The sequence below is a fragment of the Pseudarthrobacter sp. RHLT1-30-1 genome, from assembly GCF_059383415.1.
In genome coordinates this window covers 56040-137284 of the sequence record NZ_JBWZCG010000010.1, presented here as the reverse complement: position 1 = coordinate 137284, position 81245 = coordinate 56040, and the positions used below count along the sequence as shown (strand labels likewise).

At 67.2% G+C, this 81245-nt stretch carries 76 protein-coding genes; 23 read left to right on the top strand and 53 right to left on the bottom strand.

What is annotated here, in order from left to right:
- Positions 1 to 123: 123 nt before the first annotated feature.
- From AC50YM_RS09710 to AC50YM_RS09675, 8 genes are all read right to left on the bottom strand, one after another.
- Complete coding sequence (locus tag AC50YM_RS09710) at positions 124 to 1320, bottom strand: substrate-binding domain-containing protein (protein WP_494956734.1); 1197 nt, start codon at positions 1318 to 1320, stop codon at positions 124 to 126.
- 232 nt (positions 1321 to 1552) lie between these two features.
- Positions 1553 to 2038 carry a DUF1579 domain-containing protein gene (locus AC50YM_RS09705; RefSeq protein WP_494956733.1) on the bottom strand — a complete coding sequence of 162 codons (486 nt, stop codon included), beginning with the start codon at positions 2036 to 2038 and terminating at the stop codon, positions 1553 to 1555.
- Between the two features lie 145 nt (positions 2039 to 2183).
- The gene (locus AC50YM_RS09700) at positions 2184 to 3527 is read right to left on the bottom strand and encodes a M16 family metallopeptidase (RefSeq protein WP_494956732.1); all 1344 of its coding nucleotides are present in this window, start codon (positions 3525 to 3527) and stop codon (positions 2184 to 2186) included.
- A gap of 170 nt (positions 3528 to 3697) precedes the next feature.
- Positions 3698 to 5947: a polyribonucleotide nucleotidyltransferase gene (locus AC50YM_RS09695; protein ID WP_494956731.1), complete on the bottom strand. Its 2250-nt coding sequence runs from the start codon at positions 5945 to 5947 to the stop codon at positions 3698 to 3700.
- A gap of 247 nt (positions 5948 to 6194) precedes the next feature.
- On the bottom strand, positions 6195 to 6464 hold the full coding sequence (rpsO, locus tag AC50YM_RS09690; RefSeq protein WP_069951170.1) for a 30S ribosomal protein S15: 270 nt from the start codon (positions 6462 to 6464) through the stop codon (positions 6195 to 6197).
- A 182-nt stretch (positions 6465 to 6646) separates the two neighbouring features.
- A complete protein-coding gene (gene kynU, locus AC50YM_RS09685) occupies positions 6647 to 7906 on the bottom strand; it encodes a kynureninase (protein ID WP_494956730.1) in 1260 nt (419 codons plus the stop codon).
- Positions 7907 to 7959: 53 nt separating this feature from the next.
- Positions 7960 to 8814: a tryptophan 2,3-dioxygenase gene (gene kynA / locus AC50YM_RS09680; RefSeq protein ID WP_494956729.1), complete on the bottom strand. Its 855-nt coding sequence runs from the start codon at positions 8812 to 8814 to the stop codon at positions 7960 to 7962.
- A gap of 14 nt (positions 8815 to 8828) precedes the next feature.
- A complete protein-coding gene (locus AC50YM_RS09675) occupies positions 8829 to 9902 on the bottom strand; it encodes a bifunctional riboflavin kinase/FAD synthetase (RefSeq protein WP_494956728.1) in 1074 nt (357 codons plus the stop codon).
- A gap of 234 nt (positions 9903 to 10136) precedes the next feature.
- Here AC50YM_RS09675 and AC50YM_RS09670 point away from each other — a divergent pair, with 234 nt between their 5' ends.
- Both AC50YM_RS09670 and AC50YM_RS09665 read left to right on the top strand, forming a co-directional pair.
- Positions 10137 to 10922, top strand: a complete 786-nt coding sequence (locus AC50YM_RS09670; RefSeq protein ID WP_494956727.1) for a DUF937 domain-containing protein — start codon at positions 10137 to 10139, stop codon at positions 10920 to 10922.
- Between the two features lie 155 nt (positions 10923 to 11077).
- A complete protein-coding gene (locus AC50YM_RS09665; protein WP_494956726.1) occupies positions 11078 to 11518 on the top strand; it encodes a hypothetical protein in 441 nt (146 codons plus the stop codon).
- Here the strand turns inward: AC50YM_RS09665 and AC50YM_RS09660 are convergent.
- The gene (locus tag AC50YM_RS09660; protein WP_494956725.1) at positions 11515 to 11949 is read right to left on the bottom strand and encodes a hypothetical protein; all 435 of its coding nucleotides are present in this window, start codon (positions 11947 to 11949) and stop codon (positions 11515 to 11517) included. The two genes, AC50YM_RS09665 and AC50YM_RS09660, sit on opposite strands and share 4 nt — an antisense overlap.
- Before the next feature lie 31 nt (positions 11950 to 11980).
- The gene (locus AC50YM_RS09655; RefSeq protein ID WP_494956724.1) at positions 11981 to 13048 is read right to left on the bottom strand and encodes a GNAT family N-acetyltransferase; all 1068 of its coding nucleotides are present in this window, start codon (positions 13046 to 13048) and stop codon (positions 11981 to 11983) included.
- 179 nt (positions 13049 to 13227) lie between these two features.
- Between AC50YM_RS09655 and AC50YM_RS09650 the strand changes: the two genes are divergently transcribed.
- Positions 13228 to 13701: a hypothetical protein gene (locus tag AC50YM_RS09650; RefSeq protein ID WP_494956723.1), complete on the top strand. Its 474-nt coding sequence runs from the start codon at positions 13228 to 13230 to the stop codon at positions 13699 to 13701.
- A 56-nt stretch (positions 13702 to 13757) separates the two neighbouring features.
- Here the strand turns inward: AC50YM_RS09650 and AC50YM_RS09645 are convergent, their stop codons facing one another.
- Entirely contained in the window at positions 13758 to 15521 is a 1764-nt protein-coding gene (locus AC50YM_RS09645; protein ID WP_494956722.1) for an HNH endonuclease signature motif containing protein, read from the bottom strand.
- A 282-nt stretch (positions 15522 to 15803) separates the two neighbouring features.
- Between AC50YM_RS09645 and AC50YM_RS09640 the strand changes: the two genes are divergently transcribed.
- Positions 15804 to 16325 (top strand): NUDIX domain-containing protein, encoded by a 522-nt coding sequence (locus AC50YM_RS09640; RefSeq protein ID WP_494956739.1) that lies wholly within the window; start codon positions 15804 to 15806, stop codon positions 16323 to 16325.
- A 47-nt stretch (positions 16326 to 16372) separates the two neighbouring features.
- On the top strand, positions 16373 to 16801 hold the full coding sequence (locus AC50YM_RS09635) for a VOC family protein (RefSeq protein WP_494956721.1): 429 nt from the start codon (positions 16373 to 16375) through the stop codon (positions 16799 to 16801).
- Positions 16802 to 16805: 4 nt separating this feature from the next.
- Here AC50YM_RS09635 and AC50YM_RS09630 read toward each other — a convergent pair whose 3' ends face one another.
- The 3 genes from AC50YM_RS09630 to truB are packed head-to-tail and all read right to left on the bottom strand — an operon-like array spanning position 16806 to position 18695.
- Positions 16806 to 17357, bottom strand: a complete 552-nt coding sequence (locus AC50YM_RS09630) for a hypothetical protein (protein ID WP_494956738.1) — start codon at positions 17355 to 17357, stop codon at positions 16806 to 16808.
- A 19-nt stretch (positions 17358 to 17376) separates the two neighbouring features.
- Positions 17377 to 17730, bottom strand: coding sequence for a hypothetical protein (locus tag AC50YM_RS09625; protein ID WP_494956720.1), 354 nt, complete (start codon positions 17728 to 17730; stop codon positions 17377 to 17379).
- Entirely contained in the window at positions 17730 to 18695 is a 966-nt protein-coding gene (truB, locus tag AC50YM_RS09620; RefSeq protein ID WP_494956719.1) for a tRNA pseudouridine(55) synthase TruB, read from the bottom strand. The genes AC50YM_RS09625 and truB overlap by 1 nt, the downstream gene beginning before the upstream one ends.
- A gap of 67 nt (positions 18696 to 18762) precedes the next feature.
- On the opposite strand from truB, the gene AC50YM_RS09615 reads away from it, so the two are divergent.
- Complete coding sequence (locus AC50YM_RS09615; RefSeq protein WP_494956718.1) at positions 18763 to 19920, top strand: pyridoxal phosphate-dependent aminotransferase; 1158 nt, start codon at positions 18763 to 18765, stop codon at positions 19918 to 19920.
- Positions 19921 to 20054: 134 nt separating this feature from the next.
- A complete protein-coding gene (locus AC50YM_RS09610; RefSeq protein WP_494956717.1) occupies positions 20055 to 20255 on the top strand; it encodes a hypothetical protein in 201 nt (66 codons plus the stop codon).
- A 44-nt stretch (positions 20256 to 20299) separates the two neighbouring features.
- Here the strand turns inward: AC50YM_RS09610 and AC50YM_RS09605 are convergent, their stop codons facing one another.
- From AC50YM_RS09605 to AC50YM_RS09595, 3 genes are all read right to left on the bottom strand, one after another.
- Entirely contained in the window at positions 20300 to 20647 is a 348-nt protein-coding gene (locus AC50YM_RS09605; protein WP_494956716.1) for a CU044_2847 family protein, read from the bottom strand.
- Positions 20648 to 20716: 69 nt separating this feature from the next.
- Positions 20717 to 21151: a thioredoxin gene (gene trxA / locus AC50YM_RS09600; protein WP_494956715.1), complete on the bottom strand. Its 435-nt coding sequence runs from the start codon at positions 21149 to 21151 to the stop codon at positions 20717 to 20719.
- Positions 21152 to 21250: 99 nt separating this feature from the next.
- Positions 21251 to 21736, bottom strand: coding sequence for a nucleoside deaminase (locus AC50YM_RS09595; protein ID WP_494956714.1), 486 nt, complete (start codon positions 21734 to 21736; stop codon positions 21251 to 21253).
- A gap of 207 nt (positions 21737 to 21943) precedes the next feature.
- Between AC50YM_RS09595 and AC50YM_RS09590 the strand changes: the two genes are divergently transcribed.
- Complete coding sequence (locus tag AC50YM_RS09590; RefSeq protein ID WP_494956713.1) at positions 21944 to 23095, top strand: ScyD/ScyE family protein; 1152 nt, start codon at positions 21944 to 21946, stop codon at positions 23093 to 23095.
- A gap of 100 nt (positions 23096 to 23195) precedes the next feature.
- Here AC50YM_RS09590 and rbfA read toward each other — a convergent pair whose 3' ends face one another.
- The 5 genes from rbfA to rimP form a co-directional block, all read right to left on the bottom strand.
- On the bottom strand, positions 23196 to 23705 hold the full coding sequence (gene rbfA / locus AC50YM_RS09585; protein ID WP_494890228.1) for a 30S ribosome-binding factor RbfA: 510 nt from the start codon (positions 23703 to 23705) through the stop codon (positions 23196 to 23198).
- A gap of 141 nt (positions 23706 to 23846) precedes the next feature.
- Positions 23847 to 26732 (bottom strand): translation initiation factor IF-2, encoded by a 2886-nt coding sequence (gene infB / locus AC50YM_RS09580; RefSeq protein WP_494956712.1) that lies wholly within the window; start codon positions 26730 to 26732, stop codon positions 23847 to 23849.
- Positions 26733 to 26884: 152 nt separating this feature from the next.
- Positions 26885 to 27217, bottom strand: coding sequence for a YlxR family protein (locus tag AC50YM_RS09575; RefSeq protein ID WP_494956737.1), 333 nt, complete (start codon positions 27215 to 27217; stop codon positions 26885 to 26887).
- A 262-nt stretch (positions 27218 to 27479) separates the two neighbouring features.
- On the bottom strand, positions 27480 to 28460 hold the full coding sequence (gene nusA / locus AC50YM_RS09570) for a transcription termination factor NusA (protein ID WP_494956711.1): 981 nt from the start codon (positions 28458 to 28460) through the stop codon (positions 27480 to 27482).
- The gene (gene rimP, locus AC50YM_RS09565) at positions 28460 to 29077 is read right to left on the bottom strand and encodes a ribosome maturation factor RimP (protein ID WP_494956710.1); all 618 of its coding nucleotides are present in this window, start codon (positions 29075 to 29077) and stop codon (positions 28460 to 28462) included. The genes nusA and rimP overlap by 1 nt, the downstream gene beginning before the upstream one ends.
- An 87-nt stretch (positions 29078 to 29164) precedes the next feature.
- Between rimP and AC50YM_RS09560 the strand changes: the two genes are divergently transcribed.
- The 3 genes from AC50YM_RS09560 (at position 29165) to AC50YM_RS09550 (ending at position 32986) form a co-directional block, all read left to right on the top strand.
- On the top strand, positions 29165 to 30358 hold the full coding sequence (locus AC50YM_RS09560) for a DUF4439 domain-containing protein (RefSeq protein ID WP_494956709.1): 1194 nt from the start codon (positions 29165 to 29167) through the stop codon (positions 30356 to 30358).
- Between the two features lie 590 nt (positions 30359 to 30948).
- On the top strand, positions 30949 to 31680 hold the full coding sequence (locus AC50YM_RS09555; protein ID WP_494956708.1) for a VIT1/CCC1 transporter family protein: 732 nt from the start codon (positions 30949 to 30951) through the stop codon (positions 31678 to 31680).
- 220 nt (positions 31681 to 31900) lie between these two features.
- On the top strand, positions 31901 to 32986 hold the full coding sequence (locus AC50YM_RS09550; protein WP_494956707.1) for an aminoglycoside phosphotransferase family protein: 1086 nt from the start codon (positions 31901 to 31903) through the stop codon (positions 32984 to 32986).
- Between the two features lie 30 nt (positions 32987 to 33016).
- Here the strand turns inward: AC50YM_RS09550 and AC50YM_RS09545 are convergent, their stop codons facing one another.
- The 10 genes from AC50YM_RS09545 to dxr all read right to left on the bottom strand — a co-directional run bounded on the left by AC50YM_RS09545 (position 33017) and on the right by dxr (position 44231).
- Complete coding sequence (locus AC50YM_RS09545) at positions 33017 to 34525, bottom strand: pyridoxal phosphate-dependent decarboxylase family protein (protein WP_494956706.1); 1509 nt, start codon at positions 34523 to 34525, stop codon at positions 33017 to 33019.
- A 50-nt stretch (positions 34526 to 34575) separates the two neighbouring features.
- Positions 34576 to 35367 carry a sulfite exporter TauE/SafE family protein gene (locus tag AC50YM_RS09540; protein ID WP_494956705.1) on the bottom strand — a complete coding sequence of 264 codons (792 nt, stop codon included), beginning with the start codon at positions 35365 to 35367 and terminating at the stop codon, positions 34576 to 34578.
- Between the two features lie 18 nt (positions 35368 to 35385).
- On the bottom strand, positions 35386 to 37197 hold the full coding sequence (locus tag AC50YM_RS09535) for a proline--tRNA ligase (RefSeq protein ID WP_494956704.1): 1812 nt from the start codon (positions 37195 to 37197) through the stop codon (positions 35386 to 35388).
- A 393-nt stretch (positions 37198 to 37590) separates the two neighbouring features.
- Positions 37591 to 38478, bottom strand: a complete 888-nt coding sequence (locus tag AC50YM_RS09530) for a GNAT family N-acetyltransferase (RefSeq protein ID WP_494956736.1) — start codon at positions 38476 to 38478, stop codon at positions 37591 to 37593.
- Complete coding sequence (gene ispG, locus AC50YM_RS09525; RefSeq protein ID WP_069951145.1) at positions 38441 to 39607, bottom strand: flavodoxin-dependent (E)-4-hydroxy-3-methylbut-2-enyl-diphosphate synthase; 1167 nt, start codon at positions 39605 to 39607, stop codon at positions 38441 to 38443. The genes AC50YM_RS09530 and ispG overlap by 38 nt, the downstream gene beginning before the upstream one ends.
- 39 nt (positions 39608 to 39646) lie before the next feature.
- Complete coding sequence (locus AC50YM_RS09520; RefSeq protein WP_494890256.1) at positions 39647 to 39940, bottom strand: YciI family protein; 294 nt, start codon at positions 39938 to 39940, stop codon at positions 39647 to 39649.
- A gap of 102 nt (positions 39941 to 40042) precedes the next feature.
- Positions 40043 to 40615: a hypothetical protein gene (locus AC50YM_RS09515; protein ID WP_494956703.1), complete on the bottom strand. Its 573-nt coding sequence runs from the start codon at positions 40613 to 40615 to the stop codon at positions 40043 to 40045.
- Positions 40612 to 41388, bottom strand: coding sequence for a MarR family transcriptional regulator (locus AC50YM_RS09510; RefSeq protein WP_494956702.1), 777 nt, complete (start codon positions 41386 to 41388; stop codon positions 40612 to 40614). Before AC50YM_RS09510 ends, AC50YM_RS09515 begins: the two co-directional genes overlap by 4 nt.
- 308 nt (positions 41389 to 41696) lie before the next feature.
- The gene (locus AC50YM_RS09505; RefSeq protein WP_494956701.1) at positions 41697 to 43028 is read right to left on the bottom strand and encodes a M50 family metallopeptidase; all 1332 of its coding nucleotides are present in this window, start codon (positions 43026 to 43028) and stop codon (positions 41697 to 41699) included.
- Between the two features lie 18 nt (positions 43029 to 43046).
- Positions 43047 to 44231, bottom strand: a complete 1185-nt coding sequence (gene dxr, locus AC50YM_RS09500; protein ID WP_494956700.1) for a 1-deoxy-D-xylulose-5-phosphate reductoisomerase — start codon at positions 44229 to 44231, stop codon at positions 43047 to 43049.
- A 136-nt stretch (positions 44232 to 44367) separates the two neighbouring features.
- On the opposite strand from dxr, the gene AC50YM_RS09495 reads away from it, so the two are divergent.
- From AC50YM_RS09495 to AC50YM_RS09480, 4 genes are all read left to right on the top strand, one after another.
- Positions 44368 to 45216: a protein NO VEIN domain-containing protein gene (locus AC50YM_RS09495; RefSeq protein WP_494956699.1), complete on the top strand. Its 849-nt coding sequence runs from the start codon at positions 44368 to 44370 to the stop codon at positions 45214 to 45216.
- Positions 45217 to 45291: 75 nt separating this feature from the next.
- Positions 45292 to 46995 carry an SNIPE associated domain-containing protein gene (locus AC50YM_RS09490; protein WP_494956698.1) on the top strand — a complete coding sequence of 568 codons (1704 nt, stop codon included), beginning with the start codon at positions 45292 to 45294 and terminating at the stop codon, positions 46993 to 46995.
- A 338-nt stretch (positions 46996 to 47333) separates the two neighbouring features.
- A complete protein-coding gene (locus tag AC50YM_RS09485; RefSeq protein WP_494956697.1) occupies positions 47334 to 48284 on the top strand; it encodes a DUF2510 domain-containing protein in 951 nt (316 codons plus the stop codon).
- An 82-nt stretch (positions 48285 to 48366) separates the two neighbouring features.
- The gene (locus AC50YM_RS09480) at positions 48367 to 49854 is read left to right on the top strand and encodes a lipase maturation factor family protein (RefSeq protein WP_494956696.1); all 1488 of its coding nucleotides are present in this window, start codon (positions 48367 to 48369) and stop codon (positions 49852 to 49854) included.
- Positions 49855 to 49974: 120 nt separating this feature from the next.
- On the opposite strand, the gene AC50YM_RS09475 is transcribed toward AC50YM_RS09480, so the two are convergent.
- Genes AC50YM_RS09475 through AC50YM_RS09465 form a run of 3 tightly spaced genes read right to left on the bottom strand, consistent with a single transcriptional unit; the run spans position 49975 to position 53055 of the window.
- Positions 49975 to 51507 (bottom strand): tripartite tricarboxylate transporter permease, encoded by a 1533-nt coding sequence (locus AC50YM_RS09475; RefSeq protein ID WP_494956695.1) that lies wholly within the window; start codon positions 51505 to 51507, stop codon positions 49975 to 49977.
- Entirely contained in the window at positions 51500 to 52021 is a 522-nt protein-coding gene (locus tag AC50YM_RS09470; protein ID WP_494956694.1) for a tripartite tricarboxylate transporter TctB family protein, read from the bottom strand. The genes AC50YM_RS09475 and AC50YM_RS09470 overlap by 8 nt, the downstream gene beginning before the upstream one ends.
- 2 nt (positions 52022 to 52023) lie before the next feature.
- Entirely contained in the window at positions 52024 to 53055 is a 1032-nt protein-coding gene (locus AC50YM_RS09465) for a Bug family tripartite tricarboxylate transporter substrate binding protein (RefSeq protein ID WP_494956693.1), read from the bottom strand.
- A gap of 172 nt (positions 53056 to 53227) precedes the next feature.
- On the opposite strand from AC50YM_RS09465, the gene AC50YM_RS09460 reads away from it, so the two are divergent.
- Both AC50YM_RS09460 and AC50YM_RS09455 read left to right on the top strand, forming a co-directional pair.
- Positions 53228 to 54811, top strand: a complete 1584-nt coding sequence (locus AC50YM_RS09460; protein ID WP_494956692.1) for an ATP-binding protein — start codon at positions 53228 to 53230, stop codon at positions 54809 to 54811.
- Entirely contained in the window at positions 54808 to 55542 is a 735-nt protein-coding gene (locus AC50YM_RS09455) for a response regulator (protein ID WP_494956691.1), read from the top strand. Before AC50YM_RS09460 ends, AC50YM_RS09455 begins: the two co-directional genes overlap by 4 nt.
- 226 nt (positions 55543 to 55768) lie before the next feature.
- On the opposite strand, the gene AC50YM_RS09450 is transcribed toward AC50YM_RS09455, so the two are convergent.
- From AC50YM_RS09450 to AC50YM_RS09420, 7 genes are read right to left on the bottom strand one after another with little or no spacing between them, the layout of a single operon-like run.
- Positions 55769 to 56602: an HpcH/HpaI aldolase/citrate lyase family protein gene (locus AC50YM_RS09450; RefSeq protein ID WP_494956690.1), complete on the bottom strand. Its 834-nt coding sequence runs from the start codon at positions 56600 to 56602 to the stop codon at positions 55769 to 55771.
- Positions 56599 to 57177 (bottom strand): MaoC family dehydratase, encoded by a 579-nt coding sequence (locus AC50YM_RS09445; protein ID WP_494956689.1) that lies wholly within the window; start codon positions 57175 to 57177, stop codon positions 56599 to 56601. The genes AC50YM_RS09450 and AC50YM_RS09445 overlap by 4 nt, the downstream gene beginning before the upstream one ends.
- Positions 57174 to 57935 carry a CoA transferase subunit B gene (locus tag AC50YM_RS09440; RefSeq protein ID WP_494956688.1) on the bottom strand — a complete coding sequence of 254 codons (762 nt, stop codon included), beginning with the start codon at positions 57933 to 57935 and terminating at the stop codon, positions 57174 to 57176. The genes AC50YM_RS09445 and AC50YM_RS09440 overlap by 4 nt, the downstream gene beginning before the upstream one ends.
- A 3-nt stretch (positions 57936 to 57938) precedes the next feature.
- Entirely contained in the window at positions 57939 to 58763 is an 825-nt protein-coding gene (locus tag AC50YM_RS09435) for a CoA transferase subunit A (protein WP_494956687.1), read from the bottom strand.
- Positions 58764 to 58801: 38 nt separating this feature from the next.
- Positions 58802 to 59977: an acyl-CoA dehydrogenase family protein gene (locus AC50YM_RS09430; RefSeq protein ID WP_494956686.1), complete on the bottom strand. Its 1176-nt coding sequence runs from the start codon at positions 59975 to 59977 to the stop codon at positions 58802 to 58804.
- A 56-nt stretch (positions 59978 to 60033) separates the two neighbouring features.
- Positions 60034 to 62298 (bottom strand): acetyl/propionyl/methylcrotonyl-CoA carboxylase subunit alpha, encoded by a 2265-nt coding sequence (locus AC50YM_RS09425; protein ID WP_494956685.1) that lies wholly within the window; start codon positions 62296 to 62298, stop codon positions 60034 to 60036.
- A 7-nt stretch (positions 62299 to 62305) separates the two neighbouring features.
- Positions 62306 to 63913: a carboxyl transferase domain-containing protein gene (locus AC50YM_RS09420; RefSeq protein ID WP_494956684.1), complete on the bottom strand. Its 1608-nt coding sequence runs from the start codon at positions 63911 to 63913 to the stop codon at positions 62306 to 62308.
- Positions 63914 to 64066: 153 nt separating this feature from the next.
- Here AC50YM_RS09420 and AC50YM_RS09415 point away from each other — a divergent pair, with 153 nt between their 5' ends.
- Positions 64067 to 64729 carry an SACE_7040 family transcriptional regulator gene (locus AC50YM_RS09415; protein ID WP_494956683.1) on the top strand — a complete coding sequence of 221 codons (663 nt, stop codon included), beginning with the start codon at positions 64067 to 64069 and terminating at the stop codon, positions 64727 to 64729.
- Between the two features lie 891 nt (positions 64730 to 65620).
- Here AC50YM_RS09415 and AC50YM_RS09410 read toward each other — a convergent pair.
- Genes AC50YM_RS09410 through pdhA form a run of 3 tightly spaced genes read right to left on the bottom strand, consistent with a single transcriptional unit; the run spans position 65621 to position 69269 of the window.
- Positions 65621 to 67084: a dihydrolipoamide acetyltransferase family protein gene (locus tag AC50YM_RS09410; protein ID WP_494956682.1), complete on the bottom strand. Its 1464-nt coding sequence runs from the start codon at positions 67082 to 67084 to the stop codon at positions 65621 to 65623.
- On the bottom strand, positions 67081 to 68091 hold the full coding sequence (locus AC50YM_RS09405) for an alpha-ketoacid dehydrogenase subunit beta (protein WP_494956681.1): 1011 nt from the start codon (positions 68089 to 68091) through the stop codon (positions 67081 to 67083). The genes AC50YM_RS09410 and AC50YM_RS09405 overlap by 4 nt, the downstream gene beginning before the upstream one ends.
- Complete coding sequence (pdhA, locus tag AC50YM_RS09400; RefSeq protein ID WP_494956680.1) at positions 68091 to 69269, bottom strand: pyruvate dehydrogenase (acetyl-transferring) E1 component subunit alpha; 1179 nt, start codon at positions 69267 to 69269, stop codon at positions 68091 to 68093. The genes AC50YM_RS09405 and pdhA overlap by 1 nt, the downstream gene beginning before the upstream one ends.
- 195 nt (positions 69270 to 69464) lie before the next feature.
- On the opposite strand from pdhA, the gene AC50YM_RS09395 reads away from it, so the two are divergent.
- A complete protein-coding gene (locus AC50YM_RS09395; RefSeq protein ID WP_494956679.1) occupies positions 69465 to 69938 on the top strand; it encodes an Lrp/AsnC family transcriptional regulator in 474 nt (157 codons plus the stop codon).
- A 142-nt stretch (positions 69939 to 70080) separates the two neighbouring features.
- On the opposite strand, the gene AC50YM_RS09390 is transcribed toward AC50YM_RS09395, so the two are convergent.
- Together AC50YM_RS09390 and AC50YM_RS09385 are read right to left on the bottom strand one after the other, a co-directional pair.
- Positions 70081 to 71700, bottom strand: a complete 1620-nt coding sequence (locus tag AC50YM_RS09390; RefSeq protein ID WP_494956678.1) for a monocarboxylic acid transporter — start codon at positions 71698 to 71700, stop codon at positions 70081 to 70083.
- Positions 71697 to 72077, bottom strand: coding sequence for a DUF485 domain-containing protein (locus AC50YM_RS09385; protein WP_494956677.1), 381 nt, complete (start codon positions 72075 to 72077; stop codon positions 71697 to 71699). The genes AC50YM_RS09390 and AC50YM_RS09385 overlap by 4 nt, the downstream gene beginning before the upstream one ends.
- A gap of 238 nt (positions 72078 to 72315) precedes the next feature.
- Between AC50YM_RS09385 and AC50YM_RS09380 the strand changes: the two genes are divergently transcribed.
- The 4 genes from AC50YM_RS09380 to AC50YM_RS09365 are packed head-to-tail and all read left to right on the top strand — an operon-like array spanning position 72316 to position 76166.
- On the top strand, positions 72316 to 73533 hold the full coding sequence (locus AC50YM_RS09380; RefSeq protein WP_494956676.1) for a sensor histidine kinase: 1218 nt from the start codon (positions 72316 to 72318) through the stop codon (positions 73531 to 73533).
- Between the two features lie 35 nt (positions 73534 to 73568).
- Complete coding sequence (locus AC50YM_RS09375) at positions 73569 to 74288, top strand: LytR/AlgR family response regulator transcription factor (RefSeq protein WP_494890308.1); 720 nt, start codon at positions 73569 to 73571, stop codon at positions 74286 to 74288.
- Complete coding sequence (locus AC50YM_RS09370) at positions 74285 to 74692, top strand: DUF485 domain-containing protein (RefSeq protein ID WP_494956675.1); 408 nt, start codon at positions 74285 to 74287, stop codon at positions 74690 to 74692. The genes AC50YM_RS09375 and AC50YM_RS09370 overlap by 4 nt, the downstream gene beginning before the upstream one ends.
- Before the next feature lie 7 nt (positions 74693 to 74699).
- A complete protein-coding gene (locus AC50YM_RS09365) occupies positions 74700 to 76166 on the top strand; it encodes a sodium/solute symporter (RefSeq protein ID WP_494956674.1) in 1467 nt (488 codons plus the stop codon).
- A gap of 6 nt (positions 76167 to 76172) precedes the next feature.
- Here AC50YM_RS09365 and AC50YM_RS09360 read toward each other — a convergent pair whose 3' ends face one another.
- From AC50YM_RS09360 to rpsB, 6 genes are all read right to left on the bottom strand, one after another.
- Complete coding sequence (locus AC50YM_RS09360; protein ID WP_494956673.1) at positions 76173 to 76751, bottom strand: DivIVA domain-containing protein; 579 nt, start codon at positions 76749 to 76751, stop codon at positions 76173 to 76175.
- A gap of 75 nt (positions 76752 to 76826) precedes the next feature.
- Positions 76827 to 77747: a phosphatidate cytidylyltransferase gene (locus tag AC50YM_RS09355; RefSeq protein WP_494956672.1), complete on the bottom strand. Its 921-nt coding sequence runs from the start codon at positions 77745 to 77747 to the stop codon at positions 76827 to 76829.
- Positions 77747 to 78304 carry a ribosome recycling factor gene (frr, locus tag AC50YM_RS09350; protein ID WP_494956671.1) on the bottom strand — a complete coding sequence of 186 codons (558 nt, stop codon included), beginning with the start codon at positions 78302 to 78304 and terminating at the stop codon, positions 77747 to 77749. Before frr ends, AC50YM_RS09355 begins: the two co-directional genes overlap by 1 nt.
- Before the next feature lie 113 nt (positions 78305 to 78417).
- Entirely contained in the window at positions 78418 to 79155 is a 738-nt protein-coding gene (gene pyrH / locus AC50YM_RS09345) for a UMP kinase (RefSeq protein WP_494956670.1), read from the bottom strand.
- A gap of 181 nt (positions 79156 to 79336) precedes the next feature.
- Positions 79337 to 80173: a translation elongation factor Ts gene (gene tsf, locus AC50YM_RS09340; RefSeq protein ID WP_494956669.1), complete on the bottom strand. Its 837-nt coding sequence runs from the start codon at positions 80171 to 80173 to the stop codon at positions 79337 to 79339.
- Positions 80174 to 80329: 156 nt separating this feature from the next.
- Positions 80330 to 81238 carry a 30S ribosomal protein S2 gene (gene rpsB / locus AC50YM_RS09335; protein ID WP_494890324.1) on the bottom strand — a complete coding sequence of 303 codons (909 nt, stop codon included), beginning with the start codon at positions 81236 to 81238 and terminating at the stop codon, positions 80330 to 80332.
- Positions 81239 to 81245 lie beyond the last annotated feature (7 nt).

Here is an 81245-nt window from a genome sequence, read left to right as displayed (position 1 = left end):
CATGGATGCTCCTGTCGATATGCCGGTGCCGCGGAGGGAGAAAGTGAAGGGGGGGTGGTGCCCCCCCCCCCCCCCCCCTCTCCCCCCCCCCCCCTCTCCCCCCCCCCCCCCCCCCCCGCCGGGCTACTTCTTTTCCGGCGGGGCGACGGTGTCGGCCGCAACCACTTTGATCAGCTCGGGCGCAAAGGTGCTGCCGGTCTGGACCAGCTTGACCTGGTACATGTCCTGGACCAGGGCGTGGTCCGAGGCGCGGACGGTGACTTTGCCCTTGGGTCCGTCGAAGCTGAAGCCCTCGAGCGCCTTGACCATGGCGTCGGCGTCGGAGCCGCCTTCCTTGATGGCCTGGACAATCATCTGGCCGGCGACGAAGCCGTCGGGGGTGAACAGATCGGCTTTCTTGCCGGCTTTCTCGACCGCGGCGATCATCTTCTTTTCCACCTCGGTGCCCGAGGCGCCCGGGAAGTAGTGGTTCAGGAAGCTGATCTTGGAGGTGGCCTCGCCGTAGGCGCCGAAGGTGGCGGCGTCGCCGAGCCCGGTGACGACCGGTGCGGCGTCGAAGGCGCCCTGCTGGCTCAGGGTCTGCCACATGGTGCCGGACGTTGCCCCGGCCCAGGCCACGAAAACCATATCCGGCTTCGCGTCGATGAGCTGGCGGGCGAACGGGGTGAGCTCCTGTCCGTCCGGAACCAGGACGGCCTCCACATTGGCGCCCTTGGCTCCGAGGACGGCCTTGACGGCGGCGACATTGCCCTGGCCGAAGGCGTTGTCCTGCGCGAAGACGACGACCTTCTTGCCGTTGGTGTCGATGAACGAGCCGGCGGTGGCGACGTCCTGCAGGCTCTGGCGGCCCGAGCGGAAGGTGTACTTGTTGATGCCCTGGATCGCGTCGGTCGCGGCGGGACCGGAGATGTAGAGGACCTTGTTCTGGGCGGCCTGTTCGGCCAGCTTGAGTGCGATGCCGGAGACGACGGTGCCGCCGATGATCTTGTAGCCCTTGCCGATCAGGTCCTTCGCGGCCGTGACGGCCTTGTCCGGGTCGCCGCCGTCGTCGGCGTAGGTGAGGTTGATCTTGGCGCCGTTGACTTCGCCGGTCCCGCCGGTGGCGTGCTCGATGCCCGCCTGCAGGCCCTCGTAGTAGGTGGCGCCGTAGGCTGCCAGTGGTCCGGTCTTGGAGTAGATGATGCCGACATTGACAGGCTCGGCGGCCTTGGTGCTGCCCGACGCGGCTGGCGCTGCGCTGCCGGCAGTGGGCGCACAGGCGCTGAGGGCGAGCCCGGTGGCCATCACGGCGGCCATCAGGAACTTCTTTGTATCCTTCACGGGATGCCTTTCGTTGAGAATCCGCGGAATCTGGCGGGAACTGACTGGATCATGCGCTGAACCTGAAAGGTGATTCAGATTACGGCAAACCTATGATGCAGCGCAGATCGTGTCAACGGATTTCAAGGTCGGCTTTGCAACGTTATGGCAACGGTTTGGGAAGCTGGTCGTTGGGGGCCGCTGCAATCGTCCCGAGGGGCGGCGTAAGGATCCTGCGGCTACGGCGGCTGCGTCAGGCGGTGGCGGTGGCATCCTCGGCCGTGGGCCGGCAGACGGAGGTCATAAAGGGCGTGAATTCGCTTGCGGCGCCGAGCCGGAGCCCGGCGCTGTGGGTCAGCACGCCGTCGTCGACCCGGAAGGTGTGCCTGGACGTGCCGCGCTCGCTGCGCCGTTCCATGGTGAGGACGCCGTCCTGCCAGCTGGCACGGGCCGGCGCTTCCGGCGGCAGGCCCATGCTGTTGACGTGGTACCAGAGGGTGTCCGGACGGTCCGGGTCCATCGTGAACACACCGTGGCCCTCGGAACGGCCGCCGTCGGCCTCCGTGTGCCGGTAGCTGTGGGTGACGGCCCGGCCGGCGGCCGCACGGGCGAAGGTCAGTTCAATGGCAGCGGAACGCGCCGGGCCCCAGGGCGTGGCCTCCCACCGCGTGGTGCCGGTCCAGTGCCCCAGGAACACCTCAAGCGCCTCGTGGGCACTGCCTGACAGCGGACGGTCCATGGTTCCTCCCAAGTGGAGTTCCTCCCGCGTGAGCCCGTCCCCATCATCACGCGGTGCCGCCCACCCTGTCTAGGTCCGGACCTGCCTTCTTCGGCCGGTGCAGGCCCAGCTCAGGGGCCCGCCGGGCCGGGGCCAGAGTCCGGACCTAGAGGCCGAAGGTCTCGGTTTCCGCGAAGGGGCCCACCACGGTCACGGTCCGCGGGGCGGCCGCGAGTTCGCGGGCCAGCTCCTGGACTTCGGCGGCCGTGACGGCCTTGATCTGGCGCAGGGTCTCGTCGATGTCCTGGTATTCGCCGGAGACCAGTTCCGCGCGGCCCAGCCGGGACATCCGGGAGCCGGTATCCTCCAGAGCCAGCACGATCCCGCCGCACAGCTGCCCGACGGCCTTGCGGAGTTCCTCGTCGGAGATTCCGCCCCGGGCCAGCTTGTCGAGTTCGGCGCCGAGCAGGTCAACAACCTGCCGGACCTTTGACGGGGTGCACCCGGCGTACATGCCGAAGTAGCCGGCGTCGGCGTAGGAGGAGGCAAAGGAGTAGGTCGAGTAGACCAGTCCGCGCTTTTCGCGGACTTCCTGGAACAGCCGGGAGGACATGCCCCCGCCCAGCACCGCGTTCAGGACGCTCATCACGAAGCGGCGGTCGTCGGTGGCGACAATGGTGGGGCAGCCCATGATGATGTTTGCCTGCTCCACGGGGCGCTTGATCACGTGCAGCCCGGCCGTGCCGGTGATGGCGGCGCGGTCGGTGGAGCGGCGCTGCACCGGTGCGGCGTCGGGCTCCAGGCTCCAGCCGGCGGAGTGCAGGGCGTCCACGACCAGTCCGCAGACGACGTCGTGGTCCAGTCCCCCAGCGGCGGTGATGACGAGCTCGTCCGGGCGGTAGTAGCGGCGGTAGTGGTCCCAGACCGAGTCGCGGGCGACGGCGCGGATGGCGTCCGGGGTTCCGCCGATCGGGCGGCCCAGCGGGTGCGTGCCCAGCACTGCGGCGACGAAGTGTTCGTGGGCGACGTCGGTGGGGTCGTCGCTGTCCATCGCGATTTCCTCGAGGATGACGTCGCGTTCCTGCTCCATCTCCTGCGGGTCCAGCACGGCGCCGGTGATCATGTCCGCGATGACGTCGATCGCCATCGGCAGGTCGGTGTCCAGCACTCGGGCGAAGTAGCAGGTGCTCTCCTTCGCCGTGGCGGCGTTGGATTCCCCGCCCACCTCGTCGAAAGCCGAGGCGATCTCCAGGGCGGTGCGCCGTTTGGTGCCCTTGAACAGCAGGTGCTCCAGGAAGTGGGTGGAGCCGTGCTGGCCGGGGGCCTCATCGCGGGAGCCGACGCCGACCCAGAAGCCGATGGTGGCCGAGCGCTGGCCCGGCATCGCCTCGGTCAGCACACGGACGCCGCCGGGCAGCACCGAACGGCGCACCTCGGAACCGCCGTCGGCGCCGTGGATCAGGGTGTCAGCGTGCTGGTTCTGCTCAAGCGGCAGGGGGACGACAGTCATCAAGGCCTTTCAGTAAACACATGCCAAATCTGCCTGCCATCGTACCAGCGGGACGCTGCCCCGGCAGTCCGGTCGCGGCGGCGGGAACGGGGGCATGAACCTCCGCCGGTTTTGAATGGGGGGGGGACGGGTGGGGGCCCCACCCCCCCCGCCACTTGGTTCAAGAAAGACTACTCTGCGGTCTCCAGGGAAACCTCAGCGTCGTCAGCGTTCTCTGAGCCCGCCTCGTCAGCCACAACGGGTGACAGGGAGAGCTTGCCGCGGTCGTCGATCTTGGTGATTTCCACCTGGATCTTCTGGCCGACGGAGACGACGTCGTCGACGTTGTCCACGCGCTTGCCGCCGGCGATCTTGCGCAGCTCGGAGATGTGCAGCAGACCGTCCTTGCCCGGAGTCAGGGAAACGAAGGCGCCGAAGGTCGTGGTCTTGACGACCGTGCCCAGGTAGCGCTCGCCGATTTCCGGGATCTGCGGGTTGGCGATGGCGTTGATCGCGGACCGTGCTGCGTCGGCAGACGGGCCGTTCGTGGCGCCAATGTAGACAGTTCCGTCGTCCTCGATCGAGATGTCGGCTCCGGTGTCTTCCTGGATCTGGTTGATCATCTTGCCCTTCGGGCCGATGACCTCGCCGATCTTGTCTACCGGGATCTTGACCGCGATGACGCGCGGCGCGAACTCGGAGAGCTCGTCCGGGGTGTCGATCGCGGAGTTCAGCACGTCCAGGATGTGCAGGCGGGCTTCGCGGGCCTGCTTCAGGGCGGCTGCCAGGACGGAGGCCGGGATGCCGTCGAGTTTCGTGTCCAGCTGGATGGCCGTAACGAACTCGGCGGTGCCGGCGACCTTGAAGTCCATGTCTCCGAAGGCATCTTCGGCGCCGAGGATATCGGTCAGGGCGGCGTAGCGGGTCTGGCCGTCAACCTGGTCGGAGACCAGGCCCATGGCGATACCGGCAACAGCGGCCTTCAGCGGCACACCTGCGTTGAGCAGGGACAGCGTGGAGGCGCAGACGGAACCCATCGACGTCGAACCGTTGGAGCTGAGAGCCTCAGACACCTGGCGGATGGCGTAGGGGAATTCCTCGCGGGACGGCAGCACCGGCATGATGGCGCGCTCCGCGAGGGCACCGTGGCCGATTTCGCGGCGCTTCGGGGAACCGACGCGGCCGGTCTCGCCGGTGGAGTACGGCGGGAAGTTGTAGTTGTGCATGTAGCGCTTGCGCGTGACGGGAGACAGCGAGTCGATCTGCTGTTCCATCTTGAGCATGTTCAGCGTGGTGACACCCATGATCTGGGTCTCGCCGCGTTCGAAGATGGCCGAGCCGTGGACGCGGGGCAGAACTTCAACCTCGGCGGTGAGCTGGCGGATGTCCGTCAGGCCACGGCCGTCGATGCGGATCTGGTCCGTGAGGATGCGCTGGCGCACGACGTGCTTGGTGACGGAGCGGAAAGCTGCGGACAGCTCCTTCTCGCGGCCTTCGAACTGGCCAGCCAGGGAAGAGGTGACCTCATCCTTGAGCTCGTCGGAGGCGGTGTCGCGCTCCTGCTTGTCGGCGATCTGGAAGACAGCGGCCAGCTTCTGCGCGGCAGCGGACTCAACTGCGGCGTAGACGTCGTCCTGGTAGTCCAGGAAGACCGGGAACTCGACGGTCGGCTTGGCGGCGCGGGCTGCCAGGTCGGACTGCGCTTCGCAGAGTGCCTTGATGAACGGCTTGGCAGCCTCGAGGCCCTCGGAGACAACCTCTTCGGTCGGGGCGGTGGCGCCCTGTTCCTTGATGAGGTTCCAGGAGTTGTCGGTGGCTTCGGCTTCAACCATCATGATGGCGACGTCGTCGTTCTTGATGCGGCCGGCAACGACCATGTTGAAGACGGCGTTCTCGAGCTGGGAGTGCTTCGGGAACGCGACCCACTGCGAGCCGTGCTCGTCGGCGACGAGGGCAACGCGGACGCCGCCGATCGGGCCGGAGAAGGGCAGGCCGGAAAGCTGGGTGGACATCGAGGACGCGTTGATCGCAACCACGTCGTAGAGCTCGTCCGGGTTGATGGACAGCACGGTGACGACGATCTGGACCTCGTTGCGCAGGCCCTTGACGAAGGCGGGGCGCAGCGGGCGGTCCATCAGGCGGCAGGCCAGGATGGCTTCCGTGGAGGGACGGCCTTCGCGGCGGAAGAACGACCCCGGGATGCGGCCGGCGGCGTACATACGCTCTTCGACGTCGACGGTCAGCGGGAAGAAGTCGAAACCTTCACGCGGGTGCTTGCCGGCGGTGGTGGCGGACAGCAGCGCGGTCTCTTCGTCGATGTAGACCATCGCTGCGCCGGCTGCCTGCTTGGCAAGGCGGCCGGTTTCAAAGCGGATTACACGCTTGCCGAAGCGGCCATTGTCAATGATTGCTTCTGAGAACTGGATTTCGGGACCCTCCATAGAGAGTCACCTCCGTTTCATGGTTCACGGAGTCCAGCCGCATCAACCCAGTCCAGCGTCTGTCTGCTGGCCTGCACTGCACCCGGTCGTCGATCGAGACCCACGGGCTAGGGCTTCACTCGTTGAAGCCGTTCCCGGAAGTCACTACCGAAGACCGCGAATGCGTGATGCGGTTGATCCTCCTGTTGAGTTTTATTTGAAGAAGGCGGCCCTTTCCGGTCCGGAAGGGGCCGCCCCTTAAAGCTGACTAGCGGCGCAGGCCGAGACGCTCGATGAGCGCACGGTAGCGGGTGATGTCAGTGTTCTTGAGGTAGGTCAGCATGCGCTTGCGACGACCAACCATGGCCAGCAGACCGCGCTGGGTGTGGTAATCGTGCTTGTGCACCTTCATGTGCTCAGTGAGATCCTTGATCCGCTGAGTCAGGACTGCAACCTGGACCTCCGGCGAACCGGTGTCGCCCTCGGACGTTGCGAAATCCTGGATGATGGACGTCTTTACAGCGGCTTCAAGTGCCACAATAACTCCTAGAGATGTGCCGTGAGGCCCGAATCAGTAACTCACTGTCGGGGGTGCCGCGCCGGCGTTCCTCCTCCGAAGAGGAAGTTTTCCGTACACAACAAGAGCAAGCCGCCACGGACTGCAGCCAGATCCAACGTTTAGTTTACCGGCACGCCGCTGATCTTGTCGAAACGGTCCGGCTACTGCCCGGAACGGCTCTCCGCGAGCCGGTCGCGGATGGCGGCCATCCCCCGGTACAGCTCGGTGAAGGACGTGCTCAGCGGTGACAGTCCGATCCGGAGGCCCTGCGGCGCGCGGAAATCCGGGATGACGTCCTGGTCCCAGAGTGCCGCCGTCATTTCCCGGAACGCGGGATGGTCCACGGTGATGTGGCTTCCGCGCTGCTCCGGGTCCCGCGGCGTCGAGAGTTCAACACCCGCCGGTGCGAGCCAGGCGTCGTGGAGTTCGACGGCGAACGCGGTCAGCCGGCGGGACTTCTCCCGGACCGCGGCGATGCCCGCCTCCTCGATCAGGTCCAGGGTGCCGCGCATCGCGAGCATCCCGAACACGGCCGGGGTGCCGCTGAGGAACCCGCGGATTCCGGCGGCCGGCTCATAGCCGGGGCCCATTTCAAAGGCGTCCTTGCGGCCCATCCAACCCCAGATCGGCTGCCGCAGACCGGGCAGGTGCCGGGCGTTGACGTAGGCGAACGCGGGCGAGCCCGGTCCCCCGTTGAGGTATTTATACGTGCAGCCGGCGGCGAAGTCGACGTCGGCGGCGTCCAGGGAAATCTCCACCGACCCGGCGGAATGGCACAGGTCCCACACGACCAGCGCACCGGCGTCGTGCACGGCGGCGGTGATCCGCGGCAGGTCTGCCAGGTACCCGGAGCGGTAGGCGATTTGGCTCAGGAGGACGACGGCGGTGGCCGGGCCGGTGGCGGCCCGCACCTGTTCGACAGTCACGCCGGAGGCGGGGTCGGCATCGATCCAGCGCAGTGTGAGCCCCTCTTCGCGGGCGATGCCCTCGACAAGGTAGCGGTCGGTGGGGAAATTCTCCGTGTCCAGCACGATTTCGGTGCGGGCCGGGTCCGTAACGGCGGCCAGCGCGGCCCGGATCAGCTTGTACAGCACCACCGTGGTGGAGTCGGCGATGATGGTCTGCCCGGCAGCGGCGCCCAGGACCGTGCGGCCGAGCTGGTCGCCGATTGCCTGCGGGAGCTCAAGCCATTCCTCGTCCCAGCCGCGGATCAGCCGGCCGCCCCAGCTGTCCTGGATGAAGCCGCTGATGTCCGTGACGGTGCGCTTGAGCGGGCGGCCCAGGGAGTTGCCGTCCAGGTAGGACAGGTCGGTGTCGGTGCCGATGAAGTGGCCCCGGTAAGCGGCCAGCGGGTCCGCGGCGTCCAGTGCCCGGGCGCGCTGCAGCAGGTCGTCGGTGGGCTGGGCTGCGAACTGTGTCAAGGACTGTGCCGTAGGCTCCGCCGCTTGGCCCGCCGTCTCCGGGTCGGGGGCGCTCACTGTCCGATCTCCGTCCGGACGGCAAAGAGTTCCGGGAAGAAGGTCAGTTCCAGCGCCTTCTGCAGGAAGGCAGCGCCGCTGGAGCCGCCGGTGCCGGACTTCATGCCGATGGTCCGCTGCACCGTGCGCAGATGCCGGAAACGCCAGAGCTGGAAATTGTCTTCCAGGTCCACCAGTTCCTCGCAGGCCTCGTAGGCACCCCAGTTGTCTGCGGCATTCTCGTAAATGTGCTTGAACACCGGGACCAGCTCGGGGCAGAATTCGTGCGCTCTGGTGACGTCCCGTTCCAGCAGCGAGGCGGGAACGTCGAAGCCCTGCCGCTTCAGGTACGCGAGGAAGTCATCGTAGATGCTCGGGGATTCGAGGAGTTCCAGCAGCATGGCGTGGGCCTCGGGATCGGATTCGAACACCGGCAGCATCTTGCGGTTCTTGTTGCCCAGCAGGAATTCGACCGCGCGGTACTGGCTGGACTGGAAGCCGGAGGAGTTGCCCAGGAAGCCGCGGAACTGCGAGTACTCCGTGGGGGTGAGGGTGGCCAGGACAGACCACTGCTCGGTGAGGGTCTTCTGGATGTGTTTGACCCTGGCAATCGCTTTCAAGGCCGAGCCCAGATCGTCGGTGCGGAGCCAGGCGGCGGCGCTGCGGAGCTCATGCAGGACCAGCTTGAGCCACAGTTCCGTGGTCTGGTGCTGGATGATGAACAGCATCTCGTCGTGGTGCTCCGGCGTGCTGACCGGCTGCTGGGCGCTCAGCAGCGTCGGGAGCTGCAGGTAGGACGCGTAGCTCATCCGGGAGCTGAAGTCCCGGACAATGTCCTTGTCCAGTTCCCTGGTGTTTTTCTCAATGGTCACGTTTCTTGCCTTCCTTACCCCCGGCGGTTCGGCCCAGGTGGTTCAGCGCGGCGGTTTAGCGCGTCGGTTCCGCGTCCGAACAGGATGTTGTGGGCCTGGACCACGTCCAGGCGCATCTGGTCCACCAACGCCTCAGGGCCACGGTACGCCACCATTCCCCGCAGCCGGGCGACGAATTCCACTACTACTGTCTGGCCGTACAGATTGAAGTCCTCGACAGCCTCGTCCGGCCGGTCGATCACGTGCGCCTCCACCTGGCGGCTGACGCCGTCGAAGGTGGGGTTGGACCCTACGGAGATGGCCGCCGGCCAGCGCGTTCCGGCCTGGTCCACCAGCCAGCCGGCGTAGATGCCGTCCGCCGGGATGTAGCCGCTGGCGTCGGAAGCGAGGTTGGCGGTCGGGAAGCCCAGGTCGCGGCCGCGCGCTGCGCCGTGCACCACTTCGCCGCGCATCCGGTGTGACCGTCCCAGGACAGCAGCCGCGGTGGCGACGTCGCCCTCCCGCAGTGCCTCCCGTACCCAGGTGGAGGAACAGCGGCGGTCCTTGCCGCCGTCGTCGTGCGTTGCACCGTGTCCCTCGTCGTACACGTCGCCGTGCAACGGAAAGCCTTCATAGCCGAACTCGCTGATGACCAGCACCTCGAAGCCGAGCTTCCGGCCGAGTTCCTGCATGGTCTCCAGGTCCCCGGAGTTTCCCCGGCCGAACCGGGCATCATGGCCGATCACCACATGGCTGGCCTTGAGGCTGCCGACCAGGATGTCCGCGACAAATTCTTCAGGGGTGAGGCTGGCCAACTCGAGCGAGTACTTCATCACCAGCACTGCGTCCAGGCCCAGCTCGCCGAGCGCCACGAGTTTGTCCTCCAGGCCCATAATCAGCTCAGGGGCCGATTCCGGGCGATGGACCTGCGCCGGGTGCGGGTCGAAGGTGATGGCGACGGCGCGGGCGTGGTTCAGGCGGGCGGCGCGGATGAGTTGCGACAGCACCTGCTGGTGGCCCCGGTGTACACCGTCGAAGTTGCCGAACGTAACGACGGAAGGACCAAAGTCCGCGGGGACTTCGGACGGATCGTTCCAGATGTGGACCATCAACCTCGCCTTTTGCTTACTGCCCTATGCTCCTCCGGAGAACCTGCCGGCTCCGGAACTCTCCTAGATTACCTGCAAACGCCGCGCGCCTCCGACGGAACTGTCCGGCCCCGGGCAGGGACCTATCGCGTCGAGGGAGCCCGAACTAGGATGCAAGAGCAACAGTCCGACGGCGCCTGCGCGGGTGCCGCTTCCAGCGAGGCCCGCAGTGACATGCGGCTGAAGGAGTACACCATGACAGAGCTCCACGACATCCTGAGGCAAATCCCGGTAGACCAGATTGCCGGCCTCCTCGGCACCGACCAGCAGACCGCGCAGGCCGCAGTGGAGGCCGCAGTGCCCACGCTGCTGGCTGGCATGCACAACAACGCGCAGGCTTCCGGCGGCGCCGCCTCGCTTGAATCGGCGCTCAGCCAGCACCAGGACGCGCTGCTGGAGGGCGGGGTCGATGTCTCGCAGGTGGATACCGCGGACGGTGAAAAGATCGTGAGCCATGTCTTCGGCGGGCAGCAGGACCAGGTGGCCAGCCAGCTGGCCGGGACCTCCCAGCTCGGCGGCGTCGGTGGTGACCTGATCAAGAAGCTGCTGCCGATCCTGGCCCCGATCGTGATGTCGTACCTTGCGAACAAGGTCCTCGGAGGTCGCGGACAATCCGGTGCCGACGCGTCCGGCGGCGCCGGCGGGTCCGGCCAGGCCGGCGGCATTGACCTCGGCGGAATTCTCGGCGGGATGCTTGGCGGCGCCGGTGCGGCTGGCGGCGCCGGCGGGATGGGTGGGCTCGGCGATCTGCTGGGCGGGCTGTTCGGCGGCGGCCAGCAGTCTTCGCCCGCCGCCGTTCCGGACGCCCGGCAGGACTCACCGCTCGAACCGCAGGCCTACCCCCAGGGCCAGAACGCCGGCGGCGCCCCGCGCCCCGGTGAGGTGATCGACGTCGATCTCCCGGAGAGCCAGCCGGAGGAGCAGAAAAAGGACGACGGCAGCCTCGGCGGCATTTTGGGCGGACTGTTCGGCAAAAAGTAGGCGGCGCCCTGCCCTGGGTTCGCCGGGCGGGGCCCGATTTCCCCGCACTTGTCGCGGGCCAGCCGGCTGCTCCACCGACTTTGAACCGGCGCTGGTAGGGTCATCCCATCTGCTCCGGAGACCGCCGGACAGGCACAGTGTTGGGGGACACCATCATGAACATCGCTGCCAGGGCGCCGCTTGCCGCTGTTTGCCTGATCGTCGCCGCGGGAGTGTCGCTCACCGCCTGCGGCGGCGCGGCAGAAGCCGCCGGGAGCGCCGGTACACCGGCGGCGTCCACAGCGGCGGGCGCGGCCGCGCCGTCGGGACCGGCGGTCGGGGGCTACGAGGGCTGGTGGAACGCCACGCCGGCCAACGGCAGCGCGGCGGGGCTCCCCCACGAAACGGTTGCCATCAACACCAGGACGAACAAGGTTGTCGATGCCTTCAACCGGGAGATCAACGACGCCGGGCGGCCCACGCTGATCACGGACGTTCCGTATACCGTGGCTGCCGATCCGTCCTGGCCGGCGGACTCCGTGATCATCATCGACACGGCGACCAACAAGGTCATCGAGCACTTCCGCGTGGATCCTGAAGGCAACCCGCTGCGCTAGCGGTCCCCGGCGGTGGCCGGCAACTTGACGGGACTGAGGCGCGCAGTGGCGCCCGTGGCAGCACGGTGGTTTCGCCAGTGCAGCAACACAGCGGCCAGGATCAGGGGAACATGGATGCCCGGCAGGTTCCTGGCGAACCAATGCGGCAGGTAGATGTCCGTGACAGAGCCCTTCTCGTCGCCCAGGTCTCTGGCCACAGCGGTGAGCGGGCAGTGAAAACAGTTGGCGGCGAAGACCAGCGTCTCGGCGGTCACGACGCCGGCGGCCACGCCTACCCTCCGGTCGGTTCGGCCGCGGAGACCGGCATACAGGACGTAGACCATGCAGGCCTCGATTGTGACCCAGGCAAAGGTGTGGAATGCCTTGACGGCCCTCAGCAGGGAAGTTCGTTCAGCGTTCGGCAGTTCCCATGGGGCCTTGAATCCAGCCATTCCCCCAGCGTAGCCGTGCGTCGATGTCCGCTCAGAGGCTTTCGGCCTGCCCGGATGGGACGGGCAAATCCGCGAGCCAGGTTTCGAGTTCCCGGGGATGGCGGAACAGGATCGTAGTGGGCATCCCGGGGTCTGCCGCAAGGCCCCGCATCACTTGGCGCTTCCGTGTGAACGAACGGAAATGCCACCGAATAATCGAGTCGTTGATGAAGATCCGGGCGATGGTTTCCTGGTTGCCGTTGCATACGGGTTCCCGAGTCAAAGCCCGGCGCAGTGTGCGGCGTATCAGCCGGGCGAGCGAGAGCCTGCGAGGATAGTCAAGGCCCACGATCAGCTCCGCCCGCGGCAGTACAACGTCACGCCAGACCCCATAGGCGCTGTCCAGCACCCAGTGGTCCCTGGCTGCAATGCTTGCTGCGATGTCGCGCTGTTCCTCGACCGAGCGCTGTTGCCACCCGGGCAGCCAGCCGATGTCGTCGTCTGCCGAGAACTCTGGAAGTCCGGTGGCCTGGGCGTAGGCACGGGCGGCGGAGGACTTGCCGCTGCCCGTCACGCCATAAAAGACGACGCGGGAGGGTGCGGGCGGGCTTGGTTCACCACCGGCGGGAGCCTCGACGGCCAGAGCAGGTCCGAGCCGTTTGTGGTAGATCGCGGCAGTTTCCGTGGCAGCTCTCCGGGTGCCGTCAGCGCCGGGAACTTCATAGGAGCATGTTGCCGTGGCACCAGTGGGCCGGTAGCCGAGGCCTGCGTAAAGACTGAGTGCGGCTGCGTTGCCGGGCTCCACCCCAAGCATGATCCCGGAGTGGCCGGCAAGCTTCGCCTGTTCTTCCAGCCAGCGGCAAAGCGCACCTCCGATCCCCGCTCCCCTGCTGCCCGCATACACGAAAAGGTGCTTGAGCTCAGGGACAGAACCGGCCCGAAACTCCAACACCGCCCCGCCGTGCGGGGTGCCCCCGGTCCACGCCGTGGCATAAATCAGGTTCCCGGCTCCCTGCCGTTCCAGGAATCCCTCGGCTATCTTTGAGTTCAGCGGTTCATGCACGAGCAGTGCGGGAAGGTCGTCCGCCGAAGTCCTTCGGATGCACACGGATTCGTTCAAGGTTCGTCCCCCTTGGGGTTTTGGCGTCAAGCCCGGCTTCGCCCGGCTGCGCATCGAGATACGGTAACACCTCCGGCCCGAGCCGCGGGGGACGCGTGGTGACCCAGTGCCAGCGTTCAATAACTGCGCCCTAAAAGTTCGCCGTAGACCAAATGTCCGGCGGCGGATAGGTTCTGAACATGCTCAAGCTAGTACAAGCGGCGCTCGCGGGGGTGCTGTCGTGCGGCTTGGCGAGTGGCTGCTCGTTGCTGCCCACCGGCGGATCCGAAATCTGTGTCGATTGGGTCCATTTCGAGACGCCCCAGGCCCAGTTCGACCACGCCTCCCTTGTCGTCATCGGCAAGCCGGTCGGCGTCGACGGGCAGACCCCGATCTACGGCTATAAGGCAACCGTCCATCTGGTGGAAGTCGAGGCCGTCCTTAAGGGCGACCCGGGTCCTGTGCCACTCCGGATCGCCTCGACGCCGGCCACTTGTTCAGCCGGAGTCACGTACCCGGACGGTGATCCGCTCGAGCGGAGCCAGCGGATGATCATTTTCGCAAACAAGCAAGAGAACGTTTGGTTCACCCAGACTCCCGCGCAGGGTGCGGAACCGTTTGAAGTCGGGGAACCGCTCCCTTTCAGCACCGTTGATCCGATGCCGAACCGGTGAGCCGATGGGCTGTTGATCCCTGCCATCCAACTTTTCGGATGGTGGCGGCTTCGGGTTCATTCGAGCTGGAAGTAGCGGTTGCGGCGTGGCAGTTGGCGTGGGTCCAGGTGTGGTGGCGGGATGAACCAGGGGATGCCGGTGCGGACCTGGATGGTCCATTGTTCCTTGTGGATGACGTGGTGGTGGTGTGTGCAGAGCAGCACGCCTTGCTCTGTGCCGGTCGTTCCGCCGCGGGACCAGTAGTTGATGTGGTGGGCCTCGCACCAGGGCGCGGGCATCGGGCACTGCGGAAACGCGCAGCCGCCGTCCCGGGCGGTGAGGGCTTTGCGGATGTGCGGCGGGAAGACCCGTGAGGCCCGGCCGATGTCCAGGATGCGGCCGTTGCCGCCGAGCACGAGGGGAATGATGTCCGCGTCGCAGGCGATTTTCCGCACCGTCGAGGCCGTGACCGGTCCGGTGAACATCAGGGTCCCCGTGCCGGATCCGGGTGCGCGGGTCTGCGGGCCGGTGCCGCCGAGCTGTTCAAGGAGGTCCCGGTAGTCGATGGTGACCATCACCTGGGGGCGCAGGCCTCCGGCGGCGGGCAGATCTCCGGCCGCGAGGGCCACCTTGCAGGCACCGACCAGGCCATCGAGCAGCCGCTGCGGCCGGGTGCGCTGATCCAGCCGCGCAGCCGCGGCCGACTCCTCCGCAGCAGCATCGTCCTCAACTGCAGCGTCCACAGCCGCTCCGGAGCCGGAGTTCGCGGCGGCGTTGTTGTTGGCGTTGGCGTTGGCGTTGGCGCCAGCTTCAGTTCTGGCCTCAGGACCGGGATTTTCGGCGGTGCCCGCGCCGCGTCCGGCGCCGGTCCGCGGGTTGGTGGCGGTGTTCATGACCGTGAGCAGGTGTTCGAACTGGTCGGGTGTGGCGAAGATTTCCAGATGCTGCAGCCCGCGGTGGACCCGGCGGATGAACGCGCCCTGGCGCTGGCGCAGTTCCTGCTCACTGGGTTCCGCACCGTCCTGGTCCAGGGCGTCGGTCCAGCGCTTCGCGATCCTGGTCAGGAAATCCTGATCGTTCTCCACCGCAGTGCAGGTCAGTGCGTGTTCCATCCGGGCAACGTCCCCGGGCGCGGCCACGTGCCGGACCCGGTCCAGGGACAGACTGATCAGGGTCGCCGCGCGTGAGGCGATGTCCCCGGCGGCGAGGACTGCCCCGAGTTCCTCCCGCACCGCCGGCAGGGTCTGGCCCGACACCCCGGTCCGCGGCAGAACCTCCGAAGCCAGGGCCAGCCGCCGCCGGGCCTCCGCCGCGGTAATCCGCAGCCGCGCCCGCAGGAACTCCGTGCTGTTCCGGAACCCGTCATCGACCCGGCCCTGCGCACAATCCGCGCCACCCGGCACGTTCCAACCGTCCTCCCGCCCGGCAGCCGCCGGCACGGCAGCCGTCGGCGTCGGCGTCGGCGTCGGCTCAGTGTTCCAGCCGGTCAACCAGCCGGCAGGGGCACCGGCACCAGACGCCGCAGCCGCGTTCCTGGCTGAAGCCGCCGCCTGGCTCCGGGTCCGGTCCACCGCCGCCGCGGCCACAAGCTGCAGGAAGTCCACCATCCGGGACAACTCCTCCACGCGGCCCGCAAAGTCCGAGGCTTCGGTCACTCCGAACAGCGCTGCATCAGAAACTGCCGCCCCCTTTGCCGAGCGCAGCAGTACCAGCGCCCCATCCAGGGCACAGTCCACGTCATCCGCCGCGTTTGGAGCGGGCGACAGCCCATTAGATCCAAGGAGCATCTCGGCGCCAGACCGGGCGGCCTGAAACGGGATGAAACCTCCAACTTCGTCCATGGCTAAACACTAGATCTGGGGTGTGACAGTAATGATCAATTGGCGTACCGCACAATGCCCCCTCATCAATCCGCGCGTTGGAATGTCCGTTCTGGGCCAGCCCGGGAAGCTCTCCGAGGTTCCTGCGAGTCCTGCGGGGTCACACTTCGGCCGGGACGGGCAGCGCCCGTGGGAAACTGAGGCATGGACAGCCCTGTTGCCCCGACATCCAGCCCGGCGAACACCCACAATGCTCGGCCCGGCGATTACCGCCCCGTCGGAGCGGACTCACACGAACTTCCGATCGAACTCCGCCGCCCGCTCGGTCCCCGTGATCCAGGGGACGCGTGGGTGGAGGGCGCCCGCGGACGATTCTGGGGGCGCTTCGGCTCGGCCGGCCTGCTGGTCCACGACGCTGCCAAGGGCGTCCTGCTCCAGCACCGCGCGCTTTGGAGCGATCAGGGCGGAACCTGGGGACTGCCGGGCGGAGCCCTGCACCAGGGCGAAGAGGCAGTCCGCGGCGCTCTCCGCGAGGCCGAGGAAGAAGCTGCCGTCCCGCCGGAGAACGTCCGGGTGCTGTTTACTTCAGTGTTCGACGTCGGCTATTGGACGTACACCACCGTCGCGGCCGAGGTTGTGGAGGAGTTCGACCCGGTGATCAGCGACCCGGAAAGCCTGGAGCTCCAGTGGGTGCCGGTCGAGCTGGTCGGGGCCAAGGAACTGCATCCCGGCTTGGGAGCGGCCTGGCCGGGCCTGCGCCGCAGGCTCCTGGGCCTCGACGCCGGGACTGACAGCGCCGCGGACGCCGTCCCGGACGGAGCCTAGGAACGACGGGCATTCCGCGACACGCCCGATGGTCCTAGGGTTCGGGTATGACTACCGAAAACCGAACCCCGCCTCCCGTCCGGCAGCTGCGACTCGTCGTCGAGACGGAAGACTACGAGGCCGCCCTGACGTTTTACCGCGACGTGCTCGGACTCGTGGAGCGCGAGATTGTTCCCAGCGAGGGTGAAGCACGCATCACAATCCTGGAAGCAGGCCGGGCCACACTGGAGCTCTCCAACCCGGCACAGGTCCAGTACATCGATCGCGTGGAGGCCGACGGTCAGCCGAGCGCTAAAATCCGGGTCGCCTTCGAAGTCGATGACGCCGAAGCAGCCACGCGCGACCTTGTGGGCGCGGGAGGCAGTCTCATCGCGGAACCGCGGGAAACGCCGTGGCGCTCCGTGAACTCAAGGCTTACCGGCCCGGCCGGGCTGCAAATCACGCTGTTCCAGGAACTCGATCAAAACCCCGACTAAGTGCTTAGGCCCGCTTTGGCGCGGGACGACGGCGATAGAGCCAAATGAGGCCGAGAATCGGCAGCAGCAACGGGATGAACGCATAACCTCGGCCGAACAGGGACCAGACGGTCTCATGCGGGAAATTCACCGAATCGAACAAGCTGAGCGCCCCCACCACCAGCACACCCACCAGTTCCACCAGCACCGCCACTACGGAGACCCTGAACCAGGTGCGCCCGGCCTTCGCGAGCGACACCGTAGCCACGAGATAAACCACTGCGGCGAATGCCGACAGCAGGTAGGCCAACGGGGCTTCGGAGAACTTGGTGAGAATCTGGAATCCCGCCCGGGCCGTTGCCGAGATGGCGAACACGGCATAAACCGCGATCAGCAGCCGGCCGGGGCCGGTGTTGCGGGTATCCCGCGCCGTTCCGGCCGCCGCCGGGGCGGCCGTTCCCGTGGCCGCCGCCGGGGCGGCCGCTCCCGTGGCCGCCGTTCCCGGGGCCGCAGCCGATGGGGAGGCCGTTGCGTCCGGCGTCGCTCCGGTGTCCTCGTGCGAAGGTTTCGCCGTCACGTTCTTTGCCTCTTTCACGTCAGTACCAAATCTGATTCATTCGAGCCGCCATCACCAGGGCGGTGACGCCGACGGCCGCCAGCACGAAGTTGCTCCACCGGGTGCGCTCCAGGATGGCCCAGTACACCGCGCCGACAGGCAGCAGGAGTGCCGTCAGCAAATAGCCCCAGAACTCCCACGGCTCCCCCGCGATGGGTTCCCCGCCGGCGACCCGGATGATCGAACCGACCAGATACACCAGCAAGGAGAGTTCGACGGCGGCCACCGACAGGATCGTGGTGTCGTTCGGGGCCTTCTTGAGGATGCCGGCGGTCAGGCAGATAACACTGGAGACCAGTCCGACCACGAGGATGATGTAGAAATACGCGTCCACTACTGTCCGGCCTGCTGTTCCGCCGGCGGCTGCGCGAGTGCGCGCTTCTCGTTGTCCGGCGCGAAGACCAGCACCGGTTTGGCGTAGCTTCCCTTGTCAGCGAGCAGGGCCACGAGGGTCCCGTCCGGGGCGAAGCCTGCGGCCGGGTGCTCCGGCGTCGCGGCACCAGGAGTCCCGGCGGCCGCTCCCGCGGCGATCCTGCGGCCGAAGGAAATCTCGGTGGTTTCCTCGTCGCTGAGTTCACGGTTGGGCATCAGTGCCCGCGCGGCCTGCGACATTTCGAGCACGTCCAGTTCTTCGGCGAGCTGTTCGAGGGTGCGCGCCTGGTCCAGCGTATAGGGCCCCACCTGGGTCCGGCGGAGGGCCGTCAGATGGCCGCCGACGCCGAGCGCGTTGCCGAGGTCGCGGGCAAGGGCCCGGATGTAGGTGCCGGAGGAGCATTCCACGGTGACGTCGACGTCGAGCGCCTCGCCGCCTGACTCCCCCACGCTAACGCGACGGAGGCCGTGGACTTCGAAACGGTGGATGGTGACGGGGCGGGCGGCCAGCTTGACCTCTTCACCGGAGCGGACCCGCGCGTAGGCACGCTCCCCGTTGACCTTGATGGCGCTCACGCTGCTGGGAACCTGTTCAATTTCCCCGGTCAGGGCCTCGACGCCGGACCGGACCGCTTCCTCGGTGACCGAAGCGGCGCTGTGCGTGGCCGTGACTTCGCCTTCGGCGTCGTCGGTGACGGTCGACTCGCCGAGCCGGATGGTGGCCGTATACGTCTTTGACGTGCCCACAATGTAGGTCAGCAGCCGGGTGGCCTTGTTGATGCCGACCACCAGCACGCCCGTCGCCATGGGGTCCAGCGTCCCGGCATGGCCGACCTTTCGGGTACCGGCGAGCCGCCGCATCCGTCCAACCACATCGTGGCTGGTCCAGCCTTGCGGCTTGTCCACTATTACCAGTCCAGAAAGCACGCTCCCCAGTATATCTGCGCAGATGCTCCCCCCAGCGCCGCGGGCCGCGCCGGTTAGGATGGCTGACATGCCCGAGCTTGCACCGCACGTCCGCGACGTCCCCATCAACCAGATCCGCGAAATCACCGAAGCCGCCTGGAAGACGCCCGGCGCCATCGTGCTGAGCATCGGCGAACCGGGCTTTGCCGTCCCCCGCCATATCCTCGAAGCCGGGATGGCCTGCCTGGACCGGGACGAAACGAATTACACCCCCAATGCCGGCATCCCTGCCCTGCGCGAGGCGTTCGCGGCCAGATTCCGGGAACACAACGCGACGCCGGTTGCGGCGGACCGCGTTTACGTTGTCGACGGCGCCCAGCAGGGCCTGCACTTCGCGATGAGCCTGCTGCTCTCCCCCGGCGACGAAATCCTGATCCCCAATCCCGGCTACCCGACGTTCGCCATGACCAGCAGCCTGCTGCATGCCGTCCCGGTAAGGTACCCGCTGTATCCCGAGCACGACTTCCAGCCCCGAATCGCGGACATCGAGGAGCTCATCACGCCGCGTACCAAGGTGCTGATCCTTAATTCGCCGTCGAACCCGCTGGGCGCCGTGCTGGGCGAGGAACTCACGCGCAGCCTCGTCGCCCTCGCTGTCCGGCACGACCTGTGGATCATCTCGGACGAATGCTACGAGGCGTTCACGTACGACGTGCCGCATGTGAGCCCCGCCCGCTTCGACAGCGACGTCCCGGGTGAGGCGCGTGTGTTCACCTCGCTCACGCTCTCCAAGACGTACGGTCTGACCGGGCTGCGGATCGGAGCGCTGATCTGCCCGCCCGGACTGGAGCAGAGGATGAACAACGTGATGGAGGCGATTGTCTCCTGTGTCGCCTCACCCTCGCAGTACGCGGCGCTGGCCGCCCTGACCGGCCCGCAGGATTACGTCAGCCACACCCACGCGCACTACCGGGCCAACCGGGACGCTGCCTCGGCGGTGTTGACGTCCCGCGGGATCCCGTTCCTCACGGCGCAAGGAGCCTTCTACCTCTGGGCGGACGTGTCCCACGTCAGCGGCGGCGACGTCCGATCCTGGGTACGGCGCTTCCTGGCCGACTCCGGCGTGTCCTTTGCCCCCGGCACGGCCTTCGGCTCGATCGGCGAGGGCTGGATCCGGATTGCCCTCTGCGGCAGCCAGGCTGATCTCGTGGAAGGCCTCCGCCGACTCCCGGCCAGGGTGGCCTGACGGCTGGCGGTCGGGTCCCAGGCCCCTACCGGCGCGCCACCACAACGCCTAACCTAAGCGCAGCGCGTGCATTTCGCGTGCCGCCCGGGGCGCCGCCCCGGGACTGGGGTTCGGGTTCGGTCGTGGAGGTTCACATGTGGTGGCAGGACTTGTTATGGGGCATCTGGAACGGGATCACGGCGTGGATCGTGCTGATAGTGCATGTCTTTGGGCAGTGGAGCGAGTTCCCTTTTTACAACACGGCCCGCGCCGGGAACTGGTACGACTTCGGCTTCCTGCTGGGGATGGGCTCCCCTGTCCTGGGTGGCCTTCGGGCCCGGCGGAGCCGCCGCTGAAGCACCCACCCATGTGCTTGGGTCCCCGCCGCCGTCCGGCAGCCTCACAACATGATCTCGTCCTCTGGTGACGGTTGGGCCGGGGGCGTGCGGGAGAAGGACAGCTTGACGATGAAGTGGGCCTCGGAGCAGTTCTGCGCAATGATGGCCCCCGCCCCGCCGGCCAGCTTCACACCGAACTGAAGCTCAAGATGCTCCGCCCCGACTTCCTTCAGGACCTCCGCCGCAGCGTTCGCGGCCGGCCTGATGGCTGCCAAGGCATCCTCGAGCCGCCGCCCGGCGTCGGTGATGCCCTGCTCGTTCCGGGAGGGGCGTTCGACGCCGAAGCTGCCATCCGCGACCTCGACCAGCACCGTCCCGGAACCCACTTCGTAGCGCAGTATTTCGGTCATAAATTCCTCCATCTCACCGGTGGGCCGGCCACGGGGGCCGGTCACGCTGGTCCGGGCACGCTGGGCCGGTCACGGTCGGCCAGCCAGCGCCCCGTCAAGCCACTCGCGCAGGGCCGCAGCCGGCGGGGCCCCCGTCTGCCGGGCCACGACTTTGCCATCCCTGATCAGCAGCATCGTCGGAATGGCCTGGATGTCGAAGCGCCGGGAGAGCGCCGGGGACTTGTCGACGTCGACCTTCACCAGTTTGACCCGGCCGGCACGTTCATGGGCCAGCTTGTCCAGCACGGGGCTGACCCTCCGGCACGGACCACACCAGGCCGCCCAGAAATCGATCAGGGCAGGCGTCGAGGACTGCTCGGCGATTTCCGCAAAATCCGCGTCCCCGGCGTCGACAATCCAGGGGAGGTCCTTGCGGCAGCTCCCGCAACGAGGGTGGCCCGCGGCCGCCGCCGGAATGCGGTTGGTCTTCCCGCACTGAGGGCAGGAGATCAGGCCGGAGGCCACGGTCCGCTGCCTTCCCAAGTCACCGGCGTCATGGTTCCATGGGACGCCGCCGGGCGGAGCCGGCCCAGAGGCCAAAGACCCCGGCGTCCGGGAACCGGCTCAGTACTCAACGCGGTCCGGGTTGTCGCGCCAAGCCACAAACGGGGCGTCCGACGCCGGGACGGCCGTATGGCGCACCGGCATCAGATCCGGCCTGGTCCCTTCGAAGTACTCGTAAAAGAGCGCGTCGTCGAAGCCGGCGGCAGCGGCAGCATGACGGTCCGCGGCGAAATAGACCCGGTCCACGCGGGCCCACAGGGCAGCGGCGAGGCACAGCGGGCACGGTTCGCAGCTGGCATAGAGCACGGAGCCGGTGAGATCGAAGTTGGCGGAGGCTGTCGCGGCCGCACGGATGGCCACGACTTCGGCGTGGGCGGTGGGATCGTTGTCCCGGGTGACATGGTTGACGCCTTCATGGACCTGACCGTCGGACGTCACCACGAGCGCACCGAACGGTCCGCCGCCAGCGGCGACATTGGCGGCGGCCAGCCGGATGGCCTGATCGAGGAGGCGGTTGATTTCGGGAGCTGAGGGTGCCGTGGCCATGGTCCGATCATAGCCAGCAACGATGAGCGCCGGGGAAGATTCGGGCTCGCAACGCAGACATCGACTTTGCATGAGCGAGGGCATAATATCCGAATACGGGGGGCCGCCGTGCGTACTCCGGCCGCCACTACATAGGTCTCAGTGGTCTCAACGAGGTGAATATTTCATCACTCGGCACGGGAGCCAACCATGAATAAGAGTTTGTCCATGCTAGCCACGGCAGTAGCCGCGGCCGTGTTTCTCACGGCCGGGACAGCTGCCGGCGCAGCCCCCGGCACCGCCACTGGCGGTTCCGGGGGCACAACCAGCGCCGGCGGCGCTGGCCAAACCGCCGGCGGCGCTGGCGTTACCGAACCGGTGCTGCTCACCGGCAGTCTGGTGGGCCCGCTGCATGTCAGCGCCGGCCGGCACGGCTCAGTCACGGTGAGCGAAACGTTCGCCGGCCGGCTGACCCGGGTCGACTCCGGAGGAAACCAGGCGGTGCTCTACGAAGCCCCGGACTGGAGCGTTGAAGGCAACGCCCAGCGCGACGGTGACACGTACGTCCTGGAGAGCCAGGGGGCCGGGCCTGACCCGGCCGAGCTGGCCGGCCACATCCGGATCATCGGCGACGACGGGCACCAGCGGACTCTTGGCGACTTCGCCGCCCTGGAAACTGAGGACAACGCCGACGGCAATACCCGGTACGGCTACCGGGACCTGCCGGACGGCTGCGAGGCCCAGTTGCCGGCCAATATGCCTGCCAGCTATGAAGGAGAGGTTGATTCTCATCCGTACGGCATCGCTGTCACGGACGAGACGATCTACGTCGCAGATGCCGGGGCCAACAGCGTGGTGTCCGTTGACGCCCGCAGCGGCAAGACCAGGACGGTCGCGGTACTGCCGCCGCGGCCCTACGAGATCACCGCTGACGCTGCGGCCTCGAACGGCCTGCCTGACTGCGTCGTGGGAACGACGTATGACTTCGAGGCTGTTCCCACCGATGTTGTCGTCGGGTCCGACGGCTGGCTGTACGTCACCCTGCTCCCGGGCGGACCGGAAGACCCGGCCCTCGGCCCGCGCGGCGCGGTCTACAAGGTGGACCCGGACGACGGCGACGTGAAGCTCGTGGCCGAGGACATCATGTCGCCCACGGGGCTTGCCCTGGACGACCACGGCAACCTGTATGTTGCCTCCCTGTTCGGCGAGGGTGTCCTCAAAATTGACCCGGACTCGGGCGACCAGACGGTGGTGCTCGCCGCCGGCTTCGCGGCCGACGTGGACCTCCGCGGACACACGCTCTACGCGACGGTCAACGCCCTGCCCGGACCCGAGGGCCCGCCGGACGGCCAGGTCGTGTACGTGAAGCTGGCGGACTAGCCACACGGTCCGCGCCCGGACGGCAAATGGCCGGTCCCCTGCCGGGGCCGGCCATTTCCTCGCAGTCCTGGGCTTTTACCGGACTACTCTTCTTGCTGGACTACTTGTTGCTGTCCTCGTCGACGTCGTCCTCGTCGATGAGGTCCAGGTCCTCTTCGTCGAAATCGTCCTCGTCGAGCTCCACGTCCTGCGGAGTGTCGCTCTTGTACGGGTCGGCGTCGCCGGCATGCTTCGCGCTGGCAGCGAGAGCGGCCACCTCGGCGTCGCGCTTCTTCGCGGCCCGGAGCAGTTCCTCCAGGTTGGAGGCGTTGACCGGGATCTGGTCCGCCACGAATTCGAGGGTCGGGGTCAGCCGGACAGTGACGTTCCGGCCGACTTCCTGGCGCAGCACGCCCTTGGCTTTTTCAAGCCCCTTTGCGGCCTCGGCCTGGACCAGCTCGTCTCCGAACACGGTGTAGTAGATCGTGGCATGCTGAAGATCGTTGGTCACACGCGCATCGGTCACGGTGACGCCCTCGAGCCGGGGATCCTTGACCCTGCGGCCCAGCGCCTCAGCGACAACAACCTTTATCCGCTGCGCCAACTTGGCAGCCCGTGCGGGATCAGCCATTTCCACTCCTAAAAATTTGGATGTACGACGGCGCCGGAACGGCTCCCGCACAATTGTTGGGTTTTGCGAAGGGGCGGGGCCGCCGGAAGAATCCAACGGCCCCGCATTTTTTACTGCTGACTCGCCCGAAGGCGGACCGACTTAGACGCGCGGCTTTTCGCGCATCTCGAAGGTCTCGATGATGTCACCTTCGGTGATGTCATTGAACGAGCCAAGACCGATACCACACTCGAAGTCCGTGCGGACCTCGGTGGCGTCGTCCTTGAAGCGCTTGAGCGTCTCAACGGTGAGGTTGTCACCGATGATCTTGCCTTCGCGGCTGACGCGGGCCTTGACGTTGCGTCGGATAACACCCGAGCGAACGATCGAGCCTGCAATGTTGCCGAACTTGGAGGAACGGAACACTTCGCGGACCTCGGCGGTGCCAAGCTGGACCTCTTCGTACTCCGGCTTGAGCATGCCCTTGAGGGCTGCCTCAATGTCATCAATTGCTGCGTAGATGACGGAGTAGAAGCGCATGTCCACGCCTTCGCGGTCTGCCAGTTCGGCAACACGCTCGGCGGGCTTGACGTTGAAGCCGATGATGACGGCGCTGTCGACCGTCGCCAGGTTGACGTCGTTCTGCGTGATCGCACCGACACCGCGGTGGATAACACGGAGCTGGACACCCTCGCCGACGTCGATCTTGAGCAGCGCGTCTTCGAGGGCTTCCACGGCACCGGACACGTCACCCTTGAGGATGAGGTTGAGGGTGTCGATCTTGCCATCGGCGACGGCCTGGTCGAAGTCTTCCAGGCTGATGCGCTTGCGGCGCTTGGCCAGGGCGGCGTTGCGGTCCGCAGCTTCACGCTTCTCGGCGATCTGGCGGGCGGTGCGCTCGTCAGCGGTCACGAAGAACGTGTCGCCGGCGCGCGGGACGTTGGACAGACCCAGTACCTGCACGGGGCGGGACGGGCCGGCCTCGGTCAGTGCACTGCCGTCGTCGTCGAACATCGCACGGACACGGCCGTGGGCCGTACCTGCCACGATGGTGTCGCCGATGTGCAGGGTGCCGGACTGAACCAGGACGGTAGCGACCGCGCCGCGGCCCTTGTCCAGGTTGGCTTCAATCGCGATACCGCGGGCGTCCTTGTTCGGGTTGGCGCGCATGTCCAGGGCTGCGTCTGCGGTCAGCAGGACAGCCTCGAGCAGTTCGTCGATGTTCAGGTTCTGGCGGGCAGAGACCTCCACGAACATGGTGTCGCCACCGTACTCTTCCGGAACCAGTCCGTATTCGGTCAGCTGGCCGCGGACCTTCTCCGGGTTGGCGCCTTCCTTGTCGATCTTGTTCACGGCCACGACGATCGGCACGTTGGCGGCCTGCGCGTGGTTGAGGGCTTCAATGGTCTGCGGCATAACGCCGTCGTCCGCTGCGACCACGAGGATGGCGATGTCGGTAACCTTCGCACCACGGGCACGCATGGCGGTGAACGCCTCGTGGCCCGGAGTATCGATGAAGGTGATCTTGCGATCGGTACCTTCGTGCTCGTGGGTGACCTGGTAAGCACCGATGTGCTGCGTGATGCCGCCGTGCTCGCCCGCCATAACGTCGGACTTGCGGATGGCATCGAGCAGGCGGGTTTTACCGTGGTCAACGTGACCCATGACGGTGACAACCGGAGGACGCGCCTCAAGTTCCTCGTCGCCTTCGGCTTCCAGCTCGGCATCGAAGTCGATGTCGAAGCCGGAGAGCAGGTCGCGTTCCTCGTCTTCCGGGGACACAACCTGGAGCTTGTAGCCAAGCTCCTCGCCCAGCAGGGCGAAGGTCTCTTCATCCAGCGACTGCGTGGCGGTAGCCATTTCGCCGAGGTGGAAGAGGACGGTCACCAGTGCTGCGGGGTTCGCCTCGATCTTGTCGGCGAAGTCCGTGATGGACGAGCCACGGCGAAGCCGTACGACGGTGTTGCCGTCGCCGCGGGGCACACTGACGCCACCCAGCGACGGAGCACTCATCTGCTCGAGTTCCTGGCGCTTGGCACGCTTCGACTTGCGCTGCTTGCCACGGCCTGCGCCGCCCTTGCCGAAGGCACCCTGGGTGCCACCGCGACCGCGGCCACCCTTGCCGAAGCCTCCACCGGCCGGAGCGCCGCCACCGGCACCGGGAGCACCGGTACCTGGAGCGCCACCCGGACGGCCGGGGCCGCGGGCTCCGCCGCCGGGACGGCCTGCACCAGCGGGTGCGGGACGTTCGGTGCGGTTAGGCATCATGCCGGGAGTCGGACGGTTTCCACCCGCGCCTGCCGGACGGCCAGCGCCTGCTGCACCAGCCGGACGCGGAGCGCCCGGGCGTGCACCCGGAGCGCCGCCGGTGCGGGGAGCACCCGGACGGGGACCACCAGCGCCTGCTGCGGGACGGGGGCCGCCGGGGCGTTCGCCCTCGGTGCGGCTTCCGCCCGGACGCGGCATGCCCTGGGAAGGCGCGAACGGGTTGTTACCCGGACGCGACGGACGATCGTTGTCGCCGCCGCGGCCCCGGGGCATGCCCTGGGACGTTGCGAACGGGTTGTTGCCGGGACGGGGACCGCCCGGACGGGGTGCCGAGCCACCCTGGCGTGCCGGAGCAGCCGGGGTTTCGGCCTTGGGGGCCGGGCGTGCGCCGGGCTTGGCGCCCGTCGAGGGCGCAGCCGGTGCCTGTGCGGCGGGAGCTGCCGGTGCTGCGGGAGCGGCACTGGGTGCCGGTGCAGCTGCGGCCGGAGCCTCGGTCTTGGTTTCGGCAGCCGCCGGCGCTGCGGGGGCAGCCGGAGCCGGCGCGGGCGCCGGACGGGTTGCCGAAGGGCTGGCGGGTGCCTTGGGGGCGGATGCGGGCGCTTCGGACTTCGAAGCGGCTGCTGCGCCGGGGAATGCGTTGCGGAGTTTCCTCACAACGGGGGCCTCAATGGTGGAAGAGGCAGAGCGAACGAATTCGCCCAGTTCCTGCAGTTTGGTTACTGCATCTTTGGAAGTAATACCGAGCTCTTTAGCAAGCTCATGTACGCGGACCTTGGCCACATTTCTCCTGTCTCGGTCCGCACCGAGCCAGGCACGAACCGTCTACTTCTTACTGCGGACCTCCGCCGCGAGTGCAGCTGAAAGGTCCATTGCAGAGCGCAACAAAGATGTCATCGTTGCGCACTCATCGCTGGGAACTCATCGGGTTTCCATCAGTTTTCTGACCCGCTTTCAGGTTGGACGGTTGTTGCTGCGGCCACCGGGGTGTCCACGGCTTGCGTGCCTGCCATGATCCGGCGTTCGACGTCGGCTGTTACGGTAGCGCCGTTAAGGGCACGTCCGAACGCCCGACGTTTGACCGCCAGTGCCAGGCACTTTTCGCTGGGGTGCAGCCATGCACCCCGGCCAGCCATCCGGCGTCGTTCATCCAGGACGACGGCGGAAGAACCGCTGCCGTCGGCGACGAGCCGCAAGAGCTGTGACCGCGGACCCTTTTTCCGGCATCCGATGCAGGTACGCTGCGGTTGATCCTCGAGGTGTTGCACGTGTGCCACTTACGAGTATCTTCCTGCCAGTTCATATCTGCCGGCCCCGGCCGTCCGGAACCAGCCTGGCCAAGGGGTTGTGGACAACACCTTCGCCGGACTTACACCGGACACGTTGGAACACGCGGATACCGGCCGTTAGGCGCGGTCATGTCTATTCTAGCCCCTTCGTCGCCCGGGCCCCGAACTTGCGGGGACACGGACGACGAGGGCCAGGTCTGAACGGCGGCCGCCTGAGGTCCGGGGCCGAGGCGTTGAACGCCTATTTGTCGCGGCTGACCGCGGCATCCGAGACGATGTCGATCCGCCAGCCGGTGAGCTTCGCGGCGAGGCGGGCGTTCTGGCCCTCCTTGCCGATCGCGAGCGAGAGCTGGTAGTCCGGCACGACCACGCGGGCCGAGCGGGTTGCCTCGTCCGTGATGGTGACCGAATTCACCCGGGACGGGGACAGCGCACTGGCGATGAAGGTCGCCGGGTCGTCGCTGTAGTCGACGATGTCGATCTTCTCGTCGTTGAGTTCGTTCATGACCGCACGGACGCGTGATCCCATTTCACCGATGCAGGCACCCTTGGCATTGATGCCGGCGTGGTTGGCCTTGACGGCCATCTTGGTGCGGTGACCGGCTTCGCGGGCCAGGGCGACGATTTCCACGGAGCGGTCCGCGATTTCCGGAACTTCCATTTCGAAGAGTTTCCGCACGAGGCCCGGGTGCGACCGGGACAGCGTGATGGAGGGACCCTTGGTGCCGCGGTGCACGTCGATCACGAAGGCGCGCAGACGGTTGCCGTGGGTGTACTTCTCCCCCGGCACCTGCTCGGGCGGCGGCAGCAGCGCCTCCACCGTGCCCAGGTTGACCTGGATCATGTGCGGGTTGTTGCCCTGCTGGATGGTTCCGGCCACCAGCTCGCCCTCGCGGCCCTTGAACTCGCCGAGGACGTTGTCGTCCTCAACATCGCGCAGGCGCTGCAGGATGATCTGCCGTGCGGTGCTGGCGGCGATCCGGCCAAAACCTGCCGGGGTGTCTTCGAATTCACCGATGGGGGCGCCGTCGTCGTCGATCTCCGTGGCCCAGATGGTCACGTGCCCGCTCTTGCGGTCCAGCTCGGCACGGGCCTTTTCGAAGGCTCCGGGCGTCTTGTGGTAGGCCACCAGGAGGGCCTGTTCGATCGTCGGAATCAGGAGATCCAGGGGGATTTCACGCTCACGCTCCAGGAGTCTCAGTGCGCTCATGTCAATATCCATTAGGCCTCCTCAGAAGGTCCATTGTTTGCGTTCTCCAGGCCTGCCTCTTCGAGGTGGCTGAACTCGATCTCGACTTTTCCGCTGCGGATCCTGTCGAAAGGAAGTTTGATGGGCTCGCCCTGCTTGGGCTTCATGCCCTTCTTGACGGCGATCTCGGGGATCAGGGTGACGCCGCCGTCGTCGACGGACTGGACCCGGCCGGTGACGTTCTCGCCCTGTAGGACATTGACCTTGACCATCCGGCCGCGGGCGCGGTGCCAGTGCCGCTCGTCGGTGAGGGGACGCGCGACGCCGGGCGAGGAAACCTCAAGCTCGTAGGGCCGTGCGTCGGTGCTGGGATCGTTGTCGAGAATGTCGGAGAGGGACTTGGAAATCTCCGCGATGACGTCGAGGCCGACGCCGCCCGTTTCCTCCTGCGGCAGGTCCACCACCACGTGGACCACCCGGTTGGCGCCGGCGACGTGAATGGAGACGTCCTCCAGGAACAGCCGGTTTGCCAGGACTTCGGGCTCCAGGAGGGCATACAGCCGCTCGGCCTCGAAGTTTTGGGCGGGTGCGGCTTCAGCCTTCCCCGTTCCGGTCCGGTCTGTTGAAGTCGTGGCTTCTGCGTTGGTCATGATGCCGGCCGCCTCCCGCTAGATGATGTTGTGTGTACTAGCCTAGCGATTTTCCGGGCACCGTGGTGCACCGAGTTCCCGGCCGGCATGACAACATGGTCTGTTGTGAATGACGACACCAGGGAAAAGCGGCGGCGCGGGCTCGTTCCCCGCATCGCACTGCTGGCCTGCCTCGCCCTCGTGGTCATCAGCCTCGGCGTTGCGCTGGGCCCTGGAAGCCCCCAAGAACCCGCCGAACCGCCCTTTTCCGAACAGGCGAGGACCGCCGCACTGACTGAGACCCTGCGGCTGCGCGCGGCCGGCGAGCAGCTCGGCCAGGTAACCGCCGGCGATAGTCAGGCCGCCGTGGCGCACACTGTGAGTTTGCTGACAAGCCATGCTCGGGCCCTCCTGGTGCCGGGCCAGGACCAAGTGGCGTTGGTTCCTCCGCCGGGTCCGGCCGCACCTTCTGTTGCCTCCTCGCCGGCTGTTTCTTCTGTTGCGCCGGCCACTGCCTCTGCGTCCGCCGCCAGTGCGCCTGCCGCTGCTCCCCTGCCTGCCTCGGCGGCCGCCCTGGCCACCGAGCTGGCGGCCAGCGCCTCGCAGCGGCTGGCCGATGCTGCCGTGGCCGACGGCGGCATGGCACGGCTGCTTGCGGCCGTCGGGACCGCCCAGCTACTTGAGGCGTCCACCCTCGCCGCGGCTGTCGGGGCGCCGGCCCCTGCGGTGCCCGACCCGGTCGCGCCCGAGGTTTTCGACGCCTGCCCGACGCCGTCGGTATCACCGTCCGCCGCCGCTGGGGGTGCCGCGGCGGGCCCTGACACTCCGCCGGGTACCCCGGCCGCATCCGGGCCTGCGTCACTGCCCGGTGCGCTGGCGGCGACCGTGGAGAGTGAACTCGAGACCGTCTACGGCTACCAGGTGGCACTGACCCGGCTCGGCGGCGCGGCAGGTCCGGCGCCGAAACTGCTGGCCCGGCACGAGGCACTCGCCGCCGCGGCCGAAGCGCTGAGCAGGATGCACTGCGCCGAGGTGCCACTGCGGGAAGCCGGGTATACCCTCGACCAGAAGTTCCTCGCCGCACCTGCCGCTGGTCTGGGAGCCCTGGAGGCTTCGGCCCTTCCTGTGTACGGCGACCTGGTGGCCCTGAGCGAAGGCGAGACCCGTCAATGGGCGATCTCAGGTCTCGTTGAAGCCGCGCGCCGGACAGCACTTTGGGGGGCCGACGCCGGCGCCCTTCCCGGGCTGGCGGCTGACCTTGACCAGTTGCCCGAGCTGCCTGGACCCAGCCCGAGTCCGTAGCTTGACTCCTGGTTCCTGGCCTTTGGCTCTGGCTGCCGACTTCCGGGCTGGCTGCCGCCATCTGGCCCCACTTTCGCGCGGCCACTCCCTGCGTTGGTCCTTGCTTCGACAGAGCGGGGCAACTTTGGGAACCGTCCACCCCGAATTCCGCCTGGAACTCCGCGCGCCCCGCGTCAAAGTGCCCCCACCGCGCCGCCCTTCGGTGGTCGGGCACCGGGACCACCCAGTTGACGGAGTCCGGCGGCGGGCCGGCGGCAGGCTGTGCGGCGGCTGGCAGCGGGACGTTGTGGCAGCGCGGCAGGACGGCACCGGACCGGGTCCCCGTCGCGGAGCCGGCACACAGGGGACCGGCCCCTGGAGCGGCCGACCGAACGGGGCAACTTTGGGGACCGTCCACCCCGAATTCCGCCCGGAAGCAGGCGTTACGCGTGTCAAAGTGCCCCCGTTGCGCCGACAAGGGGTCCGCAGCGGCACAAAGGCACCGCCAAAGGAACTTCCGGGCCTGGAAAACCCCGTCGCGGCGGGAAAGCCGCGGCTTACTTAGGCTCGTAATACTGGTGACACGGCGGCGGCGGTGATTTGCTGTAGCAATGGACAGTCAAGCCGCACCCACCCAGCATGATAATGAGCCCCACCACAACGACATTGCGCACCGCCTGAACTGGCTCCGCGCGGGCGTGCTGGGGGCCAATGACGGCATCGTCTCCGTCGCAGCCATTGTGGTCGGCGTCGCGGGTGTCACCACGGACTCCGGCCCCATCCTCATCGCCGGCACCGCCGGTGTCGTGGGTGGCGCAATCTCGATGGCCCTGGGCGAATACGTCTCGGTCAGCAGTCAGAAGGACAGCCAGCAGGCCCTGATCGAGAAGGAACGCCGGGAACTGGAAGAACAGCCCGAGGAAGAACTCGAGGAGCTCGCGGCCATCTACCAGGGCAAGGGCCTCAGCGCCGACACCGCCCGCACGGTGGCCAAGGAACTCACTGCTCACGATGCGCTTGGCGCCCACCTTTCCGCCGAACTGCACATCGACGAGACAGACATTGTCAGCCCCTGGCACGCCGCGTTCGCCTCCGCCGCGGCGTTCCTGGTCGGCGCCATCCTGCCGATGCTTGCCATCCTGCTGCCGCCGGAGAACATCCGGGTTCCATTGACGTTCGTGGCGGTACTGGTGGCGCTCGCCTTGACCGGGGCGATCGGCGCGTGGATCGGCGGCGGCGGGAAAATGAAGGCGGCCATTCGCGTGGTGATCGGCGGCGCTGCGGCCCTCATCGCGACCTTCCTGATCGGCAGCTGGCTCGGCGCCAGCGGCATCACTGCCTGACAGGCCTGGTCCGGCCGAGAGCGGGCCGTCTCCCTCGCCGGACCGGTTGGCGGCGCAGGCTCGGCGCAACTCCTGGGCCAGCATTACGATGATGCCTCGGGTTCCCTGACGTAGCAGAGGCGGTAGGCGTCCTCGTAGCGCACGACGTCCCCCAAGAGCGGATAACGACTCTGAGGTCCTCGACCACTGCCGGGCGCCGGGAGCAACTACGCTGGTTCCGATGAGCCAGTCCACGGATGTCCCGATCCCGCCCGACCTCGGCCGCCGTTACGGCGGCAGCGCGGCCGGCCGCGACTGGCTGGCGTCGCTCCCCCAGCTGATCCGGCACAGCCTGGACCAGTGGCAGCTCGAGGTTGACCTCGCGCCAGGCGCGCTGCCGGCGAACGGCTACGGGGCCATTGTGGTCCCAGTCCGCCGCCGCGCCGGTGGTGACCCGGCTGCGGACACTGCCGCGGCCCCTGCTTCGGCCGCGGCTGCCGTCCTGAAGATCGCCTACCCGCACGACGAAGCCCACCTCGAATCACACGCCCTCTCCCTCTGGAACGGGAACGGAGCGGTCCGACTCCTGGCCCACGACGCCGGGACCGGTGCGCTTTTGCTGGAACGCCTGAACGCCGCCCGCTCGCTGCAGGACACGCCGATGGACGTGGCAATTCCGGTCTGGGGCGGACTGATTCGCCGGCTGAGCCTGGTCCCGGATGAACGGCCGGAATGGCGGGAGTTCAGCCATGTGGCGGCCCGGGCCGAACAGTGGAGCGACGAGTTGCCCGAGAACTGGGAACAGCTGGGACGACCCTTTCCGCGCTGGCTGCTGGAGGCCGCCCTGGAGGTCTGCCAGACCCGTGGGGCCGTCGGCCGCCGCTCCGGACGGGATGTGCTGGTCCACACCGACCTGCACTACCTGAACCTCCTGGCGAGGCCCAACGGGGATGAACCGGAGGGCAGCGGCCGGGAGCGGGCCGAGGGCTGGGCCGCGATTGATCCGCAGCCCATGATCGGCGAGGCGGAGTTCGCCGTGGCGCCCTTGCTGTGGAACCGGATTTCAGAGCTTCCCGGGGCCGATCCGGAACAGGGCCTGCGGGAACGCTGCCGGGACTTTAGCCTGGCCGCCGGGCTCGTCGCCGAAGTGGCCCGCCAGTGGAGCCTCGCCCGCGAGGTCGAGAACGCCCTCTCGTATGCCTCGAAGCCGTGCCACGACGGCGATCTCGCCCGTTCGCTCTGGGTGGCCAGCACCCTCGCCGGCCGGACATTGCCGGGCCTCCCTGCGCCGCACGAGCTGCCGTCGCCGGGGCTCGAACTCAGCTAGCGCCGGCGTGCGCGTCGCCCCGGGCTCCTATCAGACCGGGCGCCCGCGGACCGCGGCCAGGGCGTCCCGCACAGCAGCGACGGCGACTGCCACGTCGGCGTCGTCGGTGCTCCAGTTGCTGACGGAGATCCGCAGGATGTCGCGGTCCTGCCAGCGCGAACCGGACATCCACGCCCGGCCGTCAGCGATAATCCATGCGGTCACCGCGCGGGTGGTGGCGTCGTCGCCAAAAGCCAGCGAGACCTGCGTGTAGTCGACATCGTTGAGCACTTCGACGCCGTCCAGCGCCGACAGCCTCTCCGCCAGCTCCCGGGCGCGCTGCACCAGCCCGCGGACCTGGGCTTCGACCCCGTCCCGGCCGAGGGATTTCAGCGCCGCCCAGACGGGCACCCCGCGGGCCCGGCGGGACAGTTCGGGAACCTTTTCAAAGGGGTCCGCAGCACCGTCGGCGTCGTGGATCAGGTAGCTGGTGTGCAGCCCCATGGCCGAGCGCAGCGCCTGGGCGTCGCGGACCACCGCGAGGCCGCAGTCGTAGGGGACGTTGAGCGTCTTGTGCGCGTCCGTGCCCCAGGAATCAGCTCCCTGGAGACCGGCCGTCAGGCCCGAGAGCTCGGGGACGGCGGCGGCCCAAAGCCCGAACGCACCGTCCACATGGACCCAGGCTCCGTGCGCTTTTGCGACGGCGATGGCCTCCAGGAAGGGATCGAAGGCCCCGGAATGCAGGTTCCCGGCCTGCAGACAGACCAGCAGCGGGGCCCGGCGTGATCCGCTCCCGCCGGCTGGGGAACCGTCCGGCAGATCACCGGGCGCGCTGTCCTGCCCACCGCCCGACGCGCCGCCCGACGACGCACCACCCGCAGCAGCGACCAGGGCGCGGTCCAGGGCGCAGTCCAGCTCCGCCGGGTCGATGCGGCCCTGCCGGTCCGCGGGAACGACTGTGGGCCTGCCGAGCCCCAGATAGCGCAGGCCGAGGTCGATCGTGTCGTGGCGTTCCTGGCCCACGAAGCACTGGATCCGGGGCGCACCGGAGAGGCCGTCGGCGTCGAGGTCCCAGCCGGCGTTGGCCAACAGGCGCCACCGGGCCGCGGCCAGTCCGGTGAAGTTCGCCATCGTTGCGCCGGTGGTAAAGCCGACGTCGGACTCTGCGGGAAGCCCCAGCAGTTCCAGCAGCCACGCGCCGGCTGCTGCTTCGATGGCCGCCGTTGCGGGTGAGGCCATGCGGAGCACGGCGTTCTGGTCCCACGCGCTCACCAGCCAGTCCGCGGCCAGCGCGGCCGGCAGCGTGCCGCCGATGACCCAGCCGAAGAACCTTCCGGAGGGCACGGCCATCAGCCCGGGTTCGGCCTTCGCGGCAAGGTAGTCCACAACTTCGGCCGCCGGCGTGCCGGTCCGGGGCAGCGGGCCGCCGAAGTCGGCTGCGAGGTCCGCGGCGGTCTTGCGGGGGCCGACGTGGCGCGTTTCCTGGCTCTCCAGCCACTGGCGAGCGTGCCGGGCCGCGGCCGCGAGGGCATCGCCGTACTGCTCTTCTGGTGCTGACATAGCTGCATGCTACGCTCGGGGCCGCCGTCCCGGGAGGGCCGGTGAGGACCCTAGAAGGAGTCCTGCCAGATGTCCGCGCCGAGTTTGATGATCAGCGCCCCGACCACGGTGAGGAACACGATCCGGATGAACTTGTTTCCCTGCTTCACGGCCGTCCGGGCGCCGAGGTAGCCGCCGGCCATGTTCGCCATTCCCAGGACAAGCCCCAGTCCCCACAGCACGGCGCCGTGCGGCGCAAAAAACAGCAGGGCGCCGGCGTTGGTGGCCATGTTCACGATCTTGGCCTTGGCGCTCGCTTCGAGGAACGCGTACCCCATCGCCGAAACGAGCGCGATGATCAGGAAGGACCCGGTGCCCGGGCCGATCAGGCCGTCGTAAAAGCCGATCACCCCGCCGATCAGGCAGGCCAGCACGTAGTGCCGGTGGCCGTTATGCCGGAGCTTTGTCAGCTCGCCGACGTTGGGTCGGAAAGCGGTGAACAGCGCGACGACGACGAGCGCGACCACGATGATGGGTTTGAACACACTCGCCGGGAGGTTCGCCGCGAGCACCGCCCCGCCGAAGCTGCCGGCCAGGGCGATCACCGCCATCGGCAGCGCGGTGCGCAGATCCGGCCGCACCCGGCGGTAGTACGTGACAGCACTGGTAGTCGTGCCGAAGATCGACCCCATCTTGTTCGTCGCCAGCGCCTGCACCGGGCTGATGCCCGGCACCAGCAGCATCGCCGGGAGCTGGATCAGTCCCCCGCCCCCGACGACGGCGTCAACCCAGCCCGCGGCGAAGCCGGCGACGACAATCAGGATCAGGGTGCTGAGCTCGATCGACTCGAGTCCGGAAACCACGCCTGAAGGGGCAGCGCGTTAGTTGCTGCGGACGGCGTCGACCACGTAGTCGACAGCCTTCTCAACGGCGATGTTCTCGGCGACGCCGCTGCGGCGGTCCTTGATCTCGACGACCCCGTCGACCAGGCCGCGCCCGACGGCGAGGATGGTCGGCACACCGACGAGTTCGGCGTCGCCGAACTTCACGCCCGGGGACACCTTGGGCCGGTCGTCATAGATGACGTCCAGTCCGGCGGCTTCCAGTTCGAGGGCCAACTTTTCCGCGGCGGCGAAGATCTCCTCGCCGCGGCCAACGGCCACCACGTGGACGTCGGCCGGAGCGACCGCGCGGGGCCAGATGAGGCCCTTGTCGTCGTGGTTGGATTCGGCCAGGGCCGCGACGGCGCGGGTCACACCGACGCCGTAGGAACCCATCGTGACGACGACCTGCTTGCCGTTCTGATCCAGGACCTTGAGTTCCAGGGCCTCGGCGTACTTCCGTCCGAGCTGGAAGATGTGGCCCATCTCAATGCCGCGCGCGGTTTCCAGCGGGCCGGAGCCGTCGGGGGCCTCGTCACCGGCGCGCACCTCGGTGCACTCGATGACGCCGTCCCAGCCGAAGTCGCGGCCGGCGACCAGGCCGAAGACGTGCTTGCCGGCCTCGTTGGCGCCGGTGACCCAGGCGGAGCCGCTGACGACGCGGGGGTCCACGAGGTAGAGCAGCTTGGCGGCGCCCTCGGTGCCCAGCAGCGGCTCGTCCAGGGACAGGCCCGGACCGAGGTAGCCCTTGACGATGAGGGGCTGCTTCTTGAGGTCCTCCTCGTTGGCGGCCTCGAGGGTGATCTCGCCGGCGATCGGCAGGAAGGATCCGATGTTCGCTTCGACGCGCTTGAGATCGACACCGCGGTCGCCCGGAACGCCGATGACGACGAACTGGCGTTCGCCGGTCGGCAGGGTGACGGCGAGGACGACGTTCTTGAGCGTGTCGGCGGCAGTCCAGGCGCCGCCGTCGGCCTCGCTGCGCGGAACGAGCACATTGGCGGCGTCCACGAGGGTGTCGATGGTCGGGGTATCCGGGGTGTCGCGTACCTCGGCAGCCGGGGCGTTGCTGAAGTCGATGTCCGCGGGGGCCACCGTGGTGACTGCCTCGACGTTGGCCGCGTAGCCGCCGGCGGAACGGACGAAGGTGTCCTCACCGATCTCGGTGGGGTGCAGGAATTCCTCGCTCTTGGACCCGCCCATGGCGCCGGCGGTGGCCGCTACCGGAATGACCTCAAGGCCGAGGCGCGCGAAGATCTTCAGGTACGCGCCGCGGTGCGCGGCGTAGCTGGCGTCCAGGCCGGCGTCGTCGACGTCGAAGGAGTAGGAGTCCTTCATGATGAATTCGCGGCCGCGCAGCAGACCGGCCCGGGGGCGTGCCTCGTCGCGGTACTTGTTCTGGATCTGGTAGATGCTCAGCGGCAGGTCCTTGTACGAGGAGTACAGGTCCTTCACCAGGAGGGTGAACATTTCCTCGTGGGTGGGCGCCAGCAAGTAGTCGTTGCCCTTGCGGTCCTTGAGCCGGAAGATGCCGTCGCCGTACTCGGTCCAGCGGTTGGTGACCTCGTAAGGTTCCTTCGGCAGCAGGGCCGGGAAGTGCACTTCCTGGGCGCCGATGGCAGCCATCTCCTCGCGGATGACGGTCTCCACTTTCCGCAGCACGCTGAGCCCCAGCGGGAGCCAGGTGTAGATGCCCGGGGCGGCCCGGCGGATGTATCCGGCGCGGACCAGGAGCCGGTGGCTGGCCACTTCGGCGTCGGCGGGATCTTCACGCAGGGTGCGCAGGAACAGCTTGGAAAGTCGAAGGACCACTGGGTATCTATCCGTTTCTGGGAAGTTGCAGGCAAAACAGTGAAACCGGAGAACCGGCGCACGCGTCTAGGTACTAATCTACCGCCAGCCCGGACGCGGAAGAGCCACGCCATAACTGACGGAAGCCCCTGGCCGTTGCCGGCTGGTCATCCTGTCATGGCGTGGCTCTGCGGCCCCAGCACCACCAATATCTTGGAAGTGAGTTCCGTTTGTTGCCCCCAAGGGCTTCTGCATCCGCGGCTGCTGCTCCCGTGGAAACACGTGCCCATGCGACACGGTTAGTTCGAACCTATGTGACCCATGACACTAAAACAAGAGCGTCCACCCAGATATTTCTCCGTGCAACAGCTGAAACTGCTGGGGCAGAAGATCGCTGGAGTTAAAAAGTGCGAGTTAGAAAAGAACCGTGGCGAACGTGCCGACCTGGCGGAAGCCCACCCGCTCGTAGGTGGCCCGGGCGCGGGTGTTGAAGTTGTTGACGTAAAGGCTGGTGACCGGGGCCAGGGTTTGGGCCAGGCCGACGACGGCGGCCATGTAGCCGGCGCTGCGGCCCTGGCCGCGGTAGTCCGGGTTCATCCAGACACCCTGGACCTGGGTCACTTCCGGGGTGACCGCGCCCAGCTCGGCCTTGAAAACCACTTCGCCTCCGGGGTTCAGGTGGACCATGGAATGCCCCGCGCGGATCAGGCCCCTGACCCGGCGGCTGTAGTACTCCCGGCCGCCGAGGAAGGGTGAATAGCCCACTTCCTCCTCGAACATCGCCGCGCACGCGGGCAGGATCCGCTCGAAATCCGCCAGCTGGCCGAAGCCCAGCTCTTGATTCGCCGGAACGGCGGGCGGCCCGGAAATCGTCAACAGCGGCTGGTCCCCGCGGACCTCATGGGCGGTCTGGCCATACTGCTCCAGCCCGGCGTACAGGGCCAGGACCGTGTCGGAGGGACCGAAAATCGAGGCATACCGGCGGCCCGAGCGGTGCGCGGCCGCGGCGACCGTGCCGGCAAGCTCCGGGTCCAGCTGAACCGGCACCAGGTTGGCGCCGGCCCAACAGGCACCGAGCAGGGTGCCGCCGTCGAACACGCCGAGGATGCTGGCGCCGCCGGTGGTGGGAGCCGCCGAACCGGCGGTTGCCAGGTGCGACAGGATGAAGACATTGGCGACGGCGTCCTGCCGGGCCAGGTCAATCAGCTGTGGGGTGTCCGAGCCCGCCAGGGTCCGGACTACGACGCCGGGAGCGGCGCCGTCCTTACGAGACGCTAACCACGGGGCTACCCTTGACAGCATCTTCGCCATCGGCCTCCCCCATCTCTTCGGCGATACGCATGGCTTCTTCGATCAGTGTCTCAACAATCTGGTCCTCGGGGACAGTCTTGATGACTTCGCCCCGGACAAAGATCTGGCCCTTGCCGTTGCCCGAGGCGACGCCGAGGTCGGCTTCGCGGGCTTCGCCCGGTCCGTTGACGACGCAGCCCATCACGGCCACCCGCAGCGGGATCTCCATGCCTTCCAGCCCGGCCGTGACCTGCTCGGCCAGCGTGTACACGTCCACCTGGGCGCGGCCGCAGGACGGGCAGGAGACGATCTCGAGCTTGCGCGGGCGCAGGTTCAGCGACTGCAGGATCTGGTTGCCGACCTTGATTTCCTCCACCGGCGGGGCGGAGAGCGACACGCGGATGGTGTCACCGATGCCGCGGGACAGCAGGGCGCCGAAGGCCGTGGCCGACTTGATGGTGCCCTGGAAGGCCGGGCCGGCTTCGGTGACGCCGAGGTGCAGCGGCCAGTCGCCCTGTTCGGCGAGCATTTCGTAAGCGGCGACCATGATGACTGGGTCGTTGTGCTTGACCGAAATCTTGAAGTCGTTGAAGCCGTGCTCTTCGAACAGCGAGGCTTCCCAGACGGCGGACTCCACGAGGGCTTCAGGGGTGGCCTTGCCGTACTTCTTCAGGATGCCGGGTTCCAGCGATCCGGCGTTGATGCCGATCCGGATTGAGGTGCCGTGGTCCTTCGCCGCGCGGGCGATTTCCTTGACCTGGTCATCGAACTTGCGGATGTTGCCGGGGTTCACCCGGACCGCGGCGCAGCCGGCCTCGATCGCGGCGAAGACGTACTTCGGCTGGAAGTGGATGTCCGCGATCACCGGGATCTGGGACTTCCGGGCGATGATCGGCAGGGCCTCGGCGTCGTCCGCGGACGGGCAGGCGACGCGCACAATGTCACAGCCCGAGGCGGTGAGCTCGGCGATCTGCTGCAGGGTGGCGTTGATGTCCGTGGTGGGCGTCGTGGTCATCGACTGCACGCTGATCGGTGAATCGGAGCCAACACCGACCGAGCCCACCTTGATCTGGCGGGTCTTGCGGCGCGGAGCGAGGACGGGTGGCGGTGCTGACGGCATTCCCAGGCTGACCGAGGTCACATGGACTCCTTGTTTCGAAGTAGGTCGGGCGGGAAACGGTTAGGCTGCGTGGCCGGCCAGCAGGCCGGTCAGTGGCGCCCAGGCCGTCGTGCGGGTGCCGGAGATGGCACTGGCCGCGGCGAACGGGTCCTGCTTGAGGACCTCGTTCAGGGCCTGCTCGTCGGCGGCCTTGAAGATCAGCAGGGCGCCGGCGCCGTCACCGTAGGGGCCACTGGCGAGCAGCGTTCCCTCCTCGGCAAGTCCTGCCGTCCAGGCGCGGTGCGCGGGGCGTGCGGCGTCGCGGGCTTCAGAGGACTCGGCGTCGTAAACGTACTCAACAGCAAAAACAGTCATACGGATACACTATCGCCCCGCGGGGCCAGGGACCCATCCGGGCGTTGCAGGGTGGTGGGGGCGCGTGGGGCGCCCGCGGCGGTCAGGTGGCGTCGCGGGGTGTCAGCCAAGGACGAGCACCTTGGCCAGAACGGCGACGCCGGCCGCCCACAACAGGGAGGTGAGGGTGCCGATGATGAACCGCTCCGCGGCGACCGGCGTCTCCTTCAGTTCGGCAAAGCGGCCCAGTCCCTTGATTGCGACCACGTACGCGATGGCGACCGGTTCGCCGGCGAGGATGGCAAGGCAGACCGCCAGGCGTTCCAGGACACCGATGATGGCACCGCCGCGCAGGATCCGGACGCTGCTGACCGCGGCGGCAGCGGAGCCCGGTGCGGAGCCTGCCGCCGATCCCGCGGCCGGCGCGGATCCGCCCGCGGCGGGGGCGGATCCGCCGGCGGCAACGCTGGCCCCGGCGGCGCCCGTCGCTCCGGCGGCGGGTGCACCCGGGGTGGTTTCGGTTGGGGCCGAGGGATCAACCGTGGCGTCCGCGGAGGGGTCATTTGCCGGGTCGGCGCCGGCCGTGGCGTCCTGCCGGTCGTCGATGGTCCGGGCGAGCCGGAAGACCAGGGCCGTCACGGGCCAGCCGGCGAAGCCTGCAGTGAGCAGGGCCAGGGTGATCCAGAGGGCGTTCACCGGTCTCCTTCTGTACTGTCCGCGGGCTTACTGTCCGAGGAGCGGGACGGGCGCTGCGTCGGCGCCGGGTTCCCGACCCCGCCTGCGGGCCCGCCGGCGTCGTGGTTGCCCGTGATAATTCCATGGGCGAAGTCCAGCAGCATTTCCGCCGCGGGCCTCGCGGCCCATTCTTCCTGCCAGGCGGAGCGCAGCAGCGCACGGCTCACCGACTGTTCGGTGATTCCCAGTTCTTGCGCAGCGGCTTTCTGCGTGCCGTGGGTGCCGGAGTGCCCGTGCTGCAGCGGGCGCAGCACATCCACGACCTTCCACTGGGCGGCCGTCCGCTCCTGGACCAGCCGTCCGATCAGGCGCAGCACCGCCTCCGCGTTGGCGCAGGCCCGGGCGCCGGCAGAGCCTGCGGGAGAGGGCGCGGCCGCTCCCCGGCGCAGGCCTCCCGAGACGACGGCAACCGGCACGTGGGCGGTCCCGGATTTTGCCCGCTCCACGGCTGCGCGGGCGGCCACGAAGGCCGGGCCGGATCCTTCCCGCGGGCTGGCAGGCAGCGGGAGATCCACCACACCCACTCCGATTCCCACGTACCAGCGGCCGCTGCGTAGGGCGTGGAGTGCGATGTCCACGACCTCGTCCGCGCGCTCGATGACCCCCTGGACTTCATCGCCCACGGAGCGCTCGAAGCGCCCGGCGGTGGACAGCCCAGCCAGTTCCCCCAGGAGGGCCGGGACACGGTCGACGTCGGCGCTGCTGCCGCGCTGGTCGATAGTCATCACGTACATAACCCCCACCCTACAAGGGCTGATCTTCCATAATCAATCACTTTCAACTGATTACTTGAAATAAGCCATATTAGGCTGAGGTTGGACAAACAGCCGTTTCCGGTTGCCACGGCCGGCGGGCCCGGCGCCGAAGCCGGAACTTCGCGCCCCGGGCTTTCCGAGTTCGCCGGAAAGCTGCCAGATCGCGGTTTGCTTCTAGCGACCTCGAAGCTTTCCGGCGATCCCGAGTTTGCCACCCCGCGGCGGCGGGGGCGTCAACACTGCGCTGGACCTGGCGGGACATTTCCGCAGGCCGGGCGGCCGGGGCGTCAGCCGAAGAGGTTGACCGGCTTGACGATGTCCGCGTAGATCAGCAGGGCGCCCATGCCCATCAGCAGCACCGCCACCACATAGGTCACCGGAAGCAGCTTGGCGATGTCGAACGCGCCGGGGTCCGGGCGGCCGAACAGCTTGGCGATCCTGCGCCGGGCCCCTTCGTACAGCGCGCCGGCCACATGGCCGCCGTCGAGCGGCAACAGCGGGATGAGGTTGAAGACGGCGAGCGCGAAGTTGAGTCCGCCCAGCAGCCCCACCAGGGTGGCCACCCGGGACTGCAGCGGCACTTGCTCCATCGCGGCGACCTCGCCGGCCACCCGCCCCACGCCGACCACGCTGATGGGACCATTGGGGTCGCGGGGCTCCTCGCTGAAGGCTGCCTGCGCCACGCCGGCCACGCGGGCCGGCAGGTTGACGACGACGCCGGCGATCTGCTTGATGTTCTCGCCTGCCATCGGCAGGACGGTCGACGCCGGCTGCGGAACCAGCGCGGTCTGCGCACCGATGCCCAGGAAGCCGACGTCCTGGTACTGCAGGGTGCCGTCGGCGCTCTTGGCCTGGCGGCCGTCCTCGCCCACGACGGGACGCGAGGAGAGGACGGGGGTGACGGTGGTGGTGACCGGGACGCCGTCGCGCTCCACCGTGATGCTGACCTGCCGGTCCGCGGAGGCCCGGATCCACCCGGTGAGTTCGTCCCAGTTGGTCACGGCCTTGCCGTCGAAGGAGGTGATGGCGTCATTGGGCAGCAGTCCGGCCGCGGCGGCGGGGGTGAGCTGGCAGTCAGCGGAGTTCGGGTCCACGGTTTCACCGGCCTTGACCTGGCATTTGGAGACGTCGGCGATGGTGGTGGTCTGGGTGGCGATGCCGAAGCCCATCAGCAGCACGGCCGTCAGCGCGAGCCCGATCAGCATGTTCATGGCCGGGCCGCCGAGCATGATGATGATCTTCTTCCAGACCGGAAGCTTGTAGAAGACCCGGTTCGCGTCGGCGGGGCCGACCTCCTCGTGCGCCATGGAGCGGGCGTCCGTGGCCAGCGACTGGAACATGCCGGTGCTGGAAGTCCGGACGGTGCCGTCCTCCTTGTTCGGCGGGTACATGCCGATCATGGAGACGAAGCCGCCCAGCGGGATGGCCTTGAAACCGTATTCGGTCTCGCCCTTTTTGCGGGACCAGACGGTGGGCCCGAAGCCGATCATGTATTTGGTGACGCGGACCTTGAACAGCTTGGCCGGCAGCAGGTGGCCCACCTCGTGGAGGGCAATGGACACGGCGATGCCGATCGCCACAAAGACGACACCGAGGATAAAGAGGAGGACGGGACTCATGCTTTGATCTGCTGCTTCCTAGACGCTTCTGACGGCTAAACGTTCGTGGGTGCGGGCGCGTGCCCATCTTTCAGCATCCAGCACAGACTCCAGCGTCAGCCCGGAGGATCCTGTGTGTTCGCTGAGGACTGCTTCGATGGTATCGACGATGTCGGTGAACCGGATCCGGCCGGCGTGGAACGCGATCACTGCCTCTTCGTTCGCGGCATTGAACACCGCCGGGTAGGTGCTCCCCTGCTTCGCGGAGTCCTTCGCCAGCCCGACGGCGGGGAAGGCTGCGGTGTCGAGCGGTTCGAAGGTCCAGCTGGTGGCTTTGCTCCAGTCGCAGGGTTGGGCTGCCTGCGCCACGCGGTCCGGCCAGCCCATGCCCAGGGCGATGGGCAGGCGCATGTCCGGCGGCGAGGCCTGGGCGATCGTGGACCCGTCGATGAACTGGACCATCGAGTGCACCACGGACTGCGGGTGGACCACGACGTCGATCCTCTCCAGCGGGATGTCGAAGAGCAGGTGGGCCTCGATCACTTCCAGCCCCTTGTTGACCAGGCTGGCGGAGTTGGTGGTGACCATCAGGCCCATGTCCCAGGTGGGGTGGGCCAGGGCGGCCTGCGGGGATACGTCGTGCAGCTGGTCCCGGGTCATCCCGCGGAAGGGTCCGCCCGAAGCCGTGAGGATCAGCCGGTCCACCTCGGCCGCGGTGCCGGAGCGCAGGCACTGGGCGATGGCGGAGTGTTCGGAGTCGACCGGGACAATCTGCCCTTCGCGGGCCGCGGCCTTGACCAGGGCGCCACCCACAATCAGGGACTCCTTGTTGGCCAGGGCCAGGGTGGCGCCGGATTTGAGCGCGGCGAGGGTGGGCGCCAGGCCGATGGAGCCGGTGATGCCGTTGAGGACGACGTCGGCTTCGATCTCCGCGATCCGGGTGGAGGCGTCCGGCCCGGTGAAGATCTCGGGACGGTAGCCCGTGACGCCGGCGGTGCGGGCGGCGTCGCCGATCAATTCTTGGAGGGCCTTAGCGTCGCCGGATGCGGCGCCGATGGCCTGGGCGCGGGTGTGGACCGCCTGCCGGGCCAGGAGCTCGGGGTTGCCTCCGCCGGCGCTGAGCGCCACGACCTCGAAAAGGCGCGGGGCGCCGTCGACGACGTCAATCGCCTGTGTGCCGATGGAACCGGTGGACCCGAGGAGGACGATCTTGCGCGGCTGCATGATTCCAGTATCCCGCACCGGGTTCTGTGCGCCGCGCGCCGGGGCACGGCCGGCAGACGGCGACAGACGGCAGGGCAGCGAGTGCCCGTTGTTGTAGCCTGGGCCGAAAGCGGGAAATCGAAGACTGGGGGCGGCTTTGGCCGAAAAACTGACGGCGTGGTCGAATGCCGAAGTGGCGGCCACGGTGGAGAGCTATCTGGAGATGCTGCGGCGCGAGGTTTCCGGCAAGCCGTATGTGAAGAGCCAATTCAGGCAAGCGCTCCTGCCGCTGCTCTCGAAACGGTCCGAGTCGGCCATTGAATTCAAACACCAGAACATCTCGGCAGTGCTGATGAAACTGGGGCTCCGACCTATCCGGGGCTATCAGCCCGCGCACAACTACCAGCAGTCGCTGGTCCCGGAAGTGCAGCGTCAGTTGTCCTCCAGCCCGTCGCTGGTCGAGCTCATTCTGGCCGAGGCCCTGCGGGCCCCCGATCTGGCCGTTGATGGGGTTCTGGATTTCACCAGCGCCAGCACGCCGTCCATCATTTTCCCCGAGCATTCGACGACCTCCCCGGCCCGGGTGGCACGCCCCGACTACGCCGCGATTGAAGCTCGAAACCGTGCCCTCGGGCTGGCCGGCGAACTCGCTGTGGCGGATCTGGAGTACCGGCGCCTCGTGAAGGCGGGCAAGAGCAAGCTCGCGGCTCGGATTGACCACGTCAGCCTGACCGATGGAGACGGGCACGGCTTCGATATCTTGTCCTTCGAGGAGACCGGCCAGGAGCGGCTGATCGAGGTGAAGACCACGAGGTCGCGGGCCGAAACGCCGTTCTTCGTCAGCCGCAACGAACTGAAAGTGTCCAGGGACCGCGCCGACGTCTACCATCTGGTCCGCGTATTCAACTTTGGCCAGGTGCCGGGGTGGTTCCCGCTGCGCGGAAGCCTGGACACTAGCTGCGTCCTGGAGCCGAACGATTTCATGGCGCTGCCCCGGCCGGCTTAGATCAACGCACCGGCGTGGCATTGCGGCTCGCGACTCCCGCGAGAAGTTGTCAGTGCGTTGTTATATGGTCGGTGAATGCCGCACTCAATCTTGGCCAAGGGTGGAAATTCGACTCTGCCGACACGCAACGGCGAAAGACTGTCGGTCGATCTCCAATGGCAGTCTTCCAGTTCGAATTCTGATGTGGACCTGTTCCTGATCATGGTCGATTCTGACGGAAAAGTTCCTTCTAACGATGCACTCGTTTTCTACAATCAGCCGCAGTATCTCGACGGGGCAGTTGAATACATCGGCAGGAAATCCGCACGAACCGGCATCCAGGAACACTCAGCCACCATTTCGCTGTCCCGAATCCCTGAAATTGTCCAGCGAATCGCGATAGCAGCCAGCCTGGATTCTTCGGATCAGGTCCTTGGCCAACTGGGAGACCTGCGTCTGATAATCAAATCACCGTCAGGAGTGTCCGTCGAAGTCCCCGCCTCAGACCTGTCCCGTGAAAACGTGGCTGTAATGGGCGAGATCTACCGCAGAAACGGTGATTGGAAGGTCCGCAGCGTATCGCAGGGGTGGACTGGTGGTCTCGAATCATTCCTCGGTGAACACGGTGTGTCCCTGGGCGGGGAGGCTCCGCCCGACCCCACGCCGGGACACTTGCCCGCGGCTCCCGACCAGCACCGCATCAAGGAACTTCACGATCTGGAGCACCGGATCCGGGAAAAAGAAGCGGTGCTCAGGGAGCTTGAATCAATGATTGTCGAGACACGGGAGATCAAGCTGTTTCAGGATCTCGGCATCTACGAGTTTGCGCATCCGCTGGACGACGCAATCCAGTACAGGGAGCGCCTCGACCTGTTGCGCACCAAGGTTAAAGAAACGGCGAAGGAGCGTGGCGTGACCGGGGCCGCCAACTGGGCAGTGAACGGCAGCCTGCAGGATGGCGCCCGGATGGTCCGAGAACAATGCCGGCTCATGCTCCGCGCGTACAACGCAGAAGCCGACAATTGCATCCGGACGGTCCGCAGCCACAACCTTGAGCCGACCATCTCAAGGCTGACACGGGCCAAGGACTCGATTCAGAAACTTGGTCGAAGCATGGCCATTCAGATCACGGATGAATTCCACGAACTCCGTCTCGCTGAAATCCGGCTCACCGCGGACCATCACTTGAAGGTCGCTGAAGAGCGGGAGACCCAGAGGGCACTTCGCGAGGATCTCCGTGAGCAGGAAAAAGTTGAACGTGAGCTCCAAAAAGCCCGGGAAAAATTCGAGAAGGAACGCGATCAATACGAAGCGGCTCTGCAGATAGCGATTAACAGCGGGGACGCCTCGGCCATCGCCACAATGCAGGCTCGGCTCGAACAAGCCGAACTCAACCTTCGCGACATCGAAAACCGGGAAGCCAACGCCAGGGCCGGCTACGTCTATGTCATTTCGAATCTCGGGGCATTCGGCGACCAGATCGTGAAAATTGGCATGACGCGGCGCCTTGAACCAACGGAGCGAATCCGTGAACTAAGCGGCGCGGGAGTCCCGTTCCTTTACGACGTTCATGTCCTCTTCTTTAGTGACGACGCCGCCGGTTTGGAGGGGCAATTGCACCGGGAATTCGAAGAACGGCGCGTCAACCGGGTCAACCTACGCAGGGAGTTTTTCTACGCCACCCCTCACGAGGTGCGTGAAGCCGTGCGAAGAATTGTTGGAGCAACAACACTCGAATTCAGGGAAGAAGCCGAAGCGTCCGAGTTCCGGCGCAGTATGTCGATGTCCAAGGGGGAATAGTGGGTTTCAAGAAAAGCACATCGTTCAAGGTGATGCCGGGGGTGCGTGTACGGGTCTCCACCGGCGGAGTAAGCACCTATGTGGGTGGACGCAAGGTTGCAGCGAGAAAGGCCCCGGCCTCGTCCAGGCCTGCGCCGGTCAGGACGCCGGCCCCGGCAATGGCGCCGGCCCGTCCAGGGATGTTTGCGCCGAAGGAGGAAAAGGCCCTTTTCACCTTTGTCTCCCAGCCTGAGGCCCTGAGCCTCGATGAGGCCGTACTGGCACACCCGCAATACGCAAAGCTGGGAAACGTTCTGCTCGGTCTGCGGCACCTCATCCACGGACGGACGGACCGGGCAGTGGACTACCTCCGGGCTGCGCTCTCCCTTGGCGGAGGGTTAGAATCGCACGCGTTCACGCAAAAGTATCTCGCTGGCTACCGGCTGACGCTCGGCATCGCTGGCGGCGTCGCCGTCGAGTTGCCCCTCTCGCACGATGCCACGACCCTGGCGCTTGCCGAAGGCCTGCAGATCCAGGGCCAGACGCAAGCGGCTGTGTACTACGTCGAGGCCTTGGACCCGAGCCATCCTGCATTGTTGAGTCTTGCTGACCTTTACATCGACCTGCAGGACTGGGACGAGGTTCTCCGGCTTACGAACGGCGTTGGCATTGATTCCGAAATCACTGCCATGCTGGCCATCTTCCGGGCCAAGTCACATCTGGCACTCGGTGAACTCGTCGCTGCCAAGGAATGCATCAAGTCGCTGACGACGGGCAAGAAGTATGGGACAGGCGTGCGGTTTCAGGCTTTGGCTCTCCGTTCCGAGATCAGCCTCGCCGAGGGAGCGTTCGCGCGCGCAACGGCAGACCTTGAGAAAATCCTCGCGGAAGACGCCAGCGTCCCCGGTCTCCGGGAGGCCCTGACCCGGATCCTGCACCGGCAACAGGAAGTTGAACAAGAGAAGTCCGACGCGGCCCGGGAGAAAGTACGCGCTGCGGAACTGAAGCGCGAGCAAGCCGAGCGCGCCAAGGAAGAGAAGCGCGCCGAGGCGGAAAGAGTCCGGGCAGAAAAAGCGGCCGAACGGGAGCGGCTGCTGGCCCACCGGACGGCCCCGAAGCCGGCCCTGCAGGCGGCCGTGATCGATCTTTCTTTCGATGAAGACACGCTGCCCTCCGCCAGCGAGCCAGCATCAGCCCAGTCCAGAGCCGGGGCACTTCTGCCCGGTTTTTACCCGGACCCGGAGGAAGTGGCTCCTTTCCGTTACTGGGACGGGTCAGCGTGGACGTCAAGAATCAGAATGAAACCGTAAGCGCACCCCGCCCGTTGGTGGCAGCAACCCAGCCTGTCCGCCGCTTATTGACGCCCCGGCCCGCGGGCGTAACGTGGGGAACGTGGAGTGGACGGCCTGGTTTGACGCGCCGGAGTACGAGTTCGCCCGGCAGGTGCTGCAGCGCGGCATCGCCACGATGTACTTCGTGGCCTTCCTTTCGTCACTAAACCAGTTCCCGGCCCTGCTCGGCGAGCGCGGGTTGTTGCCGGTGCCGGATTTTCTGGCACGCTCCGGCCGGTTCCGCAAGCCCACCCTGTTCAGCTGGCGCTACTCGGACCGGTTGTTCCGGGCCGTCTGTTGGGCCGGGATGGGAATTGCGGCGACCATCGTTGCGGGCCTTCCGCAGCTTGGCCCGCCGTGGGTACCCCTGCTGGCGTTTCTGGCGCTGTGGTTGCTGTACATGTCGATCGTCAATGTGGGGCAAACCTTCTACGGCTTCGGCTGGGAGATGCTGTTGCTCGAGGCCGGGTTCATTGTGGCCTTCCTCGGTTCCGACCAGACTCCCCCGCCGCGGACCATCCTGATCCTGCTGGCCTGGCTGGTGTTCCGCCTGGAGTTTGGCGCCGGCATGATCAAGATCCGCGGCGGCCGGGAGTGGCGTGACCTGACAGCCCTGTACTACCACCACGAGACCCAGCCGATGCCCGGGCCGCTTAGCCGGCAGGCGCACCTGCTGCCGAAGGCGTGGCACCGGATGGAAGTCCTGGGCAACCACTTCGCCCAACTCGTGGTTCCGTTCTTCCTGTTCGCCCCGCAGCCGTTGGCCAGTGCGGCCGCGGGGATCATCATCTTCACGCAGCTCTGGCTGGTAGCGACCGGGAACTTCGCCTGGCTGAACTGGATGGCGATCCTGCTCGCCTTCGCCGCCGTCAGTGACCCGATGGCACACGCCGTCATTCCGGCCATCCCGCTCGACTGGCACCCGGCCCTCGCAGGCACAGGGGCCGGCGCCGCAGGTGCCGCGGCGGGCAGCCAGGCGCCGGTGGCGTGGCTCGTGGTGGTACTGCTCGCCACGGTGCTGCTCATGGTGCTCAGCTACCGGCCGATCGCGAATCTGTTCTCCCACTACCAGCTCATGAACGCCGGCTTCAACCGCTGGCAGCTGGGGAACACCTACGGCGCGTTCGGCACGGTCACCAAGCAGCGGATCGAAATCGCAGTCGAAGGAACCCTCGACTCCGATCCCGATGACTCTGCTGACTGGCGCGAATACGGCTTCCGCGGCAAACCCGGCGACGTCCGCCGGATCCCGCGGCAGTGGGCGCCCTACCACCTGCGCCTGGACTGGCTGATGTGGTTCCTGCCGCTGCGCACCGTGCACGAGCAATGGTTCTACGCCTTCCTGGCCAAGCTGCTGGAGGCCGACCGCCCTACCCTGCGCCTGCTGCGGTATGACCCCTTCGACGGCGCCCGGCCGCACTGGGTGCGGGCCCGCAGCTATTTCTACCGGTTCGCGACCCGGGCGGAGTTCCGTGCCACGGGCCAGCGCTGGACCCGGATCCCGCTGCACGAGTCCATCCCGCCACTGTCCCTGCCGCCCGGCGACTGAGATGCCAGTCCCGGTGTCCGGGGCACTGTCCGGGCAGCCGTATGAACGAAAATGGCCGGAATGGCAAACACCATTCCGGCCATTTATGCCAACGGGCCGTCGAAGCCCAGACTCACAGGCCTACACGGACACCCCGTCCTTCAGCGGCACAGCCTCCAGCGAGGCCTGGCGGCGGCGAAGCCACCAGGAGCCCACAAAGATCAGCGCCATGGAGACGTACACGACCACGGCGAAGGGCGAGGAAAACAGGGCCGTGGGATCGTTCTGGGAGAGCTGCAGCGAGCGCCGCAGCTGCACTTCGAACATCGGTCCGAGGATCATCGCCACCACCATAGGTGCCACGGGATAGCCGTAGCGGCGCATGAAGTAGCCGAGGATGCCCACCACCAGCAGGATTCCGACGTCGGCCGCGGCGAAGTTCACCGAGAAGGCGCCCAGTGCCGCGAAGACCAGGATGCCCGCGTACAGGTAGGGCCGCGGGATCTGCAGGATCTTCACCCACAGGCCGACCAGCGGCAGGTTCAGCACCAGCAGCATCAGGTTGCCGACGTACAGCGAGGCGATCAGGGTCCACACGAGCGCACCCTGGTTTTCGAAGAGCAGCGGTCCGGGCTGGATCTGGTAGCGCTGGAACGCGGTGAGCATCATGGCCGCGGTCGCCGTCGTCGGAATTCCGAGCGTCAGCAGCGGGACCAGGACGCCGGCGGCAGCGGCGTTGTTCGCCGCTTCCGGACCGGCCACGCCCTCGATGGCGCCCTTGCCAAACTGTGCCTTGTTTGGGCCCTTGGCCAGTTTCCGTTCCGCGGCGTAGGACAGGAAGGTGGAAACGTCCGCGCCACCCGCCGGCACGGTGCCGATCGGGAAGCCGATGAAGGTGCCCCGCAGCCACGGCTTCCAGGACCGCTTCCAGTCCTCCTTGGAGAGCCAGGCGTTCTTTCCCTTGCTGACCGGAATGACCTCGACCGGCCCGTGCCGCAGCTTCGAGGCCACGTACAGGGCCTCTCCAAGGGCGAAGAGGCCCACGGCGACAAGGACCATGTCGACGCCGTCGACCAGCGTGGGGTTGTCGAAGGTGAAACGCTGTTGCGCCGTGCTGTCATCGATGCCGATCATCCCAATGAACAGGCCCAGCGCCAAGGACGCGAGGCCGCGCAGCACGGAGGCGCCCAGCAGGGCCCCGACGGTGAGGAACGCCACGATCATCAGGGCCACGTAGTCCACGGGCCCCAGGCCCACGGCCAGTTCGGCGACGACCGGCGCCAGGAAGGTCAGCAGCACCGTCGCGATGGTGCCGGCGACGAACGAGCCGATCGCCGCGGTCGCCAGTGCTGCTGCGCCCCGGCCGGCCTTGGCCATCTTGTTTCCCTCGAGCGCCGTGACGATCGATGATGACTCGCCCGGGGTGTTGAGCAGGATGGAGGTGGTGGAGCCGCCGTACATGCCGCCGTAGTAGATGCCGGCGAACACGATCAGGGCGGCCGCGGGATCCAGCGCGTAGGTGATGGGCATCAGCAGCGCGACGGTCATCGCCGGACCGATCCCGGGCAGCACGCCGACGGCGGTGCCGACGAAGACGCCGCCCAGGGCGTACAGCAGGTAGACCGGCTGGAGCGCCGTCGAGAAGCCATCCATGAGCATCAGAAAGCTATCCATTGAAGAACGGGACCCCCTCAAGCAGCGGGCCCGGCGGCAGGGATACGCCCAGCAGCCCACCGAAGACGTATTGCAGCACGAGCGCCAGCATGACCGAAATGATGACCGCCTTCCACAGCGGCTTGGCCTCCAGGGACCACGCCGCTCCGCTGAACAGCACGGCCGCGGCAACAGGCCAGCCGGCCGGTTCGATCAGGAAGATGTGGAGCACCACGAAGCCCACGAGTTTCGCGAGGGCCACCCAGTCGGTCTTGGCCGTGACGTCGAGGTCTTCGCTGTCCTCCGCCTGGCCCACCTTGCCGCGGAAGACCTGGGCGACGATCCCCGCGCCCACGAGCACCAGCATGGTGCACACGATGTAGGGGAAGGCGCGCGGGCCGATGCCGGTCTCCGAAGGCGGGATCGGAATCGACCCCGCCGCCAGGAGGCCCACGGCGCCCACGCTCACGAACACCAGGGCGAAGAGAATCTCCCCCGTGGGCCGTTTGGCGGGCGTGCTGACGTGAACGGACATTGTTACTTGACCAGGCCAATCTCGGTCAGCGTGGTCTTGACCTTGGCGATGTCCTCCGTGAGGAAGGTCTTGAAACCGTCGCCGGCGAGAAAGGCGTCGTCCCAGTTGTTCTTGGCCAGGGTGGCCTTCCAGGCTTCGGAGGCGTGCAGCTTGGTGACAACCTCGGTCAGCTTCGCCTTCTGCGCGTCGTCGATGGAACCCGGTGCGACAACGCCGCGCCAGTTGGTCAGCACGACGTCGACGCCCTGGTCCTTGAGCGGCTTGACGCCCGGCAGTGCCGGGGCCTCAGACGTGCCGGAGACGGCGAGCGCCCGGACCTTGCCCGCCTTGACCTGCTCGGCGTACTCCCCCACGCCGGAGATGCCGGCCTGGACCTTGTTGCCGAGCAGGGCCGCGATCGATTCGCCGCCGCCGGAGTATCCGATGTAGTTCAGCTTGTCGGACTCGACGCCCTGGGACTTCAGGATCTGGCCGGCCAGGATGTGGTCCGCACCGCCCGCTGAACCGCCGGTGATCGCCACGCCCTTGCCGTTGGCCTTGATGTCATCGACAAGGTCCTTCACGGACTGGTACTTGGATGACGCCGGGACCACCAGGACCAGCGGCTCCTCGGTGAGGCGCGCAATGGGCGTAGTGTCCTCCAGCCGCGTCTTCGCCGCGTTGGTTTCCACCGCGCCCACCATGACGTAGCCCATCACCATCAGTGTGTTGGCGTCCTTTTCGGTGGCGAGCTTGGCCAGGCCGTTCGTGCCGCCACCGCCGCCGATGTTGCTGACCTGGGCGGAGGTGACGATTTTGTTGGACTGCAGGTCCTGCTGCATGGCCCGGCCCGTCTGGTCCCAGCCGCCGCCCGGGTTGGCCGGAACAATGATGCTCAGCTTCTTGATCGGCTCCGCGGCCGAGCTCTGGCCGGCGGCTGCGCCGCTGGTACCGCCGGCACAGGCCGACATGGCGAGCACAACGCCGGCCGCCCCGGCTGCGAGCGCAGCCCGGCGGGTGAAGCTGGACCGGGTGAAATTGGAGGGGGAGGTCATGGTTTCTCCTTGTATGAATGTGACGCACGTCATCGGAATCACTTCCCAGAGACTAGGAGCCGCCCGGGGCGGGGACCAGAATTTGGCCGTAGAGGTAGTAGTGGTCATATTGGTCACGGCCCTGAGCCCCGGATTGGCCGGGGGGCAGCTGGCGGGATGGGAAACTTGTGACATGGTTCACAGGATCCCCCTACGCTTCCAGCTGGTCGCGCTGCAGCTCGGCATCGTGCTGGCTGTCCTGACCGCGGTGGGGGCCGTGACCATCCGGATGCAGGAGCAGCAGCTCCGGGATGCGTACAAGGGGCGGCTGATCGGGGTCGCAGAAAGTGTGGCCCGGTTGCCCTCCGTGGTGAATGCCTTCGGGACACCGCAACCGGCCCTGACCATCCAGCCGATTGCCGAAGTCATCCGGCAGGCCTCGAATGTCACCTACGTAGTGGTGACGGACCGGACCGGTGTCCGTCAGTCCCACCCGAACCCTGCGGAGATCGGCCGGCCCGTGTCCACCGATCCTTCGGTGCCGCTGTCCGGCGAGATCTACGTCGGTACCCAGACGGGAACCCTGGGTGAGTCCTGGCGGGTCAAGGTTCCCATCTTTGACAGCGCCGGCTCCGTGATCGGCTCGGCCTCGGTGGGAGTGCTGGAAAGCACCCTGGCGCAGGATCTCTACGAGGACCTTCCGCAATTGTTCGGGTGGCTCCTCGGCGCCGCCCTGCTGGGATCGCTGGGCGCGATGTACATTTCCAAGCTCGTCTGGCGGCGGATCTACAAGCTGGAACCGGAGGACATCGCGGCCCTGCTGGAGACCCGCGACGCCATGCTCCATGGCCTGGGCGAGGGGCTCGTCGCCGTCGACGCCGAGGGGAAGGTGGCGCTGGTCAACGACGAAGCCCGCCGGCTGCTCGGTGTGGGCGAGGAGATCACCGGACAACCCGCAGCCGAATGCCTGGAACCCGGAATCCTGCGGATGCTTGCCGCCGGCTCGGCCACCGAGGAACTGGTGCTCTCCGGCGAACGGATCCTGCTCGGCAAAGTCAACACCGCGACGGTGGACGGCCGGGAGGTGGGCAAGGTCCTTATTCTTCGCGACCGCACCGAGCTCCACACGATTCTCCGCGACCGCGACGGCGCCCTGGACGTGACCCAGGCGCTGCGGGCCCAGGCCCATGAATTTGCCAACAAACTGCATGTGATTTCGGGTCTCCTGGAGCTCGGTGAGCAGGCCAAGGCCGTGGAGTATCTGGGCCGCAGCCACAGCGACGCCGCCTTCGTCAACCGCCCGCTGGCCGCAGGAATCACCGACCACGACGTCCGCGCGCTGCTGATTGCCAAATCCACGGTCTGCGCCGAGCGCGGCGTCGAGATCCTGGTGAACCCGGATTCCGTGTGCACGCAGGACGGGACCGGCGACGTGATCACGGTCCTGGGAAACCTGATCGACAACGCGGTGGACGCCGCGGGCTTCGACAGCACCATTGCGGTCCGGCTTGATGAAACTCCCGACGGCGAGCGCACGATCACGGTTGAAGACGATGGGCCCGGCGTGCCCGAGCCGGAGCGGGCGGTAGTCTTCGAGGCCGGCGTCACCACCAAACTGGCTGAAGGCATCAATACCCGGGGCTTCGGGCTGGCGTTGGTCCAGCGGGTTGCCCGGCGCCGGGGCGGCGCGGCGTCGGTTTCGTCGTCCTCCGCGCTGGGCGGAGCCAGCTTTACCGTAAACCTGAAGACAAAAGAGGCGGAATTACAGAAGCAATGAGCTCCATACGCACCCTCATCATTGACGATGACGTGGCCGTGGCCGGGATCCACCACGGGTTCCTGCTGGCCCGCGGCGGCTTCGACGTCGTGAGCCTGGCGCACACCGGGCAGCAGGGCCTCGACCTGGCGGCGGAATTGCAGCCCGACCTGGTCCTGCTGGACATCCACCTTCCGGACATGTCCGGCCTCTACGTGCTCCGGCAGCTCCGTGGCCGCCAGCAGGCCCTGGATGTCCTGGTCATCACGGCGTCACGGGAGCTGGAAACCGTTCGCGGCGCCCTGGCCGGCGGGGTGCTGCACTACCTGGTGAAGCCCTTCACGTCCCGGGCCCTGAACGAACGGCTCGACGAGTACCTGCTCTTTCGCCAGGAACTCGCTGCGGGCGGCGCTGCCGGGCCGCTGGACCAGGACAGCATCGACCGTCTCGTGGCCCCCACCCGCCGTGCCGCCGCGGCGGATGCGGCGGCCGTGCCGGCGGCAGGGTCTCTGCCGGGGCCCCCCGCCAGGCTGCCGAAGGGGCTGTCCCGGCCCACCCTGGACGCCGTCATCGAGGCGCTCAAGTCAAGCCAGGAGGACGTCTCGGCGGCCGGGATGGCACTTCAGCTCGGACTCTCGCGGGTCAGCGCCCGGCGCTATCTCGAATATCTGGTCATCCACGGCTTCGCCCGGCTCACGCCCCGCTACGGTGCTGCCGGGCGGCCGGAAAACAGGTACTTGTGGAAGCGCTGAGCATGTCCAGTCTGAGCGGGCAGCCGGAGCATGCCCATTCGTCGCGGAGGAGCCCAGGACCTGGTTGATCGCCATGAGATCTCCATTCGACGCAGATGGCCACTATAGGACCCGCCAAAGCGGCCATTCCTGACGAATCGGCGAACATCAGACCCGCGCAAGCGGCCATTCGTGACGAACGGACGAGGACGATCTCTCCACGGAGCGCTCCGGAAGCCTCCCGGGGCTAGGGCACCGCGCGGCGGAGCGTGGATTCGGCGTGCTTGAGGATGGGACCGTCGATCATCTTGCCCTGGTGCTGGAACACGCCCGAGCCTGCCGCGGCGGCGGCGGCCAGCAGCTGGGTGGCTGCCTCGACCTCGGACTCGGTCGGCGCGTAGGCGGCCCGGACCACGGACACCTGGTTCGGATGGATGCAGGCCTTGGAATTGAAACCCGAGGCGGCGGCGTCACTCGACTCGACGGCGAGACCCGCCAGATCCGGGATGTTGACGTAGACCGCGTCGATGGCTTCCTTGCCCAGGGCACGGGCGGCCAGCAGCACGGTCGAACGGGCGTGCAACGCAACCGCGCGGTAGGCGCCGTCGTCGGTCCTGCTGGAGGTCCCGCCGAGCGAGGCGATCAGGTCCTCGGCGCCCCACATCAGCCCCACCACGTTGGGTTCGGCCGCGATCGCGGCGGCGTTCATGATCCCCAGCGCCGTTTCGCACAGTGCGATCACGCTGTAGCCCTCAAGCTCCTTGAGCTGGGCGGCGCTTTCGGCCTTGGCGAGCATCACGTGGCGGTACGGCGTGTGCTTGAGGCAGTGCAGGTCCTTCTCGAACTCGTCCGTGCCGGCCGGGTTGATCCGGATGATGGTGCGGCTCGGGTCTAGTGCGGGGACGTCCCCGGTGGCGCCGAGCTGGGCGAGGATGGCGCCGCGGGCGCGCTGCTTGTCCGCCGGCGCGACAGCGTCCTCCAGATCCACGATCACGGCGTCGGAGCGCTCGGCCGCTTTCTGGTAGCGCTCGGGGCGGTCGGCGGGGCAAAACAGCAGGGCGGGACCCATCAGGAAGCTCATGTCTCTATTCTGCCTTTTTGTGCGCGTTCTTTCTGGGTCTGGTTTGCCGGCTGCGCGGCTGCGTGCGCATCCCGGGACCACATCAGGCAGCTGCGGGTGGCCAGGGCGACGACGTCGCCGTTTTGGTTCCGGCCGGTGTGCTTCATGGTGACAATCCCCTGGCCGGGGCGGGAGGAGGAAAGCCGCTTCCCGGTCACCACGGTCTCCGTGTAGAGCGTGTCGCCGTGGTACATCGGGTGCGGGAAGGACACATCGGTCAGACCCAGCTGGGCGATGATGGTGCCCTGGGTCAGCTGCGGAACGGACTGCCCCACCACCGTGGCCAGGGTGAACATCGAGTTCACCAGGCGCTGGCCGAACGGCTGTCCGGCGCTCCAGGCAGCGTCCAGGTGCAGTGCCTGGGTGTTCATGGTCATGGTGGTGAAGAGGACGTTGTCCGCCTCGGTGACGGTCCGGCCGGGCCGGTGCGCGTAGACCACGTCCTCCTCGAGCTCATCGAAGTAGAGCCCGCGCTGTTCGATGACACGGGGTTCAATGACACCGGCTTCGGCCATGTGCTGGGGTGTCGACGTCATACGGTCAGTTCCTGGTCTTCCTCGAAAAGTTCGGCGCCGGTGGCTGCGGCCACGTCCTCGACCGTCACGTTGGGGGCGAGTTCGCGCAGCACCAGCCGGGACTGTCCGCCTTCGGACACGACGTCGATGACCGCAAGGTCGGTGATGATCCGGTCCACGCAGGCCTTCCCGGTCAGGGGCAAGGTGCACTGTTCCACGATCTTGGGCCTGCCGTTCCGGTCCACGTGCTCCATCATCACAATCACCTTTTTGGCGCCGAACACCAGGTCCATGGCGCCGCCCATGCCTTTGACCATCTTGCCCGGGATCATCCAGTTGGCCAGGTCACCGTTCCGGGCCACCTCCATCGCGCCGAGCACGGCCACGTCCACGTGCCCGCCGCGGATCATGCCAAAGGACGCGGCGGAGTCGAAGAACGCCGCGCCCTTGTTGACCGTCACGGTTTCCTTCCCGGCGTTGATCAGGTCCGGATCGACCTGGTCCTCCCCCGGGTACGGCCCGACGCCGAGGATGCCGTTCTCCGAATGCAGGACCACCTCGACGCCGGCGGGAATGTAGTTGGGGATCAGGGTGGGCATGCCGATTCCGAGGTTGACGTACTGCCCGTTGCGGAGTTCCTTCGCCACCCGCGCAGCCAGTTCGTTGCGCGTCCAGCCTTTGCTCTCAACACCGGCCGGGTGCTCGACGGCGGCCGGCCGGTATTCATGGCGGACCGCTTCGGGACGCGGCGGCGCACCCTGCAGGCTGTTGGATTCCATGGCCTAGGCTCCTGACTCATTTGTTGCTGTGGCTGGGGCCGATCGGCCGGGAACTTCAGTGCCGGCGTCGGGCGCCGGGGCGAGTGCCACCGTGCGCTTTTCGATCCGCTTCTCGGCGTCCGGGGCTAGCACCACTCGCTGGACGAAGATACCCGGAATGTGGACGTGTTCAGGGTCCAGTTCCCCCGGTTCCACGAGTTCCTCGACCTCGGCGATGGTGATCCTTCCGGCCATGGCGCAGAGCGGGTTGAAGTTCATCGCGGTGGCGTGGAAGACGAGGTTGCCGTGGCGGTCGCCCTTCCAGGCATGGACCAGGCCGAAGTCGGGGGTCAGCGATTCCTCAAGGACGTAGTCCGCGCCGTTGAAGCTGCGCACCTCCTTCGCGGCGGAGGCGATCGCGATGCTGCCGTCGGCGTCGTACTTCTGCGGCAGGCCGCCGTCGGACACCTGGGTGCCGACGCCGGCCGGGGTATAGAACGCCGGGATGCCGGCGCCGCCGGCGCGCAGCTTCTCGGCGAGGGTGCCCTGCGGGGTGAGGACCACTTCGAGCTCCCCGGCGAGGTACTGCCGGGCGAATTCCTTGTTCTCCCCCACGTATGAGCTGACCGTGCGGCGGATCCGTCCGTCCCGGAGCAGAATCCCGAGTCCCCAGTCGTCGACGCCGCAGTTGTTGCTGACGGTCTCCAGGTTCGTGGCGCCGCTCTGGTGCAAGGCATCGATCAGGGCCACCGGAATGCCGCAGAGGCCGAAACCGCCGACGGCGAGCGAGGCGCCGTCGTGGATGTCCGCGACGGCCTCGGCGGCGCTGGCAACAACTTTGTTAATCATCGTTGATCCTTCGTTCGACGGTTGCGGCCAGCGGGCGGTTAGAGCCCCAGTTCGCGGGCGATCAGCATCAGCTGAACCTCCGTGGTGCCCTCGCCGACTTCAAGGATCTTGGAGTCGCGGTAGTGCCGTGCCACGGTGAATTCGTTGATGAAGCCATAGCCGCCGAACACCTGGGTGGCGTCCCGCGCGTTGTCCATGGCTGCCTCGCCTGCGACCATCTTAGCGATGGCCGCCTGCGTCTTGAACGGCTTTCCGGCGAGCATCCGGGCGGCCGCGTCGTAGTAGGCCAGGCGGGCGGTGTGGGCGCGGGCTTCCATCCGGGCGATCTTGAACGCGATGGCCTGGTACTTGCCGATGTTCTGCCCGAACGCGCTGCGCTCCTTGGCGTATTTCACCGACTGGTCCACGCAGCCCTGGGCCGCGCCCACCGCAAGCGCCGCGATCGCGATCCGGCCCTCGTCGAGGATGGAGAGGAAGTTGGCGTAGCCGCGGCCCTGGGCGCCGAGCAGGTTCGCCTCGGGGACGTGGACGTTGTCGAGCGTCAGCGGATGGGTGTCCGAGGCATTCCAGCCGACCTTGTTGTAGGCCTTCTCGGCCGTGAAGCCGGGTGTGTTCGTCGGCACCAGGATGGTGGAGATTTCCTTCTTGATGCTGCCGTCGGGCCGTTCCGTCTGGCCGGTCACCGCGGTGACGGTGACGAGGCGGGTGATGTCGGTGCCGGAGTTGGTGATGAACTCCTTGTTGCCGTTGATGACCCAGTTTTTTGCGTCTCCGTCGCCTTCCAGCTTCGCAGTGGTTTTGGTGCCGCCGGCGTCGGAGCCGGCTTCCGGTTCGGTCAGGCCGAAGCCGGCGAGCGCCTTGCCGGAGGCCAGAAGCGGCAGCCATTGCTCCTTCTGGGCGGCGTTGCCGAAGCGGTGGATCGGCATCGCGCCGAGCGAGACGCCGGCCTCCAGCGTGATGGCGACGGACTGGTCCACCCGGCCGAGCTGTTCCAGGGCGAGGGCCAGGGCGAAGTAGTCGCCGCCCATTCCGCCGAATTCCTCCGGGAACGGCAGGCCGAACAGGCCCATGTCGGCCATCTGGGAGACGACCTCGTAGGGGAAGCTGTGTTCCTCGTCGTGCTTGGCGGAGACCGGGGCCACCACTTCGTCGGCGAATTCGCGGACGGTGTTGCTGAGGTCCTGGTAATCCTCGCTGAGTTCAAAATCCGGCATGATGACTCCTTTGTCTGTGCTGCTGTTCGGTGAAATAGTGCTGGCGCTGCTGGGTGTTACTCGGCCGCACCCATGGCAATGACGGCTTCTTCGATGGTGTCCTCGGCCTTCGACGGCTCGGCCGGGACGGCGGGGTGGACCGTGGCGAGGACCTGGTCCGCCTTCACGAGGTCTCCGGAGCTGATGCTGATGTGCACCGTCCCGTCGAGGGGGGCCACCAACTGGTGCTCCATCTTCATCGCCTCCACGGAGAGCAGCACCTGGCCGGCCTCCACGGTGTCGCCGTTGCTGACGGCGACGGAGACCACGGTGCCGGGCATCGGCGAGCGCACTGCCGGGTCGGCGGCGCCCTCCTCGCGTTCGACGGCGGCCAGCACCCGGGCCAGCCGGGTCTCGCGGGTGAGCACCTCGAGCTTGCAGGACCAGCCCTCGTTGCCGAGGAACAGTTCGGTGGGCACTCCGGGCGTCGGATTGTCCCAGCTCGGGGTGACGGGTCCGGTGTACACGGGCGCAAGCCGGTAGGCCCGGGCCGCACCGTCCAGGGTCAGGACCATGTCGTTGCGCCGACGGATCTGCAGGGACGCCGTACGTTGCGGGCCGTCGCCGACCGCCACGGTCACTTCGGCCGACGTTGCGCTGCCGTGAACGTACACCGAGGCGACGCCGCCGTCGGGTGTTCCCAGGCTGATCCGGCGTGGTGCCTGTGTGCCAAGACGCCAGCCGTCCCGCCGCCGCCAGGGACCGTCGGCGGCGGCGGTGTTTTGCTCCTCCATGGCCAGGGCGTACACAGCGGCGGCCACCAATTCGAAGTCGTCCACACGCCGGAAGCCGAAGTCCGGCATCTTCCGTTCGATCAGGCCGGTGTCCAGCCGGCCGGCCCGGACGTCGGCGTCGTTGATCAGCAGACGGAGGTATTCGACGTTGGTGTCCACGCCCAGGGCGGTGTACCCGGCGAGCGCTCCGTCCAGCGTGTCCAGGGCTGCGGTGCGGTCCTCTCCCCACGCAATGACTTTGGAGATCATCGGGTCATAGCTCGACGAGATCTCAAGGCCCTCCACCAGGGCCGAGTCCACCCGGACGCGGCCCTGGCCGGCCACGGCCTCGGTCCGTTCGGGGGCGCTGGGCCGTGGTGCGGGGCCGGGCAGTTCGTCCAGCAGGAGGACATGTCCGGTGGAGGGCATGAAATTGCGTTCCGGGACCTCGGCGTAGACCCGCGCCTCGACGGAGTGGCCGCGGAGGACGACGTCGTCCTGGCGGACGGTCAGTTCCTCGCCGGCGGCGATCCGTACCTGCCATTCGACCAGGTCGACGCCGGTGACCATCTCGGTGACCGGGTGCTCGACCTGCAGGCGGGTGTTCATCTCCATAAAGAAGAACTCGTCCGGGGCGTTGTCGGAGACGAGGAATTCCACCGTGCCGGCGCCGCTGTAGTTGACGCTGCGGGCGGCGTTGCATGCGGCCTCGCCGATCCGGGCGCGGACGCTGGCGCCGTCGGGCAGGGATTCCAGCAGCGGGGACGGCGCTTCCTCGATGACCTTCTGGTGCCGGCGCTGCAGTGAGCATTCGCGTTCCCCGAGGTGGATGACGTTGCCGTGGTTGTCTGCGAGGACCTGGACCTCGATGTGCCGCGGGGTCAGGACGAGGCGTTCCAGGAACAGGGTGTCGTCGCCGAAGGCGCTGGCCGCGACCCGGCGGGCGGTCGCCAGCGTCGCCTCGAGGTCCTCGGGCCGTTCGACGACGTGCATGCCTTTCCCGCCGCCGCCGGCGGAGGGCTTGATCAGCAGCGGGAACCCGACGCCGGCCGCGGCCTCGATCAGCTGCGCGTCCGTCATCCCGGCTTCGGCGATGCCCGGAACCACGGGCACGCCGTAGCCGATGACGTGGTTCTTGGAGCGGATCTTGTCCCCCATGACATTGAGGGACTCGACGCTGGGGCCGATGAACGTGATGCCGGCCGTTTCCAGCGCGCGGGCGAAGTCGACGTTCTCGCTGAGGAAGCCGTAGCCGGGGTGCACGGCGTCGGCCCCGGTGTCGCGGCAGGCCTGGATGATCGCTTCGATTTTGAGATAGCTCGCGGCCGCGGCTGCCGGGCCGATCCGCACGGCGACGTCGGCCTCGCGCACGTGCCGGGCTCCGGCGTCGGCGTCCGAGTAGACGGCGACCGAGCGGATGCCGAGGGCGCGCAGGGTGCGGATCACGCGGCAGGCGATCTCGCCGCGGTTGGCGACGAGCACGGTTCCGAAGAGCGGTTCGGTGGCCTCGGGTGTGACGGCCTGGGCGGTCGCGTGCGCCGGCTGCTGGGGTATTGAAGAAAGAGTCACTGCTGGCTCACATCCGGAAAAGGCCGAAGGAGGTCTCCGGCAGCGGGGTGCGGGAGACGACGTCGAGCGCCAGTCCCAGGACGGTGCGGGTCTCCGCGGGGTCAATCACGCCGTCGTCCCAGAGGCGGGCGGTGGAGTAGTACGGGCTGCCCTGGTCCTCGTATTGGGCTTTGATCGGGGCCTTGAACGCTTCCTCGTCCGCGGCGGACCATTCCTCGCCGCGGGCCTCGTACTGGTCCCGCTTGACGGTCGCGAGCACGCTGGAGGCCTGGTTGCCGCCCATCACCGAGATGCGGGATGCCGGCCACATCCAGAGGAATCGCGGCGAGTAGGCCCGGCCGCACATGGAGTAGTTGCCCGCGCCGAAGGAACCGCCGATCACGACGGTCAGCTTGGGCACCCGGGCGGTCGCAACGGCGGTGACCATCTTGGCGCCGTTCTTGGCGATACCGCCCTGCTCGTAGTCCTTGCCGACCATAAAGCCGGAGAGGTTCTGCAGGAAGATCAGCGGGATGCCGCGCTGGTCGCAGAGTTCGATGAAGTGCGCGCCCTTGAGTGAGGATTCGCTGAACAGCACACCGTTGTTGGCCACGATGCCGACCGGGTGGCCGTGCAGTTTGGCGAAGCCGGTGACCAGGGTGGTGCCGTAGTTCTTCTTGAACTCGTGGAAGCGGCTGCCGTCCACCAGACGGGCGATGACCTCGCGGACGTCGTACTGGGCGTTCACGTCGGTGGGGACGGCGCCGTAGAGCTCCGCCGGGTCCGCCAGGGGCTCGACGACGGTGTCGATCTCCCAGACGGGGGCGGCCGGGCGGGGCAGCGTGGAGACGATGTCCCGGACGATCTGGAGGGCATGCTCATCGTTTTCGGCCAGGTGGTCGGTGACACCGGAGATCTTGGCGTGCACATCGCCGCCACCGAGTTCCTCGGCCGTGACGATCTCACCGATCGCGGCCTTCACCAGCGGCGGTCCGCCCAGGAAGATGGTGCCCTGGTTGCGGACAATCACGGTTTCGTCGCTCATCGCCGGGACGTAGGCGCCGCCGGCCGTGCAGGAGCCCATCACGGAGGCGATCTGCGGGATCCGTGCCGCGGACATCTTGGCCTGGTTGAAGAAGATCCGGCCGAAGTGCTCCTTGTCCGGGAAGACCTCGTCCTGTTTGGGCAGGAACGCCCCGCCCGAGTCCACCAGGTAGATGCAGGGCAGCTTGTTCTCCAGGGCGATTTCCTGTGCCCGGAGGTGCTTCTTCACCGTCATCGGGTAGTAGGTGCCGCCCTTGACCGTGGCGTCGTTGGAGATGACCAGGACCTGGCGGCCGTGCACCAGGCCGATCCCGGCAATCACGCCGGCGCCGGGCGAGTCGTCGTTGTACATGCCGTCGGCCGCGAGCGGTGCGATTTCCAGGAACGGGCTGCCCTCGTCCAGGAGCTGGTCGATACGCTCGCGGGGCAGGAGCTTGCCGCGGGCGACATGGCGTTCCCGGGACTTTTCCGGACCGCCGAGGGCTGTTGTGGCGAGGCGTTCCTTCAGCTCCCGGGCCAGTCCCAGCTGGGCCTCGCGGTTCGCGGCGAAGGCGGCGCTCGTCGCGTCCACCTGGCTGGCGATTGTCTCCATTGACTGCTTCCGTTCTCGGCCTTCATGCTGGGGACCTGTAGTGCGGCCGTTCCAGCCACTTCGGTTAGTACCGCATAACTGAGTTTTAGGTTAGTCTCTATTAACTGTGATGTCCAACACAGGGGCAGATATTTTGAAACGAGGGATGTGCCGGTGACTGAACCCAGCGAGGCGGCCCAGACCGGCACGCACCCTCCCGCGGCCCCGGTCTTTGCGACCCAGCGCAGCCGGGCCAAGGAGAGCCGCCGCCAGGCGCTGTTGTCCGCGGCGGCCGTGTTGTTCGCCGCCGACGGGTTCAACCGCGTTTCCCTTGAGGACCTTGGCGCTGCCGCCGGAGTCAGCGGCCCGGCGGTCTACCGTCATTTCGTCGGTAAGCAGGCAGTCCTCGGCGCCCTGCTGCTGAGCGTCAGCCAGGACCTGCTCGACGGCGGCCGGCAGGTGATCGCAGCGTCCGACGGCGCCGGCGTCGCCCTGCGCGGGCTGGTCGAGTTCCACGTGGACTTCGCGCTCAGCAACCCCGACGTCATCCGCGTCCAGGACCAGGATTTCAGCAACCTCGCCGACGACGACCAGACCGAGGTCCGCACGCTGCAGAGGAACTACGTGGAGCTCTGGGTTGATGTCCTGGCCGGGCTGCACCCGGACACGGAGGCGGCCGAACTCCGGATGCGCGCTCACGCCACCTTCGGCCTGATCAACTCCACCCCGCACTCGGTGCGCAGCCACGGGCGGCGGATCACGGTGAGGCGGGCCCGGCCGCTGCTGCAGAGCATGGCCCTCGCAGCACTGATGGCCCCCGCCGCCCCACTCAGCTGACCCACCGCCCACGGCAGTTGCTCCCCTGGACTGGCTCATCCCCGGGCAACCGGGGGCCGGCCGGCTGCCATACCGGCCGAACCCGCGGGCCCTTGGGCGCTCAGGGGGCACATCCCAGGCCCAGCGCTCCGGGGGCACATTGACACGGACGGGCCGTCGGGAATGGCGCGAGAGGGAAATTCCGGACCCAAAGCGCCCCCGGACGGAGACAACCCGCCAACAGTTGCCGCCTGTGTTAAGAACTCTGACCCGCGCGAAGAGGGTCCAGAGGCACGCCCCCGGGCACGCAGCCGGCGCCCAAGGCACCCGGCACCCAAGCCCCCTGGCCCGGGCACCCGGCACCCGGCACCCGGCACCCACGGCGCCCCCTGAGGACCGGGCGCCCCGCAATCCCGGCCTGGACCCGCGGGCCCTTGGGCGCTCAGGGGGCACATTGACACGGACACGCCGTCGGGAATGGCGCCAATAGGCAATTCCGGACCCAAAGTGCCCCCGGACGGAGACAACCCGCCAACAGTTGCCGCCCGGGTTAAGAACTCTGGCCCCCGCGAATAGGGTCCACAGCCACGCCCCCGGGCACGCACCCGGCACCCGGCACCCGGCCCGGGTACCCGGCACCCACGGTGCCCCCTGGGACCGGGCGCCCCGCAATCCCGGTCTGGACCCGCGGGCCCGCGGGCCTGAGCGCTCAGGGGGCACATTGACACGGACACGCCGTCGAGAATGGCGCCAATAGGCAATTCCGGACCCAAAGTGCCCCCGGACGGACGCTGCCCGGAGAGACCACGCAACCCCTGCAGGCCCAACAACCGGACAGAACCCCGGGGCACACAAAAACTGCCGGCCGCCCTTTCAGAAAGAGGCAGCCGGCAGCCGTGCGTTCAGGGTCCCTTAGACCATGGCGAGGGCCATGCCCGGATCGGACAGGATGGCGCCGAGGTCCTGCAGGAATCGTGAGCCCTGCTCGCCGTCGACCAGTCGGTGGTCAAAGGACAGGCTGAGCGTCATGACCTGGCGGAGCGCCACCTCGTCCTTGTACTCCCAGGGCATCTTCCGCACCGCACCCAGGGCAAGGATGGCGGCCTCGCCCGGGTTGAGGATGGGCGTCCCCGCGTCGATGCCGAAGACGCCGATGTTGGTGATGGAGATTGTTCCCCCGGAGAGCTCCGCCGGGCTGGTCTTGCCCGCGCGCGCCGTGTCCGTCAGCTCAGTCAGTGCCGTGGAGAGCTCCAGAAGGGACTTCCGGTCGGCGTCCTTGATGTTCGGCACGGTCAGCCCGCGCGGTGTGGCTGCCGCGATGCCCAGGTTCACGTAGTTGTACTGGACGATCTCCTGGTTCGCCTCATCCCACCGTGTGTTCAGCGTGGGGTGGTTCTTCAGCGCGATCAGCACGGCCTTGGAGACGATGGTCAGCGGCGTGAGCTTGTAGCCGGCAAACGCCCGGCTGGCCTTGAGCCGGGCCAGCAGCTCCATGGTCGGGGTGACGTCGATGGTCAGGAACTCCGTGACGTGCGGGGCGGTGAAGGCACTGGAGACCATGGCAGCGGCGGTGAACTTCCGCACACCCTTGATCGGGGCCCGGGTTTCCCGCTCGCCCTGTGCCGGGGCCTGAGTGGAAACTTCCGCGAGGTCGCGGGACGCGACCGGAAGGTCTCCCCCGCCGACGAAGTTGCGGACGTCGTCCCGGGTGATGAGCCCGAACTCCCCGGTGCCGGTGACCAAGGCGAGGTCGACGCCGAGATCCTTGGCCAGCTTGCGCACAGGCGGCGTGGATCGCGGGCGCTCCGCCGACTCGGTAGCGGGCGCGGACGCGGGCATGGTGGTGATGCGCTCGGCTGCCGGAACGGCCGGAGCCACCGCGGTCGGCGGGGCCAGCGGGGTCACCGGGGCCACCGGGGCCACCGGAGCCACCGCAGCCACCGGTGCCGGCGCGGCGGCCGCTGGGGTGGCGAAGTTGCGGGTGCGGCGGGCCGGCCGGCCGGAGCTTTCCAGGACAGCGCCGTAGCCGACGAGGTTCGGTTCGCGTTTGGCGGCAGCCCCGTCCGCGGCAGCCCCGCCTGTGCCGGGGCCGGACCCCGCAGCCGAGCCGGGACCGCCGTCGTCGCCCTCCACCTCGAAGGAAACGATCGGCTTTCCGACCTCCACTACGGAGCCGGGCTGTTCGTGCAGGGCCGCGACGACACCGGCGAACGGCGAGGGAAGCTCGACGACGGCCTTGGCCGTTTCCACCTCTGCGATGATCTGGTTGAGGGCGACGGTGTCACCCACCGCGACCTTCCACGCGACGATTTCCGATTCCGTGAGACCCTCACCGAGGTCCGGCAGCCTGAATTCCTTGATCATGGTGGCGCTCATCCTTCCAGCCCGCTCAGGGAGTTGGGGCGTCCCAGGGCACGGTCGACGCCGTCCAGGATCCGGTCCAGGCTCGGGAGGTGGTGCATTTCCACCTTGGAGTACGGGTACGGGACGTCGAAGCCGGTAACCCGGACCGGGGCCGCCTCGAGGTGGTAGAAGCAGCGCTCGGTGATGCTGGCGGCAATCTCGGCGCCGAGGCCGCCGGTCTGGGAGGCTTCATGCGTGATGACGAGCCGGCCGGTCTTCCGGACCGAGGCCTCCAGGGTCGCGAAGTCCAGCGGGGCGAGTGAGCGCAGGTCGATGACCTCGATCGAGATGCCCTCGTCGGCGGCGGCGAGCGCGGCGTCCCTGGCGGTCTTGACCAGCGGGCCGTACGCAAGAAGCGTCACGTCCTTGCCTTCGGTGATGACACGGGCCTGCTCCAGCGAAAGGGCGGCACTGAGGTCAAGGGACTCGTCCACCTCGCCCTTGTCGTGGTAGCGGCGCTTGGGTTCGAAGTAGAGCACCGGATCATCCGAGGCGATGGCCTGCTGGATCATCGTGTGGGCGTCCTGCGGGTTGGAGACGCTGATGACGCGCAGACCCGAGGTGTGGGTGAAGTAGGCCTCGGGTGATTCGGAGTGGTGTTCCGGAGAGCCGATGCCGCCGCCGAACGGCACGCGGATGGTGATGGGCATCTTGACCGCACCCTGGGTGCGGTAATGCATCTTGGCGACCTGGCTGACGATCTGGTCGAACGCCGGGTAGATGAAACCGTCGAACTGGATCTCCACTACGGGGCGGTAACCACGGTAGGCGAGGCCGACGGCGGTCCCCATAATTCCGGACTCGGCCAGCGGGGTGTCCACGACGCGGTGCTTGCCGAAGTCCTTCTGCAGGCCGTCGGTGACCCGGAAGACGCCGCCGAGGGCGCCGATGTCCTCCCCCATCAGGATTACCTTGGGGTCGTTCTCGAGGGACTTGCGCAGGCCCGAATTGATGGCTCGGGCAAAGGTCATCTGTGTCATCAGCGTGCACCTTCTTCAGTAGCGGCTTCCGCGGGATCGCCGAAGGAGGCCAGGTAACGGGAATAGTGGTCCTGCTGGCGGTCCAGCGGGGCGTGCGGCGTGCTGTAGACGTGCTTGAAGATGTCCAGCGGCTGCGGATCGGGCATGTTGATGGTGCCGGCCCGCAGTGCCTTGGCGACGGCGTCCGCTTGGGCTGCGACGGCGGCTTCGAGTTCCCCGGTGAGCAGTCCCTTGCGGTCCAGCAGGGTCTTCAGCCTCGCTATCGGGTCCTTGGCGGCCCAGTCCTCGAGTTCGTTCGCGTCCCGGTAGCGGGTGGGATCATCCGCCGTCGTGTGCGGACCCATCCGGTAGGTGACGGCCTCGATGAAGGTCGGTCCACCGCCATGGCGTGCACGGTCGAGGGCGATGCGGGTCGCAGCCATCACGGCCAGGACGTCGTTGCCATCCACCCGCATGCTGGGGATGCCGAAGCCCGCCGCACGGTCCGCGATCTGGATGTGGGACTGCAGCCGGACCGGCTCGGAAATCGCCCAGTGGTTGTTCTGGCAGAAGAAGACCACGGGGGCCTGGAAGCTGGCAGCAAACACCAGGGCCTCGTTGACATCTCCCTCGCTCGTGGCGCCGTCGCCGAAGTAGGCCACCGCGACCGAATCGGCGCCGTCGTTCTGGATTCCCATCGCATAGCCGGTGGCGTGCAGCGTCTGGGCGCCGATGATGATCTGCTGGGTGGCGACGTTGACCGTAAAGGGGTCCCAGCCGGCCAGGGCGTTGCCCCGCCAGGCTTTGACGATGTCCTCCGGGTTGACCCCGCGGCAGTAGGCCACGCCGTTGTCGCGGTAGCTGGGGAAAACGAAATCGTCGTCACGGAGGGCCCGCGCCGAACCGATCTGGGAGGCCTCCTGGCCCAGCAGCGGCGGCCAGAGGGCAAGTTCACCCTGGCGCTGCAGGGCGGTCGCTTCGGCATCGATCCGGCGGATGACCACCATGTCTTCGTAAAGCGCGCCAAGCTGCTCGTCGGTGACGTCCTGGACCCAGGGGTCGAACTCGGGATGGCTTACGCGTTCACCCCCGGGGGTGATGAGTTGGACGAGATCCCCGCCCGACCGCCTGTTGGATTCTGCACTGTTCCCGGGCCCGCCGGCGGCAATGCCGCCTTTGCCCGCGTCGTCGGTAAACACTGTTGTCCGCACCTTCTGACGTCGTCTGACCGGAACTCGCAGGACTCGTGATCCCGTCGCGCACCGACCGGCCGGGCGCCGTTGCCCCGGATAATTGTGACCCTACTCACAATGCTCATTGGGTACAACCACCCCCGAATAAATTGAGCATTCTGCACTGTCAGGCACGCGACCACCGTGCTAATCTTGCGCATTATGCAACCCTTGGATGGCACCGACACCCGCCTGCTTTCGGCCATGGCCCGCGACCCCCGACGGACGGTCGTGGCACTGGCGCAGAAGCTGGGATTATCGCGGAATACCGTGCAGGCCCGGATGGCCCAGCTGGAGAAGAAGCACGTCTTCCTGTCCTTTGAGCGCCGCATCAATCCGGCCTCGCTCGGCTACCCGCTGATGGCCTTCATCTCGGTGCACGTCCAGCAGCAGAAGCTAGGCACGCTGGCGGTGGAACTGGCCGATATTCCGGAGATCCTGGAGGGCTACGGCCTGACCGGTTCGGCGGATCTGCTGCTCCGGGTGGTCGCGCTCGACGCCGAGGATCTGTTCCGGATCAACGGCAAGATCCTGGCCTGCGGCGGGGTGGACCGGACCGACACCGCCCTGGCCATGAGTGAGATGATCCCGTTCCGGATCCAACCGCTGCTGGAGCGCGGCTCGGCCGACAGCTGACGCCCGCCGGATAGCCCGTGCCGAAAGGATTGAAACGGCGGCCCGGCCAGGCACTTCGAACCGCAAACAGCAGGAGCCCCCGCGCGGTTGCACGGGGGCTCCTGCTGTTTCTCAGCCGGCGGGTATCACCGGCGGTTGGTGCTTAGTGGTCGGTGGCCTTCTCGGCGCCCACACCCGTGAGGGAGCGGACTTCCATTTCGGCCTGCTTCGTGGTGTCTTCCAGCCGCTTGTCCAGCACCGAACCGAGCCAGCCCAGGAAGAACGCGAGCGGGATGGAGACGATGCCGGGGTTGCTGAGCGGGAAGATGGCGAAGTTGGCACCCGGGATCATGGACGTCTTGGCCCCGGAGACCACCGGGGACAATGCGATCAGGAGAATCGCCGATCCCAGCCCGCCGTACATGCTCCAGATCGCGCCCTGGGTGGTGAACTTGCGCCAGAACAGGGAGTACACGATGGTGGGCAGGTTGGCCGAGGCGGCGACGGCGAAGGCCAGGGCCACGAGGAACGCGATGTTCTGTCCGTTGGCGAAGATACCGCCGGCGATGGCCAGGATGCCGATCACGATGACGGTCTTGCGGGCCACCTTCACTTCGGTATCCGGGTCGGCCTTGCCCTTGGCGATGACGCTGGCGTAGATGTCATGCGCAAACGATGCTGCCGCGGTGATCGTGAGACCGGCGACGACGGCCAGGATGGTTGCGAACGCCACCGCCGAGATGAAGCCGAGCAGCAACGGCCCGCCGAGGTGGAACGCCAGCAGCGGAGCGGCGGAGTTGACGCCGCCCGGGGCGGACTTGATGGTATCGGCACCCACCAGCGCCGCAGCGCCGTAACCGAGGACCAGGGTGAACAGGTAGAACAGGCCGATCAGCCCGATGGACCAGACCACGGACTTGCGGGCTTCCTTGGCGGTGGGCACCGTGTAGAAGCGCATCAGCACGTGCGGCAGGCCCGCAGTGCCGAGGACCAGGGCCAGGCCGAGGGACATGAAGTCGAGCTTGGAAGTCTCGCTCTTGCCGTACTGCAGGCCCGGGTTGAGGAGGTTCGGGTTGCCCGAGGTCTCCACCGCGCCGCCCAGCAGGTCGGAGAGGTTGAAGCCATAAATGGCAAGGACCCAGAAGGTCATGACCGCGGCGCCGGCGATCAGGAGCATGGCCTTGATGATCTGCACCCAGGTGGTGCCCTTCATGCCGCCGATCAGTACGTACATGATCATCAGGGCGCCGACGACGATGATCACCAGGGCCTGTCCGCCCCAGTCGCTGATGCCCAGGAGCAGGGAGATCAGGCTGCCGGCTCCGGCCATCTGCGCCAGCAGGTAGAAGAAACAGACCACAAGGGTGGAGATGGCCGCCGCGATGCGCACGGGGCGCTGCCGGAGACGGAAGGAGAGCACATCGGCCATGGTGAACTTGCCGGTGTTGCGGAGCAGTTCGGCGACGAGCAGCAGGGCCACGAGCCACGCGACCAGGAAGCCGATGGAGTACATGAAGCCGTCGTAGCCGTTGATCGCGATGGCGCCGGTGATCCCCAGGAACGAGGCTGCCGAGAGGTAGTCGCCGGCGATGGCGGTGCCGTTCTGCGGACCCGTGAAGGACCGGCCGGCGGCGTAGTAGTCGGCTGCCGACTTGTTGTTGCGGCTGGCCTTGATCACGATGATCATGGTGACCGCCACGAACAGGCCGAAGATGCCCATGTTCAGCAGCGTGGTTTCCTTGAGGGCCGCAACATCCACGGCCGCGGGAATCATAAACGTCATTTGTTAACCCCGCTGATCTGGTTGCCGTGCTTGTCGAATTCATGGCCCGCGATATCGTGGCGGATTTCCGCGGCGATCGGGTCGAGCTTGCGGTTCGAGTAGCTGACGTACGCGCCGGTGATGGCGAATGTGGTCACGAACTGGGCCAGGCCCATGATCAGGCCGATGTTGATGTTGCCCCAGACCTTGGTGGACATGAACTCCACCGCGTAGTCGGCCAGCAGGACGTAGGCGAAGTACCAGAGCAGGAATGCAATGGCCATCGGAAAGACAAAGCTGCGGTGACGTTTGCGCAGTTCCTGGAACCGCTCCGTCGATTGGACTGCTTTGAAGTCCACGGCCGCCGTAACGTCCGGTTCTTGGGCTTCGTTACCCATCGTTCCTCCTCATTGAGAGTTGTGTGTCCACACCGGCTGCCCTGGTTGCTCCCAACAGCCCACCGGCCAATGTGACTGCAATCACTGTCTCGCGTGATGGGACTTACATTCCATAACCGCCGCGCTCTGCGTCGCTCAGCGGTTGCGACGATGCGCTCAACGGCACGATCTGCACAGCCGGCGCCGCCGTCGTGCACTCTTCGGCCTCGTCCCGCCGGCGCCGCGATACGCTGGGCCCATGCCCGACTCTCCCCTGTTCATCGCCGCCGCCATCGCCGTGATCGCGGCAGCAATCGCCGTCGTCGTCGCCGTCGGACTCAAGGTGCTCCGGTCCTTCCGCGAGCTGGGCACCGACGCGGAACGGGCGACCTACAAAACCCTGCACACGGCGTCGCGCGCGGGTCAGCATCTGCGGACCGGACTCAATCCGGCCGGTGCCGCCAAAGCCAGCCGGCAGCTGCGCAGCCTGCTGGGCTGCGACGCGCTGGCGATCACCGACACCACGGGCGTGCTTGCCTGGGACGGGGCCGGGGAGGAGCTGAAGCCGCTGCTGATGCAGCTCGCTGCCGGAGTGCTCGACGGCGGCCACACTGCCGTGATCCCGGCCGGTGAAGTGCAGGAACTCGCCCGGGCCGGGGGCGCCGTTGCGACCCGCACAGATGTGGAACGCGCCGCGGTGATCGCCCCGATCAGGGCCGGGACCCGGGTGGTCGGCGTCGTGGCCGCCTTTGCCCCGGCAGCCGGCGCCGGGCTGGTCCGTGCCACCAGCGAGGTGGCGGACTGGGTGGCGGCGCAGGTGGAACTGGCCGAACTCGACGCGTCCCGCACGCTGCTGATGGAGGCCGAGGTGCGCGCGCTCCGGGCCCAGATCAGCCCGCACTTCATCTACAACTCCCTGAACGCGATCGCCTCCTTCATCAACACCGACCCGGTCCGGGCCCGGGAGCTCGTGGTGGAGTTCGCCGACTTCACCCGCTACTCCTTCCGCCGCCACGGGGATTTCACCACCCTCGCCGAGGAGCTGCGCTGCATCGACCGCTACCTGCTGCTGGAGCGTGCCCGCTTCGGGGACCGCGTGCAGGTGAGCCTGCGGATCGCACCCGAGGTGCTCAGTACCGTGATCCCGTTCCTGAGCCTGCAGCCGCTGGTGGAAAACGCGGTCCGGCATGGCCTCGAGGCCAAGGAGGGCCCCGGCCACATCTCCATCACCGCCAACGACTCCGGCGCCTTCGCGGAGGTGACCATCGAGGACGACGGCGTGGGGATGGACCCGGAGCACCTCCGGGCGGTCCTTGCCGGGCACGCCGACGGTGACCATGTCGGGCTGCGCAACGTCGATACCCGGCTGCGCCAGGTCTACGGCGACGAGAACGGCCTGGTGATCGAGACAGCACCCGGCGAGGGCACCCTGATCACCATGCGCGTCCCCAAGTCCCAGCCCCGCCACGACGCCTGATAGGGCCCAAACGCGTCCGGCGTTAGTCTAGATCCATGATTAATGTCCTCGTCGCCGACGACGAGCTGCCCGCCGTCGAGGAACTGGCCTTCCTGCTTGGCCGGGATGACCGGATCGGCACCATCCACCGGGCCTCCTCGGGGGCCGAGGCGCTGCGCGCCCTGGAGGTCGAGGACGTCGACGCCGTCTTCCTCGACATCCACATGCCCGCGCTCTCCGGCCTCGACATCGCCCGCGTCATCGCGCGCAGCAGCAAGCCGCCCGCCGTCGTGTTCGTCACCGCCGATGAGGACTGCGCCCTGGAAGCCTTCGAGCTGGCCGCCGTGGACTACCTGCTGAAACCGGTCCGGGCCGAGCGCCTGGCGCGGTCCATCGGCCGGATCAGCGAGCTGCTCAAGGACGGCGCCCCGCGGCCGGAAATGATCACCGTGGACCTGGGCGGGACGACGAAGATGATCCGCCGCGAGGACGTCACCTATGTCCAGGCGCAGGGCGACTATGCCAGGCTGCACACCGCGGACGCGAGTTACCTCATCCGTGTTCCGCTGGCCGACCTGGAACAGCAGTGGGCCGATGCCGGGTTTATCCGGATCCACCGCTCCTACCTGATCGCGCTGAACCACGTCAGCCACATGAAACTTGCCGCCGCCCGGCCCAGCGTCACCGTGGCCGGCGCTGAACTGCCCATCAGCCGGCGGCACCTGCCCTCGGTGCGGGAAAAGCTTGAGGCGACCCGGATCCGGCCGCAGGCATGACCCGGGTCCGGGTCACCGCCCCCCGCAGCATCACACCAGGGAGCATCACGCCGGGCAGCACGTCGCTGGGCAGCGCCGTACTGCCCGGCGCACGGTCGGCCGCCGATTCGCGCGACGCTGCGGAGGAGTCCGACGCCGGTCAGGTGTTTGTCCGCTCGCTGATCCGCACGCAGCTGCGGCTGGGGGTGGTGGTGGCCGCGGGTTTCCTGCTGATCCTGGTCGCGTTCCCGCTGATGCTGGGACTCGTCCCCGGACTCGCGCAGTCCACGATCGCCGGACTGCCCTTCGACTGGGTACTGCTGGGCGCCGGGATCTATCCGGTGGTCGGGCTCAGCGCCTGGCTCTACGTCAGGACGGCGAACCGGAACGAGGCCCGCTACCGGGACCTCACCGGGGACAAATGAGGCGCGCATGAACCCGGTTGTCGGCGTCGCAGCCTTCGCCGCCGTCTCAGTGGCCACCGCCGTCATCGGTTTCTACGGGCTCCGGATTTCGCGCACCACCGGGGATTTCTACGTGGCCTCACGGACCGTCAGGCCGTGGTGGAACGCCTCGGCGATCGGCGGCGAGTACCTTTCCGCGGCGAGCTTCCTGGGCGTCGCGGGGCTGATCCTGCTCTCCGGCACGGACGCCCTGTGGTTTCCGGTGGGGTACACCGCCGGGTACCTGATGCTGCTGCTCTTCGTCGCAGCACCCCTGCGCCGCTCCGGCGCCTACACGATTCCCGATTTCACTGAAGCGCGGCTCGACTCCCGGACGGTCCGCCGCGTCACGAGCGTCGTCGTGGTGATGGTCGGCTGGCTCTACATCGTGCCGCAGCTGCACGGTGCGGCGCTGGCCATCCGGATCAGCACCGGGCTGCCGGCGTGGGTGGGACAGGCGGCGGTGGTCGCCGTCGTCTGCATCACCGTGGTGTCCGGCGGAATGCGGTCCATCACCTTCGTCCAGGCCTTCCAGTACTGGCTGAAACTGACGGCGCTGGCCGTGCCGATCCTGTTTATCGCGTTCAGCCTGGCGGGTTCCGGAACGTCCGCCGTGGCGGTGGCGACAGCGAATCCCACGGCCGTCGCCCCGGCCGGGCTGTACCAGAACATCTCGCTGCTGGTGGCGCTGCTGTTCGGCACCCTGGGCCTGCCGCACGTGCTCGTGCGTTTCTACACCAACCCGGACGGGCAGTCGGCCCGCCGGACCACCCTGATTGTGCTGGGCCTGCTCTCGGTCTTCTACCTGTTCCCGACGGCGTACGGGCTGATCGGCCGGATGTTCGCCCCGGAACTGGCGCAGAGCGGGCAGGCCGATGCGCTGGTGCTGCTGCTCCCCGGGCAGCTCATTGGCGGGGTCGCCGGTGACCTGCTCTCCGCCCTGGTGGTGGCCGGGGCGTTCGCCGCGTTCCTGTCCACGACCTCCGGGCTGGTGGTCTCCCTCGCCGGGGTGATCAGCCAGGACCTCTTCGGCGGCAGCGTGCGCGGCTTCCGGTGGGCGGCCGTGATCTCCGCGGTGGTTCCGCTGGGATTCGCTTCCATGACGGGGTCGCTCGCGCTGGCCGGCAGCGTGGGCATGGTGTTTGCCTTCACCGCCTCCACGATCTGCCCGGTGCTCCTGCTGGGCATCTGGTGGCGCGGGCTGACCGACACCGGGGCCATCGCCGGGATGGCCACGGGTGCGGTGTTGTGCGGCGGGGCGATGGTGGGCGGAGCCGTACTGGGGGCCGGCGGTTCACAGGCGTGGCTGGCGCAGCCCGCGGCGTGGACCGTGCCGGCGGCGTTTGCCGTGATGGTCCTGGTCTCCCGGGCCACCAGGCACCGGGTGCCGCGGACGATCACCCGGCTGATGACGCGGCTGCACACCCCGGAACGGCCGCTGGTCACCGAGCGCTGACGCCGTTCAGTCGATGGCGGCCATGAGTTCGACGACGCGGTCCAGGAAAGCATCGACCTGGCTTTCCTCATAGCCGTCCTTGCCGACCGTGGGGCGGAAGATGGCGCGGCGGACGTTGTCCACACTCAGCGGCTTGTCCTCCTCGAGGTAGCCGATCAGCTCGTAGCAGAGGTCGTCCACATCCGTGGTGTTGTAGCTGCGCGCCTTAGCTTTGGCCGGGCGCCGGAAGCGCTGGCCGTCGGGGCGGTGCAGCCGCCCGCGCAGCAGGCCGGCGAGCCGGCCGATTTCGCGGAGCCAGGCCTCCTCGCCGCGTTCGGCGACGAGTTCGTCGCGTTCGCGCCGGGCGAGGGCGTCCTCCAAGCGGTCCAGCGCGGCGTCCACCCCGGCGGCGGCGTAGCCGCCCTTAACCGGGTCGAAGGACACTGCGCGGACGTCCGCGCTGTTGACCGGCCGCGCGGCGGACTGGGGAGTTTCGAACGACACCCGTGCACGCTGCATGAACTCGTCGACTTGCTTCGCGTTGTAGCCGTACTGGGTCCGCTCCACGCGGTCAAAAGAGGCAGGGATCTGCCGGTGAATGTCCACTGTAACTGTTGTTCCTTCGATGCCGTTCGGCTGGTTTGTCCGGCTCCATTCCGGGGCCGGGGTGGATCAGGGGCCTCAGACTCCGGCCATAACCGAGTAGAGGATGAACGCCACCGGGGAGGCGAAGACAATTGAGTCCAGCCGGTCCATGACCCCGCCGTGGCCGGGCAGGATGCTGCTCATGTCCTTGACCCCGAGTTCGCGTTTGACCATGGATTCGGAGAGGTCTCCGGCGGTGGCTGCCGCAACCATGCCCACGGCCAGCGCCACGCCGACCCACCAGGGCTTGTCCAGCAGGAAGATGGCAGCGAGCACTCCGACCACCGTGGCGCCGGCAATGGAGCCGGCGAAGCCTTCCCAGCTCTTCTTGGGGCTGATCTTGGGCGCCATCGGGTGCTTGCCCAGCGAGGCGCCGACCAGATACCCGAAGGTGTCGTTAGCGACCACCAGCAGCAGAAGGGTGGCAATCTGCCACGCACCGGGCGGTACCACGCCGTCGGGCCACGGTCCGACCGGCGTCGTGCCCACCACGGTGTGCAGCGGCAGTACCGCGAAGCTGATCAGGAACGGAATCCAGGCCAGGGTGAAGACACCGGCGAAGATGCTGCGCGCGGAGCCGGCTGCGCCCTCCAGGGACCGCCAGATCAGCACCGCGACGCTGCTGAGCATGATCGCGAACAGAAGGCTTTCGAGTCCGCCGAAGTAGGCGGCGGCCGGCATGGCGATGGTGCCCGTCATCACGGGAATGATCGGCAGCCTGGTGCCGGTCGTTTCCAGTGCCCGGAAGACTTCCCAGACGCCGAAAATCGCGAAGATGGTGACGATCAGCACGAACCCCAGCGGAAGGAGCAGCAGTCCGCCAAGGACGAAGATGAGCATGCCCAGCCCCACCGCGATCGCGGCGGGAAGATTCCTGCCGGCCTTGGGCGTCGGGTTCCTCCGTTGCCGCCCCCGCACCCGGACGCCCGCTCCGGGGTCCCCCTGTTCCTGCGCCATCAGACCTCGAGCAGCTCGGCTTCCTTGCGCTTGAGCAGCTCGTCGATCCCGTCGACATGAGCCTTGGTCATGGCGTCCAGTTCCTTTTCGCCACGGCTGCCCTCGTCCTCGCCCGCTTCGCCGTCCTTGACCAGCTTGTCCAGGGATTCCTTGGCCTTGCGGCGGATGTTGCGGATGGACACCTTGGCGTCCTCGCCCTTGGATTTGACGATCTTGACGTATTCCTTGCGGCGTTCCTGGGTGAGGTCCGGGATCGTGATCCGGATGACGCTGCCGTCGTTGGAGGGATTGGCTCCCACCTCGGAGTCGCTCAGGGCGCGCTCGATGTCCCGCAGCGCCGTCTTGTCAAAGGGGGTGATGAGGATGGTGCGGGCATCCGGGACGGCGAAGGAGGCCAGCTGCTGCAGCGGCGTCGGGGAGCCGTAGTAGTCCACGAGGACCTTGTTGTAGAGGCCCGGAGTGGCGCGGCCGGTACGGATCGAGGCGAAGTCTTCCTTGGCTACTTCAACCGCCTTGTCCATCTTGTCCCCGGCTTCGAGCAAGGTTTCTTCGATCACGGTCTCTCCTCAGAAATTGGTGCCCCCGCTGGCGGGGTGCTGCACGGTCATGGTTGCGGTCCGCCTGCCCCGGTTTCGGGGTGCGGAATACTCTGAAAACATCCTAGCGGTTGCTAGGGGGTGACGACGGTGCCCAGGTCCTCGCCCAAAATGGCCCTGGTGACGTTGCCTTCGCCTTCCATGCCGAACACCACCATGGTGAGCTTGTTGTCCTTGCACATGGTCATGGCGGTCTGGTCCATCACGCGGATGTCGCGGCGGAGGGCCTCATCGTAGCTGAGGGTGTGCAGCTTCTCGGCGGTGGGGTCCTTCTTCGGGTCGGCGGTGTACACCCCGTCGACGCCGCTCTTGGCCATCAGGACAACGTCGGCGTGGACCTCCATGGCGCGCTGGGCGGCCACGGTGTCGGTGGAGAAGTAGGGCAGTCCGGCGCCGGCTCCGAAGATGACGACGCGTCCCTTCTCCATGTGGCGGATGGCGCGGCGCGGAATGTACGCCTCGGCGACCTGGCCCATGGTGATGGCGCTCTGGACGCGGGTTTCGACGCCGGCCTGTTCCAGGAAGTCCTGGAGGGCCAGGCAGTTCATGACCGTGCCGAGCATGCCCATGTAGTCGGCGCGGGAGCGGTCCATTCCGCTTTGCGACAGTTCGGCGCCGCGGAAGAAGTTTCCGCCGCCGACGACGATCGCAACTTCGACGTCGGGGACTGCTGCGGCGATCTGCTTGGCCACGCCGCGAACGGTATCAGGGTCAACGCCCAATTTCCCGCCGCCGAAGACCTCGCCGGAGAGCTTCAACAGAACTCGGCGCCGGCTCTTCTTTGGCTGGGCTGAAGTGGTGACGGTTTCCATGGTGCCTTCCCGTTGGTGAACTCTGAGCTAGGTTATCGTGCTGGGGGCCAAAGACGTCATTCCGCCCGGACCCCGGTGCGCCCGGGACGCTGTCCCGGGCAAACCTGCGTGCATGCAAAAGGGGCGGCCACTACAGTGACCACCCCTCAGCATGTCTGACTACTGTCTGACTGGTGCCTGACTAGGAACCGACGCGGAACCGCGCGAACGCGGTGCCCTTGACGCCGGCCTCGGTGAGGACCTGGGCGACAGACTTCTTGGCATCCTTGGCGAACGCCTGGTCGAGGAGGACCTCGCCCTTGTAGAAGCCCGTGACACGGCCTTCCACAATCTTGGTCATTGCTGCCTCCGGCTTGCCTTCGGCCTTGGCAGTTTCCTCGGCGATGCGACGCTCGGACTCGACGAGGTCGGCCGGAACATCCTCACGGGAGAGGTAGTTCGGGGACATCGCGGCGATGTGAACCGCGACGTCGTGGGCCGCGGTAGCAGCTGCTTCGCCTTCGCCGTCAACAGCGAACAGGACGCCGACCTGGGCCGGGAGATCCTTGGAGGTCTTGTGCAGGTAAGCGTCGACCGATGCACCCTCGATGCGGGAGATGCGGCGGACAACAACCTTCTCGCCCAGTACAGCACCCCCTTCGACGACGACCTCGGACAGCGGCTTGCCGTCGACCTCGGTGGCCAGCAGAGTCTCGAGATCGGCAGCGCCGGACTCGACAGCAACAGCCAGGACCTTGTCGGCGAGCTGGATGAACTTGTCAGCCTTGGCGACGAAGTCGGTCTCGCAGTTGACTTCAATCATCACGCCAACGCCGCCGGCGACCTTGGCAGCAACCAGGCCTTCCGCGGTGGAGCGGCCTTCGCGCTTGGTGGCGCCCTTGAGACCCTTGATGCGGATGATTTCGATGGCCTTTTCGGCGTCACCGTTGGCTTCGTCAAGAGCCTTCTTGACATCCATCATGCCGGCGCCCGTGCGCTCGCGCAGAGCCTTGATATCAGCGGCAGTGTAGTTCGCCATGTGAACCCCTCTGTCTAGAAAATGTATGTGGTGTACGGACTGACAGGACGGCAGCTCACCTGGTGAGCGGCCATCCTGTCAGTTACCCTGCACGGCGTTGAACGTGCGGGAGATCCGGATTTATTTGTCAGCTAGGAAAGCAGACTTTCGGTCTGACTACTTGGCTTCGCCAGCGGCGTCGTCAGCAACCGGAGCAGCTTCTTCAGCCGCCGGTGCTTCCTCTGCAGCGGCGGGCGCAGCTTCAGCCTCTGCCGCCGGAGCGGCTTCGGCGGCCGGAGCGGCAGCAGCCTCTTCGGCCTTGCTGCCTTCGAGGAGCTCGCGCTCCCACTCGGCCAGCGGCTCTTCCGGAGCTTCCGTGGTGCCGGTGGCGCGCTGGTTGCGGGCGATGAGGCCCTCAGCAACGGCGTCAGCAACAACGCGGGTCAACAGGTTGACGGAGCGGATGGCGTCGTCGTTACCCGGGATCGGGAAGTCGACTTCGTCCGGATCGCAGTTGGTGTCCAGGATGGCCACAACCGGGATGTTCAGCTTCTGGGCTTCGTCGACAGCAAGGTGTTCCTTCTTGGTGTCAACGATCCACAGCGCGGAAGGCGCCTTGGTCAGGTTGCGGATACCACCAAGGTTGGTCTGCAGCTTGGTGAGCTCACGGCGAAGAAGAAGCAGTTCCTTCTTGGTGTAAGCGGAACCGGCGACGTCGTCGAAGTCAATCTCTTCGAGTTCCTTCATGCGCTGGATGCGCTTGGAGACCGTCTGGAAGTTGGTCAGCATACCGCCGAGCCAACGCTGGTTGACGTACGGCTGGCCCACGCGGGTGGCCTGCTCGGCGATGGATTCCTGTGCCTGCTTCTTGGTGCCGACGAAGAGCACGGTGCCGCCGTGTGCAACGGTGGCCTTCACGAACTCGTAGGCGCGGTCGATGTAGGACAGTGACTGCTGAAGGTCAATGATGTAGATGCCGTTGCGCTCCGTGAAGATGAAACGCTTCATCTTCGGGTTCCAACGGCGGGTCTGGTGTCCAAAGTGGACGCCGCTGTCAAGCAGCTGGCGCATAGTTACGACGGGCATGCCGGCG

Bases quoted from the DNA above. Each gene is read 5' to 3' on its own strand.
- AC50YM_RS09405 (WP_494956681.1), bottom strand. From the start codon at position 68,091: ATGACACAGATGACCTTTGCCCGAGCCATCAATTCGGGCCTGCGCAAG.
- AC50YM_RS09595 (WP_494956714.1), bottom strand. From the start codon at position 21,736: ATGGCCACGGCACCCTCAGCTCCCGAAATCAACCGCCTCCTCGATCAG.
- AC50YM_RS09635 (WP_494956721.1), top strand. From the start codon at position 16,373: ATGACTACCGAAAACCGAACCCCGCCTCCCGTCCGGCAGCTGCGACTC.
- AC50YM_RS09610 (WP_494956717.1), top strand. From the start codon at position 20,055: ATGTGGTGGCAGGACTTGTTATGGGGCATCTGGAACGGGATCACGGCG.
- AC50YM_RS09410 (WP_494956682.1), bottom strand. From the start codon at position 67,084: ATGAGCGCCACCATGATCAAGGAATTCAGGCTGCCGGACCTCGGTGAG.
- AC50YM_RS09450 (WP_494956690.1), bottom strand. From the start codon at position 56,602: ATGAGCTTCCTGATGGGTCCCGCCCTGCTGTTTTGCCCCGCCGACCGC.
- tsf (WP_494956669.1), bottom strand. From the start codon at position 80,173: ATGGCGAACTACACTGCCGCTGATATCAAGGCTCTGCGCGAGCGCACG.
- AC50YM_RS09435 (WP_494956687.1), bottom strand. From the start codon at position 58,763: ATGATTAACAAAGTTGTTGCCAGCGCCGCCGAGGCCGTCGCGGACATC.
- nusA (WP_494956711.1), bottom strand. From the start codon at position 28,460: ATGGATATTGACATGAGCGCACTGAGACTCCTGGAGCGTGAGCGTGAA.
- AC50YM_RS09460 (WP_494956692.1), top strand. From the start codon at position 53,228: ATGGTTCACAGGATCCCCCTACGCTTCCAGCTGGTCGCGCTGCAGCTC.
- AC50YM_RS09420 (WP_494956684.1), bottom strand. From the start codon at position 63,913: ATGGAGACAATCGCCAGCCAGGTGGACGCGACGAGCGCCGCCTTCGCC.
- AC50YM_RS09675 (WP_494956728.1), bottom strand. From the start codon at position 9,902: ATGGTCCACATCTGGAACGATCCGTCCGAAGTCCCCGCGGACTTTGGT.
- AC50YM_RS09510 (WP_494956702.1), bottom strand. From the start codon at position 41,388: ATGTACGTGATGACTATCGACCAGCGCGGCAGCAGCGCCGACGTCGAC.
- AC50YM_RS09475 (WP_494956695.1), bottom strand. From the start codon at position 51,507: ATGGATAGCTTTCTGATGCTCATGGATGGCTTCTCGACGGCGCTCCAG.
- AC50YM_RS09555 (WP_494956708.1), top strand. From the start codon at position 30,949: ATGGACAGTCAAGCCGCACCCACCCAGCATGATAATGAGCCCCACCAC.
- AC50YM_RS09370 (WP_494956675.1), top strand. From the start codon at position 74,285: ATGACCCGGGTCCGGGTCACCGCCCCCCGCAGCATCACACCAGGGAGC.
- rimP (WP_494956710.1), bottom strand. From the start codon at position 29,077: ATGACCAACGCAGAAGCCACGACTTCAACAGACCGGACCGGAACGGGG.
- AC50YM_RS09455 (WP_494956691.1), top strand. From the start codon at position 54,808: ATGAGCTCCATACGCACCCTCATCATTGACGATGACGTGGCCGTGGCC.
- dxr (WP_494956700.1), bottom strand. From the start codon at position 44,231: ATGCAGCCGCGCAAGATCGTCCTCCTCGGGTCCACCGGTTCCATCGGC.
- AC50YM_RS09395 (WP_494956679.1), top strand. From the start codon at position 69,465: ATGCAACCCTTGGATGGCACCGACACCCGCCTGCTTTCGGCCATGGCC.
- AC50YM_RS09590 (WP_494956713.1), top strand. From the start codon at position 21,944: ATGCTAGCCACGGCAGTAGCCGCGGCCGTGTTTCTCACGGCCGGGACA.
- AC50YM_RS09530 (WP_494956736.1), bottom strand. From the start codon at position 38,478: ATGCTGTCAAGGGTAGCCCCGTGGTTAGCGTCTCGTAAGGACGGCGCC.
- rbfA (WP_494890228.1), bottom strand. From the start codon at position 23,705: ATGGCTGATCCCGCACGGGCTGCCAAGTTGGCGCAGCGGATAAAGGTT.
- AC50YM_RS09490 (WP_494956698.1), top strand. From the start codon at position 45,292: ATGCCGCACTCAATCTTGGCCAAGGGTGGAAATTCGACTCTGCCGACA.
- AC50YM_RS09355 (WP_494956672.1), bottom strand. From the start codon at position 77,747: ATGGCGCAGGAACAGGGGGACCCCGGAGCGGGCGTCCGGGTGCGGGGG.
- AC50YM_RS09550 (WP_494956707.1), top strand. From the start codon at position 31,901: ATGAGCCAGTCCACGGATGTCCCGATCCCGCCCGACCTCGGCCGCCGT.
- AC50YM_RS09670 (WP_494956727.1), top strand. From the start codon at position 10,137: ATGACAGAGCTCCACGACATCCTGAGGCAAATCCCGGTAGACCAGATT.
- AC50YM_RS09375 (WP_494890308.1), top strand. From the start codon at position 73,569: ATGATTAATGTCCTCGTCGCCGACGACGAGCTGCCCGCCGTCGAGGAA.
- AC50YM_RS09465 (WP_494956693.1), bottom strand. From the start codon at position 53,055: ATGACCTCCCCCTCCAATTTCACCCGGTCCAGCTTCACCCGCCGGGCT.
- AC50YM_RS09520 (WP_494890256.1), bottom strand. From the start codon at position 39,940: ATGACTGTTTTTGCTGTTGAGTACGTTTACGACGCCGAGTCCTCTGAA.
- pyrH (WP_494956670.1), bottom strand. From the start codon at position 79,155: ATGGAAACCGTCACCACTTCAGCCCAGCCAAAGAAGAGCCGGCGCCGA.
- AC50YM_RS09665 (WP_494956726.1), top strand. From the start codon at position 11,078: ATGAACATCGCTGCCAGGGCGCCGCTTGCCGCTGTTTGCCTGATCGTC.
- AC50YM_RS09430 (WP_494956686.1), bottom strand. From the start codon at position 59,977: ATGCCGGATTTTGAACTCAGCGAGGATTACCAGGACCTCAGCAACACC.
- AC50YM_RS09445 (WP_494956689.1), bottom strand. From the start codon at position 57,177: ATGACGTCGACACCCCAGCACATGGCCGAAGCCGGTGTCATTGAACCC.
- AC50YM_RS09505 (WP_494956701.1), bottom strand. From the start codon at position 43,028: ATGAGTCCCGTCCTCCTCTTTATCCTCGGTGTCGTCTTTGTGGCGATC.
- AC50YM_RS09380 (WP_494956676.1), top strand. From the start codon at position 72,316: ATGCCCGACTCTCCCCTGTTCATCGCCGCCGCCATCGCCGTGATCGCG.
- AC50YM_RS09605 (WP_494956716.1), bottom strand. From the start codon at position 20,647: ATGACCGAAATACTGCGCTACGAAGTGGGTTCCGGGACGGTGCTGGTC.
- AC50YM_RS09470 (WP_494956694.1), bottom strand. From the start codon at position 52,021: ATGTCCGTTCACGTCAGCACGCCCGCCAAACGGCCCACGGGGGAGATT.
- AC50YM_RS09695 (WP_494956731.1), bottom strand. From the start codon at position 5,947: ATGGAGGGTCCCGAAATCCAGTTCTCAGAAGCAATCATTGACAATGGC.
- AC50YM_RS09645 (WP_494956722.1), bottom strand. From the start codon at position 15,521: ATGGACGAAGTTGGAGGTTTCATCCCGTTTCAGGCCGCCCGGTCTGGC.
- AC50YM_RS09390 (WP_494956678.1), bottom strand. From the start codon at position 71,700: ATGACGTTTATGATTCCCGCGGCCGTGGATGTTGCGGCCCTCAAGGAA.
- AC50YM_RS09560 (WP_494956709.1), top strand. From the start codon at position 29,165: ATGACAACATGGTCTGTTGTGAATGACGACACCAGGGAAAAGCGGCGG.
- AC50YM_RS09385 (WP_494956677.1), bottom strand. From the start codon at position 72,077: ATGGGTAACGAAGCCCAAGAACCGGACGTTACGGCGGCCGTGGACTTC.
- AC50YM_RS09700 (WP_494956732.1), bottom strand. From the start codon at position 3,527: ATGACTGTCGTCCCCCTGCCGCTTGAGCAGAACCAGCACGCTGACACC.
- AC50YM_RS09705 (WP_494956733.1), bottom strand. From the start codon at position 2,038: ATGGACCGTCCGCTGTCAGGCAGTGCCCACGAGGCGCTTGAGGTGTTC.
- AC50YM_RS09615 (WP_494956718.1), top strand. From the start codon at position 18,763: ATGCCCGAGCTTGCACCGCACGTCCGCGACGTCCCCATCAACCAGATC.
- AC50YM_RS09660 (WP_494956725.1), bottom strand. From the start codon at position 11,949: ATGGCTGGATTCAAGGCCCCATGGGAACTGCCGAACGCTGAACGAACT.
- rpsB (WP_494890324.1), bottom strand. From the start codon at position 81,238: ATGCCCGTCGTAACTATGCGCCAGCTGCTTGACAGCGGCGTCCACTTT.
- AC50YM_RS09650 (WP_494956723.1), top strand. From the start codon at position 13,228: ATGCTCAAGCTAGTACAAGCGGCGCTCGCGGGGGTGCTGTCGTGCGGC.
- AC50YM_RS09545 (WP_494956706.1), bottom strand. From the start codon at position 34,525: ATGTCAGCACCAGAAGAGCAGTACGGCGATGCCCTCGCGGCCGCGGCC.
- AC50YM_RS09365 (WP_494956674.1), top strand. From the start codon at position 74,700: ATGAACCCGGTTGTCGGCGTCGCAGCCTTCGCCGCCGTCTCAGTGGCC.
- AC50YM_RS09440 (WP_494956688.1), bottom strand. From the start codon at position 57,935: ATGGAATCCAACAGCCTGCAGGGTGCGCCGCCGCGTCCCGAAGCGGTC.